Source organism: Pseudoalteromonas sp. '520P1 No. 423' (genome assembly GCF_001269985.1).
GTDB lineage: Bacteria > Pseudomonadota > Gammaproteobacteria > Enterobacterales > Alteromonadaceae > Pseudoalteromonas.
The window spans coordinates 288,357-403,699 of sequence record NZ_BBZB01000002.1 but is presented as its reverse complement, the minus strand read 5'-3'; the positions used below and the strand labels follow the sequence as shown (position 1 = coordinate 403,699).

Annotated in this window: 116 protein-coding genes and 5 pseudogenes (1 of these 121 only partly in view); 43 read left to right on the top strand and 78 right to left on the bottom strand. The window is 35.0% G+C overall.

Annotated features, from left to right (window positions below; genetic code table 11):
- Positions 1-30 precede the first annotated feature (30 nt).
- A complete protein-coding gene (locus tag PSA_RS20450) occupies positions 31-2,835 on the bottom strand; it encodes a TonB-dependent receptor domain-containing protein (RefSeq protein WP_042143814.1) in 2,805 nt (934 codons plus the stop codon).
- Between the two features lie 622 nt (positions 2,836-3,457).
- On the bottom strand, positions 3,458-4,465 hold the full coding sequence (locus PSA_RS20445; protein ID WP_042143815.1) for a LacI family DNA-binding transcriptional regulator: 1,008 nt from the start codon (positions 4,463-4,465) through the stop codon (positions 3,458-3,460).
- A gap of 494 nt (positions 4,466-4,959) precedes the next feature.
- Between PSA_RS20445 and PSA_RS20435 the strand changes: the two genes are divergently transcribed.
- From PSA_RS20435 to PSA_RS20425, 3 genes are read left to right on the top strand one after another with little or no spacing between them, the layout of a single operon-like run.
- Positions 4,960-7,497, top strand: a complete 2,538-nt coding sequence (locus PSA_RS20435; RefSeq protein ID WP_052379882.1) for a GH92 family glycosyl hydrolase — start codon at positions 4,960-4,962, stop codon at positions 7,495-7,497.
- On the top strand, positions 7,497-8,483 hold the full coding sequence (locus PSA_RS20430) for a carbohydrate kinase (protein ID WP_042143824.1): 987 nt from the start codon (positions 7,497-7,499) through the stop codon (positions 8,481-8,483). Before PSA_RS20435 ends, PSA_RS20430 begins: the two co-directional genes overlap by 1 nt.
- Positions 8,484-9,656 (top strand): AGE family epimerase/isomerase, encoded by a 1,173-nt coding sequence (locus tag PSA_RS20425; protein WP_042143826.1) that lies wholly within the window; start codon positions 8,484-8,486, stop codon positions 9,654-9,656.
- A gap of 162 nt (positions 9,657-9,818) precedes the next feature.
- On the opposite strand, the gene PSA_RS20420 is transcribed toward PSA_RS20425, so the two are convergent.
- The 6 genes from PSA_RS20420 to PSA_RS20395 all read right to left on the bottom strand — a co-directional run bounded on the left by PSA_RS20420 (position 9,819) and on the right by PSA_RS20395 (position 16,202).
- The gene (locus tag PSA_RS20420) at positions 9,819-11,180 is read right to left on the bottom strand and encodes a sigma-54 dependent transcriptional regulator (RefSeq protein WP_042143828.1); all 1,362 of its coding nucleotides are present in this window, start codon (positions 11,178-11,180) and stop codon (positions 9,819-9,821) included.
- Complete coding sequence (locus PSA_RS20415; protein WP_042143830.1) at positions 11,173-12,309, bottom strand: PAS domain-containing sensor histidine kinase; 1,137 nt, start codon at positions 12,307-12,309, stop codon at positions 11,173-11,175. The genes PSA_RS20420 and PSA_RS20415 overlap by 8 nt, the downstream gene beginning before the upstream one ends.
- Positions 12,299-13,075 (bottom strand): hypothetical protein, encoded by a 777-nt coding sequence (locus PSA_RS20410; protein WP_042143832.1) that lies wholly within the window; start codon positions 13,073-13,075, stop codon positions 12,299-12,301. Before PSA_RS20410 ends, PSA_RS20415 begins: the two co-directional genes overlap by 11 nt.
- Positions 13,076-13,077: 2 nt before the next feature.
- On the bottom strand, positions 13,078-14,433 hold the full coding sequence (locus tag PSA_RS20405; protein ID WP_042143834.1) for a hypothetical protein: 1,356 nt from the start codon (positions 14,431-14,433) through the stop codon (positions 13,078-13,080).
- A gap of 547 nt (positions 14,434-14,980) precedes the next feature.
- Positions 14,981-15,658, bottom strand: a complete 678-nt coding sequence (locus tag PSA_RS20400) for a hypothetical protein (RefSeq protein ID WP_052379883.1) — start codon at positions 15,656-15,658, stop codon at positions 14,981-14,983.
- 208 nt (positions 15,659-15,866) lie between these two features.
- Entirely contained in the window at positions 15,867-16,202 is a 336-nt protein-coding gene (locus PSA_RS20395) for a hypothetical protein (protein ID WP_127924075.1), read from the bottom strand.
- 91 nt (positions 16,203-16,293) lie between these two features.
- Here PSA_RS20395 and PSA_RS20390 point away from each other — a divergent pair, with 91 nt between their 5' ends.
- Complete coding sequence (locus tag PSA_RS20390) at positions 16,294-16,719, top strand: thiol-disulfide oxidoreductase DCC family protein (RefSeq protein ID WP_042143840.1); 426 nt, start codon at positions 16,294-16,296, stop codon at positions 16,717-16,719.
- Positions 16,694-17,407, top strand: a complete 714-nt coding sequence (locus PSA_RS20385) for an SDR family NAD(P)-dependent oxidoreductase (protein WP_042143843.1) — start codon at positions 16,694-16,696, stop codon at positions 17,405-17,407. The genes PSA_RS20390 and PSA_RS20385 overlap by 26 nt, the downstream gene beginning before the upstream one ends.
- Positions 17,408-17,422: 15 nt before the next feature.
- Here the strand turns inward: PSA_RS20385 and PSA_RS20380 are convergent, their stop codons facing one another.
- From PSA_RS20380 to PSA_RS24845, 10 genes and pseudogenes are all read right to left on the bottom strand, one after another.
- The gene (locus PSA_RS20380; protein WP_042143846.1) at positions 17,423-17,638 is read right to left on the bottom strand and encodes a TIGR02450 family Trp-rich protein; all 216 of its coding nucleotides are present in this window, start codon (positions 17,636-17,638) and stop codon (positions 17,423-17,425) included.
- Entirely contained in the window at positions 17,631-18,191 is a 561-nt protein-coding gene (locus PSA_RS20375; RefSeq protein WP_059365032.1) for a CIA30 family protein, read from the bottom strand. Before PSA_RS20375 ends, PSA_RS20380 begins: the two co-directional genes overlap by 8 nt.
- An 87-nt stretch (positions 18,192-18,278) precedes the next feature.
- On the bottom strand, positions 18,279-18,536 hold the full coding sequence (locus tag PSA_RS20370; protein WP_042143851.1) for a DUF6482 family protein: 258 nt from the start codon (positions 18,534-18,536) through the stop codon (positions 18,279-18,281).
- Between the two features lie 23 nt (positions 18,537-18,559).
- The gene (locus PSA_RS20365; protein ID WP_371257874.1) at positions 18,560-18,844 is read right to left on the bottom strand and encodes a PQQ-dependent sugar dehydrogenase; all 285 of its coding nucleotides are present in this window, start codon (positions 18,842-18,844) and stop codon (positions 18,560-18,562) included.
- Positions 18,845-19,095: 251 nt separating this feature from the next.
- Positions 19,096-20,457: a sigma-54 dependent transcriptional regulator gene (locus tag PSA_RS20355; RefSeq protein WP_042143855.1), complete on the bottom strand. Its 1,362-nt coding sequence runs from the start codon at positions 20,455-20,457 to the stop codon at positions 19,096-19,098.
- Between the two features lie 19 nt (positions 20,458-20,476).
- Positions 20,477-21,640 carry a PAS domain-containing sensor histidine kinase gene (locus PSA_RS20350; RefSeq protein ID WP_042143858.1) on the bottom strand — a complete coding sequence of 388 codons (1,164 nt, stop codon included), beginning with the start codon at positions 21,638-21,640 and terminating at the stop codon, positions 20,477-20,479.
- Positions 21,630-22,394: a hypothetical protein gene (locus PSA_RS20345; RefSeq protein ID WP_042143860.1), complete on the bottom strand. Its 765-nt coding sequence runs from the start codon at positions 22,392-22,394 to the stop codon at positions 21,630-21,632. The genes PSA_RS20350 and PSA_RS20345 overlap by 11 nt, the downstream gene beginning before the upstream one ends.
- Positions 22,381-23,739 (bottom strand): hypothetical protein, encoded by a 1,359-nt coding sequence (locus PSA_RS20340; protein WP_042143861.1) that lies wholly within the window; start codon positions 23,737-23,739, stop codon positions 22,381-22,383. The genes PSA_RS20345 and PSA_RS20340 overlap by 14 nt, the downstream gene beginning before the upstream one ends.
- A 119-nt stretch (positions 23,740-23,858) precedes the next feature.
- Positions 23,859-25,028, bottom strand: coding sequence for a hypothetical protein (locus PSA_RS20335; RefSeq protein WP_157575805.1), 1,170 nt, complete (start codon positions 25,026-25,028; stop codon positions 23,859-23,861).
- 41 nt (positions 25,029-25,069) lie between these two features.
- Positions 25,070-26,252, bottom strand: a pseudogene (locus PSA_RS24845) (IS3 family transposase).
- Between the two features lie 482 nt (positions 26,253-26,734).
- Here PSA_RS24845 and PSA_RS20320 point away from each other — a divergent pair.
- From PSA_RS20320 to PSA_RS20305, 4 genes are all read left to right on the top strand, one after another.
- A complete protein-coding gene (locus tag PSA_RS20320; RefSeq protein ID WP_042146390.1) occupies positions 26,735-27,838 on the top strand; it encodes a Fic family protein in 1,104 nt (367 codons plus the stop codon).
- A gap of 424 nt (positions 27,839-28,262) precedes the next feature.
- Positions 28,263-28,565: a hypothetical protein gene (locus PSA_RS20315; protein WP_059365030.1), complete on the top strand. Its 303-nt coding sequence runs from the start codon at positions 28,263-28,265 to the stop codon at positions 28,563-28,565.
- Positions 28,562-28,909, top strand: coding sequence for an IS66 family insertion sequence element accessory protein TnpB (gene tnpB, locus PSA_RS20310; RefSeq protein WP_042146380.1), 348 nt, complete (start codon positions 28,562-28,564; stop codon positions 28,907-28,909). The genes PSA_RS20315 and tnpB overlap by 4 nt, the downstream gene beginning before the upstream one ends.
- A gap of 96 nt (positions 28,910-29,005) precedes the next feature.
- Complete coding sequence (locus PSA_RS20305) at positions 29,006-30,535, top strand: IS66 family transposase (protein WP_059365028.1); 1,530 nt, start codon at positions 29,006-29,008, stop codon at positions 30,533-30,535.
- A 274-nt stretch (positions 30,536-30,809) separates the two neighbouring features.
- On the opposite strand, the gene PSA_RS20300 is transcribed toward PSA_RS20305, so the two are convergent.
- The 5 genes from PSA_RS20300 to PSA_RS20285 form a co-directional block, all read right to left on the bottom strand.
- Positions 30,810-31,280 (bottom strand): hypothetical protein, encoded by a 471-nt coding sequence (locus PSA_RS20300; RefSeq protein ID WP_042146372.1) that lies wholly within the window; start codon positions 31,278-31,280, stop codon positions 30,810-30,812.
- Complete coding sequence (locus PSA_RS26595; protein ID WP_042146370.1) at positions 31,277-32,485, bottom strand: RHS repeat-associated core domain-containing protein; 1,209 nt, start codon at positions 32,483-32,485, stop codon at positions 31,277-31,279. Before PSA_RS26595 ends, PSA_RS20300 begins: the two co-directional genes overlap by 4 nt.
- Positions 32,486-32,610: 125 nt before the next feature.
- Positions 32,611-32,919, bottom strand: a complete 309-nt coding sequence (locus PSA_RS20290; RefSeq protein ID WP_042146368.1) for a DNA-binding transcriptional regulator — start codon at positions 32,917-32,919, stop codon at positions 32,611-32,613.
- Positions 32,909-33,052, bottom strand: a complete 144-nt coding sequence (locus tag PSA_RS25455; protein ID WP_157575804.1) for a hypothetical protein — start codon at positions 33,050-33,052, stop codon at positions 32,909-32,911. The genes PSA_RS20290 and PSA_RS25455 overlap by 11 nt, the downstream gene beginning before the upstream one ends.
- A 110-nt stretch (positions 33,053-33,162) precedes the next feature.
- Positions 33,163-33,465 (bottom strand): tyrosine-type recombinase/integrase, encoded by a 303-nt coding sequence (locus PSA_RS20285; protein ID WP_042146367.1) that lies wholly within the window; start codon positions 33,463-33,465, stop codon positions 33,163-33,165.
- A gap of 130 nt (positions 33,466-33,595) precedes the next feature.
- On the opposite strand from PSA_RS20285, the gene PSA_RS20280 reads away from it, so the two are divergent.
- Positions 33,596-33,946, top strand: coding sequence for a VF530 family DNA-binding protein (locus PSA_RS20280; RefSeq protein ID WP_042146365.1), 351 nt, complete (start codon positions 33,596-33,598; stop codon positions 33,944-33,946).
- 702 nt (positions 33,947-34,648) lie between these two features.
- Here the strand turns inward: PSA_RS20280 and PSA_RS20275 are convergent.
- On the bottom strand, positions 34,649-35,461 hold the full coding sequence (locus PSA_RS20275) for a sulfite exporter TauE/SafE family protein (RefSeq protein ID WP_042146363.1): 813 nt from the start codon (positions 35,459-35,461) through the stop codon (positions 34,649-34,651).
- A 391-nt stretch (positions 35,462-35,852) separates the two neighbouring features.
- On the opposite strand from PSA_RS20275, the gene PSA_RS20270 reads away from it, so the two are divergent.
- The 3 genes from PSA_RS20270 (at position 35,853) to PSA_RS20260 (ending at position 39,190) form a co-directional block, all read left to right on the top strand.
- Complete coding sequence (locus PSA_RS20270) at positions 35,853-36,830, top strand: DUF1852 domain-containing protein (RefSeq protein ID WP_042146361.1); 978 nt, start codon at positions 35,853-35,855, stop codon at positions 36,828-36,830.
- A 25-nt stretch (positions 36,831-36,855) separates the two neighbouring features.
- A complete protein-coding gene (locus tag PSA_RS20265; protein ID WP_042146359.1) occupies positions 36,856-37,884 on the top strand; it encodes a methionine synthase in 1,029 nt (342 codons plus the stop codon).
- 256 nt (positions 37,885-38,140) lie between these two features.
- Entirely contained in the window at positions 38,141-39,190 is a 1,050-nt protein-coding gene (locus PSA_RS20260) for a hypothetical protein (RefSeq protein ID WP_042146357.1), read from the top strand.
- A gap of 73 nt (positions 39,191-39,263) precedes the next feature.
- Here the strand turns inward: PSA_RS20260 and PSA_RS25990 are convergent, their stop codons facing one another.
- The 3 genes from PSA_RS25990 to PSA_RS20250 form a co-directional block, all read right to left on the bottom strand.
- The gene (locus PSA_RS25990) at positions 39,264-39,506 is read right to left on the bottom strand and encodes a hypothetical protein (RefSeq protein WP_197276860.1); all 243 of its coding nucleotides are present in this window, start codon (positions 39,504-39,506) and stop codon (positions 39,264-39,266) included.
- Positions 39,507-39,532: 26 nt separating this feature from the next.
- A complete protein-coding gene (locus PSA_RS25985) occupies positions 39,533-39,871 on the bottom strand; it encodes a hypothetical protein (protein WP_197276859.1) in 339 nt (112 codons plus the stop codon).
- A 354-nt stretch (positions 39,872-40,225) separates the two neighbouring features.
- Entirely contained in the window at positions 40,226-40,525 is a 300-nt protein-coding gene (locus PSA_RS20250; protein WP_042146355.1) for a hypothetical protein, read from the bottom strand.
- A 174-nt stretch (positions 40,526-40,699) separates the two neighbouring features.
- Between PSA_RS20250 and PSA_RS20245 the strand changes: the two genes are divergently transcribed.
- From PSA_RS20245 to PSA_RS20230, 4 genes are all read left to right on the top strand, one after another.
- Positions 40,700-41,269: an SGNH/GDSL hydrolase family protein gene (locus PSA_RS20245; RefSeq protein WP_042146354.1), complete on the top strand. Its 570-nt coding sequence runs from the start codon at positions 40,700-40,702 to the stop codon at positions 41,267-41,269.
- 361 nt (positions 41,270-41,630) lie between these two features.
- On the top strand, positions 41,631-43,469 hold the full coding sequence (locus tag PSA_RS20240; protein WP_042146352.1) for a monovalent cation:proton antiporter-2 (CPA2) family protein: 1,839 nt from the start codon (positions 41,631-41,633) through the stop codon (positions 43,467-43,469).
- A 19-nt stretch (positions 43,470-43,488) separates the two neighbouring features.
- Positions 43,489-43,920 (top strand): GNAT family N-acetyltransferase, encoded by a 432-nt coding sequence (locus PSA_RS25450; protein ID WP_042146350.1) that lies wholly within the window; start codon positions 43,489-43,491, stop codon positions 43,918-43,920.
- 419 nt (positions 43,921-44,339) lie between these two features.
- Positions 44,340-45,200 (top strand): PhzF family phenazine biosynthesis protein, encoded by an 861-nt coding sequence (locus PSA_RS20230; protein ID WP_042146348.1) that lies wholly within the window; start codon positions 44,340-44,342, stop codon positions 45,198-45,200.
- 73 nt (positions 45,201-45,273) lie between these two features.
- Here PSA_RS20230 and PSA_RS20225 read toward each other — a convergent pair.
- Positions 45,274-46,001 (bottom strand): annotated as a pseudogene (locus PSA_RS20225) (transposase); the annotation flags it as partial.
- A gap of 12 nt (positions 46,002-46,013) precedes the next feature.
- Between PSA_RS20225 and PSA_RS20220 the strand changes: the two are divergent.
- Positions 46,014-46,427 (top strand): hypothetical protein, encoded by a 414-nt coding sequence (locus PSA_RS20220; RefSeq protein ID WP_042146325.1) that lies wholly within the window; start codon positions 46,014-46,016, stop codon positions 46,425-46,427.
- 409 nt (positions 46,428-46,836) lie between these two features.
- Here the strand turns inward: PSA_RS20220 and PSA_RS20215 are convergent, their stop codons facing one another.
- The 3 genes from PSA_RS20215 to PSA_RS20205 all read right to left on the bottom strand — a co-directional run bounded on the left by PSA_RS20215 (position 46,837) and on the right by PSA_RS20205 (position 50,012).
- The gene (locus PSA_RS20215) at positions 46,837-47,256 is read right to left on the bottom strand and encodes a nuclear transport factor 2 family protein (RefSeq protein ID WP_042146322.1); all 420 of its coding nucleotides are present in this window, start codon (positions 47,254-47,256) and stop codon (positions 46,837-46,839) included.
- A gap of 143 nt (positions 47,257-47,399) precedes the next feature.
- A complete protein-coding gene (locus PSA_RS20210; RefSeq protein ID WP_042146319.1) occupies positions 47,400-49,259 on the bottom strand; it encodes a methyl-accepting chemotaxis protein in 1,860 nt (619 codons plus the stop codon).
- Between the two features lie 306 nt (positions 49,260-49,565).
- On the bottom strand, positions 49,566-50,012 hold the full coding sequence (locus PSA_RS20205; RefSeq protein ID WP_042146318.1) for a hypothetical protein: 447 nt from the start codon (positions 50,010-50,012) through the stop codon (positions 49,566-49,568).
- A 221-nt stretch (positions 50,013-50,233) separates the two neighbouring features.
- Here PSA_RS20205 and PSA_RS20200 point away from each other — a divergent pair, with 221 nt between their 5' ends.
- Positions 50,234-51,760 carry a hypothetical protein gene (locus PSA_RS20200; RefSeq protein ID WP_042146316.1) on the top strand — a complete coding sequence of 509 codons (1,527 nt, stop codon included), beginning with the start codon at positions 50,234-50,236 and terminating at the stop codon, positions 51,758-51,760.
- Between the two features lie 66 nt (positions 51,761-51,826).
- Here PSA_RS20200 and PSA_RS20195 read toward each other — a convergent pair.
- Together PSA_RS20195 and PSA_RS20190 are read right to left on the bottom strand one after the other, a co-directional pair.
- A pseudogene (locus tag PSA_RS20195) lies at positions 51,827-52,069 on the bottom strand (short-chain dehydrogenase); the annotation flags it as partial.
- Positions 52,070-52,722: 653 nt separating this feature from the next.
- The gene (locus PSA_RS20190; RefSeq protein ID WP_042146314.1) at positions 52,723-52,953 is read right to left on the bottom strand and encodes a hypothetical protein; all 231 of its coding nucleotides are present in this window, start codon (positions 52,951-52,953) and stop codon (positions 52,723-52,725) included.
- Positions 52,954-53,245: 292 nt separating this feature from the next.
- Here PSA_RS20190 and PSA_RS20185 point away from each other — a divergent pair, with 292 nt between their 5' ends.
- The 3 genes from PSA_RS20185 to PSA_RS20175 all read left to right on the top strand — a co-directional run bounded on the left by PSA_RS20185 (position 53,246) and on the right by PSA_RS20175 (position 56,652).
- Positions 53,246-54,400: a hypothetical protein gene (locus PSA_RS20185; RefSeq protein ID WP_042146311.1), complete on the top strand. Its 1,155-nt coding sequence runs from the start codon at positions 53,246-53,248 to the stop codon at positions 54,398-54,400.
- A gap of 344 nt (positions 54,401-54,744) precedes the next feature.
- A complete protein-coding gene (locus PSA_RS25980) occupies positions 54,745-55,434 on the top strand; it encodes a hypothetical protein (RefSeq protein WP_197276858.1) in 690 nt (229 codons plus the stop codon).
- Positions 55,435-55,836: 402 nt separating this feature from the next.
- Entirely contained in the window at positions 55,837-56,652 is an 816-nt protein-coding gene (locus tag PSA_RS20175; RefSeq protein WP_042146309.1) for a hypothetical protein, read from the top strand.
- 258 nt (positions 56,653-56,910) lie between these two features.
- On the opposite strand, the gene PSA_RS20165 is transcribed toward PSA_RS20175, so the two are convergent.
- The 8 genes from PSA_RS20165 to PSA_RS20125 form a co-directional block, all read right to left on the bottom strand.
- Positions 56,911-57,948 (bottom strand): serine/threonine-protein kinase, encoded by a 1,038-nt coding sequence (locus tag PSA_RS20165; RefSeq protein WP_042146305.1) that lies wholly within the window; start codon positions 57,946-57,948, stop codon positions 56,911-56,913.
- On the bottom strand, positions 57,941-58,399 hold the full coding sequence (locus tag PSA_RS20160) for a hypothetical protein (protein WP_042146302.1): 459 nt from the start codon (positions 58,397-58,399) through the stop codon (positions 57,941-57,943). Before PSA_RS20160 ends, PSA_RS20165 begins: the two co-directional genes overlap by 8 nt.
- A 14-nt stretch (positions 58,400-58,413) precedes the next feature.
- Positions 58,414-59,118, bottom strand: coding sequence for a M48 family metallopeptidase (locus PSA_RS20155; RefSeq protein WP_042146300.1), 705 nt, complete (start codon positions 59,116-59,118; stop codon positions 58,414-58,416).
- Positions 59,119-59,432: 314 nt separating this feature from the next.
- Positions 59,433-62,819, bottom strand: coding sequence for a type I restriction endonuclease subunit R (locus PSA_RS20145; RefSeq protein ID WP_042146297.1), 3,387 nt, complete (start codon positions 62,817-62,819; stop codon positions 59,433-59,435).
- A 23-nt stretch (positions 62,820-62,842) separates the two neighbouring features.
- A complete protein-coding gene (locus tag PSA_RS20140) occupies positions 62,843-64,027 on the bottom strand; it encodes a restriction endonuclease subunit S (RefSeq protein ID WP_042146295.1) in 1,185 nt (394 codons plus the stop codon).
- On the bottom strand, positions 64,014-65,696 hold the full coding sequence (locus tag PSA_RS20135; RefSeq protein ID WP_042146293.1) for a class I SAM-dependent DNA methyltransferase: 1,683 nt from the start codon (positions 65,694-65,696) through the stop codon (positions 64,014-64,016). Before PSA_RS20135 ends, PSA_RS20140 begins: the two co-directional genes overlap by 14 nt.
- Positions 65,697-65,772: 76 nt before the next feature.
- A complete protein-coding gene (locus PSA_RS20130; protein ID WP_042146291.1) occupies positions 65,773-67,047 on the bottom strand; it encodes an N-6 DNA methylase in 1,275 nt (424 codons plus the stop codon).
- Positions 67,047-67,643 (bottom strand): restriction endonuclease subunit S, encoded by a 597-nt coding sequence (locus PSA_RS20125; protein WP_042146289.1) that lies wholly within the window; start codon positions 67,641-67,643, stop codon positions 67,047-67,049. The genes PSA_RS20130 and PSA_RS20125 overlap by 1 nt, the downstream gene beginning before the upstream one ends.
- Before the next feature lie 268 nt (positions 67,644-67,911).
- Here PSA_RS20125 and PSA_RS26935 point away from each other — a divergent pair, with 268 nt between their 5' ends.
- A complete protein-coding gene (locus tag PSA_RS26935) occupies positions 67,912-68,043 on the top strand; it encodes a hypothetical protein (protein WP_042146287.1) in 132 nt (43 codons plus the stop codon).
- A 52-nt stretch (positions 68,044-68,095) separates the two neighbouring features.
- A complete protein-coding gene (locus tag PSA_RS20115; RefSeq protein ID WP_042146286.1) occupies positions 68,096-68,752 on the top strand; it encodes a helix-turn-helix transcriptional regulator in 657 nt (218 codons plus the stop codon).
- Between the two features lie 381 nt (positions 68,753-69,133).
- Here PSA_RS20115 and PSA_RS20110 read toward each other — a convergent pair whose 3' ends face one another.
- The 8 genes from PSA_RS20110 to PSA_RS20080 form a co-directional block, all read right to left on the bottom strand.
- A complete protein-coding gene (locus PSA_RS20110) occupies positions 69,134-70,657 on the bottom strand; it encodes an ISNCY family transposase (protein WP_042146284.1) in 1,524 nt (507 codons plus the stop codon).
- A gap of 387 nt (positions 70,658-71,044) precedes the next feature.
- Positions 71,045-71,677, bottom strand: coding sequence for a hypothetical protein (locus PSA_RS20105; RefSeq protein WP_042146282.1), 633 nt, complete (start codon positions 71,675-71,677; stop codon positions 71,045-71,047).
- Positions 71,670-72,119, bottom strand: coding sequence for a hypothetical protein (locus tag PSA_RS20100; protein WP_042146280.1), 450 nt, complete (start codon positions 72,117-72,119; stop codon positions 71,670-71,672). The genes PSA_RS20105 and PSA_RS20100 overlap by 8 nt, the downstream gene beginning before the upstream one ends.
- A 12-nt stretch (positions 72,120-72,131) precedes the next feature.
- Positions 72,132-72,512: a DnaJ domain-containing protein gene (locus PSA_RS20095; protein WP_052380030.1), complete on the bottom strand. Its 381-nt coding sequence runs from the start codon at positions 72,510-72,512 to the stop codon at positions 72,132-72,134.
- A 486-nt stretch (positions 72,513-72,998) separates the two neighbouring features.
- Positions 72,999-73,244 (bottom strand): hypothetical protein, encoded by a 246-nt coding sequence (locus PSA_RS20090; protein WP_042146278.1) that lies wholly within the window; start codon positions 73,242-73,244, stop codon positions 72,999-73,001.
- Between the two features lie 130 nt (positions 73,245-73,374).
- Positions 73,375-73,689: a hypothetical protein gene (locus PSA_RS27335; protein WP_371257873.1), complete on the bottom strand. Its 315-nt coding sequence runs from the start codon at positions 73,687-73,689 to the stop codon at positions 73,375-73,377.
- A gap of 103 nt (positions 73,690-73,792) precedes the next feature.
- Complete coding sequence (locus PSA_RS20085; RefSeq protein WP_082305843.1) at positions 73,793-75,277, bottom strand: DEAD/DEAH box helicase; 1,485 nt, start codon at positions 75,275-75,277, stop codon at positions 73,793-73,795.
- A 2-nt stretch (positions 75,278-75,279) separates the two neighbouring features.
- Positions 75,280-75,786: a hypothetical protein gene (locus PSA_RS20080; protein WP_127924138.1), complete on the bottom strand. Its 507-nt coding sequence runs from the start codon at positions 75,784-75,786 to the stop codon at positions 75,280-75,282.
- A 142-nt stretch (positions 75,787-75,928) separates the two neighbouring features.
- On the opposite strand from PSA_RS20080, the gene PSA_RS20075 reads away from it, so the two are divergent.
- A complete protein-coding gene (locus PSA_RS20075; RefSeq protein WP_231665451.1) occupies positions 75,929-76,165 on the top strand; it encodes a helix-turn-helix domain-containing protein in 237 nt (78 codons plus the stop codon).
- 364 nt (positions 76,166-76,529) lie between these two features.
- Entirely contained in the window at positions 76,530-77,540 is a 1,011-nt protein-coding gene (locus tag PSA_RS20070) for a hypothetical protein (RefSeq protein ID WP_042146274.1), read from the top strand.
- Positions 77,541-77,922: 382 nt separating this feature from the next.
- On the opposite strand, the gene PSA_RS20065 is transcribed toward PSA_RS20070, so the two are convergent.
- From PSA_RS20065 to PSA_RS20020, 10 genes are all read right to left on the bottom strand, one after another.
- Positions 77,923-80,118, bottom strand: a complete 2,196-nt coding sequence (locus PSA_RS20065) for an AAA family ATPase (protein WP_042146272.1) — start codon at positions 80,116-80,118, stop codon at positions 77,923-77,925.
- Entirely contained in the window at positions 80,115-80,792 is a 678-nt protein-coding gene (locus PSA_RS20060; RefSeq protein ID WP_042146269.1) for a hypothetical protein, read from the bottom strand. The genes PSA_RS20065 and PSA_RS20060 overlap by 4 nt, the downstream gene beginning before the upstream one ends.
- Before the next feature lie 62 nt (positions 80,793-80,854).
- Positions 80,855-81,316: a hypothetical protein gene (locus PSA_RS20055; protein WP_042146268.1), complete on the bottom strand. Its 462-nt coding sequence runs from the start codon at positions 81,314-81,316 to the stop codon at positions 80,855-80,857.
- Between the two features lie 88 nt (positions 81,317-81,404).
- A complete protein-coding gene (locus tag PSA_RS20050; RefSeq protein WP_042146266.1) occupies positions 81,405-82,079 on the bottom strand; it encodes a hypothetical protein in 675 nt (224 codons plus the stop codon).
- 8 nt (positions 82,080-82,087) lie between these two features.
- Positions 82,088-82,432: a hypothetical protein gene (locus PSA_RS20045; RefSeq protein ID WP_042146264.1), complete on the bottom strand. Its 345-nt coding sequence runs from the start codon at positions 82,430-82,432 to the stop codon at positions 82,088-82,090.
- Between the two features lies 1 nt (position 82,433).
- The gene (locus tag PSA_RS20040; protein ID WP_042146262.1) at positions 82,434-84,407 is read right to left on the bottom strand and encodes a hypothetical protein; all 1,974 of its coding nucleotides are present in this window, start codon (positions 84,405-84,407) and stop codon (positions 82,434-82,436) included.
- Positions 84,408-84,415: 8 nt separating this feature from the next.
- Positions 84,416-86,845, bottom strand: coding sequence for a hypothetical protein (locus PSA_RS20035; protein WP_042146260.1), 2,430 nt, complete (start codon positions 86,843-86,845; stop codon positions 84,416-84,418).
- Entirely contained in the window at positions 86,838-87,641 is an 804-nt protein-coding gene (locus PSA_RS26590; RefSeq protein WP_231665535.1) for a site-specific integrase, read from the bottom strand. Before PSA_RS26590 ends, PSA_RS20035 begins: the two co-directional genes overlap by 8 nt.
- 205 nt (positions 87,642-87,846) lie before the next feature.
- Positions 87,847-88,500 (bottom strand): SDR family NAD(P)-dependent oxidoreductase, encoded by a 654-nt coding sequence (locus PSA_RS20025; protein WP_052380029.1) that lies wholly within the window; start codon positions 88,498-88,500, stop codon positions 87,847-87,849.
- 103 nt (positions 88,501-88,603) lie between these two features.
- Positions 88,604-89,422, bottom strand: a complete 819-nt coding sequence (locus PSA_RS20020) for a hypothetical protein (RefSeq protein ID WP_042146257.1) — start codon at positions 89,420-89,422, stop codon at positions 88,604-88,606.
- Positions 89,423-89,587: 165 nt separating this feature from the next.
- Here PSA_RS20020 and PSA_RS20015 point away from each other — a divergent pair, with 165 nt between their 5' ends.
- The 5 genes from PSA_RS20015 to PSA_RS19995 all read left to right on the top strand — a co-directional run bounded on the left by PSA_RS20015 (position 89,588) and on the right by PSA_RS19995 (position 92,465).
- On the top strand, positions 89,588-90,496 hold the full coding sequence (locus tag PSA_RS20015; protein WP_042146329.1) for a response regulator: 909 nt from the start codon (positions 89,588-89,590) through the stop codon (positions 90,494-90,496).
- A gap of 238 nt (positions 90,497-90,734) precedes the next feature.
- On the top strand, positions 90,735-91,370 hold the full coding sequence (locus tag PSA_RS20010; RefSeq protein WP_052380028.1) for an RNA polymerase sigma factor: 636 nt from the start codon (positions 90,735-90,737) through the stop codon (positions 91,368-91,370).
- Positions 91,354-91,749: a hypothetical protein gene (locus tag PSA_RS20005; protein ID WP_042146254.1), complete on the top strand. Its 396-nt coding sequence runs from the start codon at positions 91,354-91,356 to the stop codon at positions 91,747-91,749. Before PSA_RS20010 ends, PSA_RS20005 begins: the two co-directional genes overlap by 17 nt.
- Positions 91,727-92,017, top strand: coding sequence for a hypothetical protein (locus PSA_RS20000; RefSeq protein WP_042146253.1), 291 nt, complete (start codon positions 91,727-91,729; stop codon positions 92,015-92,017). The genes PSA_RS20005 and PSA_RS20000 overlap by 23 nt, the downstream gene beginning before the upstream one ends.
- The gene (locus PSA_RS19995) at positions 92,010-92,465 is read left to right on the top strand and encodes a DUF3106 domain-containing protein (RefSeq protein WP_042146250.1); all 456 of its coding nucleotides are present in this window, start codon (positions 92,010-92,012) and stop codon (positions 92,463-92,465) included. Before PSA_RS20000 ends, PSA_RS19995 begins: the two co-directional genes overlap by 8 nt.
- A 25-nt stretch (positions 92,466-92,490) precedes the next feature.
- Here the strand turns inward: PSA_RS19995 and PSA_RS19990 are convergent, their stop codons facing one another.
- The 3 genes from PSA_RS19990 to PSA_RS19980 form a co-directional block, all read right to left on the bottom strand.
- Positions 92,491-93,423: a hypothetical protein gene (locus tag PSA_RS19990; protein ID WP_042146248.1), complete on the bottom strand. Its 933-nt coding sequence runs from the start codon at positions 93,421-93,423 to the stop codon at positions 92,491-92,493.
- A gap of 166 nt (positions 93,424-93,589) precedes the next feature.
- Complete coding sequence (locus tag PSA_RS19985) at positions 93,590-94,228, bottom strand: EF-hand domain-containing protein (protein WP_042146246.1); 639 nt, start codon at positions 94,226-94,228, stop codon at positions 93,590-93,592.
- Between the two features lie 110 nt (positions 94,229-94,338).
- Positions 94,339-94,743 (bottom strand): hypothetical protein, encoded by a 405-nt coding sequence (locus PSA_RS19980; protein ID WP_042146244.1) that lies wholly within the window; start codon positions 94,741-94,743, stop codon positions 94,339-94,341.
- 172 nt (positions 94,744-94,915) lie between these two features.
- Between PSA_RS19980 and PSA_RS25445 the strand changes: the two genes are divergently transcribed.
- Both PSA_RS25445 and PSA_RS19975 read left to right on the top strand, forming a co-directional pair.
- The gene (locus PSA_RS25445) at positions 94,916-95,065 is read left to right on the top strand and encodes a hypothetical protein (protein WP_157575803.1); all 150 of its coding nucleotides are present in this window, start codon (positions 94,916-94,918) and stop codon (positions 95,063-95,065) included.
- Positions 95,066-95,211: 146 nt separating this feature from the next.
- Positions 95,212-95,685 carry a hypothetical protein gene (locus PSA_RS19975; protein WP_042146242.1) on the top strand — a complete coding sequence of 158 codons (474 nt, stop codon included), beginning with the start codon at positions 95,212-95,214 and terminating at the stop codon, positions 95,683-95,685.
- Positions 95,686-95,829: 144 nt separating this feature from the next.
- Here the strand turns inward: PSA_RS19975 and PSA_RS19970 are convergent, their stop codons facing one another.
- The 10 genes from PSA_RS19970 to PSA_RS19930 all read right to left on the bottom strand — a co-directional run bounded on the left by PSA_RS19970 (position 95,830) and on the right by PSA_RS19930 (position 102,098).
- Positions 95,830-96,141, bottom strand: coding sequence for a hypothetical protein (locus PSA_RS19970; RefSeq protein WP_042146240.1), 312 nt, complete (start codon positions 96,139-96,141; stop codon positions 95,830-95,832).
- A gap of 513 nt (positions 96,142-96,654) precedes the next feature.
- Positions 96,655-97,059, bottom strand: coding sequence for a VF530 family DNA-binding protein (locus tag PSA_RS19960; RefSeq protein ID WP_042146237.1), 405 nt, complete (start codon positions 97,057-97,059; stop codon positions 96,655-96,657).
- Positions 97,060-97,134: 75 nt separating this feature from the next.
- A complete protein-coding gene (locus PSA_RS19955) occupies positions 97,135-98,403 on the bottom strand; it encodes an ATP-binding protein (RefSeq protein ID WP_042146235.1) in 1,269 nt (422 codons plus the stop codon).
- A complete protein-coding gene (locus PSA_RS19950) occupies positions 98,404-99,105 on the bottom strand; it encodes a response regulator transcription factor (RefSeq protein ID WP_082305840.1) in 702 nt (233 codons plus the stop codon).
- A gap of 85 nt (positions 99,106-99,190) precedes the next feature.
- A complete protein-coding gene (locus PSA_RS19945) occupies positions 99,191-100,189 on the bottom strand; it encodes a hypothetical protein (RefSeq protein ID WP_042146231.1) in 999 nt (332 codons plus the stop codon).
- Positions 100,190-100,306: 117 nt separating this feature from the next.
- Positions 100,307-100,435 (bottom strand): winged helix-turn-helix domain-containing protein, encoded by a 129-nt coding sequence (locus PSA_RS24830; protein WP_269432855.1) that lies wholly within the window; start codon positions 100,433-100,435, stop codon positions 100,307-100,309.
- 165 nt (positions 100,436-100,600) lie between these two features.
- The gene (locus PSA_RS25440) at positions 100,601-100,768 is read right to left on the bottom strand and encodes a hypothetical protein (protein ID WP_157575802.1); all 168 of its coding nucleotides are present in this window, start codon (positions 100,766-100,768) and stop codon (positions 100,601-100,603) included.
- 56 nt (positions 100,769-100,824) lie between these two features.
- Positions 100,825-101,514, bottom strand: coding sequence for an ATP-binding protein (locus PSA_RS19940; protein WP_042146229.1), 690 nt, complete (start codon positions 101,512-101,514; stop codon positions 100,825-100,827).
- A 72-nt stretch (positions 101,515-101,586) separates the two neighbouring features.
- On the bottom strand, positions 101,587-101,865 hold the full coding sequence (locus PSA_RS19935) for a hypothetical protein (protein ID WP_042146227.1): 279 nt from the start codon (positions 101,863-101,865) through the stop codon (positions 101,587-101,589).
- Positions 101,866-101,867: 2 nt separating this feature from the next.
- The gene (locus PSA_RS19930; RefSeq protein ID WP_042146225.1) at positions 101,868-102,098 is read right to left on the bottom strand and encodes a hypothetical protein; all 231 of its coding nucleotides are present in this window, start codon (positions 102,096-102,098) and stop codon (positions 101,868-101,870) included.
- Positions 102,099-102,283: 185 nt separating this feature from the next.
- On the opposite strand from PSA_RS19930, the gene PSA_RS19925 reads away from it, so the two are divergent.
- From PSA_RS19925 to PSA_RS19905, 5 genes are all read left to right on the top strand, one after another.
- Positions 102,284-103,078 carry a hypothetical protein gene (locus tag PSA_RS19925; RefSeq protein ID WP_042146223.1) on the top strand — a complete coding sequence of 265 codons (795 nt, stop codon included), beginning with the start codon at positions 102,284-102,286 and terminating at the stop codon, positions 103,076-103,078.
- A 122-nt stretch (positions 103,079-103,200) separates the two neighbouring features.
- On the top strand, positions 103,201-103,482 hold the full coding sequence (locus tag PSA_RS19920; RefSeq protein ID WP_042146221.1) for a S41 family peptidase: 282 nt from the start codon (positions 103,201-103,203) through the stop codon (positions 103,480-103,482).
- A 232-nt stretch (positions 103,483-103,714) separates the two neighbouring features.
- Positions 103,715-103,960 (top strand): hypothetical protein, encoded by a 246-nt coding sequence (locus PSA_RS19915; RefSeq protein ID WP_042146220.1) that lies wholly within the window; start codon positions 103,715-103,717, stop codon positions 103,958-103,960.
- Positions 103,961-104,363: 403 nt separating this feature from the next.
- Positions 104,364-105,740 (top strand): DNA-3-methyladenine glycosylase 2 family protein, encoded by a 1,377-nt coding sequence (locus PSA_RS19910; RefSeq protein ID WP_042146218.1) that lies wholly within the window; start codon positions 104,364-104,366, stop codon positions 105,738-105,740.
- Entirely contained in the window at positions 105,740-106,276 is a 537-nt protein-coding gene (locus PSA_RS19905; protein WP_042146216.1) for a methylated-DNA--[protein]-cysteine S-methyltransferase, read from the top strand. Before PSA_RS19910 ends, PSA_RS19905 begins: the two co-directional genes overlap by 1 nt.
- A 185-nt stretch (positions 106,277-106,461) precedes the next feature.
- Here PSA_RS19905 and PSA_RS25435 read toward each other — a convergent pair whose 3' ends face one another.
- The 5 genes and pseudogenes from PSA_RS25435 to PSA_RS26570 all read right to left on the bottom strand — a co-directional run bounded on the left by PSA_RS25435 (position 106,462) and on the right by PSA_RS26570 (position 109,378).
- On the bottom strand, positions 106,462-106,629 hold the full coding sequence (locus PSA_RS25435) for a hypothetical protein (RefSeq protein WP_157575801.1): 168 nt from the start codon (positions 106,627-106,629) through the stop codon (positions 106,462-106,464).
- A gap of 87 nt (positions 106,630-106,716) precedes the next feature.
- A pseudogene (locus PSA_RS26585) lies at positions 106,717-107,784 on the bottom strand (IS1634 family transposase); the annotation flags it as partial.
- Positions 107,759-107,944 (bottom strand): hypothetical protein, encoded by a 186-nt coding sequence (locus tag PSA_RS26580; protein ID WP_231665449.1) that lies wholly within the window; start codon positions 107,942-107,944, stop codon positions 107,759-107,761. The pseudogene PSA_RS26585 and the gene PSA_RS26580, both read right to left, overlap by 26 nt.
- Before the next feature lie 52 nt (positions 107,945-107,996).
- Positions 107,997-108,227, bottom strand: coding sequence for a phospholipid carrier-dependent glycosyltransferase (locus tag PSA_RS26575; protein WP_052380026.1), 231 nt, complete (start codon positions 108,225-108,227; stop codon positions 107,997-107,999).
- Between the two features lie 617 nt (positions 108,228-108,844).
- A complete protein-coding gene (locus tag PSA_RS26570) occupies positions 108,845-109,378 on the bottom strand; it encodes a glycosyltransferase family 2 protein (protein WP_231665447.1) in 534 nt (177 codons plus the stop codon).
- A 558-nt stretch (positions 109,379-109,936) separates the two neighbouring features.
- On the opposite strand from PSA_RS26570, the gene PSA_RS19875 reads away from it, so the two are divergent.
- A complete protein-coding gene (locus tag PSA_RS19875) occupies positions 109,937-110,191 on the top strand; it encodes a DUF2960 domain-containing protein (protein WP_042146193.1) in 255 nt (84 codons plus the stop codon).
- A 286-nt stretch (positions 110,192-110,477) separates the two neighbouring features.
- The gene (locus PSA_RS25430; protein WP_157575799.1) at positions 110,478-110,651 is read left to right on the top strand and encodes a hypothetical protein; all 174 of its coding nucleotides are present in this window, start codon (positions 110,478-110,480) and stop codon (positions 110,649-110,651) included.
- A gap of 35 nt (positions 110,652-110,686) precedes the next feature.
- Here PSA_RS25430 and PSA_RS19870 read toward each other — a convergent pair.
- Positions 110,687-110,961 (bottom strand): annotated as a pseudogene (locus tag PSA_RS19870) (pyrimidine/purine nucleoside phosphorylase).
- Between the two features lie 261 nt (positions 110,962-111,222).
- Between PSA_RS19870 and PSA_RS19865 the strand changes: the two are divergent.
- The 3 genes from PSA_RS19865 to PSA_RS19855 form a co-directional block, all read left to right on the top strand.
- Positions 111,223-112,155 carry an acetoacetate decarboxylase family protein gene (locus tag PSA_RS19865; RefSeq protein ID WP_042146191.1) on the top strand — a complete coding sequence of 311 codons (933 nt, stop codon included), beginning with the start codon at positions 111,223-111,225 and terminating at the stop codon, positions 112,153-112,155.
- Between the two features lie 16 nt (positions 112,156-112,171).
- Entirely contained in the window at positions 112,172-114,349 is a 2,178-nt protein-coding gene (locus PSA_RS19860) for an FAD/NAD(P)-binding protein (RefSeq protein WP_042146189.1), read from the top strand.
- A gap of 161 nt (positions 114,350-114,510) precedes the next feature.
- Positions 114,511-115,343 carry the beginning of a TonB-dependent receptor gene (locus PSA_RS19855; protein WP_052380025.1) on the top strand. Its footprint extends 1,420 nt past the window's final position, so only the first 833 of its 2,253 coding nucleotides appear in the window; the start codon lies at positions 114,511-114,513; its stop codon lies off the right edge, out of view.

Here is a 115,343-nt window from a genome sequence, read left to right as displayed (position 1 = left end):
ATGAGTAGGTACCAGAGGAAAGACCAAGAATTAAAAGCTATATTTAGCCCTTAAGAAAAAACTGCTACCTAAAAATACTGCACTATAAGCACCAGAAGAATTAGTATTACCAGCTGTTAGCATGGTTCTTCTAGGCGCTTGATCAAATACATTATTGATACCCACTGAATAGGCAATATTATCTTTAGGACGATAATTCACATTAAGGTTTGAATAACTCCAACTATCAATTTTATATTGATAGTCCTCTGCTCTGCCTGGAGTAGTTGATTCACCAATAACATATGTGACCCAACCCGCCGATAAAGCTTCTTTTTGCCAATTAAGGCTGAAATTGAACTTATTCTTCGGTTGATGGCCACCTGAAGATGTATGTGTACCAATATAGTCTGTTACGCCACCATCAAAAATACTCACTTCATGTTTTAAACCATGATGCCAACTTAACTGAGTAGTAAAGCTACCGATATTATCAATCTCAAATTGATAATTTGCCTCTGTATCAATACCGCGATAGTGTGATGCATTTAAGTTTTCGTTGTAGTTATCAACACCTAATAGCACCCCTTGTAAAGGTCCTGATTTATAACGATTTATATCATCACAAAATGCCCCAGTTTCATTACATAACTCTATTTTTCTGACAGGTGAAAAAGTTGAAATGGTGTCTTCTAACTTAATGTCGTAATAATCAGCACTGATTGAGAAGTTTTCAAATGCAGTGGGTGTTAAAGCAAAACCAACTGTTTTAATGGTGGCAGTTTCTGGATCTAAATTAGGGTTACCACCTGCATTAATTCTTATTGAATCTAAGCCATCTCTAAATCCTGCAGCTGGTGCACCTGTCGCAATACAGCCTGAATCTTTAACAGGATCAAGCGCCCGTAACGGCTCATCGCCTTGGGTTTTACAAGGATCAATACCACTTGCAAATGAAGGTAGTTGCCCCGCAAACAGTTCTTGGATATTTGCAGCCCTAAATGCTTGGCTAGCCGTCGTTCTCAAAGTTAAATCATCATTAACAGCCCAAACTAATGACGCTTTTGAATTAGTTGTATTACCAGCACCAGTACTATAATTTGAATAACGACTTGCTACGTTTAATTCTAATGATTTCGCAAAATCATGCTCTGATAATACTGGTATATTAAGTTCAACATACACTTCTTCGACATGATACTTACCGCCTGTTGGACGACCATTGCCATCAGTTGTCATTGCATGAACCGCATTACTGTCAGTTTGCATACGCCCTTTTTGTTCCATATAAGACAAACCAGTCGCAATACTAAGGTCGCCTGCAGGCAACTCCATTAAAGTTCCAGTTACATCAAATGTCAGAGTTTGTACCGATGTAAAGCCAAACCTGAGATTGTCCCAATCACCCGATACATAAGCCATGGCTCTAGGATCTGCTTGTTCGTTTGGTCCAACAAATACATTTAAAGGGATACAAGTTGATTGAATAAACTTAATATCATCAGGCCCTGAACCACATCTCAATTCCCCTTCGGCATTAGTATGAGTGGGCCCCACAGCTTCTCTTACGCGGGCCCAATTAAATACACCACCTCGTTTTTCTTGGCTTTCAAAACGACCAAAATTAAATGCTGTTCCCCAGGACCAAGTTTCATTAAAATCGCCACTAAGCGCTAATACAAATCGATATTGGTTATTTGAGAAAGTACTTTCACGTGGGCCAAAATCATTCATACGCTTTGACCACTTAAAAATATCAAAAGCTTGACCATTGCTATCTTTAGGACCAAATTGTTGGTTGTAATAATTATCTTTAGAGATGGGAATATCATCATAACCACCAATCCAAGGAATAAGCGGCTGAGCGGCAGAGTTCGAGTTATTATTTCGATGCGAGTACATTACTTCAAAATCAAGCTTTACATCTTCAGAACCAAGTAATTCACCGAACTCATATACCCCTATAGTAGACATAGTGTATTTTTCTGTGGGCTGCTGTAGATAAGATTGTTCATGATAATTATACCTATCAGTATTAGAGAACTCATGAAATTCACCATATTCAGGGCCTTGGGTTAACCGCTTGCCTGTTTCAGGATCTGTTACTGCAGTCCAAGGTAGCCAATAGCTACCCCAAGGAGTTACTGAGCCATCATCTTCTAATCGGACAACCGATTTTGAAAAGTCAACTTGGCTTGAATAAATCGCTTCATCTTTAGTATAACTACCTGCAAACGTTACATTGCCTTTATCACCACTAATACCTGCAACAAACTCAATATTAGTTTTAGCGCCATCGCCATTTAAATTATCGCCATATGAAGCACTAACTTCAAAACCTTCATAGTCCTTTTTGGTAATAATGTTAACAACACCTGCAATCGCATCAGAGCCATAAATTGCTGAAGCCCCATCCATTAAGATCTCTACTTGATCGATAATCACAGTTGGAATAGCACTTAAATCAACGGCAGAATCAGCCCCCGAACCACCAGCAGGTAGCCTACGACCATTAATTAACACAAGTGTTCTTTGAGTACCTATGCCTCTTAAATCAAAACGTGTTACACCACTGCCATTTGCAGTCAGCGAGTTAGCAGAAGGTTGTGATACCACCATGGTTTGCAAAATATCACCAATATTTCGATACGGACTGGCTTCTATTGTTTTTTTATCAATTACTGTCACTGCAGAAGCTGATACTAAATTAGCGCGTGGTATACGAGAACCTGTCACAACTATCTTCTCATACGTTTCGGCTGTCTGGTCTATCTGGGTTGCATTAATATCGATAGCAGTAACAGCACTACACACCGCAATGGCCAAACTACACTTTTTAAAAATATAATTACTCATAGATTATCCCTTAATCAAAAATAGGAACGTTCCAATTTTAATTTAACCAAAATAGCTTGTTATTAACTATATGTTCTAAGTTGATCCTGTTCGTCGTTATATCTCACCTCGTTAGTTGATGAGATTAATGACAAACAAATCATTACAGTTAAACTAAATATCGATCGAACATCATTTATTATTGTCAATGGCAGCTCATCATTAAACTGCTCAATTATTAAACCATGAAATGGAACGTTCCAAAAGTAATTCATGTAAAAAATATTAGACTAAAATGTAACAACTTTTTTTCAAACACATTTAGAACCGTAATAGAAACAACTGGTAATACAAAATTTTTTATCTAAGCTTGGCTTAATAAGCTCTTCTAAATAAAATATTTTTTAGCTTAGTTGGGTAATAAAAATATTCACTCCCCCTAAACATTTATTAGGTTATTTAACTTGGTAAGTTTTTAACATGATCAATTAGCGGTAATAAGGAGAGGTTTTGAGTTAAACATGTAATTAAAATAAAACGCGGTTTAACTAGGCATGAATACACATACCTATATAAGTCTGATTTATTAATTGGTAAAAATTAAAATAGCCTAAAATACTTTTGACTAATTACTATAGAGTGTTTAGCTTGTTTCTCGTTCAATAAAATCAACATTAACTAAGACTTTATTTCGGTTACTGTCTTTGATATTACTTAAGATATGACACACTGCAATACCTATTTTGGTTGCGTCAACATGCACAGTAGACAATGCAGGAGACATTAATTTAGAATCTTCTAAATCATCAAACCCCACAATAGCGATATCTTTCTTTGGATTTTTACCAATTGAGCGCATATGCTCTATAGCACCATAAGCAATTACGTCATTAAAGCAGACAACAGCTTCAATATTTGGCTCTACTTCAAGTAATTCACCCATCGCTTTACGGCCACCATTACGATTAGTTTCAGATTGAATACATACTTTTTTAGAGAATTCGACATCAGCCAAAAGCATTGCTTCTGTAAATCCAGACAATCTCTGATGATAATCCGAAATTGACTCTAAACCGCCAATAAATGCGATTTTACGATAGCCTTTACCCAATAAGTGCTCTGTTGATAATTTAGTGCCTGAAAAGTTATCAGGTAAAACCGTAGCGACTTTAGCACCCGATATTTCACGCATGATATTAACAACTGGGAATCCTTGTTCCACTAATTTATTAGTCCAATCAGCAGTTGTTCCCGGAGCAGGACATATAATAAAAGCTGCCACATTATATTCTTTTAAGTTTCTGACAAGCTGTTGTTGCGTTTCTACATTTTCGCCACTATTTACTAGCATAGAAAACATACCCATTTTACGAATTTGTTCTTCTAAACCCACAGCAAGCTGTGCTGAATATGGATTTGTTAAATCATTAATGACAATAGCGACTAAATTAGAGCGACGACTCCGCAATGATGCAGCATCTCGGTTATACACATAACCTGTTTTTTCAATTGCTTTTTCTACTTTTAATTTAGCTTTATCGCTTACCTTTTCACTTTGAGTAAGCACTAAAGAAACTGTCGATTTAGATACGCCAGCCTCTCTGGCTACATCAAATACAGTGACACTTTTTGAGGTTGATTTTTCACTCATTAACACAGTTTCCTAGCTAAAAATGGTATGGCATAAACTAAAATTGATTGAATTATAACGAAGCACGCTGTATATTGATACAAATTGGAACGTTCCACAGTAAATAACTAATATTACAAAAGTGGAATTTGCATAATATGAAACAGCACTCTCTTTTAATGTATTGCAAGCCACATAAAAAAGTTCATGCTTTAAAAACGGTTATTATTTTAGGGTTATTACCTCCAACACTGACTAACCGAACCGTTGTTGAACACAATAGTCCGCTATGGATAGCGCTTTTCATTAATAAAAGTGGTGAAGCTTTTTACAATGCCCACAAAATCAATCCCAACATACTCCCCCATAAAGATACTCTAAATGGAGTCAAAGTTGTGTTTGTGATGTTAGATTCACTATATAAACAGAGGGTAAATTCCGTTTGAGGTTATCTACCTTCAATAAATAATTGATAAACTATTAACTCCCCAGTGTTAACTGGGCAAAGGAATTTCATGTCAAAAATAACACATGTAAAATTATTCGCTTTTGCCAGTACAATGACTTTGGCTGCTTGTTCTGACAGTCAAATGCGCAATACTGCACCTCAAGTTAAAAACGTTGATTCACAAAGTTCAAGTTGGGTAACTAACCCTGTCGATTTTGTCGACCCATTTATTGGCACGCAAGGTGTATATAATCATCGTCAAGCTTCAAATGTCGTACCTGGTGCTGTGCTGCCTCATGGCATGTTTAATTTTGGCCCTGAACATGCGTACACCCATGACTTGCTAGATGAAAGTGAAGGCATAAAAAAGCGGGTTATCACAGATCGGAGCCGTGTCCCTGTATCGCCTGGCGGCTACAATTATGACGCTAGTAGGATAAAAGGCTTTTCATTTACCCGTATATCAGGCACAGGTTGCTTAGGTGCCTCAGGTGATATCCCAGTTTTACCTTTTACAAAAGACATTACTCATTCTCCTGATAAAGATATGCTTGATGCATATTACAGTGCAGGCTTTACCCATGATGATGAAACCGCTATTCCTGGTTATTATCAAGTTAAAATGGATAATGGTGTCAATGTTGAATTAAGTACAACTCACAGAACGGGAATTGCCAAATTTAGTTTTGATAACCCTAAAAACGCTAAGCTTATTTTTAAAACTGCAGCTTCGCAATTAGGCAGTGGTGACGCCAAAACTCAAATAAACCCTAAAACAGGAGAGATCACAGGCTCAGTTACAAGTGGTAACTTTTGTGGTTATTTAGGCGAATATAATCGAAGAGATTACTATACCTTACATTTTGTAGCTCAGTTAGATGTCCCTATCTCAGACTCGGGTAGTTGGCAAAATGAAACAGTTAAGCACAACACAATTTCAAGCCAAGGGGGTACAGGTTATGGCGATAAAGGTATACCTAAACTAGGCAAAGGATCTGGAGTTTGGGTTGATTTAGATTTATCTAAACAACAAATTGCCACGATGAAAGTAGGTATTTCTTATACTAGCTTAGCCAATGCAAGAAAAAATTTAGCTCAAGAACAGCCCAAAGGAAGTACTTTTTCAACAATACGAAAAAATGGATACAACATATGGAATAATGCACTAGGTAAAGTCAAAATTGCATCAGATAACATCGAAAAATTAACAACATTTTATACTGCCCTATTTCATTCACAATTTCACCCTAATATTTTTAGTGACGTCAACGGCGAGTACTTAGGTTTCGATCAAAAAGTACATCAAATTGATAAAAATCAAGAAGCCCAATATGCTAACTTCTCAGGTTGGGATGTATACCGCTCACAGCTTCAGCTAGTAACTTTACTTAATCCCAAACGGGCTAGCGATATTGCCCAATCCCTGTATAACCAAGCACAGCAATATAATGGCGTATGGGATAGATGGACACATAACTCTGGTCCTACTGGGGTGATGAATGGAGATCCTTCAAGCATCGCTATTGCAAATTTTGTGGCTTTTGGTGCCACTGAATTTGATATAGAGGGGTCGTATGCATCTTTAATTACTGCAGCTAACACGCCAACTTCGTTAGATTTAAGTGATATAGGTTGTCCTGTTTTTTGCCGTGGTCAACACCCTTCTTTAGATCAGTGGTTAGATATTAAATATATTTCAGAACAATCAAATAGTTGGGAAGGCGCATCAGAAACTTTAGAACAAGCTTCTGCTGATTTTGCACTCTCACAATTAGCTCAGCGTTTGAATAAAACTGAAGATGCGATGAGTTTGCTTGAACGATCGGGATATTGGAAAAACCTATTTAATCCATCTGCCACGACAGAACAAGGCTATATTCAAGGCCGTAACAATGATGGTACCTTTAAAGAGAAGTTTGATGCAAATAATCCTCACTTATTTGTAGAAGGAAGTCCTGCACAATATTTATGGATGGTGCCATTTGATGGCGCAGGTTTAAATCATTTACTTGGTGGCGATGACATCATGACAGCACGCTTAGACAATCACTTTCATAAACCTGATGGTAGCTGGGTCTTGTTTAGAGATGAAGCCATTTATGCTGATGTATCAAACCAACCTTCGATAGCAACACCCTGGATGTATTTATTTACTGGCAATGCCCATAAAACACAAGACACTGTGCGTGCAACAATTGATTTACTTTGGAATAACACCAAAAAGGGGATCCCTGGACAGGATGATTTAGGCCAAATGTCCTCTTGGTATGTTTTCTCTGCACTAGGCTTATATCCTTTAACGCCAGGTAAGGCAGACTTAGTATTATCGAGTCCTATATTTGAACACGCTAAAATTGGTAATTTAACAATTAATGCACCTTCAACCTCACAAGCGAATCGATTTATTTCAAAATTGAAAATCAATGGTGTCCCGACTAATAAAAGTTGGATTAACGATGATTACATCAATCAAAAGGTCGAACTCGATTTTTCGCTATCAACAGAGCCTAACTTTAATTGGGGGCGCGCATTAATTAATCGACCACCATCTTATGCTACAACAAAAATGGCTATTAATAGAACGGCATCTGAAGGTATTAAGTAATGAAACCTATTGTTTGTTTTGGAGAGGCAATTATAGACTTCCTTAATACGAGTGAGCAAAATGAGGATTTACTTCAACTAAATAATTATCGCCAATATCCAGGTGGTGCGCCAGCAAATGCAGCGGTTGCTGTCGCAAAGCTTGGTGGTAATGCTTTTTTTGCAGGCCAAGTTGGTAATGATCCTTTTGGTACATTTTTAATTGATGCACTTAAACAGTATCAAGTACATACTGATTTTGTAATGCAACATGCAACTGCAAAAACAGCGTTAGCTTTTGTGATGCTCGATAATAGCGCTGAGCGCAGTTTTTCGTTTTATCGTCAACAAACGGCAGATATTTTAGTTACCCCAGAGCAAGTAAATGATGCCTGGTTTACCTCCCAAACAATTTTTCATATTTGTAGTAATACCCTGACTGATAATGATATTGCTCAAACCACTGAGTTTGCAGTAAATAAAGCCTTAACAGCACAGTGTGTTGTGAGCTTTGATGTCAATTTAAGACATAACTTATGGCAACATAAAAAAGCTGAACGACCGCGGATCAATCGATTAGTGATGCAGTCACATATCATAAAATTTTCTTTAGATGAATTGCACTATCTTGCAGATGATAAATGTGATCAATACATTACAGACTGCTTGTCTCAAAGATGTGAGTTATTACTGATAACCGACGGCAGTCAAGATATTAAATATTATACAAAAGGCTTGCGAGGTTGTATCTCGCCCCCTCAAGTCAATCCCATTGATACAACAGCAGGAGGGGATGGTTTTATTGGTGGTTTATTATTTGCCCTGGGTCAATCTGCACACTTGTCTGATTTACTTGAAAGCCAAACTTATCTTGAACATGTCATTGCATTTGCAAGTTTATGTGGCGCTTTTACAGTTACTAAACTCGGCGCATTTCCAGCCCTACCAAATAAAATAGATATTTTAAATCAATCAGAAAGCTTTATTGATATTTTTTCGGAGCAATAAATGAATTTTTACGATCGCAATTTTTTAATCGATCACTGCAAAGACATATTTACCTTTTATGATAATGGAGTCATTGATGATCAAGGAGGCTATTTTCAAAATTTTTATGATAATGGCGATGTTTTTGACACTAATTATAAGCAATTAGTCAGTAGCACTCGGATCGTGGTCAATTATGCGCTAGGTGCTGAAATACTCGATAAGCCTGAATATTTAAAGATTGCAAAACATGGTTTAGATTTTATCGAGCAATATCATTGGCAATCCGACACGCGAACTTATGCTTGGACACTTAACAATAATGAACCTGATGATATGACGCAACAAGCATATGGCTACGCATTTGTATTATTGGCGTACGCTGCAGCTAAAAAAGTAGGTTTAATTAGTGTTCAAGATAAGCTTGATGAATTATATCAACTTCTAGAACAACGCTTTTGGCAAGCTGAGTATGGTTTATACGCCGACACTTTATATCAAGATGACCACCTAAGTGAGTATCGAGGACAAAATGCCAACATGCACATATGTGAGGCGATGATATCAGCATATGAAGCAACACAAGATGATAAATTTTTAAAACGGGCACAGCTGATTGCTGCCAACATATGCCAGCGCCAAGCAGCTTTAACTAATGGACTTGTTTGGGAACACTTTACTGCCGATTTTCAAATTGATTGGCAATATAATAAACACGATCCAAAAAATTTATATCGACCATGGGGATTTCAACCTGGGCATCAAACTGAGTGGGCAAAATTATTACTTCAGTTAAACCGTTATGCTCCACAGCCATGGTTAATGTCGACTGCCCAAACATTGTTTAATATTGCTTACAATATTGCTTGGGATGATCAATATGGTGGCCTAATATATGGCTTTGATACCGATAATAATTATTGTGATGATGATAAATATTTTTGGGTTCAAGCAGAATCTATAGCAGCAGCAGCTCTCTTATATCAAGTTACTCAAGATCAAACTTATTTAGATAAATATCATCAACTTTGGCAGTATAGTTGGCAACATATGATTGATCATCAATTTGGGGCTTGGCTTAGAGTTTTAAAACGTAACAATGAAAAGTACTCAAATGAAAAGAGTACCGCAGGAGCGAAGTGTGATTACCACACTTTAGGTGCATGCTTTGAGGTGATTAAATATGGTATTTAGCAATAATTTATCAAACTGAATCTCATAGTACTCTTTCTCTGTAATGAATTAAGTTACAGATTAATTTTCAAATAGCTAAAGCCACAAACTTAACTTGTGGCTTCTTTAATGAAAAATGAAAAGGCTAGTATCACTACCTTTAATAATAACCGGCATAAATATTTAATCAAAGTTCTGATTTCTTTTAATATTATATTGAGTCAATTTTTTATATAAATAAGTACGATCTATCACTAATGACTTTGCAACATGAGTGATATTACCTTTATACTGTTTGAGTTTTTTGATTAATAACGCTCGCTCCGTATGATGCCGAAATTCTTTTAAACTCAGTTCATCATCTATTATATTTATAGTATTAGGTTTGCTGGATATCTCATCAGGAATATCTGAAATCAATAGTTTATCATCACCCATGATCAACATTCGCTCAATCGTATTAAGTAATTCTCTTACATTACCTGGCCAAGAATATTGACTTAAAATTGAATAACATTTTGGATCTATAGACTTATTGGCAAATCCATTTCGTTTACTTAAATAGCCAATAAAGTGATTAACGAGTAATGGAATATCTGATTGGCGCTCACGTAATGAAGGAGACTGTATTGGTATCACATTAATCCGATAAAACAAATCTTCTCTAAACTCGCCCTGTTGCACCTTGAGCTTTAAGTCTTTATGGCTCGCAGCTAATAATCTAACATCAACTTTTGTAATTTTATCTGAGCCTACTTTTTGAATTTCTTTGCTTTCTAACACTCTTAATAAACTTGCTTGAGAAGCTAACGGCATATCACCAATTTCATCTAAGAATAAGGTCCCCTTATGAGCCATTTCAAAGTAACCTTTTTTATGCTGTTCAGCACCTGTAAAAGCCCCTTTAACATGACCGAATAAAGCACTCTCGATTAAATTTTCAGGTATTGCTGAGCAATTTACTTTTACTAAATCTTTACTTGCTCTACGGCTTTGTTGATGAATACTTTGTGCAATCAATTCCTTCCCTGTACCACTTTCTCCAGAGATTAAAATTGCAGCATCTGTTTGGGCTACTTTATTAATACTTTTTCTCAATTGCTTCATAGATGAATGTTCGCCGAGCAACTGTTCATCTTGTTGAGCTTGCTCTAATGATTTAACTCTATTTTTTAAAAGAGAAAAATCAACGCAATTTTTTACTGTAATACTTAGCTTATCAGCATTAAAAGGCTTTTCTAAAAAATCAAAAGCCCCCAGCTTTAATGTTTGTGCTGCTTCATTTAAAGAGGCATTACCTGAGATAAATATGACTGGCATAACAAGGTTTTCACTGCGCATTTGTTTAAATAATTCAATGCCACATTGCTGACCTAAACGTATGTCTATAATTGCCATATCATAATCATGTGTTTGCATACTTTTTAGTGCCAATTGTGCATCACAAAAGTCTGAAACTATATAACCTTCAGGCAACAAACACGCTTTAATACTTCTACAAATATTAACTTCATCATCAATAACAATTATATGTTTATCAGTCATTTAATCTTTCACTTATCGGTAGATTTATTTTAAAAGCAGCACCTTTATCTAATGGTAAACATATAATGTCACCATTATGACTTAGTAGTATTTTTTTCACTATAGCTAAGCCTAACCCCATATTCTCAGCGCTTTTTTTGCTGCTATAATGCATTTTAAAGATATGTTTTTGAGTTTCATTATCAATTTTTACACCATCATTAAATAACACCATAGATATTTCAGCGCTATTTTCGCGCTTTAAGCTCATAGATATTTGAAGTGTGTCTTTGGTTGGATTAGCTTGAACTGCATTATTAATAATATTAATTAAACACTGATTAATTAATAAATGGTCCATTTTAACATTAATGTTTTTCACATCATTTTCGGTTAAAACCCTGAATTTAACCACAGGCCAACCATTTTGATGTTGCGTAATAAACCGCTCACAATATTCTGCGATATTAGCCTCTTTTAACACTGGCTCAGGTAGTTTAGCAAATTGACTAAAATGGCTTACCATCTCTTTTAATTTATAAACTTCTTCGCTCACAACTGAGGTCGTTTCGTTTAAATTCTCTTTAAAAGACTTAGGATCAGCATTCAAATAAACTCGACTCAAATTACTCACCATCATTTCTATTGGTGTCAGCGGGTTATTAATTTCATGAGCTAACTTACCTGCGATAGTTTGCCACTCATTAAAATGACTTAACGATTGTAGTTTTTCTGCCTTTTTTAAATCACTGCTTAACAGTGTTTTATATGAACGTGCAACGTTTTGGCTAAGCCAAACCGCTGCAACTAATGACACTATTAAAACCAATACAAACAGAACTAAATAATATGTGAGATAGGTATCTCTTAAAACTTGCTGTAATAAGCCCGGTTTCTCATAAACAATTAATTCATCAGATGTTTGTAAAAAGCGAGATTTATAAACCTCTGCGTTATCGGGATCCAATGTTTTAAGTAACTTCAAATCATCACGATAATTTTGCAATATCGTTTGGGTTTGCGGTTTCGTTATCATAGATGTGGCACTTTGCAGTACCTCATCTAGTAAAACATAAGAAGCCAATAACGGCAGTATAGACAAAGCCAAAATAGAGCCTATTAAATAGAGATTGATGCGCCTATTTTTCATTTATCAAACTCTGCTGTGTGATATCTAAGCTTACTTGTTCACTTCGCCAAAGGGCTGGAATTGCATCAGGATCCATATACTGATCTAAAATCTGATCAAATAACTTTTGAAACCTTGGCCTACCTATTGACGCATCAGCTAAACCAGCCTTTCTTTTAAGTACCCTTTTTCCTTTTTTAACCGTTACTTGGCCAATAGACATCAGCGGCGTATTATTAGAAGTGACAAGTATATTATTCTCATCACTGTCTGGTTCATAAGTATAGCCTTGGCTTGTTGCTATCCAGGCTCTTATCTTTTTTATACGCTCGGTTTTTACCGGGTTTACCAATACCATAGCTTTTAATTGATGCACCTCAGTAGAATCAATCTCTTTTAAGATATTGGCACTTGTAAAAGTTAAATTGTCTATAAAATCAACTAATAAAGTGCTATTTTCAAAAGATTTTTTTTGTACACCATCAGCATGACTTATATTCACATTATAAATTTCATCCCATAAATCATAAGTAATTTGGTAATTAACCGAAGTCAAAAAACGCTGCTGTCCATTTCGCGTTAACGATATGATTAAGCTTATATTATTTGGCAAACCACTATTAATATCACGTTCAATAATATTCTGTGGATATTGAATATTATTAACACTAAGATGCATTGCTTGATTTTTTATTCTTGGCTGAAGGTCAATAGCTAATACATTTGATGAAAACAATGTCAACCAACCCAATACTGGTAGCCAAATAGAAATAAATATATTCGACATACCTAGTTTTCCTCTTGGTGAACATAACCTAAAGATAAACGGTAAATCATAGTTTGAGTTTGATAAGTATAACCTGCATTAAAAGCGTAATTGGTAGTTCCAGTAAAACCATTATTCCATTTTCTTTCACCATAATGTACTGATGTATGCCAACCTGAATAAACACCACTGGTTTTATCTACTTGCGTAATATTGGTAAAACGCGCAAATAATTCGCCACTTTTTAAATAGTCTGAACTTGGTGCATATTCAAACTGTTCAATGCTAGTATCTATGCCTAAAGAAAGCACTAAATTGGTCGCTAAACTAAAGTTTTCTTTATAAGACATACCTAAGCTTTTTGAATGTGAGTTATAGTTAATCTTACTTAAAAAAGCGCTACCGCGAGTAGGAAATAACAAATCATCTTCACTATTCCAACCATAATCTAGGGTATATGAATTTTGAGGTCTGGCATTTGAGTTATATTCAATATTAAAGCTAACAAAAGAATGACTTGCAAAACGTCTACCCAGTGACATATCAATATTTTCGGAGAGATATTTTGAAGAGCCATTTCCCCTCTCCATACTGCCATCAAAATAATCTCTTTGTAATTTGAAATCTGTAAAATTATTTATTTTTCCGATACTTGTTCTAAAGTAATACCTAGCAGAACCAAATAAGTGAGGGTCGTAATACGCTAGTTTATAGTTATTATTTTCATCATCAAACTGCGTAATATCTCTAGAAGTGAAGTCAAGTTCTGGATATTGAGTTAAAGCCCAAAATTTTATTTGACTATCTGTAGTTATGCTATTTTTTCTATTCAAATAGCTTTTTTCAATTGAAAACGATAGCTCTTTACCTTGCCCTAAAAAGTTAAAATCAGTAATTTTTCCAGTCCAAATATGACCAGCGGTATCATTTATTGTGTTGCCACTAAAGCAATTGACTACTCTTTTAATAGAATAATAAGCACAGCTCCCATGTTTGTTCCTGTCCTTCTTTTTTTCATAACGATAACCCACATCATATTGAATATTGCTAGCTTCTGTTATATCAAAAACCACCACCACATAACCGCGCTGACTGCCTTTTTCTAAATGAATACGAGTACTTTTAAACTGAATCAAAGTGCCAAGTCGTAATTTAGCGTCTTCAATTTCATCTGGATTTAATACATCGCCTACATTTTGATAGTACTTTTTTGTAATAAAATCACAATCAGTTGTGTTATTTCCAGTACATTTAATATCATCAATAATTAACTTTGGCGACTCTGCTTCATTAGCTTGTGCCTGTTCGCTGTTAGAGGATATTGCAAGTAATAAAGATATTCCGACTAAGTATTTTAAAGCCAAAGTGCGCTTTTCCATTTTTTAAATTCCTATTTTTATTTAATTTCACTTTGGTTTTGCAAAGGTAATGCCAGTAGTGAAAAATATATTTAAATGGATTTAATTCATTGTTTTTTATTGATTTAATATATTTAATCCAAGGTGGGTAATGTGCCAGAAGTGTTGTCTAAAAACAACACTTTATTCTATTATTCTACAATTACAGTAATGTCACTTTGATAATATATGGTGTGCTTTAAATTAATCTAAATGCAAAGATAATAGCTGTTAGGTTTTAACTGAGGCTAAACGCGAAAATAGCATTTGTCGCTGTTTAGGTGAGAAAGTATAGTAATCAAAAACAATGCTTGCCCCTGATTTATTTTTAATTTTGATTTGTCTAAGTAAACGTCCAAAAATTGCACAATAAATAAATTCAAAACTAAATGACTCATGATTATAAAAAGAAACCGCATTAACGCCTATTAATGCGATTATAATCCCGATGAACTCAGGTATAAACTTTATTAAAAATGTACTGTGCTCTGCTTTGCTTAATCTTCAACATAATTTCTATCTGTAGTTTTTATAGTGAATCTTTATTTGATTTTATCCAATTTTTAACAGGCTTGATCCAGTCTGAAATTGGGCGATAAAATGCTCCATGTTCTAAACCTGTATTTATTTCAATTTCTCGAAATGATTTAACATTCACACTTTTTTCTTTTAATGCCAAACAGGTATTAGAACGATCGGTTTTTTCATAAATAGATAACACATTACCATATACTTTGATGTCGGTATGTTTATTAGATATTAAACGACCACACCCAGCTAAAATAATAGTATTAATTGCTAAATCTGATAGTTTGTCTGAAGTAAGCCCTGTTATAAAGGCACCTCTAGAAAAGCCCATTATTGTAATATTTTCAGCAGCAACACCTTGCTTTACCAGCTCTCTTACTTGAACACTCAACTTTTGAGCATATTTAAATGGATCAGTATTTTTTGGTCTATGAGCTGCAATAAGATGGTAATTGTCATCTAATAAAGCTTGTTTAATAGCAGGAAAGTCATATACCCCCCAGCCAAATTTAGTATTGATAGGTTTTGGGTTTGTACCTTCAACTATGTAACCATGAGAATAAAAAACATACTTTTCTGAAGCATTTATATTTTCGGGAAATGTTTCATAAATATTACCTGCAAGTATAGGGCTTGAAAACATGCCTGCAACTAACAACGGGACTATCGATTTAATCATTATTTTTATTACTCTTTTTTAACTGATAATAGCAAGTTCACTTTCAAACTATGTCATTTATATTGACCTGTTTAGCAATCTAAATATTACTTATAAGTGTTCATCAAATTAGATCTTACATCAACAACAACTCATGGAGAATTAAAAATCACTAACTAACTAATTTTGTTTGAAAAATACGTGATTATTTGGGCTACAACTTAATGATTTAAGTGCGAGATTTTAAAATTTCAGGTAATCTATTTATCGCTTTCATTAACAAAGCAGTCAAACTAGCTACAACACCAAACTGCCCTAACATCAATAAACCCAACTTAGGCCAAAAGTTTACTTCTTCAGTAAAAAGTGGATGCCAAATATAGATTAATGTTAAATTGCCAGGAAATAGATACACTTTATAGCCAGGTAAAGTTCCGCCCCATACATCCCATAAATTCCAACTAAGTGTAAATGCAATCAAACCTATAATAACAGCGATGATCCCAGCATACACCGACACCTTAAATGTAGCTGATTGCACTATGTGTTTTAATCTGTAATTCATATGACTTTACTACCCAGTATATTTTTATAAATTGATCTTTCTCATTTTTTCACTCGTATAGTTTGTTGTTCTGTTTTTAAAGTGAGTTGTTATGACATCAGATAAATTAACTATTTTTTACGACGGTGCTTGTCCTTTATGTTGTGCTGAAATGGACAAACTCAAGCGAGATGATATCAATCATCAAATACACCTTATCAATTTGCATAACAATGTTTTTGAAAAACAATACCAACATATAAACAAAATTTCTGCTATGAAGATCCTTCATGGAGAGTATCAAGGAAACATTTTAAAAGGGTTAGACGTTACTCATCGTGCTTGGACGATTGTAGGTAAAGGCTTTTACGTTGCGCCATTACAATGGCCTGTATTCAAGCAATTATTTCACTTATGTTATTTAGTTGTTGCGAAATACCGTCAACCTATTTCTAGCTTTATTCATAAATATTTTGGTGTTGGTTCAGCACATTGCGAAAAAGGAGTCTGTTATGACAACACTGATCATAGGCGCTAATAGTGAGATTGCCAAAGGTATCGCTATCAATGTCAATCAAACCAATGAGCGATTAATTATTATCTCTCGTAATATCGAATTTTATAATGACCCAGTATTTAAAGATATCACTATTATAGAAACCAGTAGTTACCACGAAAGTCATATAAAATCTGCAGTGAAAGAATTAAATGTTGATGTGCTTTCACGGGTATTTATCTGCCACGGATTACTCCATGATGACACCTCATACCCCGAAAAAAAGCTTTCTGAGTTTGACCCAACGAGTTTTTTGAATATTATAAATGCCAATACGCTTACTCCACTATTGTGGTTAAAACATTTAACAACGCAAATGAATCATAAAAATGAATGTAAATTTGTTTTTCTGAGTGCCCGTGTAGGCAGTATTACTGATAATAAATTAGGCGGATGGTATAGCTATCGCAGCTCTAAAGCGGCGCTTAATATGTTGCTTAAATCAGCTGCAATAGAACTTAAAAGGACGGTTAAAAATGTCAAGTTAATTGCTTTTCATCCAGGCACAACTGACTCGCCATTATCTAAACCTTTTCAAAAAAATGTGCCTAAAGGAAAGCTATTTACCCGAGACTTTGTCGCTAGTGCTTTAATTGATATTACCAACAAAGCACAACTAGACGGCGAGTTGAGTTTTGTTGATTGGCAAGGTGAAACAATTGATTGGTAGTAATAAAGGCTGATGTTACTGCCAGCCTATTTTCCATAAATTTTTATCTTTTAAATTTCGCCAGTCAATATCGTATTCATTTTGATTCATCACAGCCTGTATAACACATTCAATTATTTTTTGTTCTTCATCGAAAAGCACTTTAGTGATCACAAAGTGCTTTTCTTTGTTTTTAACTTGTGTGCTGGTCCATTTACTATGTAGTAAAGACTTAGGGCTTATTTTATTCATCGATGAAATCTCCAAATTCTACTTGATAAACATTTAAAGAAAAATCGGCATTGGTTTTATGAGTCACTAAAAAGCCAACTTGCGCTATTTCATTGGAGTAAATAGGTGGTGCCGAGGTGATAATACGACCTCTGAAACTGGCTTTAAAATCTGATAATTTCATTGTGTGAATTTGAACTTTATCTTTTTGAGTTGAAAAACTGGTTTTGTACGCAACGCGATAACCATTAATGTTTTTAATTAATCTGATTTGGTAGGTTTTTCCGTCACCTTTAGCTTTGATCCGCACAGCGTCATAGAATGATTGCATGCTATATGAGAAGTAAGCACTACTAAACCCACCATTATTCGCAGTCGAGATTTGACCAAAAAAGTGCAAGTTATCACTTTTAGCTGACACCTTACCACGAGATAAACCGCCCATAACACCGTCATTGATCACTTGCCAAGACTGATTATTTAAATAATCTAAATCAATTGTCTGATGTGTTTGTGCTTTAGCTTGACCGAGCATATTACACAGTAATCCTAATAAAATTATTTGGCTTCGCATATATTACCAGCCTTATGCATTATCACTTAATTCAAAACAACAAAGCGACACATATGTATCGCTTTTGTCATATATCAAGCTTGAGATTTATAATACGATAGAAACTACTTGGTTTGATGCCATTGCACCTGACATGCCACACATTTCATCATAAGCAGATTCTAATGTTAATTGTGCCGATGAAATATTGTGTTTACGTAAAACATCTTTCGCCGCTGATAAAGAAGCGCAAACTTGAATAGTACCCAATTGTGGCATTGCGCCAAAATTTCCGTCGTCATCTGTAATGCCAACCAAGTAATGGCTGCCATCAGAAATACCTAAAATTGTTGTTTGAGATGCCATATTTAATTCCTCGAATAGAAAAACTATATGGCAATACGAAGCAAAAACACATTTAGATTATTTTTTATCAAATTTTTACCTTTTGCGATTATATTAACTTCATCGAAGCCTTTAGGACCATGTTCATGTGTCCAAATATCGCCTGTTATAGGATGTTTAGCCATGCCTTGTGGGTTACGATGGCCATATGAGTAAATGGCAGACTTTGACATGCCATTTTTAGTAAAAGGATTATCCTCAGGAATACGACCGTCATCATGTAATCGATATACTTTACCTGCATCACGCTGCAAACTTTGAGGGTTGATGTCTCTTTGGCCTCACGGCAAGATCATGATAAATTGAACTTTTTACTTTAGTCACGAATAGGTAAAGCTCAAGGTCCTCTGGTCTTCAACGTTATGAGAAAGATAGGGATGGCATTGTTCAAGCAAGATGAGTCGAAACAAGCCAGTATGGCGGCCAAAAAGAAAATGGCAGGGCTAGACGATGAATATCACTCAACCCTGTTAGAGTCCGGGATTAAAATGCGCTTGCCGTGAGGTGAAGGAGTATTATATTACTTAAAGATTTGATCCCGTTTAATTTCATGCTGGATCAATTTTTTATGTAGATATGAACGATCTAATCCCAGTGATGCAGCCACTTTTGTGATGTTACCTTGATACTCTTTCAGCCGCTTTATGATCAATTCTCGTTCAACATAGCGCAAATGAGCTTTTAATGTGAGTTGATTACTTTCTGAGATTTGCTCTGTACTTGCATAGGCTATTTCATGAGGGAGGTCGGCACAAGTTAAGGTCTCACCGCCCATAATTAACATGCGCTCTATGGCATTATGTAATTCACGCACATTGCCAGGCCAATGATAGTCAGTCAACAGTGATAAACAGCTTGGCTCAATTGTTCTATTAGTCATACCATGGCGTTGGCTAATTTGGCGGACAAAATAATTAGCGAGTAGAGGAATGTCGCTTTGTCGCTCTCTTAAAGAAGGTGATTGTACAGGGATAACACTTAACCGGTAGTATAAGTCTTCTCTAAATTTTCCTGTATCGACTAGTGCTTTTAAGTTTTTATGGCTTGCAGCAAGTAAACGAATATCCACTTTAGTTACTTGATCAGAACCCACTTTTTGTACCTCTTTATATTCTAATGCGCGCAGTAAAGTTGCTTGCACTGATAAAGGAATGTCAGCAATTTCATCAAGAAATAACGTCCCTTGTTCAGCCATTTCAAAATACCCTTTTTTGTGTTTATCAGCGCCAGTAAAAGCTCCTTTGATATGACCAAATAAGGCACTTTCAAATAAGTTTTCTGGTATTGCTGAACAATTTACTTTTACGATACTCTGTGCCGCTCTTTGACTATTTTCATGGATCGCTTGTGCAATTAACTCTTTACCTGTACCACTTTCCCCTGTAATTAATACATTAACATTATTGTTAGCCACTTTTTTAATGGTGGTTTTAAGTGATTGAATCAGTTGATGTTCACCAATTAGCGCTTGTTCAGCCTGCGCTTGTTCAATCGCATTTAACTTTAAGTGCATTTGATGAAAGGCCATACAGTTATTCACGGTGACAATCAGTTTTTCCGCATAAAATGGTTTCTCTAAAAAGTCATAAGCGCCTAATTTTAATGTACGCGCAGCTTCGTCTAGTGAGGCATTCCCTGAAATAAAAATGGTAGGCAAATCAACTTTTTCTTGCTTCATTTGTTGATACAACTCGATACCATTTTTTTGTCCAAGACGAATATCGATAACGGCTAAATCAAAGTAATGGGTGTGCATTGCTTTTATCGCGGCACTAGCACAGGTATAAAAGGAGACATCGTAGCCTTCTGGAGTTAAACAGGCACTAAGACTTTTACAGATATTAATTTCGTCATCAATAACGATGATTCTTACTTGCCCCATGACTACCTTCTTTCATTAACTATGTTTTACTACTAAGTAATGGTAATAACAATTCAAATGCCGCGCCATCACTGCATGCAAGACATTGTATATCACCTTTGTGATCTAAAATTATTTTTCTGACAATTGCTAAGCCTAAGCCCATATTTTCACTTGAATCCGTTGACTTTTTAGAGCTGTAATAAAGCTTAAAAATGCTATCTCGCTCTTTTTCATTGATGAGTTTACCTCGATTAAATACCGTTAATTTTAACCAGTGATGTTGATTGACCATCTTTTTGATGGCTACAGAAAATGTCACATCTAATGGCTGACAATTTGGATTGGCTTGAATCGCATTATTAACAAGGTTTAGCAAACATTGGTTAAATAGGATAACATCGGCATCAATCAAAACGCCTCGTGATTGTTCAATATTATCAGCTACTTTCATATTGAAATTGACACTCTGCCAGGCTGGACTGTATTGTTGAATAAACTGATCAAGGTGACTCAATATATCTAGGCATTGAAAATCGGGTTCAGGTAACTTTGAAAATTTATTAAAGTGACTAACCATGTTTTTAAGTTTGTTAACTTCCTCTGAAACAACATTTTCAGTGTTATTTAAATTTTCGGCAAAACTATTCCTGTCTAATTTTTGATGTAGTCTTGATAAATTGCTCACCATCATTTGGATAGGTGTTAATGGGTTATTAATTTCATGAGCTAATTTCCCAGCGATTATTTGCCATTCATCAAAGTAGCTTAATGCTTGTATTTTCTTTTCTTTGGTAATGTTACTCGATACCATCAGGCGGTATGACTTAGCCACTTTTCGACTTAAAAAAATAGCAGCAATAGTTGAGAAAATTAGCACTGTAACAAACAAAATGAGGTAATAAGTTAAGTAGGTATCGCTTATTACCTTTTTCACTAAATCTGGCTGTTGAAAAATTAACAATTGTTCAGAGACAGTATTAAATTTTTCTTTGTAATTGTCGGTTTCTTTGGGGTTAAGTTTTCTTAAGGTTTTCAAATCTTGCTGATAGTTTTTTAACATTTGAATCGTACTGGGTTTTACCACCAAAGAAGTTGCGCTGTCTAATATTTCATTTAACAATAAATAAGACGCTAGAAAAGGCAAAAGAGCGAGGGTCAAAATAGCAGTGATTAAATAATAACTGACAAGATTACTTTTCATTATTTACCTGCTGAAGCTTGATTTTTTTTGTTATAACTTTGCTTTTCCATAAAGAGATTATGTCGCTAGGCCCTGTGTATTGAGATAAAATTTTATCGAATAGCTTTTCAAATCTTGGTCTTGTGGTTGTATTTTTTCCGTGCATGATAGATTTCACTGCCTTTCCGTCAATGCTAATAATCCGGTTATAATGGCTACCTTCATTTACATGACTCATAGCGCCTTCACTGCCATCTTTATGTTCTTGGCTAGTGTTTATCCACGATTTGATTTTTTCAATACGCTTTTGTTCAACCGGGTTAACAAATACTTGCGCTTTGATGCGAAGGTTATTTGTTGCTTGTATTGCACTTAGGGGACACTTTATTTCTAGATTTTTCAAGATACGATATACTTCTTGAATATTAGTAATCCTCAATATGGCGGCTAAGCCATGATTGTCAACTTTTTCAATACGATAATATTCATCCCATAAGTCATAAGTGACGTTTAATGAATGAGCGCATCGGGTCAAAACTTCATCCTCTTTTTCAAAGCTAATAATGGAATGAAATTGGCTTTTTAAGCCACTATTTAGCTCCTTATTTAACAGTTCATTAGGGTAGTTAATATCAGTGATCTTTAGAGATAATTGGTGTGTTTCTTTGAGAACAGATAGTTCGATTGCGTCAGCAGCTAGGCTGGTGCCAATCAAGTAAACTGTTATTAGGCAAAGTAACTTGTACTGAGCAATAGAATGCTTATTGACTTTCATTTAGACCAACTTTGAGAAAAAATCGGTATATCATGCCCTCGGTTTGGTAGGTATAACCTGCATCAAACTCGATAATATGAAAGTCTTCACGCGAATTATTGTCATACCAATCTTGTTTTTTCTTGAAGCTTGTTCCTAACGACCAACCTGAGTACGCACCGGATTTTGCGTTTATCATTTTATGACGCGTATATTTAGCTATGAATCCAGCTTCTTTAATTTTTGAATAAAAGTGACTATTAGATTGTTTATAATAATCCGCATTAAGACCAAAAGAGATAGCACTATCGTCATCGATATTTACATGCGATAAATAAGATAACTGGTAGCGATGGCCGTCTTTAAGTGTTCTATAGCGAGTCGATAATTTATCACCATATATCGGAAATAAAGTATCATTTTCACTGTTAAACCCATAACTGAAGAAATAATTTTCATCGATTTTTTCATCCAAGTCACCCTCAATGCCCATTGAAAAATAAGAGTAACGTGCAAACCTTCTACCAAAAGAAAACCAACTTTGCTTATTCGATGGATAACTTTCGCGAGAGGTTTGGCTGGTATTATCGTCTTTTTCGGTATATTTAGATCGGTTCTTGGTTAATTGAATATACGCAGTAAAATAATAGTACGGTGAATTAAGTAAATGCGGATCATAGTAATCCAGAGATAGTGTATTGTGCAAAGTAATATAACGGGTAGACCAACTATCAGTATCTGCAGGTTCGATTAATGACTGTTTGAAATGATCTGCATCTTTATCATATTTGTAACCAGAAACACCAAGAGAAAGCTCTTTTCCTGAACCAAGGAAGTTAAAATTTGTTGCCTTTGCCGATATATATTGTTGCGTTTCAGATATACGATACTTATCTCTATCACATAAATTAATGAGTGCTGCTTTATTGTCTGGCACGGCGTCGCCAAAACAAGCATAAAAATCTTCTTTTGATTTTATTCGTTTTACGTCATAAGAGAGGTCGTATTGAAGATTACTCGCTTCTTCAATATCAAAAACTACGACCACATGACCGCGTTGTTTCCCTTTTTTTAAATAGACATTAATATCTCTAAATTGAATTAACGTACTCAAGCGCAACTTTGCATCAATTATTTCGGCTCTGTCAAGCTGGTTGCCAACATTCTGATAGTATTTATTTTTAATAAAACGACAATCAGTATGCTCGTTACCAGTACAAATAATATCATCAATAACCAGCGTTGTTTGATCAAACGACTCTAAGTACTCTTTTTCTGTCACACTTGCTACGTTATTTTGTGCTAAGCAATCAAATGTCAAATATGCAGACCATAACACCAACCAAAAGTACGTGTTTTTTTTCAAAAATCTATCCTAAAAAATAAGCTTTGCTTGAATCGTTTTTTTTAATTTTATCAGGCTCAGATATTACGATAAGTATCAAAGCCTGACAAGTGATTAAAATTCAATGACCTGGTATTACGTTAGAATGATTTTTTCTTAGTGCCACTAACTTTTGTTGAACCGATTTTTTCTAACATCAGATTTCTGATCACCATGAGCATCGCTAAAAACCAAATCGACATAACGCCACCATTACTTTTTTGCGGCAATGGCTCAGTCAATATAGGTTTTTTGATTGGGCTAGTATCTACTTTATCTTCAACAGGCCAAGGCAAGTCTATTTGTTCTGGTAAATCACATGCAAGCTCTTGTTTAACTACTATAGGCACATACCCTACTTCAAGTCCTTCTGGTGGTGTTACAATCAAGTTATCGTCAAAACTAACCAGATTACCTTTAGAGGGAGGGGCTAGGTACTCATCTGTACTTTTCCAGTGAGTATGCATTTTTTCAACCATAGTTTGTAATTTATATTTTTCATCCGCAGTTAAATTATATTTTTTTATGCTAGGTTGGTCAGTAAATTTATACCAATAATAGGTCACCTTCGAGCAATCATTAAGTGTCGCCGTATAAGGGCCACTTGCATAGTCAGTAAATAGCTCTTGACCAGCACTATCAACTTCATAAGCCTCTGGGTTTCTACTTGGTGCCGGTAGTTCTTCATTAATTAAATTAGTCTCGCTCGGTACTTGGTTTTCTTTGATTGCCAGTAATGCATTGCCTTGTTGTTTGAAGTATTTTGGGTATAACCCCATGCCATTTTCTGGTGGTGCATGCCACTGTAAACCAAAAGAGTTATCATCAAATATTGTAGGGGTTGCGATATCGTAAAATGCACTCGTGTACATATCATCGATGTGCAGACTATTGAAGGTATGTGATAACATCGGTTTGCGCATGCCGTTAGCATCAAATTGTGTTGGAGAAACCTGATCACTTTGCTGCCAATGGCTAAATTTATGAAATAAGGCATCTTTGCTGTATATCGTCAAATCTTGCATGATAGTGGACTGCCCATCGCTATTCATCGGATATTGAATTTGTGGTACCTTATAATATGTATCTCCTTTATTGTCTTGTTGTTTTAATGCCCGAGTCCAGCCAAACTCCATAGTACCAGAATCACCTAACATTAACGGCTGATTGTCTAATCCGAGCCCTTCGATTGCGCTGTACTCTTTTGATAATTCAGCCCATAAATCAGGTATCGAAAAAGCCACAGGGCCCTTAAAGTTTTGCGTGTTCACAAATAATGTCCAACTTAAGTTACCGACAGGTACTGTAGTGGTCAACTAAATTTGGCCACAGTTTTAGAATTTAACCAGAACCTTCGCTCTGATTCATTTGGACTTAAGCCTGCATTATAGTGATGAGGCCTGATCTCGCTGTAATAACCTATTACGTAATCAGTAATTGCACCTTTGGCTTCTTTAAAATCGATGTAACCCTTTTTCGGCTCCATTCAGTTTTAAAGCTCCTAAAAAACCTTTCCATTGGCGCATTATCCCAACAATTTCCTCGTCGACTCATACTTTGCTTTATTTGATATTTCCATACCCTCTGACGATACTTTAAGCTTGTGTAATGACAGCCTTGATCTGAGTGAAACATGATACCTTTAGGTTTTCCTCTGCTTTCATAAGCCATATCTAAAGCGGCTATTGTTAATTCACTATCTGGAGACAAGGAGATAGCCCAACCAATTGGCTTCCTTGCAAATAAATCAATTACAACGGCTAAATATGCCCACCTGTGACCAATCCAAACATAGGTCACATCACCACACCAATACTGATTGGGTTCAATTACATCAAACTGTCTGTTTAATAAATTGGGTATTGAAATATGCTCTTTCTTTGCTTTTTTGTACTTATGATTTGGCGGTTGAGAGCTAACCAGTCCTAATTTTTTCATAAATTTAGCCGCTCGATACCGACTTAAATTAAAACCACGATAAGATGCAATATCAGAGATAGTTCTGGCACCCGCAGAGCCATTACTTTCTTTATGTATTGCTTTGATTTCAATAGATAACCTTAAATCATCAGTTGATACTGATTTATCTCTGTTAACCCAATATTTATAACTACTGCGATGTGCGCCAAATACATCACATAATGTTTTAACTGGGTGACTATTGCTCTTATTGAGTTTCTCGATTATCGAGAATTGTTCAGAGAGTCCGACATCAATAGAGCTGTAGCCTTTTTTAATATATCCTTTTCTAATTCAATTCGCTGTATACGCTTTTTCAGTTCTCGAATTTCAATTTGTTCAGGCGTCATAGGTGATGCTGAAGGTGATTTTCCGCTTCGCTCAACCTTTAACTGGGCAACCCATTTACTCACAGTTGATTTACCCACATTCATAGCTTTTGCTGCTTCTTCTTGAGTGTAGCCTTGGTCAATTACTAACTGAGCTGTTTCAAGTTTGATCGCTGCAGAATATGTTACACGGTTTTTCTTTGTCATATGTCACCTAAATTGGTTATGAAATAATCATAACATTTCTTATTAGGTGGCCAAAACTACTGTACCACTACATCAGCTAGGTAGTTGATCGTGCGGGTGTTTTCTTTAATGAATTCATTTGAATAAATGGTGATATTTTATTAGGTAAGGGACTAGGTTTTAATTTATTTTTGAGTTAAATTTAATCTTATTTTTTAACGTGAGGTCTTATTATGGTGCCTAAAGTAACCTATTGCTGATATCATGTTAAATTCCCCCTTATTTTTTAACATGTGGTCTTATTATGGTGTCTGAATTAACCTATTGCTGACGTCATGTTAAATTTAATCTTATTTTTTAACATGTGGTCTTGTTATGGTGTCTGAAGTAACCTATTGCTGACGTCATGTTAAATTCCCCCTTACTTTTTAACATGTGGTCTTGTTATGGTGCCTAAAACGACCTATTATCGTTATAAAATTAAATGACTAAATGAATGTAACATGACTTGGAAACCTGAAATACCGTTCGATCTGCCGCCTTTGCCAGTGAATGGTGTTGAAACGATAAATATTCTTAAAAAATTGACGCCAGCAGCTAGGGAGCTTTCAGCCTTAAATCAAGTCGCAAGACTTTTATCCAATCAAAATCTTCTAATAAATTTGATACCAATACTGGAATCAAAGTCTAGCTCTGAAATAGAAAATATTGTTACAACAACAGACGCTTTGTTTCAACATGATTCAGACTCTTCTAACGCAGATCCAGCAACAAAAGAAGCCTTAAGATATAAGCGAGCCTTATTTGTTGGTTTTAATTCAATTACAAGCGAACAAGCAAGACCGCTTAATACTAGCACTGCAAAAGAAGTATGTAGTGAGCTGACAGATAGGAAAGTAGATGTTAGGAAGATTACGGGAACAGACCTGAGAAACCAAAGGACTGGAGAAATTATCTACACCCCGCCTGTAGGGGAGACAAACTTAAGAGACAAGCTTTCTAATTGGGAGCAATACATTCATGACCATGATGTTGACCCTCTTATTGCCTTGGCTATATCTCACTATCAGTTTGAGGCCATTCATCCGTTTTTGGACGGAAACGGTAGAACGGGGAGAATAGTTAACATACTGTTTTTAATTGAGAATGACTTGCTCTCCCAACCTATACTGTACTTAAGTCGATATATAGTTAAAAACAAAGAAAAATATTACGAACTATTGCTTAAAGTAACAAGCGAAGGCGATTGGGAGTCCTGGATATGTTTTATGCTAGATGCTATAAGGATCACAGCGCAATGGACTATAGACAAAGTGAACGCAATCGTTAATCTTCAGAAGTCTGCCGCTGAGCACATCAAAGAGAGCGCAGAAAATACATATTCACATGAGTTAGTAGAGGTTCTATTTGAAAAACCATATTTACGTTCTAGAGATATTGTTGATAGAGATATTTATAAATCTCGCCAAGCGGCCATGACTAACTTACATCGCTTGGTTAAACTAGGAATACTTGAGATTAAAAAATCAGGAAAAGAGACTCTATTTATTAACCAAAAGTTATTAGATTTGATGGCATATGACAGCAACGACTTTGAGTCATATTAAGTAGGTTTGATGAATTAAGCAGCCTTCGGCTTGGTTGCTCAATTCTGACTCCACTGTTTGGCGACTTGTAGTGGCGAAGGAACGAAATGCATTAGATTGTACACATAAAGGTATCATTCAATCTTATCTTTATTTATTAAGTCATAGAGTTTTTGTGCTTACTCAGTATCGCGTGTAAAACCTATGACAAAGCCCGACTTATTTTAACCACCTATACACATAATAGATATTATTGCGCCGTTTTACATTTGAAACACATTTGCGTTGCCTAAAACGGCCCATATTTTATGGGAATAAGTGAAAATGCTAGAAAAGTACAGAAACGAAAGTAAAGATAAATAAGACGTAAACGTCCGGCGATCTGCATCTAACAAATATTTACCAGTCTCGTTAAGTTATAACCAAATAACCTTTGGAGTAACTTATGAGAATTATGCGCAACCAAGAACAATGGCAATCTATCATTGAAGCCCAACAATCTAGTGGTTTAACCATTATTGATTATTGTCGCCAACATAAACTCTCACTTACTAGCTTTTATGCTCACCGTAAAAAACTAAATTTAACGCAATCTGGATTTATTCGCGCTAAAGTGACGCAACAAGTTGAGTTTGAAACACGCCAACCTGACAATATTAATCTCAGTGTTGGAAATGCAACGCTTACCTTTCCAAGTTCAATCCCAGCTTCATACCTTGCTCAACTATTACGAGAGTGTGCCCAATGAAAATGTTTGTTGATGTGCCGAAGGTGTTTTTACATCGTGATTTTGTTGATTTTAGAAAATCCATCAATGGACTCACTGGTATTGTGGAATATGAACTTGCTCGTGATGCTTATACTGGTGCGTTATTTGTATTTTGTACTAAAGCCAAAGATAAACTCAAAATTTTGTATTGGGATAAAACAGGTTTTGCATTGTGGTACAAACGACTTGAGAACCAAAAGTTCAAATGGCCTAGCAAAATATCGACTCAAGAATTCACATTGAGTTCAGAGCAGCTTCAATGGTTATTATCAGGATATGACGTACTTGGTCATGAGCCTCTACACTATCAATCACAGATCTAGTTAGATCAAAATAGCAGTCAATGATCGTGTACACAGCCTTTATATTATTTGAGTTTGAAAACAGATTAGACTTAAAATTCTTGCTAAACTGCGAGCATGAAAATTGATGCTAATTCACTGCCAGACGACCCAGAACAACTCAAGCGTATGTTGCTTGAGTTGCAGCAGATCGTTACCAAAAAAGATGAAATCATTCATAGCTTGCTTGAACGCTTTGAAGTAGCCAAACGAAAACAATACGGTAAAAGCTCTGAGCAATTACCTGGCTCAGGTGAAACCTTCAATGAAGCTGAAGAGGTTATTGATGAAGCGGATAAAGCTTTATTAGCCGAGTCAGAAATAAATAAAAGTAACGTAGTTAAGAGCAAACCAAAACGTAATCCACTACCAAAAAACTTACCTCGTAAAGTCGTCACTCTGGATTTATCTAGTGAAGAAAAAACCTGTGATTGCTGCCACAGTAAGCTACATCAAATCGGTGAAACGCGTAGTGAAAAGTTAGAGTTCGTACCAGCACATATTAAAGTGATAGAAACTGTTCGCCCAAAATATGCGTGCAAGCAGTGTGAAAAAATAGGCACCAAAAATCACATTAAGTTAGCACCTATGCCAACAAGCCCCATTCCAAAGGGTATTGCAACAGCGAGTTTGCTGAGCCAAATTATTAGCGCTAAATATCAATATGGCTTGCCATTATATCGACAAGAAAAAATGTTCAATGATTACGGTATTGAGCTGAGTCGTAAAACCATGTCTGATTGGATCATGCGTTGCGGGGAATTATTTGCTCCGTTGTATGAAAAATTAAAAAAGACCTTACTTAGCCAAGCTGTCATCCATGCAGATGAAACCCCCTTAAAAGTCATAAAAGAAGATAAAAGCATCAGTTACATGTGGGTGTATTGTTGTGGTACGGATAGTCCAACGAGTAACATGATACCGAATATCGTTTTGTTTGATTATCATAATAGCCGTGCCGCATCTTGTGTGGTTAATTATCTTGATGGCTATCAAGGTTACCTACAAGTTGACGGTTATAGCGCTTACGGTAAAACAGAAGCAAAAATAGCAGGTTGTATGGCACATGCACGTCGAAAATTTGTTGATGCAAAAACGGCGCAAGGGAAAAATAAAACAGGAAAAGCAGATGTTGCTTTAAACCTTATCGGAAAACTCTACGGCATTGAAGCTTCGCTAAAAGACAAAAGTGCTGGTGAAAAGCATCAAGTACGACAAAAAAAATCAAAAACGATTATCGATAAACTTCATGTCTGGGTAATTAATAATAAAGACAAAATCCCACCGAAATCAAAACTAGGTGAAGCACTTACTTATTGGCTTAATCAAGAGCATAAACTTGTCACTTACTTAGAAGATGGGCGCATTAATATTGATAATAATCGGGCCGAACGTGCAGTTAAGCCGTTTGTGATAGGTAGAAAAAATTGGCTATTCTCCAACACTGCAAAGGGAGCAAACGCAAGCGCCATGCTTTATAGCATTGTTGAAACGGCCAAAGCCAATAACTTGTTAGTTGATAGCTATTTGAATACTTGTTTAGATGAACTTGCCAAAAAGCCTGAGAGTATTGAGCACCTGCTACCTTGGAACATTAAACTAGGCTAGATGTATTTCCCCAGACGCTTACCCTTTAAGGGCAGTTATAGTACCAAGCTGGAATTGTTAGATATATACTCCTATCCACCTGAACCACCATTCCGATAGGTTGAGCCACAAAGTGTGATTATTGTGGGAGCAGTAAATTTGATGGTTTGGAGCAAGAGGATAAGTTGTCATTCACTCATTAAGAAAAAAGGTCATCGAAAGATGACCTTTTTTATAGTTCTATGATAAATACCAATCAAAAGTTATAAACGCCTGCATTGTTAATTGGATATTGTTATTCTTTCTTTTGATATTGAGTTAGGAAAAACATCAGAAAAGAAAAAGCTATGACAAAATATACAATACTATAGTTACTGTAATTATTTTTTCTATTTTGTAAGTATTTATCATATTTTAAAATCCATTTATCGTTTACTTGTAGAGACATTAATTCATTAGATATTGAATCTATATGTGAACTTACGACACTACCTTTCCCAACCATTTTTTTAATAAGATCACAACTTACAGTAACACCAACTCTTCCTGTTAATTTAGCACCATTTTCTTTAACAGTAATAGTTAAAGTATCACTTGTTTTTACATTGCGCTCACAAGCTAGGGCATCTATTGTATATGAAGCAAAGACTGTTCGTTCTTTTATATCCCTTATATATTTGTTAGGGTCGGAGTTAATGTGCTGATTTATCCCTAAGCATAAAAAAGTAACAAGACCTACTAAAGCAAATATTATTTTAATTTTCAATTACCACCTCCCAAATTATTTAGTGTATCAGCAGTAACTAATGTATCAGCTATGTCAAGACCTGTGCCTGTTCCTCTCACCAAGTTAACAGTTGGAATTCCAGCACCGCCAACTGCAAATGAAGCCGAATTAACTAGTATTCTCGCTGCATTGCCAGGGTTCTCAACAAAGGGAAAAGCCGCTCTAGCGTCAGGAGTTGATAAAAAGTCACCTACAAAAGCTTCCGTTGTAGTTATATTGTTCCCATTAGCTAATGCATGAGTTTGATCCACTCCCCATGCAGTGAGAGCCACTCCTCCAGGACAAAAAGCCCCTGTCATACATAGTTTTGCTCCTCCAATAACGGCTAGTCCTGCGGCGGTAGCCTTAATCGGGTTTTTCGCAACAATACTAGCTGTACTTGATATTTTCTCAGTTACTGCAATTGCACCATTTTCAGCCGAATCTTCTACTGAGCCAAAAAAGTTAGCAATTTTTTTACCTGCACTTCTCCACATATTACCCCATCGCTTAAAGGATTTAGAACCACCTATTTCATTAACAGTGAACTGAATGGCCGCAGTAACCGCACCATTAGCAAATTTTCCACCTGTCAGTTTTGACACTGTTCCTCCAGCAATAGCCTGTACCATTACTCTACCAATTGATTCGCTAGTATTGATTTTTCCAATACCTTTCATTATACCTGCGGTAAAAAACCCATGTCCAAAGTTACCCCCCTGCAAATCAGACATTACTCCTCCTGCCAAGGCATGAGCACCTACTTGTGCCATATCTCCAACACCATAAGCTTTAAATGAACCGCCAAGCCCACCAAATACAGCTCCTGATATAGCACCTTTTAAAGCTCCCTTCAAAGACCCTGTAGCAACAACCCCTCCAGCTGCACCAGCTATTGCCCCCGCAATCGCACCTATTGCGATTTGACTTCCAGCCAAGGCCTTGCCAGCTAACCATCCTGCGGCCCATCCCGATGCAGCCCCAGCCGTAACATATGTAGCAATAGCTGCTACAGCCACTCGCCAATACTTTTTAACAGCCTTCTTCAAACCACTAAAAAAATACCCACTCGGATCGGTATAGCTCATCGGGTTATTCAACACATAACTATAACGGTTATAACTCTGGCTATTCTTAGGTGCTTGAATAAACGGATCAGCCTGTAGGAATCGACCTAAGGTTGGATCGTAGATCCGACCGTTCATATGAACAATTACAATATAGAAATCAATGCCAACCTGCTATACCGCTGATAAATATTATTTTTTATAGTTATAAAAAAACCTAGTATTGCACTAGGTTTTCAATTTAATCTTGGTACGCTAAGAATTTAAATAACAGCTTCAATTCCATTTCTTTTTATTAATGATAATAGTCTAAGTGCTGCACCGTGTGGTTTTGACTTTCCTTGTTCCCATTTCTTTACACTTTCACTGCTCATATTTAATACAGTTGCAAGTACTCCCTGACTAATTCCTTCTTGTGTTCGGATTTCACGGATCTGTTCAGCCGAAAAATCTGCAAGCTTGGCTTCAGTTGTCAATATATCAATTTTACGCATGGTAAGCTGATCAATTGTTCCTGTCTTATTTAAACGTTGTGCCATACGATGCATTTTATCTAATCGATTATCCTTCATCTATAACCTCTCTTAATAGGCCTTCACCTATATCTATATTTATCTGTATATCACTGGCTAAAACTAAACTTCGACCGATAAGACGGTATGTTTCCAATAATTTATCAGGTATTTCCTTTCCCTTTTTTGGCACATCCGCTTTTCTCCAACCATCAATAAAAAATATTTATTCTCATTTACACTCCTCATAAGTGTAGTAAAGAATACCACACTTCAACAATAAAACTCAATTTCATAAATTACTCAATCTGTGCCCTTACCTGCCGGATGAGTCCTACTGTATACTTCTTTTAACTTTTTCTGGGCAACATGCGTGTATATCTGAGTGGTGGAAATACTTGCATGACCCAATATTTCTTGTACATAACGAATGTCAGCACCGTTATCTAGCATTAACGTTGCAGTGGAATGACGATATAAATTACATGCACCTCCTTTTCTGAACCCCGCGAGTTTTACATACTTAGAAGCCAGTTCAGACATTCTAGGAGGTAAAAAGGCTTTGCCATTGTTAGCAAGAAAAAGCGTTCCATCCCCGCCCGACACGACTAATTTTGGTCTTATCTACTTTTTAGCTAATTATTTTTATTCAGGATGAAGTTGAGTATTACACACGTAAATCTGACAATATTTAGGAAACTTGTTACAATACTTTTTTTTTGATTCTAGGTAGACAATGAATAACAGTAATGACCCACTACACGGTGTGAAACTTGAAGAGATTTTAACCAAACTGGAGAAAGAAATCGGTTGGGCTAAAATGGGTGAGTTACTTAATATCCGTTGTTTCATCAACAACCCGCGTATGAAATCAAGTTTAAAGTTTTTGCGTACAACTCCTTGGGCGCGAAGTAGAGTTGAAATTTTATACCTCAAAACATTTTGTAGTAAGCATAAAGAAACAGGGAAATTAATCAGAGCAATACTTGCTCAGAATTCGCAAGTAGCAGTAAAAAAATCTAAAGTAGCAGAAAAGACTTCCAATAAGCCAGATTCCTTTGTTTGGCAAACACCTAAAAATAAATAGATTTATGCTCAAGACGTTAGTGATTTAATTTACTAACGTTAACTGTCGCTAGCGAAAAAGAATATGATCGTCATATCTTTTTTACGAGATGTCATTTTATTCTCTAGCTAACCGTATTATCTTTTAACTAGAGTTGCCTAATCTATTAAACCATATTAATCGGAACTGGCCTTACTACTGCGCCTTTTATTTACAAAATAAAAAAGTAAAGTTATCACTATTGAAGATACTAGATATGCGGGAAAAGTTGTTTTTAGCATTAATAATGCACTATCAACTCTATGCTCTTCATGAAGAAATGGCGTAGCCTGTCATTTAAACGAAAAATTATAGATAGCAAAATTTATGATGAAAGTAACAACAGCTAGACTGAGATAAGTAATCAGTGTTTCCATAAGCGTCTATTTTACCTCTCAAAAACATATTTCTCGAGACTCATTAAAATCACTCACTCTATTACAAAGCTCAAATATGTTTCTTGTGAACATTGATGAGCTAGTTATTTCATCTTTATTCCATAGGCCTATATGGTCCTCACTTTGATTAGAGAGCGGTTCATTTAAAAGCCTGTAAAACTAATCAGTTTGAATTTAAGTACTGTTACAGGGGAAAATTTACAGGGGTTCAATTATTTTAACAATTTTATCTAGCACTTAAAGTTTCCACAAAAAATTTATTTGTGGAAACACCGTCTACTCCCTGTTAACTCACAACCATGCTTATAGCTGTAACCAATAATAATACTGAGAAGATTTTTTTGATTAAAGGAACCGGTAAAGAATGTGTTGCTTTGGCTCCTAATGGTGCGGTGAACCACGACGTGCAAACAATGCCTAATAGTGCCGGTAAATATACAAATCCAGCAAATCCGTCTTCTAAAGAAAAATGACTCATGCCTGAGCTGATGTAACCAATTGAGCCAAATAATGCGATAACGATACCGCAAGCAGAGGCACATCCTATGGCTTTTTTCATATCAAGTGAGAAAAACGTTAATAAAGGCACTAATACTGCACCACCACCTATGCCTATCATGGCAGATAACCCACCTGTAATAGTAGTAAAAAATGTTAATGCACCTTTGTTTGGCATTTTACGTTCAACAGATGAGTCGCTTTTGGTGCTGCTGTAAAACATCTTTATTGCAATGAGTGTCACGCTAACAGCAAACACTAAGCGAACAATATTTTCAGGTAATAGTGAGGCCATAAAACCACTTATAAGTGCACCAAGGGCTACACCTGTCATTACCCAAGGGGCTAAACCCCATGGTACATTGCCATTTTTATGATGAGCGATGGCTGAAGATGTTGATGTAAATAATATTGATGCTAATGATGTTGCAATTGCTACTATCACGATTTGCTCGGCCGGTAAAACCGCTAAGTAAAGTAAAATGCTACTTAAGATTGGAACAATCACTAATCCACCACCAATACCAAGCAGCCCAGCTAAAAAGCCAACACCACAGCCTAGCAACGCACAGTATATAATTAACATCAGTAGGTCATTCATTCAGATCATCTCTCTAATAATTTTGCCCGATATCATAGCAACTTACATGATAACTACTTAGCTTTTTGATAAAGATTAGCCTTGAATAATACTCATGTTTTATATGAAGAAAACACATGCTAGTACATTTCAGCTACATCCATCTAGACATCTTTACGTTTTATAAGTTGAAGTTTGAATCCGTTTTGTAACTCAATACGCGCTTTTGAATTTTTCTCACGTTTCATGTGAAATTAAACCGTTTTTATTCATCCATTGTTACACGTATAAATATAAACAGTTCTTAGACTTAAGCTTAAGCCATTAGGCACAATCAAAAAATCAGATTGAAAGGTCGATGAAGATTAAAAATAAACTTACGTTTTATAAAAGCGAATTGGACACCAACATCATGAATAAAGATTTCACATTTACAATAAAAAGCCTCAGCCTCGATGAAAACTATCATCCATCGGATAGCACGCGTATTACAACTAACTTTGCTAACTTGGCTAGAGGTGCAAGCCGTCAACAGAACTTACGTAATGCTTTAAATATGGTAAATAATAGCTTTAATGCGTTAGCTAATTGGGATAACCCTAAAGGCGATCGTTATTCTGTAGAACTTGAAATAATTTCTGTTGATATGGATATTGACGGTAGTGGTGAAACTTTCCCATCCATCGAAGTTTTGAAGACGAACATTGTTGATAATAAAACGAATGAACGTATTGAAGGCATTGTAGGTAATAACTTTTCGTCATATGTGCGTGATTATGATTTTAGTGTATTACTACTTGAGCATAATAAAAATCAAGCGCAATTTAGCATTCCAGATGACTTTGGTGTTTTACATGGCAAGTTATTTAAGTATTTTGTTAATTCAGATGCTTATAAACAGTATTTTAATAAGCCGCCAGTGATATGTTTGAGTGTTTCAGATAATAAAACATATCAACGTACTGAAAATCAACACCCTGTATTAGGTGTTGAATACTTGCCTAATGAATCTTCTTTGACTGAGCAATATTTCAAAAAAATGGGTTTGCAAGTGCGTTATTTCATGACACCTAACAGCGTTGCACCTTTAGCTTTTTATTTTTTTGGTGATCTACTAAACGATTACTCAAATCTAGAGTTGATCAGTACGATAAGTACGATGGGCACATTTCAAAGGATTTACCGACCTGAGATTTATAATGCTAATGCTGTTGCCGGAAAGTGCTACAAGCCTAACTTGAAGAACTTAGACCATTCACTTACTCAAATTGTTTATAACAGAGAAGAGCGTAGTCAGTTAGCAATAGCCCAAGGTAAGTTTGCAAAAGAGCACTTTATCAAACCATATCAAACAGTGCTTGACCAATGGTCTGCTAATTACACGCTTTAATTAATAAGGTATAACGGTATATATTATGAAAACATTATTACCAACTTCAACAGCCGGTAGTTTACCTAAACCGGTTTGGCTTGCACAACCAGAGACACTTTGGTCACCTTGGAAATTGCAAGGTGAAGAATTAATTACGGGCAAACAAGATGCATTGCGTTTGTCATTACAAGATCAGCAACAGACTGGTATTGATATTGTTAGTGATGGCGAGCAAACGCGTCAGCATTTTGTGACGACATTTATTGAACACCTCAATGGTGTTGATTTTGAAAAGCGTAAGACAATTAAAATTCGCGATCGTTATGATGCAAGTGTTCCAACAGTTGTAGGTCCTGTATCACGTCAAAAGCCAGTGTTTGTTGAAGATGCTAAATTTTTACGAAAGCAAACCAAGCAACCAATTAAATGGGCATTGCCAGGCCCTATGACGATGATAGATACGCTTTATGATGACCATTATAAAAGTCGCGAAAAACTCGCTTGGGAATTTGCTAAAATACTCAATCAAGAAGCCAAAGAGTTAGAGGCTGCTGGTGTTGATATTATTCAATTTGATGAGCCAGCGTTTAATGTATTTTTTGATGAGGTTAATGAGTGGGGCATTGCATGTTTAGAAAGAGCGATAGAAGGTCTTAAATGTGAAACGGCGGTACATATTTGTTATGGCTATGGCATTAAAGCCAATACAGATTGGAAAAAAACGTTAGGTTCTGAATGGCGACAATATGAAGAAGCTTTTCCTAAATTGCAAAAATCTAATATCGATATTATCTCGTTAGAGTGTCACAATTCACATGTACCAATTGATTTACTTGAACTTATTCGTGGTAAAAAAGTAATGGTAGGTGCTATTGATGTCGCAAGCGATATCATAGAAACACCAGAAGAAGTCGCGAATACGCTACGAGCAGCACTTAAGTATGTAGATGCTGATAAACTTTACCCTTGTACCAATTGCGGTATGGCACCTTTATCTCACGAAGTAGCAAGAGGTAAGCTCAATGCTTTAAGTGCCGGTGCTGAGATTGTTAGAAAAGAGCTTTTAGCTTAGGTTTGCCAGATCTTTGTTTTGTATTTTAACACATTTCAAAGATCACACCGCTAATATTATGAGTGCATTGATTTACCATAAGATTATATTTTATCTTGGATAGAATAATGAACCATCAACATTTATAAGACTGAACGAGAACCGTTTTATGAAAATAAATGTTTGTTATCGTTTTTTGATATCGAATTTCATAGGCAATCAATATATTCTTTAACCAATGATTTCTGATAAATGATAGGTTAAGGAAAGCTGGATAATGAATTTTAAAAAGAAAATATGGCTTCCCTGCGCTGTTATTGCTGCTTTTTTGATTTGGCTTAGCTACACAAATGATAATAATATCAATCCTCCTACAAAAGATTTAATTATTCCAGAAGAAATTGACGAACAAGAAATTATTGATGAGTTTAATATTCATCAAGCTGAACAACCACTTATTGAACAAGTTGTATATGAAGAATACATGCTAGAGCAAGATTATATTGAGCAAGATAACTTTAACCCTAGCTTATGTGATTTGACTCAATGGAAAGAATATCAAAAAGAAGCGCTACCAGAAGTCATAAATAACCTAAGTGATGAATATCAACCTTATAAAGTAGTTGTCAGCGAAGACTTCATTATTACAATATACTCTGCCAATATGACATCATATTTTGAAAAACAATTTACTTTATTAATGAAAGGCGTACTGGCCTCATATACAAATTATTTAAATATAGATCTGACTAATAAAATTCATCTACATATGATTATTTCACAAAATAGGCAATCGTATTTAATACAAGCTGGCATTGATGGCTTTAACCCTAGTCGTTCGCAAGGTGTGTATTTTGGTCAACGAAACCTTGCTTTTGTGAGTTATCACAATGAAGAACAAGCAATAAAAACCGCGATACATGAAGCTGTACACGCTATAAATTTACATTTAGTAGGCATTACATCTCGCTCTTTTAATGAAGGAACAGCAGAATTTTTTGAAGACATTTCCATGACAGATGAAAACCAATTTCGTGTATTAATTTCAAATAAAAAACTAGCAACAGAACCTTACTTATTTAGTTTAATAATAAAAGACGATGAGTGGAAAAACTTAGATATCCCCAAGCTTTATTATAGTAGCTGGGCATGGTTAAGTTTTATGATGATGGAGTTTGATGCAAAATCGACACTTCAACAATATATAACAAAAGAGCAAGAGAACTTGTGTCGTGCATTATCTGAAGAAGAAGTACTTTCTCTTTGGCGGGAAAGTTACATTCAATTCGAGTCTGACTTTTGGACTTGGTTAGATCTAGATTATTGATAGTAACTATCGGCATAACCCATTAATGATGTTATGCCTATAGTTAGTTAGTTAGTTAGTTAGTAATTAAATATTACTTTTCAACTTTTACAAGTGTGCCTAAATCAGTATGACCAAAAGGCTTGGCGTAAATTTCTAGGTTTGTTACTTGTGAGTAGCTTAATTTGTTGTCAGAGATTTCGATATTCATTGTGAAACCCACCTTTTTTGCATTTTTAGTCATATAGCTTGACTCTGCTACACCGTTAGCTGGCGCTGTAAGTGTCATTTTACTACCTGCTTTACCTTCAGCGACTACACATGTTGCACGTGGCACACAAAAGAGTTATGAACAGTTTTGTTTTATGCATCATAAATAAAGTAACCACGTTGATCATGAAACTTATTACCTGTGCTTTTTTTAAATACTTCTTGCTTGCAGTAAACAGCTGTTAAGTATTGGTCGCTTGCATTTGTCGTATCAGCTGCAACTTCAAATGTTATGGTTTCAAAATAAGCTTCAACTGCCGGGCCGCCCTTACCTGCTTTAGAACCTTCTTGACCAGGAGTCATATCAAAACCGCCTGTTGGCGCTGACTTACATGAACCAATCAGTGGTTTTAATGGACCTAGCTCTAATTGAGTTTGAACATTAAGTGATAGACATAATGCTAATAGAGGAATTGATGCTAATTTATTCATGATATTGCTCATTTGGTAATTTAATCGGCGCGCAGTATAGTGCACTGGTATTTGAATATATAAATGGCTTTAATTGATGTGTACCATCGATTAAATTGGATTGATTATTACAGTCTTAATAATAATGTAAATTATTGATAATTATTGCTGTTTTCTATGATTTTTTTGAGGCGGATGTTACTTTTTGTGTGCTGGTTTGTTATGTGATGACTATTTGGTTACAGATTACTCTTTTATAAATTTCCAAGTATCTGCACCATCAAACAAACGAATGTTAATCGATTCTAAAACCTCAATGTAATGGCGGTAAATAAAGTAATCATATTTAGTGATAAATATTTATTGAAATGAGTATTAAATATCTAAGTCTATATCGATTGAGCCATCTTTCCCTTTAAATATACGACCTAATATTCTGAATAACCAAAATATAAGCTCAACGGGAAACTCTATTATTAACTCAAGTACATCTAAAAACTGGCTTTCTTGCTCTCTTTGCCCACGCTTTTTACTTGGCCAAATCAAAAAAGCGGTCGCAAAAGTTAAAATTGCACCTAGAACATATTCCCATTGGTTCGTATCAAAAATTAAATATATTAATGTAATACCAAATATAAAAAATACAAGCGCTATCGCCTCCCTCATCACTTCCATGCTTATCTTCCTTAGGCTTTTTAACTTATCACTAATAACTTATATCTATGAAATAGTTACTGAATGATTTAGAGTTTAAGAATATACCTTATTTTATACGAATGGGTATATGGTTTTGATTATCTAGGTGGCAGGCCTTTTGATTACATGGCATAAAATAAACAAAGAGAACAAATGAACATTTCATTAATTGGTGATTCTATAAGAATGCACTCACAAGATTATACTGTTGAAAATTTACCAATAGATTGGTTTGTGAATTTTCCATTAGAAAACTGTGAGTCATCAAATAAAATTGTTACTCATATTTCAAAGTGGCTCTGCGAACCTTGTGACATTATTCATATCAATTGTGGTCTGCATGATATCAGATTTAATCAAGGTGCAAGTCAAAAGGTGTCTTCAATAACGCAATATCAAGCTAACTTAAAAATCATATTCGATTATTTATCTCGCTTAAATTGCAAAGTTATTTGGGCAACAAGCACGCCATTTAATGAGAATGTTCATAATCAACATAAAGAATCTAAACGCTATTTAGCTGATGTTATTGAATATAATCAAGTGTCTTGTAAGCTGGCTCGTGAATATGATTTTACCATAAATGATTTATATGAGCAGTTAACTGATATAGGTTACGACAATTTATTACTTGATGATGGATTACATTTTAATAAATCCGGTAACGCCTTAATTGGCCAGCTTGTTTCAGAATCTATTTGGGCGTGTAGCCGTTATAAATAAAATATTCAGATATAAATTTCTGTGATAGTTAAGCTTTAAAGGAGCTTTATCGTGTCTGCAATACAAATTAGCCGATTTTTATTAAGCTTTAGCTGGATTTATCATGGCCTTTTCCCTAAGTTAATTCATATCGCACCGCTTGAAAACCCATGACAGCGAGCATGGGTTTTGCTGATGAAACTTCTTACCTCATTACTAAATTAGCAGGTGTTGGCGAAATTATTTTTGGCCTCGTTATTTTCTTTTTTTATCAGTCTCGATTTATTTTACTTAGCAATATAAAACAGATTAACAATAAGTAAATTAAACACTAAGCTGTAATAAGAGTTCGAAATATACACATTAAAGGTGATGTTTTATTATGTTAGAGATGGCGGTAATTTATTTAGTCGCAGCAATCATTGCGGTACCCGTTGCAAAGCGCTTAGGTTTAGGTTCAGTTTTAGGCTATCTATTAGCGGGTATTTTAATAAGCCCTAACCTTTTAGGATTAGTGGGTGATCAAACCAGCGTAATGCATTTTGCTGAATTTGGTGTTGTTATGATGCTGTTTTTAGTTGGTTTAGAGCTACAGCCTGCAAGGCTTTGGAAGTTACGGCATTCCATTTTAGGTTTAGGTGGGTTACAGGTAACGCTGACAACAGGTATTATTTTTGCTGTTTGTTTTTATACATTAGATTTAGTTTGGCAAACATCTCTGGCTATCGGCCTTATGCTTGCCTTATCTTCTACCGCAATTGTTTTACAGACCTTGACTGAAAAAGGTTGGATCAAACAAGATGCCGGACAAAATTCATTTTCAGTTTTACTTTTTCAAGATATTGCGGTGATCCCTATTCTTGCGGTTGTACCTTTACTTGCTTTTAAAGACATTACAAAGAGTAGTACAGATAGCCATAATTTGATTGCACACTTGCCTATATATGGCCAAGTCACAGTGTCGCTTGTGGTGATCGCTTCTATTATATTGGCAGGAAAATATATCTCCGCGCCATTATTTCGTTACATTGCAGAAACCCGCTTAAGAGAAATTTTTACCATTACAGCATTATTCTTGGTCGTTGCAATCGCTTTAATAATGGAACGTATTGGTTTATCGCCAGCGCTTGGCACCTTTTTAGCTGGGGTGGTATTAGCCGAAAGTGAATTTAGGCATGAGCTAGAAGTTGATATAGAACCCTTTAAAGGGTTATTACTCGGACTATTTTTTATTACTGTAGGCGCATCAATCGACTTCCCGTTATTATTTGATAAATTTGCGTTTGTTTCTTTAGCTGTATGTGGACTGATTTTAATAAAAGCATGTGTTTTATTCTTACTTGCTAATATTTTTAAAATGAAATCAGATCAAAAGTTATTGTTTACTTTGGCGTTAGCACAAGGTGGGGAGTTTGCGTTTGTGCTCTTATCTCTTACAAGTGGATTGTTAGTTACAAGTCCTGAACAAACTAAGTTATTAACCTTAATCGTTGCAATATCTATGCTGTGTGCACCTTTAATTTTAATGATGTATGAAAAATCTTTATCAAGAACAACTAATAAGGCACCTGAATTTGATGCTGTAGAAAATATGGAACCTACTAAAAATGTGATCATTGCAGGTTATGGCCGTTTTGGCCAGATAGTTGGCAGACTGTTAACAGCGCAAGGTTATCATTTATCTATTTTAGACCATAGTCCAAGCCAAGTTGAATTATTAAGGCGGTTTGATAATAAAGTATTTTATGGCGATGCTGCACGCCAAGATTTACTTGAAGCCTCTGGTGCTAAAGAAGCCAAAATTATTGTTATTGCCATAGATGAGCCAGATAAAACTCTAGAAATTGTCGAGTTAGTTCATAAACATTATCCAAAACTTAAAATATTCGCTCGTGCTACTGATAGGCGCCATGCTTATGAACTCATGCATTTAGGCGTAACTTGCTTTAAACGTGAGACTTTTGATTCTGCAGTGAATTTAGGTATAGAAGCCTTAATGGTTTTAGGTAATGATAAAGCCGATGCAACTAGAGCCGGCAAAATATTCACAGAACATGATAATGAATCTTTGCGGATCTTAGCCGATGTATGGGGTGACGATAAAAGTTATGGCATAGCCGTAAAACAAAGAATGGAAGACTTAAAACAAGTGCTTGATAACGATAGAGCACAGCAAACTAAGCTGAACTCTTGCCAGCAACAATCAAAACAAAAACAATGATAATGTATATAAGGGTTTTATGACAGACGATAACAATACCTATAATTATAAGGTTTATTTTGATGCGCCAAGTGTTGAAGAATTTAATAAATTAAGAAATATCATAGGTTGGGGAGATATTGACTTTGATATGGCTCAAATGAGTTTAGATAATAGTCTTTTTCATGTAACCATAAGAGCTAATAAGCAACTGATAGCCATGGGTCGTATTGTTGGTGATGGCGCTATGTATTTTTATGTTCAAGATATAGTTGTTCATCCTGAATATCAAAAACGTGGTTTAGGGCATAAAGTAATGCAGTATATTGAAAGTTACTTATCTAGTACCACTAAAAAAGGCGCTACGATAGGTTTACTTTCAGCTAAAGGAAAAGAAGGCTTTTATGAGCGCTTTGGTTATATACAAAGGCCAAATGACATATTAGGTAATGGCATGTGTAAGTTTATTTAAATCCTATTGATGAGTGTAAAGGGGCTTAACAAAATTTGATTATGGGTTTTAAAAGCAGTTAAGAGCCTATTGCGGTCATTAGATTTTTTACTTTCCACAATGATTAAAAATAGAAACCGAACAGTCACTAAACTAGCGTTTATTGTTAATTTTTGTATGCTTTTCCATAAATTATTTCATAACATCAGAATCATCGCACGGTTTGATATTTTGTAGCGCACGCTTTGTCTTGTTGGTAAAAAATAAAAGCTGTAAAATGAGTTGCATACGGATATATGCTCCTAGATAACAGGCACATATAAATTACAAAGCGTGAAAGCACACTTTATTTAGTTAAAAATTTTAATTTATATTAAGAGGTCTAACCTGATAAGTGTGTGTGCCGTTTATACAAATGTTATACGGGGAAAAAGGTGTTGGTGAATATCGAAGTTAATTTGGTCAGCTCATTTACAGTAAATGGCAAAGGCGGAAATCCTGCAGGTGTTGTTTTGAATTCAGACAAGCTATCGGATGCTCAAAAATTGAAAATTTCACAAGCTGTAGGGTATTCAGAAACGGCTTTTGTTTCCAGTGATGATGAAGCTGATTATGAAGTTTCTTTCTTTACAACAACAGGCGAAGTTGACTTTTGTGGACACGCTACGCTAGCAACTTTTTCTACTTTGTACCAAAAGGGCATTCTAACAGCAGGCTCTTATGTTCAACGTACGAAGGTTGGAATGTTAACAGTGACCATCGAACCAAGTGGTAAGGTAATAATGGAGCAGCAATTACCTCAAAAATTAGATTGTTTTTCATACCAAGAAATTTCAAATGTTATTGGCATTAAAAGTAGTATACTAGAAAGCACTAAATTACCTATTGAAGTTATTTCAACAGGTCTACCTGATGTGATTATTCCTGTTCCTTATGGATATTTAGATATAATAAAACCAGATGACGAACTTATCGCTAACTTTTGTGAAAAGCATAAAGTTGTTGGTTTTCATGTTTTTGAACTTTGTGGTTCTGAAAGTAAACTTACAGCAAGCTGTCGTAATTTTGCTCCCTTGTTTGGTATCTCAGAAGAATCAGCTACGGGTAGCTCTAGTGGTGCTTTAGCGTGTTATCTTACAGAGCATTTAGCCTTGGGAAGTGACTATGTTTTTGAGCAAGGTAGAGTTATGGATTGTACCTCAATAATTACAGCATCTGTTAAATCTGATAACTCTACTTTAATCAATGTAAAAGTTGGTGGCTTTGCAAGTAATATTGGTACGGTGGTAATCCCCGTATAATCGGGTAGCCGGAGGTCTCTCACCTCCAGCCCCCATACCAGCCATCATGCGGGACCGCAATGGGCTGTTCATCCTCTGTAATGAATCTTGCAGCAATTAAGAACCTGATTCGCGCATAGCTTGTATTGCTTTAACGATAGGGTAATAACGCCACTGCTTAACTTGATGTTCAAGTTCGTTAACTAAGCGAGCTAAGCGTTTCATTCGTTCATCAATCGTATGTAGCATCTCTTGTAAAACAATATGCTGTGCGGGGTGAGGTAAGATTAACTCATTTAACCAGCGTAGATGTTTAAGGGATCAATTGGCAGTACCGTCATAACAGATATTATTTCTTAATAAAAAGCCTTTTAATTGGCAGCGAGCATGGTTTAAATCATTAGTTGCAGTTTGTCGTGCCCGAGATAAATCACGAACAGCTTCATCTTCAGCCTCAGGTACGTAAATGATTGGAATATCATTCATTTTAAGTAAGTGTGCTAATTTCATAGCATCTTTACGGTCGGTTTTAACTTTTTCACCTGGTTTTTTAGGTAAAAGAAAAGGTGCGACGACATAGCAACAATGACCAAGACTAGTCAATAATCGATAAATCCAATATCCACAAGGACCGACCTCGTAAACAAAATGAAGGGTCGCTTGTGGATATTTGGATTGGAAATCACGGGCCATTTTTATGACAGAAGATTTAGCACTAGAAATGCGACCATCATGTATCACGTGATTATCACGACCATCTAACTCATATGCGACTTCAAAAAATTCTTTATGAGTATCTAATCCAATGAAAACTATGCTAATGTTGTTATAACAATGGGATTAATTGTTAATCTTGAACTGTTAACTGATGAATTAATAAAATATTTCTGGCCATTGCATATTATTGCAATGGTGCTTGGGTTTATTATGATATTTAGCTTAATAAAAGATCATACATCTTTGGTTAAGTTATTTGATCCACTTTTGCCTAAGCAATCCTTTATTAAGTTTCTTGTTAAAGGTCTTGTCGCTATAGTTGTTCAGTTAGTTTTGTTATTAACAATTATGTCTCCGATGATTTATAGTTTTAGTGCCATACCAATATTTGCTCCAGAGAATACACCTTTTAAAGAAGGGGCAATATTTCAAGGTTTTATATTAATTTGGCTACTGTTTTTCTCAATGGAATTTTTATACTTTTGGCTAGTGAAAAGCTTAACTGAACATTTGGTGCAAAAGTATAGCTAACAAGAGACTATGGTGTGAATATCGCCATATCTTAGTCTATTTTTAGAGTCAACTGAATGTCCGCAATGTCGGAAATGAGCCATTAAAAAGATTAAACGACTTAACTCCCCTCTAAAACCTGATAATGTCTTTCTACATTACTTGTAACTTCCCCCCTTTTAGATTGCTTAACCCTTTGCTGATGAATTTCAAATGCGGCTTGGTTTATAAATTCTTCGTAAACATGGAATTTATTACGGTTGCTGTGATCTTAAGTTACTTTAAATACAAGGTTACCTGACTCATTTTTAGTTAATTTTATATGTGTTAACAGGGCTGTTTTTTACAGCTTCCAAATCTTCGTTAGGTACTATGACATAGCCTTTGAGTATGATTTTAGGCATGTGCTTTTCTCCAAATTAAAGGCTAGTTACTTTTGTATTTTTGTATATACCTTATTTATTATTTTCCATTGGCCATCATTTTTGATTAAAGTGAGATAATCAATATACATCCAAGTGCCCATATCCCAATGTGCCTTTACTAAAGCTGCATCATTTTCTATATCAATAGATATGATTTTAGTTGTATGTTTTCCTGGCTTATCGGTACTAAAAAAGCCAAGGAAAGTTTCCATATCATATCTTTGTAACTTACCATTTGAGTTACCTTGTACTAATGCGTCTGAATGAAAGGCTTTCGAAATCCTTTGTGAATCACCTAATACACTACCTTCAAGGTAGTTGTTAACCGTTTTCGTAATTGCTATTTTAGGTGTTTCATCATGGTGGCTGCCATGGGAAAGGCAATTAAAGCTAACAATAGATAATAATAAAAAGAGTAATTTCATTAAATAAATCTTGTATGGATTTTAGGGATTAATACCATAGCATAAAGAGAGATATTTGAACTAACTAATAAGTTTTAATTGGAACTTGCGAATAAAAGAGATTTTTAATCACTTCCATGTGATTGTTGAAATGGAAATTTCTATCAAATAATAAAGCGATCTAACTCTTTACGTAAGATGTTAGATTGATTAGATAAATCTTTACTCATTACCTGTGTTTGTGCAACTGACTCTTCTGATTGTTCTGCAACATCTCTGATTGAAACTACATGTTTATTAACTTCAGATGCGACTTGGCTTTGTTCTTCAATCGCAACAGCAATGGCGGTATTCATATCATTAATGCTTGAAACATCTTGATTAATTTCAGCCAATAAGTGCCCTGCTGAACTTGCTTGTTTTGCGCTTTCTTGTCCTTGTACTAAACACTCAGCCATAAGTATAACAATGGTTTTTGTTTTCTCTTGCAGTGTATTAATTATTTTTTCAATTTCTTGAGTTGAATCTTGGGTGCGACTGGCGAGTGTTCTTACCTCATCTGCAACAACAGCAAAACCACGGCCCTGCTCCCCTGCTCTAGCGGCCTCTATAGCGGCATTTAGTGCAAGTAAGTTAGTTTGATCAGCAATGCTACGGATCACATCTAACACGCTTGCTATGGTTTCACTATCTTTAGCAAGTTCTTGCACAGAAGTTTCTGAACTGTTTAATTTTTCGGATAAAACTTCAATTTGATGGATGGTTTGATCAACTGCACTTTTGCCATTTTCAGAGTTTTTAAAAGTGACCTTAGCTTTATTTGCGGCTTCATGTGTATTGTGTGCGATTTCTTCGACAGTACATGCCATTTGAGTTGCAGCAGATGCAACCATATCTGTCTCTTGTGTTTGAGAAGCGATACCTTGATTTGTGATCTCTATGGTATCCGCCAAATGTGCAGTTGTGCTATTTACAGAGCCAACAGATTGATCAACTTCTTTAACTAAGTTTCTAAAGTTGCTTATCATGGTGTTAAATGCTTGCGCCATTTCTGACAGTTCATCTTTTGTATTGGTATTAACTGTGATAGTTAGGTCATTATTTTCGGCTGCTTTTTCTATAAAAGCCTTGAATTTCGTGATCGCAGTTAAAATACTTTTACTATTTAACCAAGCAAAAGTGATTGAAATAATTAAAACTAAAATAAATAGCAGGTAGCCTAAAAATTTATTGTGTTGTGCATTATAAGTTATCGCCTGATCGCTGATTTTTATTAAATCAGTAAGTACACCATCTACTTGATGTACTAAGCTTCTCATTTCTTTTTGTAATCCACTATTTTGATTTAATCCTAAAATGGCTTGCTCATTAACTAAGTTTATAAATGCATCTTGATAATTTTCAAGACGTTCAACTATCTGATTTTTATCATAAGTCGTTAAGTTGCTACTTTTTACTTCCAGACTCATTTGCGCTAAGTTATTTTTAAAGCGATTAACGTACTTTTGATCTAAGCGAAGCATAAAGTCTTTTTCATTTCTTCTTAGTTGAAGCATTTGGGCTAATAATTGATAATTTTTAGAGCCTAAAATAGATTCAACTTGATGGACTTGCTCTCTTAATTTTCCATACAACCCATCTTTAGGATGTAAACCAATACGTTTTTGGGAAGTTACAATTTGATTAAAGTAATCATCATATTCATTCAATATCTTTTGTAATGCATCGATTTCGTTAATCGTAATATCTTTATTATTAAATGACTCTTTTAATGTCTTAATTCTCTGCTCTAAACTTGTAATTTTAGAACCAAATTTCTCTGTATATTTTAGATCTTTACGTAAGAAAAAGTCTTTTTCATTGCGCCTTAACTGTAAAAATGAAGATTCGATATCTCCAATTTGTTTAGTTACTTGTAAATCATCATGAAACGATGAAGAAGCAATAGATGCAAGTATTAACATGGCAAACATACTTACAACTAATATCGCTGTATTTAAAATTAACTTATGCTTTATTAACATAAAATTCCTTGAACATATTACGTACCGATAACGGGTGACCAATAAAGGCGCGATTGTATACTAACTGTCATTAAAGTGTAATATTTCTTTAATATTAAATGTTTAGTGATTTTATGCGACAAGCGTTTTTGGGGACGATTAAACTTTGTGTATTAATAAAGCGGAGGATGATTTTTTTCATAGTTAGTGCTTGCTTACTCACAAGGAGTGCAAGAATTTTATTGAGTAAATCCGAGTTGATTGAGGTAATTCTGATATACCATTTGAGAGTAATTTAGCTTGCTCCAATGGTTGTGCTACTTCTTTCTAGTGTTTACTACGCAATACAGCTTGTTTGTATTCACTGCCTAATAACAATATTGCTCTTTGATAAGAGACTACTGACTTTTCGTTTAGATCTGATATTGAATTAATTGTGTAATATTTTGATTTAAGTGAGATAGCGACATCTGAATATGCAAATACGGGTTGTGTTATACATCCTTGAATTTCTTTTTGAGTAAATATATTTGCTGCACCGTCTATGGTGTGAACATTGAGTTCTCGTACTAAGCGGGCATTAGAAAACATATAGCGATAGCTAATTTTTCTGTGTGGCAGATAAGTATATACACTATCAATTAAATCTTTAAAGAGTGCTGGCTTTCCTTGCTCTGAAAACAAAGGTTCAAAATTTCCAAGTGCGATTGTTAAGTCTTTTGCGTGAGTAGTTGCCGAAAAAAAGCATGTTGTAAGCGTAAAATAAGAAGCCAATTTAGTATTTTTTTCATTTTTCCCTGATCTAATACTAAATGCGTATTATTATCTATTCTGTCGTAATATCCGTAAATTTGTAATCTTTTTTTGATTAAAAGCTAAATATTAAAGAATTAATTGCATTTCATATGCGATAAGTTAAGGTTAAGAAAGTGTTATTTAATAGCATGTGAAGTTCATATAATACGTACCGTTTAGGCTGTAAGCAAAATAACGAAATGAAAAATAATAAAAACAAATGGCAATTGTCAACATATCAAACTCAAAGGCTTTCTGCGATCCCTAGCATGGCCAGTGCTGTGTCTAAAAAAATATCTTCTTTTATGTCTGCTCATCGAAAAATGGTTGATGAAGCAAGTACTTTTTTTACAACATATAAAACTGATTTATTAAAGCTCAAAAAATTAAAGAAAAACTTAGCAAATTATAGTGAGCAGATAGATATCATTAATGACTATAAAAAGGAACACGGTAAGTTACCACAAATCGTTAATCAAAATTCTACGGATAAATATCTCTCTCAGCTATACAAGTTAGAACAGCAATTAAAAGCAGAATATAAATTATTGCACTCTAAAATATTGCAAGAAAAAATCAATCGTTTTGAAGCATTAGACCACTTAACGGATAATATGCTTGATTTACTTAATAATCAGCGCACTTTTAGTCAATTTTTAGGCACTATTGTTTTATCTACACCGCTTCCTGATGAAGAGGTTCGTTGTATTAGAAATGAAAAATTTAAACCTATTTACATTGCTGGGTTAGTAGTTGCGTTATTTGAAGAGGTGAGGGTCACTCGAGATTTTAACAATGCATATCTAAATGAAACGATGCAAGATATGTTTGATAATAATACCGATAGTTTTATGGCATTGGAGCAAAATGGGCTATCAAATGAAGTGATGGCACAGTATAGAGAAGATGTTTTAAAACCAATTGCGAAGGCTGCATTATTACATTCTATAGGAAGTTACGCGCCAGAAGCACAAGAGATTTTTGCAGGTGATCGTTATCGAATGCTGAGTGTGAAAGAAAGATCTACACTCATTGAGACTGTAAGATTAAAATCAATTGATTATTTTAAATTAGGTATAGGGATCCCGCAAAGAAAAGCCAATACTCAAGAAGAAAAGCTCGAATACACACAATTTGAACAAAAAAAATTGTCTTTTATATTATCTTTTTTTGAAAAAGAAAATAATGATAATAGTGAATTGCATAAGCTGCTTCGCATTCCACTTATTTACTCTTCTTTTATGGTTTCAACTAAACCTGAGTTTAATTATAAAAAAATATATACCGCATATGATACTTTGAAAGAAAGTGCGATGAATAAACAAATAGATCCAATTTTTACTAACTTGTTTTTATCTATGGTCGGGTATTTTCCACTTGGAAGCGGAATTTATTTTATAAGCCAAGAAACACATATGATAGAAAAAGGCATTGTTTCTTCGTTATATCCAAAAAACCCTCATGAGCCTATTTGTAAACAAATAACCCGCCAACAAATAAAATCTATGAGCCAAAAAGAGGTGATAGTTTCACCTAATACGAATGTCTTTTTTGCTAAGACACGATTGAAATCGGAGTTTGAACCTGAATTTTATACCCTCAAATATAAAAATACTTATACTTGGAATGCAAATGAAGTCTGGGAAGTACAAATCCCTGCTTTAGAGTTTTGGCGAAAAGATGGTACTAGTAAAAATAATAATCAGTTAATTAATCGAATAACTTAACCTAATACCGATTCCGATAATAAAATGACCAGTTAATTAACGGAAATGGTATCGTTAGTTAGCAAGTTACCAAGGTAATACTTCACCATTTGAATGTCTAAATACGCCTGAAGCTTTCAATGTCAGTTCATCAATTAATTGTGTAATGCGAATTGCAGCAACATCAGCACTGATATCGCCATTATTGTTCACCATATCTGTTTGTACATAACCTGGATGGTAAATGCCAACCGCCACTTTATCTTGCTCTAAATCTTTAGCTAACGACATTCCTGCAGCATTGAGTGCCGCTTTTGACATTCTGCAACCTTTACTCAAATTGCATTTTGTAGATTTTAGGTGGGTGGGTGGGTTTAACTTGTTAATATATAGGCCATTAATCACTGGTTATATGTATTTATACCAAGGAATAAATATCTACAGTAGATATTTATTTAATCTTAATTAATTATAAGAATATGAACTTTTGTTACAATAAAATTGTAGATAAAAATATACGCTCAAAACATAACGATGCTAAAGTTGAAAACAGTTTTTTACGCTAATAATGTTATATTGCAATATTAGGGGGATAAGATTTTTATGATATCAGTGTATTCTAGCCGAAGATGATAAAATGTAATGTCCCGTAAATAAGCCTTTTACTAATACTTGTTTTTTTGTAATTACTGTACTCCCTGTACCGCTATAATGTGATAATACAACCGAAAATTAATAGTGTTTATCATCACTATTAAGCTTGAAATACGCCACTATAGTGACAATAAACACTATTACGTAAACAACCTATTCTGGCTGAAATCAACAATATATAACGGAAGTCACTTAGCAAAGGTTCTCTACTTGAAAATTAGCCAACCACTGAATTTGCGTACTGTCCTGTGTATTTAATTCCAATGCCCACATATCATTATTTGGGTGTGCAGGTGTAGGTAGAGGCTACAATTTAGATGTAAGAATAATCATAGCCTTTCTAATGGGTGTAATAACAACTCTCGAAGGTATTGTAATGGTACAATTCCATGAGGGTCTGCATAATGTGTTTTAATTAAATAGCGGTACTCAAGTCGGAAATATAGAATGCGTTTATTTGTTTTTACTTTTTCATGATGCAATTTACGGTAGCATGCAAATGCAGCATATAACGATGTAATTAAAACCCCAATTACAGCAGCGAGCATCCTTCCATCCATAGTTTAATCCATTAATTTAACTATCTTTTATCCTGAAACATTATAAATTTTAAAGTCTTAAATACATAAAAACAAATATCTAGATTGCAATCTTAGAATAATAACTATATTCTTTCAATCAAGGCGCTAGCCACACTTGCACGCGAGTGAAAAATAGCAACCATCATCGAAAGATTTAAAATTAGTGATTCATGTATTTTGTAAACATTACGCAGCTTGAGAAGTCAGCCGTAATCGCGTGTGGTATTGATTGCCAGTAGATTTCTGCCTCAAGCATATGGATATGTTTATAATGAATATTAAAACTTTAGTACACACTCTACATTCAGCATTACTTCAAGAAAGTCTTAAAACTAAGAAAGCCCACCTTTATGAACTTGTATCAGCTTATTATGGGTATGGAAGTTATGCTGCATTTCAAGCATGTAATGACCCATTAAAAAAAATAACACCACGAGAAAAAGAGCAGTCGCAAAAGCAAAGTTTTGAACGGGCATTAAACTTAAATTATAAAACTGCTACTGCATTAAAAATTACTCAATCTATTAGTGATCTGAATCACTCTTTCGAAAAGCCTGCCTTGGAAAACATAGCTTATTATTTAAAAAGCTTAAATGAAGCTATTTACTTTGATGAATTAGAGCAATTTAATGACGTTAAGGAAATAACACGACTTCACTCTGACTTTATCAACCAATTAAAGGTATTAATTAAGCAAGATTCAACTGATGCTATTTTGTGCGCTTTAGTGCTTTGTACTAGTGTGTTAAGTTTCTACGAAAGTGATTCTGATAATCGAGCTGGAGAATATTGGCATAATAAAAAGCTTTCTGGAGAGCAACTTTCATCATTTCAAAATACAATAGCCGACAATTTTAAAGCAATGAAATTATATAAAGTGTTCTTAAGTGAAATAACTCATGAAACAGAAAACTTTAAAACCTGTAACTTGAACAAACCTCAATCAATCAAACCTTTTATAGATATTTTCGGCTCCAATCATAACTCTAAATGGACAAGTATATTTCAAGAATCTCCCCATTTAGTGATTAAATCATTAGATTATTTATTTGAAAATGAACTTTTAAAACATTCAGCTGAATTTTATGATTTGTATACAAGCTGGTATGTTCTTACCTTATTAAATCATCCTTCAAAGGAATCTATTGCTTTTTATATGGATAATAGTGAATCATATTTTGATGTAGATGAATCAACACTTAATACTTCTATGTCTGATAACGAAAAGTGGTTTTGGTACTATTACGGACTACAAAACGGCTTCGATATTACTCAAGATGAACATATTGCAATTAATAGTTATACAGGTGAAGAGTGGGATGGATACGGGCCTCTAGAGGTCGGTGGCTATGATGGATTAAACTTACCCGAAATATCTGAAAAAGCTAAATTAAAAATGCAAAAATATGCCGATTCAGTTTCCTAAAACTGATGAAAGGGCTTCCCTATTTTAGCTTTAAATTATATTGCTACGAATTATCAATGCCTAGCAATTATGGGAAGTCCATGTTACTTATTTTAATGGTAGGTATAATAATAAAAATCATAAAATCTACTTTATTAATCTACAGTTTTGTTAATGTATATTTGATAAGTGGAAAAACTTCGTCTTTCACGCATATATAAAACATAAAATATTTATCAAAGCCTTTGATATAATGAGTGAATAAGCGTATTTTGGATAAATTAAAATCATAATATACGGATAAAGTACGTATTTAAACAGGGAATAAATGAGCCTATTGGCTGTTTTGCAGAAGAATAAAAAATATGTCATACAAGGTTAAAAAGCTACATAATGATGAGAAAGGGACTCACTACGGCATTTTTATTAAAGAGTTGCTTATTCATTATGTGTTTAGCAGAGGTCGAGCGCTCAAAATCGTAGAAGAACTACAGCAGGGAACTATTCTATCTGACATAATAGCAGTCGATATAGTTCGTGAAGAACAGGGAAAATTTGAAAAGTTACTAGAAGATGAACGAACAAAAACCAGAGAGTTGACTCGTAAACTAGCTGAAGCAAGCAAAAAGGTATCCAAATTAACACCACCTGCGTCTATGAAAACAAAAAGTGTAGTTTCTGTTTCAGCGAAGCCAGTACCTTCAATTTTACCTGAAGTTATAAAAGGCAAAGAATCTCTATTTATGCTCACTCATAATATGAATAAAACAGAAGCATCGGAGTTATTGGCTTTAATCTCAGAAGTAAAAAGTAAGGGTTTTAAATACAGTAAAGAGCTTTCTAGCTACATTTTAAAAAATCAGCTCAAAAGGAAGTATCCCAACATCTCTGGTGTTGTTAAAATGGAGAAATCAGGTGAACAATGGAGTTTTCCTGGTGGTTTTCCTAAAAAAATTTACGCCATAGTATGTAGCGAATTAGGCTTATCCGATCAGGGAACAACTGCAAAGGCTGTTGGATTTAAATCTTTCAAGAATATGGTGAAACTATCTTAAACATAGTTAACAAGAGGCTATGGCTTAAATCCCCCCTTCCCTTTGCAATTCTTTAGACTCGTTGAATGACCCTTTCGTCTGAATAGCTGACCTTTTCATAGCTAAAAACTGACGTGACATTTGTCAGTTTATATAAAGTTCCATTTTTGGATTAAAATCTGTCAAGTGAAATCTGGGAAGTCCAGCGTGGTGAAATACTAAAGATATTTAGTGATAGAAAACAGGCTAAAGAGAGTATTAAACATATATATAAATGAATCTTCTCTAATATCCACTAGACCAACTATTAACGGGGCTTTTTGTTTCCCCGATCTAAAGAAGACCTAATTTTATTTCTTTAGATACGGACGTAATTTGATCACACGTTATGCTAGTGAAATAAATTTAAAGGAAAAAACGTTTATGAACTTACCGAAAAATACCCCTACACAGTTTTGCAAAGCTTTTATAAAAAGAGAGCTTAAATATAATAAAGAGAAAGGAATATGGATGTCATACTGGCCTGTAATGGAAAGTATGATCAATCGAGCTGATGAGTTATCACTACCATTTCAAGAATTAATCGATAATTTTGGATATTCTGATAAGTTTGAGGGTGTTCCACCAAGTAATACTTATATTTGGCTAACTTTAGAGCTTATTTGGCATAGTTTCAATTTTAAAAAAGAAGATGTGATTCAAGTTAGAAATAAATATAAAGAGCTGAAAGAGTTAAAGAAAGACATAGTTATGTTGGCATCACAATTAGCTTCGAAACTTCAAAGGCAAGATGACTTATATGAATCTTCAGGTTTCTCTAAACCAGAGTACCAATTCCTTGATGACTTACTTGACCAAGCAAGTGAAGGTAACTACTTGTATGAGTCTCATGTTTCTGAAAAAATTAAATCTCTTACGTATCAGTACGATCTGAAATACTGGCCTAGTAGGTCTGACTTATTATCTGCAATTGCTGAGTTTGAAGAGGTGCAACCAAACCCTACTCATAGTGAGTATCCTGAACATGTTATCACTGGAAGGCAGTCAGATTTTAAAGACTTTGTTATTGCTTTTGACAATAGGTTTGATGAGCCTAACGGTTTACCAAGTGATTTCCGTTTTAGCCATAACGCTATGGCTGACATTATTAATGTCATACTTGATTTACCTGCTGACAATCTTGCGACAGATGATGCCGTCCGTAACGTGCGACACCGATATCAAAACAATAAGCATTGATTCAGGATATCTTGCATCATTCATGGGATTTTAAATTCTAAAGAATATTATGAAGAAGAGTTAGTGTGAAGATTTAAATTAGCTCTTTAAAACAAATGACCCATACCAGTTAGAATCGATTTCCAGGTCATAGTCTGATGCGGGTCTAGAGGTTTTAGATAATTTTAACTTTTCTTCATACGACAACTGAGCAGACTTCTGTGTCAAAGAAGCTCTGCTTTTAAAACTTTTTTTATTTACAGTTGTTTTATTTTTCATTTAGATTTTGAAGAACCGCTTTAGGTCTCTAACTCCAATATTATTAATACAGTATTGGTTAATATTCGTTTCTCTGCCAGTCGATGGTACGCGTTTCGCAATAGAATTTCCATTTTCAATCGCAATATACTTAATTGCACCGTTGAATTCTTTTGACCATCTCCTTTGGTTTCCGTTCAATTCAAACTGCCAATCAAACAGTTTTTCATCGATAGAAGACAGAGCGTTAGTAATTTCTAATACAGACGAAAATCGATCATCGGGTAATGGCTTTAAACATGTACTAATAGTTTGTTTAATCTTATCAGGGATATGTTCAGGGTATGCAGATCTATTAGGAAATGCCTCATTCCTTAAAGCATCCTGAAATCGAGGACGGTCTAAGTTACCAGCAACAACATAATTCATAAACTGCTGATTAAATGCTTCACTTCCAACACACATTCTATAAAGAGTTAAACCTACCTGATATACATCAAATGCGGTTGTATATTCATTCGCCGCAAAACACTCTGGAGGTAATTGTTTCACATACATCTGATTGGGTCTGGCTAACCCTAATGAATTAGTATGTTTAGCAAGCCCAAAATCAGAAAGAAGCGCTTCACTACGATGGCTTAATAATATATTGTCTGGTTTTATATCAAAGTGAATAAGCCCCTTAGAGTGGATATTGTGAAGTCCACTAACAAACTGACAAGTGAATCTTATTATTTCTCTTACGGTTAAAAAGCGCTGTCTCATTAATTGAGCTAACGAACCTTCAGGAAAATAAGGCATGGCTAAATATATGAAATCATTATCTTGGCAAGCATAGTTTATTGGCACAACATATGGATGAGAGCTTTTATATAGAGTCCTTGCTTCATTAAATAAAGCATCCGCATCAGCTACATTATTCTTAGGTACACGTTTGACGACAAGCTCTGCGTCTAGAGCTTGATCATAACTCCTGAATACTTGCGAGTTTCGTCCTTCTTGGCCGATTTCCTCTCTAAGCTCAAATTCGATCTCTGCAACAGTATTAATATTAAGCATTCATTGCTCCTATTGCAGTTAAAACTGCTTCCCTTTCTTTTTCAGACAACTCTTGCCAATTTTCAACGGCATCGTAATTTTCATTACCCTTTACCAAGGGCTTTATTCTGTTTCTATCTATATTGTTTTTAGCTGCGATAGTGCTTATCGCACCATAGTAATATTCATCTAAAACGCTACTTGAGAAAGCTTCTTGGATTACACCTTCAATTTGAACGCGCTCAATACTGATTGATCTAGCTGATGGTTCTGAAAGCCTGATTCCAGCTTTCTTAACTTCATACTCGCGAAGAACATCCAAAATATTACAACGTATATATTTAAGCCTCTCAGGAACTGTTAATGCGTTAGGTATTGCTATCTCTTCAATGTTTATTATTGAGTTTTCAACAGTATCAAAAATACTAAATGTAATTTCAGTAGGGGAAACTCTTATTCCTATAGTATTCAATCTTATCTCCTTATTTATAATTCCATTTTCCCAGCTTGCTCCACTTCCTCATGGTGTTTCTTCCAATCAGGGCAGTGGCTTGCAACTAGGTTCCAAAATTCTTTATTGTGCTTTTTTTCAACAGTGTGGCAAAGCTCGTGGATGATGATGTAATCAATAACGCTTCCTGAGAATTCCATTATTTTAGGATTAAACTCAATAACGTTATTCTCAGTACAGTTTCCCCATCTACTTTTAAGTTTTTTAATTTTATAGGTAAGTGCTTCTAAGCCCGTTTCTCTTTGCCAGTAACGGATTCTTGATCCTAATTTTTCAGATGCTTTTTTTGAATAAAATCGCTCTAGTTCAAGCTTAAAGTCTGTTAAAGGAATAGGCCCTTTTTTTGGTGATAGGATCGAAAATTTACTGTGATTAAAATTAATATCAACCCGCTTAATCGAATCATCATGAATTATTTCGCAATAATAAGAACGCCCGCGATATACAGCGCGACTTCCAGTTACTATCTCTTCTTTAATAGCTTGATTGACTTCAACAAGCTTTTGTTTAATCCATCTAGCACGGTGCTTTATGAGTTCTTTCTGTTGCTGCTCATCAACACCAGGGCCTCTAAGCAGCACAGCCTTATCACGTTCTACAGTGATATAATGACTTTTAAGTTTATTATCTAGTTTAAAGTACCATTCAATTTGAGTCGTACCATAGTCAAAAACAGGCATTCAAATATACCCTTTATGCGTCAACGTGATATAAGTTAGTGCTGCAAGAGTTACAACTAAATACAGATGTATTTGCAACTACTTTTCTATGAATTCTATTTGAATTACACGTTGAGCACTTTATTCCAAAATTCGTCTTGCAATGAGGGTTCTGTGCTAGGTATTGCTCTAGCGATAATGGGAAAGCACTTTTAACTTCTCCTCCTAAACTATTCATCATTTTGAAAATGGTATAGATAGCTCCACCTATTAGAAGAAACAATATCACTACCCCTAAAACTAACTCTATTTTCATTAATATTTATCCTATATCTCTAGTTATTCAGCATGATCTTGAATATTTCATTGGTATGCTGACGTGCCACAGTCATATCCCAACCTGCTAAGCCACGAAGTACACTGCGGACAGACTTCTTCATAGCGGCATGAATGTCGTCTTGTTTTTTCCAAAGGTTAGAAGCTAACACTTCTGCTAACTCTGCATCTTTAAAAATGCCTTTTGTCCATGCTTCTGCTTCGGCATCTTCTACTTGAGTTTTAAGGTAGTTGAATACGGCTATCTCACTTGCCGTTGTAAAACCAACATCTCCAGCTTTGGCATCTTTATCTCTAACTCTCTGAGAGAAAATATCAAGCTGCTCTAAAAATTGTGCTTGTTCAATTCTTCCTTCTTTTTCATCTTGGAGTAGCTTTTCTAATTCTTGCTCTAGATCACCAAAGAAACCAGGATCTTTGTTTTTACCTGTTTTGATGGTGTGCTTAAGTTGGTTTTTCATTACTAAAGCAGCGCTGCCTACGCCTTTTTGCTTTTTCAGTAAGTCCATATCAGCAGCATCAAGAATAGAGATCTCCCTATCTAGCAAGCTTTTCACTGGGCTAGCTTCAATGTGCTCGTCAAGTAGCTCTTTTAAAATGGCGGTTTCAGCTTCTGTTACACGCGCTTTATCAGCAAATTCAGGTAATTTTTGGCGAAGTGCTAATTTGATTTCGTTAAATACAGCAAAGTAAGGTTTATATGGAGCGCCTCTTTGATCGGGCAACACAATATCAAGCTTACTGTTAAATTCAGCTAAAGCCGCTAAAAAGTCTTCAACGATATCTAAGCGAGTATCAGGGTCTAAATATAGATCAGCATCTTCTTTGTACGCTTCGGCTTGTTTAACCAAGTTGTGTTTCTTTGGTAGAATATCTAGCACTTTTTGCATCGCAGCTTTTAGTTTTGGCAGCTCTGCTTCTACGTCTGTCCACACCTGTTCGCGTTTAACATCACCAGCAAATATTTTTAAAGCCTCATCAAGCGCTTCTACTATGCCGTAGTAGTCCATGATATAACCCGCTTTCTTGCCTTTACGCGTTCTATTAACACGCGCAATTGCTTGCAGTAAGGTATGTTCTTTAAGTGATTTATCTAAAAATAGTGTATTAACAATAGGTGCATCCCAGCCTGTTAATAGCATGTCTGAAACTATAATTAAGCCAATATTGTTTACTTTAGCTTTATCATCTTCTTTATTTTCTTTTTCATCACCATAAGGCAATTTAAACAGCTCATTAACTAGCGTAGAAATATCATCCGTTGGTACACAAACTGGAGTTTTTCCTTCTTTCATTTCACGCTTAACACGCTCTTCAATAGTTTCTAGTTTTTGTTTAAGCCCTTTTTTATCCGCTTTTTGTTGTTCACTAGCGCCTGTGCGCTTTTCAGTCATGCTATTGAGTGAAATAACAACGCGGCTTTCAAAAGTCGGCAGCCCACCTTTAACTCTTTCTTCCATTAAGGCATCAAGAGTGTCTTTGTATTTGATAGCCTGTTCACGGCCATCACACACTAGCATTCCTTTAAAGCCACGCGCTTTTACTGATGTTAAGAAGTGCTCAATTAAATGTTTAGCATTTTCAGTAATACGCTCTTTTGCACCACGACGCTTTTTCAGTAGCTGCTGTTTAAGTGCTTTTTTACGTTCTGGCGGCTCTTGACCAAACTTATCATCAAACTCTTTTTGTAAGTTGCCATCACTGAACCAATTACTCATGCCTTCTAAATATTTAATTGGCAATGTTGCACCGTCAGCCACAGCTTCATCAAGTCGGTAGGTATCAATGTAATCATCGCCACCAAATTCTTTTAGCGTGTTTTTATCGTCTTTTCCTAGTGGGGTGCCAGTAAAAGCGAGGAACTTAGCATTTGGTAAGCTTGCTCGCATAAATGCCGCTAAAAAGCCATATTGTGAACGATGCGCCTCATCAATCATAACGAAGAAATTGTGTTTAGTTGAGAGCACCTTAAAGTCTACTTGCTCTTCACTTACAGCTTTCCATTTTGCTTTTAACGGCTCACCATCATCGTCAAACTTACCAAGATTTTCGTTATTCTCTTTAATTATCCAATAACTTTCTCGACCTTTATCGTCTTTTCTTAAAACACGACGAACTCGTGATTTTAAAAGCTCAATACTGTCAGCGTGTTCTGTTTCTTGAGCAGCCTTAATAGGCTTACCATCGCGCTCTTGAAACTTTTGAACAGTGGAAGTAAATACCATGCCATAGTCATTACCAAGCAAGGTTTCCAAACCTGATACTGAGTTTGCTTTACTCGCGGTTATACCTGCTACATGGTCAATAGTATTAAATATTTGATTATCTAAGTCGGTTCTATCAGTAAGAATGAGAATACTAGGATTATCAAATCCTGAAGCTTCAGCTCTTAGCAATCTTGATAGCATGACCATAGTGAGCGATTTACCGCTACCTTGGGTATGCCAGATAGTTCCGCCTAGTTGTTCGCCTGGGTGTTTAGGGTCTTTACCATGTAACCTGTTTAAGGTTTTTTCAACAGCTCGCCATTGTTGATAACGAGGCAATTTTTTGATGACAGTGCCATCTTCCAATTCGTAAATAGGATAAAAACACACTAAGCGTAAAAAGCGTGAAGGTTCAAACAGCGCCCAAATAAGCTTGTCTTGCTCAGTAGGTGGTTTGCCTAATTTTTTCTCTATTTCATCCAGAATCTGCTTTTCTTCAGGGCGCTTGGGGTCGAACTTATAGGTTAAGTAAAATTGTTCTGGTGAATAGATAGCTCCGTATTTTGCCGCAGTGCGATTAATGGCCGCACACACCATATTAAAAGCAAAATGCGGCTTAAAGGTATTAATATAACCATCAATCTGTGCAATACCTTTCTCTAACTTAATACTGCTTTTTTTACATTCAATAACACCTAGTGGTATGCCGTTAATGAATAGCAATAGATCTGGCTTAAACGGATCATCATTAGCATTTTTGCCGACATATTGATCAACAACATGAAAGTCGTTTTCTGATGCTGATGTTTGCTCAATGAAGCGAATGCTTTTGGGATTACCATCTTTATCTTTGAGCTGAAGGTCGCTATGGAACAAGACTTTTAACCAAAATGCCTGATTAGCCAGCATTAAGTCAGAACTTTCATCAAACCAAATGTCTCGCAGTAGTTTTACGGCACGTTTTGTGCCACTGGCAACATCAGCCAACCAAGGGTTAAGCTTAAGTAAGCGCTCAGACAGCACCTCTTCTAATATGGGCGCATCCGTTCTATGCTCTTGCTTGATGCTTTTACCTGGTAAGTGGGTATAACCTAGCTTTACCAACCAAGCAATAGCAGGCTTTTCAACACCGATTAACTCAGGTTGGCTGTTATTGGCTTGTGACTCTTCTTGTTCCATATTAATGACCTTATCCTTTTAAACTAAGCTTTGAGAGCAACTTGTTTTTCTGTAACCTTATCCAGATTGACACGCCACTTGCCAGTAAGTAGCTTTTGCATTAAACCTTTTTTTAGGTTTTGTATTTCTTTAAATTGCTCTTCAAGTAACCGTGAACTTTTATCAAGTTGCTCAAACAAATCTATTATAAAAGCTTCTTCGCTTTCGCTTGGTATAGGTATCAGAATGTTCTCTAAATTTTTCCTAGATAAGCTAGGCACACCAGTAGCTTCATTTAGCTTACGTAAATCTAACTTACTCAGGTAAAGGTAGACCCACTTAGCTGAGCAATGTTTATGGTTAGATGTATAAAAAGTAGTATCAATACACCAGAAAGGCTTATCACTATATTGAACCTTATCTATTGTTCCTTTCCTGCCTAGAATTACACTTGATGTTTTGCACACCGATTGATTCGAGAAGCCAACTATTCCACCTGTTCCAAAAATAGGATTTTCTCCCACACCAGAATCCAAACCTTTTGGAGACTTACCATAATTTATTTCGGTTAAGTCACCTAATCTGATACATCTCCACTTTTTAGGTAATTTCCCTATTTTTGTGTCTTTGAATTCTGTATGCGAATGCCAGTTACCATTAATATCTTTAATTCCAACACCAATAGAAAATAGCTTTTGAATCAACCCCTTTCTCAGCTTCTGTGTGTGTTCGATTTTGCTATGTATAAGATCTATTTTTTGATTAACCGAAGAAAGTATATCTGCAACCTTTTCCTGCTCAACAAGAGGTGGAATAAGCACAGACATTTTAGCAATCATATCGAGGCGAACAGAATCTACAGAACCTTTGGCGCTCATGCGCATAACACGGCTGTAAAAATTATGCCTAAAGTATTCGTAAAAGTAGCGACCTAAGACATTCTTTTTAAAGTTGTGAATGTTATATACCCGTTGGTGATAATGAATTTTACCATTTACGTAATGATAAATTTTACCCACACCAACACCATCACCAGATGTAAGCACACCTTCACCATCAAACGTATAATTATTAACTCTTTCAATGGTATTTGAGCGAACATAAAAAGGGTATTTCCCGCCTTCCTCTTTATCTTGAGTGTCGCCAGAGCCTGTTTTTATATCTGCGATGTCTTCAATATTCGCAACAGTCCAACCCTCAGGAATATTTTCAATATTATTTCCCAACATGGCTGCTCTCCTCATTAAAGTTGATTGTAGACAAGTGTTGCTTTAATACTTTGTCCAGTTCAACGATTTCATCATCAATTAAGTCAAGGCTCTTTAAAACAGATTTAACGTTAATAATCTCTTCAGGTTCAGAGGTATCAATGTAGCGGCTAATGTTTAAATTAAAATCGTTTTGTTCAATCTCTTCCATTTCAACGACACGAAGGTATTTTTCAACTTCAACTTGTCTTAATAGTGCTTTAGTTTGATCTTGGGTTTGCTCACCTGCCTCAACCAATTGCTCAACGGCCTTGTTGAAGCTAGCAGTAATCGTTTCGATATCAGTATCAAGCAATTTATTTTGATTTTTACCTTCTTCAAAACTTTCACTGGCATCAATAAATACAACTTTATCTTTGAGTGCAGCAGGTTTACTTTTGTTGATTAAGATAATGGCCGCAGCTATACCTGTGTTGTAAAACAAACTTGTAGGCAAGCCAATAATGCCTTCAATTAAATCACCTATAAAATCATTAACGCCTTTAAGCATTCCTTTACGGATTTTACCGTCATCGCCTTCTCGGAATAACACACCGTGTGGTACAACTACACCCATGCGACCATCTTCTTTAAGGCTAGCAACCATGTGTTGTACAAAAGCAAAATCTGCTTTTTTACGAGGTGCAATGCCATAGCTAAAGCGACCATAGGGGTCTTTAAGCTCTTTATTGTATTTAGGCGCTACTTCTTTTACGTTACCGTTTTTATCGGTCTTAGTTTGTTTATTAGCTTCTAGTGGCGTCCACCAATCTAGCGCTGAAAATGGTGGGTTAGCAATAACGCGGTCAAATGAAAGTATACTATTACCATCTTTATGTTTAGGATCTACTAAGGTATCACCACGTTCAAGTTTGGCTTTCATGTTATGGAGGAATAAATTCAGTTTACCTATAGCCCAAGTACCAAGATTGCGCTCTTGCCCGTAAAGCACACAGTTTGGCTTGCCGTATAGCGTACCATTTGGTTTGTCAGCAATATGACGAGCACTTTCAACTAACATACCGCCACAACCAAATGTTGGATCGTAAATCTCATGTCCAGGTTGTGGATCAATTAATTTAACAATTAGCTCTACCACACCGTGTGGGGTATAGAACTCACCACCTTTTTTACCAGCATCATCTGCAAACTGAGCGATAAGATATTCATAAGCATCGCCTAACATATCCGCTTTGTATAAGTTGTTGTTACCTAGTTTATGCTTGTTGAAGTGTCGTAATAAACGTTGCAATAAGTCATTACTTAAACGTTCTTTATCACCAAATTTAATTGCTGTTAAAACACGTTCTAGGTCAGGATTTTGAGCTTCGATTTCTGCGAAAGCTTCATCAATGCTTTCACCTATATTTTCGGTCTTTTTAACTATTTTGTCCCAACGGGCATCTTCAGGTACAAATTCGTTAGCGTAATCTTCTTCTATGATTGCAATAGCTTCCTCTTTACTGCAGCCTTCTTTTTCCATTTCTTGATCGATGCGCTCAAGGAATACGTCGTTTAAGCGTTTTAAAAATATCAAACCAAAAATGTAATTTTTAAAATCAGAGCTATCGATACTACCGCGCATGATATCTGCGCTATCCCATAACCAGGTTTCTAATTTTTCTAAGGTTAATTTTTCATGTTGCGTCATTGTATTGTGTCCTTTTTATTTGGTTCCGTTACTAATTAATGAGAAGCAACATACTGTTGTTGCTTATACTACTAACTTATTGAAATTTATTCAGTAACGATGTTAACTTTTGTTGAGACTGCTCAAAGTTTGCTTGGCAGCTATTTAATTTTTTCAGCTCTTCAGTAATATCGAACTCTTCAACTTCAATATTTTTGATAATGTATTTAGAGATATTTAACTCATTGTTTTGATCTCTAATTTCAGGAATGAAGACTGCTTTGTAGCGTTGATCATCAGCTAATTTTCCGGATACCAAATTTGCAATCAAATTTGCATCATCTTCTGAGATTTCTACTCCTACTCTACTGGCAGTTCCTATTTCACTCGCATCTACGAAAACTACAGGTGAACCAGCAGATTTATTTTTATTAAGGATAAGTAAAACAGGAGAGATCCCAGAAAAGTCTAATATTGAAGCTGGTAACCCGATTACAGCTTCTAGTAATTCATTGTTGAGTAAATAATCACGAACTTTAGCATCATACCCCCCCCTGAATAAAACACCTTGTGGTAACAATATGTAACCCAATCCTTCCTCATTTAGGTTACTTAAAGCTTGTTGTAACCATAAACTATCGCCAGAATTAGCAGAAGCAACCTTACCCGTAGGTACTTCAATGAAAGGCAATTCAGTTAACAAACGGCGTTCATCTGCTCCAAACCTTAAAGAAAAAGGAGGCTCCATTACGACAAGATCAAACTTCTTTTCGTGGTTATAACTGGAATTAAATAAGGAATCACCATATTTCAGCTCAAATTGCTTATCCTCTAGTGTTAACAAACGGTAAGCAGTCACCCAAGTGGTGTAGCATCTTTCTTCTAAGAAAAGCATTTCAGCATTTAGTTCAGAAGCAATCCTTGCCAATCCACACGCCCCATCATAAAGAGACTTACTACTACAATCGCCAATCAAAGACGTAAAAACCCTCTCCATATTAAGATTTGATGAAAGTTCCCCTCTTTTTTTTCCCGCTGCTTTTGTGAACTCTCTCAATAGCTTGGCTAATAATTTAAAATTAGTTACCTCAGCAATTAACTGAATAGCGACACTGACAACCTTTGTATCTATTTTATAATGTTCTGGCGCAGCACATATTCTATCAGGGTGCACATTTTCCAATGATTGACCCGCATTAGTTAGGGCATCTAATTGCTTTGCTTGACCTGAATTTACAATTATTTGAAATGAGTCAGGGGCTTCTTTTGCAATAAAAGCAACATGAGAAAATAATTCAATGAGGTGTGAAACTTCCATTGAACCACGACATTGCTCCATTGCATTCCATAACTGTTTTTGTAAGTTTTCCATTATGTAGCCCCTCTCATTAGTTGACTGATACAAGCTGTGGCAACTTTCTTTTGCTGTGCCGCCAAGTTTATAGTTGATTGATAAGCCTGATTACTTGCATGGAACAACTCAGCGATCTCATGCTGCTTAGTTAGTGGAGGTAAATTAATCTCTAACTTTTTAATACTTGCTAGGCTTATGTTTTTAATTGATGCTCCAGTGCTAATAGCATCAAGTTTGCTTTGCCCTTCTGGAGAGTTAAAGTAAGCCACTATTACTTCACTAATCAGCTCAGCTTGATTTGGGCGTAATAAAATAAAATTGGCAGAAGCAATTACGTTGAGATTTGCTACTTTATCGGTTACGTAACCTGCTCGTATTGAGTTACCTTTTGCAAGTAGCACAACATCGCCTTCTTTTAATTGGAAACGTTGAACGTCTTTACCTTCTTTAATAGTTACTTTATTAAGTTGTTGCTCAACAATTTCACCATTCAGATTTAAAGAGCTTCCTGTTAATAGGTAAGCTGTATTTTCATCCTGCTGATCACTCTTTTCAAAAAGAGCATTTGTTGCACCTGTTGTTAATTCCTTACATAGCACCTCGATAGTTTTCATTATTACCTCCATTCGTTTTTGTAGTACGATTAAGATTGTTAGGGGTATATTAGACTATTATTATAATTTTATGCAAGTAGTATTTTGAAATTTATTAGTTCGTATTGTCAGTACGAATTTCGATTTGAGTTTTCTTGATTGTTTATCTTGCTGTTTTTTAAGGAATTGTGTGTTTATCATGGAATATCATTTTTTATCATGAAAATATCAATTTTATTTTTATCATCCTCCCATAAGATTCTAATAGGCAATCAACTAGGAGAAAATAATGTCTAATCAAAATAATAACCACAAAGCTAATCAAGCAAATAATAATAAAGGCACTTCAGGAAATAACCCTGCTAATGCTAAAGTACATGGAAATAGAGGTAAGCAAATGAATCCAAACCAGAAGAAATAGATGGTAATGGAGAAGCAGGTGGATAATCACCTGCTTCATTTTAAGGATAATTATGGAAGCAGCAAATCCCAAAAAGAGTAAGCGGAAATTTAAACAGACTAAACAGTTAGTAAGACTGGCGCTAAATGATGGTTGGTCACAGGCTGAAATTGCTGATGCCTGTAGAACGCAGCAATCTGTTGTAAGTGCATGGAGTAAAGGAACAAAACTTGGGACTGAGGAAGCGCTTAAGCCATTACTTGAGGTTTACGGTCATAAATTACGACGAAACTCATTTCGAGTTTATTGGTGCATTGATCCAGAAACTAAAACAAAGACTTTTCATAAAGTGGAAGGAAAGGTTGTTTTAAACCAAATATTTTATGATCCTAGAAGATCAGGGTACAAACTAATTAAAAAGATCCCCAAGCAAAAACTTGTAGTTCATCATCAAGGTGCAAACAAGTTTAGAATTATTTATCAGAGCCGCCTAGCATTTAAAAACTCCAATGTAGAGCTGGAATCAATGGTTGAAGATGCTATATGGGGTTCAACTATTTCTGAACAGTATGGATTATCTGAATTGTTAAGCATTATTGATAGCTATGCAGAAAAATCCTTAGCTGAATATCCAAGTGACGCGAATATTTTACCATTCATTGCTAGACAGGCTTTGCTAAATCATGGCTTTGCAGTTGAAGGGGTTGTTGAATACCCTGCTGTTTGGTAAGTTTAACGAACCCAAATAGGAAGTTGGCACCTTAACGCCAAAACATGTGGGTAACCACAGCCGTTTGAAGTACCATTATTGGTAAGCCCTGTGACTAGCCAGTTCGCTACCGCAGCGCTATTCAAACAATTTTAGGAGCACATTGTTATTGCTTTGAATTAAGCTAGGCCAAAGGCACTGCTGATCAGCCGAAACATAATATGTGATACGGGATAGGGTGGGTAAAAAAGCCAGCCGTCACTTTTGTGGCCGCTGGCTTTTTGTTTAATTTGTCTGATTAATAAAGTGAATTAGTGTGATTACCAAGGGAAACTGTCGGTCTAATTACCGAGCGACTTTGTCGTAAGTAGCATATCAGCCAGTTACTAAACTGGCTATTGTTTATGCTGACTTTTGTAAGGATTGTGATTTTTCAACTCTCAACGCAGTGGTATTCATATTATTTCTTAGCCATACACTGCGCACTCCATTTGGGCTGATATCAATGCCAAGCGCTTCAGTCAGCTTCATGGCGACTTTCTGCTGACCAAGGTGAGGATGTTCGATTGAGAATTGAACAACCGCCTTTTCGATTGCCATATCCACACAGTTTTTATGCCGTATATTAGGCGTTTCTTGCCGCTTTAATGCATCTGTTCCTCCTTGTTTAACCAGCTTTAGGTGGCGATAAATAGTGTCTCGGGAGACGCCACTTTGGCGTGATGCCTCACTCACATTACCCAGCTTTTCAACCAAGGCTAATACCTCTAACTTCTTCTGTATTTCCAAGTCTTCTGCTGCGAGTTTACTCGGCTCGCTGACCTCTGATACCTTGAGTTTTCGCCCAGCAAAGTGAGCAGTAAAGCCATTCTTGCTGGTTTTTCTTATTTCGATTTTTTGATTGGAAATTGAGTGCTTAAGCGGTGAATCTATTAGATAAAACTTATTGCCATAACTAAATGTATGGTCGTTTCGTATTTTTCGGTGCTCTTTAATCACACAGATATCATCAAGGTTGGTGTGCTTGTTTAGTGCTGTGAACTCCGATGCTTGATGTTTGGATTTTACTTGAATCTGAGATTGCCAAAATTGCGGAATAAACACATGTTTAAGATAAGCATTAGCACTTGCTAAGTCTTTGATGTTATTAAGTCTAAACTCTGGCACCAAGCGGTCTTGGAAGGTATCGAAAGCACGTTCAATCCGCCCTTTACCTTGTGGAGAGTTAGCAAAAATAATTTCAATTCCCAACTCCTCACAAGCCCGTTGCATTTGTGAGAAGTTACAGCGTTTAGGGCCTCCGAAGATACCTGCTCTATCCACATAAAGCGTTTTGAATACTCCTTTTGTTTCAATGCAATCTCGCATAACTTTCAAGCAACCCGCTGTGGTTTCAGATGGGAAAAGCTCGGCATGAACTTCACTGGTAGCATCATCAATTATCGCAATTAAGCAATGCTTTTTATCACCAAACCATAGATGAGGACTGCCATCCATTTGCATCATTAAGCCAGGCGCTTCCATGCGCTCTCTGCGCTTACGTATTGTACCTCTCCTACGTTTGGCACGCTTTACATGATGAATATCATGGGCCCAACCACGTAGCGTCTCACGCTTTACACTAATGTTTTCATTTACTTCTAGCAGCTCAGTTAAGTGAAGTAAATTCAAATCAAAATATTTTTCTTTGATTAAAGCCTGTACTGCTTTTTTAATTGAAGTAGGCGTTTTATTCGGTGGCGACTTACCACTATTACCATGCACAGCGAACTGGATACCGCTTTCCTGATAACCTTTAACGTAACGTTCAATGGTGCGTCGAGATTTACTGAGTAGCTTAGCTGCATTGCCAATTGTTATTCGGCCTTCAACCACTTTAGCAATAATATCAACGGTGAGTTGAGTTTTTGAGTCCATCACAATCATCCTCAACATGCCTCTAGTATTCAAAAAAATAACTCTAACAGACATGATCAAAAAGAGACCGACAGTTTCCCTTGGTAATTAGCTAATGCGACAAAATCGCTTGGTAATTAAGATACGACAAAGTCGCTTGGTGTTAACATAATAAAGTGAATTAGTTGTCACCCAATCTTACAAACTTTAATCAGGAAATTTAACCAAATCTGATAGCTTAGTTGAATGCTACGTCTGGTTTTTCCCACTAAGTAGTCGCTAGAAAACTACTGTTTTTCATAATCACACAGTCAGCTCTATAATTGAAAGCTGACCAAAAAAATATTAACGATTTAATTATCAAATTTTAGAGATTATAAAACTATAGAGACAAAAAAAGCGAATTTCCCCCCTTAATTATGAGTTAAAAGGTTTATTATCGTTACGATGTTTATTTTTGTGTTGACTTCTAAGAAGTTCGCTAAGACTTGACTCTTCAGCAGCCAATTCAGGTGAATCTTGTTCTCTAGGATCATGATGAATTTCCGTTGGTTCATCTTTAGTGCCTTTCTTCCCCGTCTCTTCACATTTGGATTCTAACCCTATAAGTTTCCTAGTTTTTCGATAATCTCGTTTGGCCTTTTTTGATTTAGATTTGACAGTCTCAGAGGCCACTACTCTTTCATCTATAAGTTCTTTGTTGTTGTTTACTTCTTCAACCTTTTCTTCAAATGACCTTGCCTTTTGACGAACATTTGAGTCGGTATCCCTTAATTTAGGATCATTCCATTTCACCACTGATGAGAGTTTGATTAATCTTTGATGGTTATAATCAATTACAGTACCTTCAGGGCTATCCACTATCAACTCATTAACTTCTGAAGGGGTTATTGGGGTATGTTTACTAATTTCATTAGCTTCAACAAACATATTGCTATTTGTGATTTTTGTATCAGTATAAATCTGAAAAAAAACAGGCCCATCAGAAGAGGTCGATATAGCTTTTTGGGTTTCAGGAAGGAATTTACCTTTCAGCCTTTCATTACTCATTATTATCTTCGCTATTTGATTGATTCACAACTTGCTCGTATGTCAATCTACCTACTTCACTAAGCAGTTTCTGGGTTACTTGTGTTTTGATTAATGCAGAACGTGGCCTAGGTTGTTCGCCATACGTTTGTAAGAATTCTTTCGTTTTAGAGATGCTAATGGAATGCTTACCATTAAACTCTGCTACATCTTCTTTATCAGATTCAGCAAGTAATTTTCTAAAAGGCTTTCGATCAGTACCCAATGATGAAACTAATGATTCGACATCGATATACGGTGTATGTGTCTTCTTTGCATGATCTATTTCAGTAAATGAATTCTCTACTAACGCTTTATTGTTGTTAGTCAGGGCTTGGTCTAGATCTGGTGAAACTTTAAACTGTTCAACTTCAATGAAATGAGATAACGACTTCCTCTCTGTGGGTAAATTGGAGCTGGTCATAGCATACTCCAATTAAAACGTGATCTTGTTGTAGAGATCTTTGAGTCTATCAAATGCCTCAGCTGATTTGGGTTCATTGGGATTTTTATCAGGATGAACCTTGTTTGAAAGACTTTTATACCACTTTTTAGCTACCTCTGGGTTTTCATACATTTCTGAGGTGATACCAAGTTGTTGATTACGAAGCTTTCCATCGACTTCTAGCAGCAAAAATAAAATGCGATCACGGTCTGACTTGAAATAATCAATTTCATCGTTACTTTGCGTTTCTGTAATTTCTGGTTCAATGTCTAGCGCATCAAGCTCTGTGCATCGTTTTTGCATAGTTTTCAATGAGAGATAGAGTTTAATGATTATTATTACTAGAACAGCAATAATTAATATAACTTCCACGAGTTTAGCTCCTTGAATACGGCACTTTAAGAGTCTTGGATGTTTAGTATGAATATTCTTTATACCAGAAACGAAGTTCTTTGCATAGTGTGATGATTGTTAAATAAAACGGAAAATCTACCTTGCTTATCGCGTAATGTATTGATACAAAATGATTTTCTATAAAGTTAGCAGTCATAAACCAGGCTTTATGATTATTAAACCTCTTAACTTTCTAAGCTAAGGTCAGCAGTGTGGCAATATTTAATCTATCAGTTTGTACGATTAGGTCAAAGCTAATTCAGCTAAGAAACAATATGAATACCACGGCATTAAGAGTTGAAAAATCACAATCCTTACAAAAGTCATCATAAACAATAGCCAGTTTATCAACTGGCTGATATGCTGTTTACGACAAAGTCGCTCGGTAATTAGACCGACAGTTTCCCTTGGTAATCACATCACTATAAATAAAGATCTCTACAAATAAAGAGATAGAACTAAAAATTAGTAAACAACAGTACCTAATCCAAATTGATCACTTCTAAGATCTATGTCGTCCAATCTTATATATTGCTCTATCTCTTCCCTTTGCCTGATGATAGCCTTCCAGATACAATTTATTGAGATATTACCTGTTATCGCAATAGTGCGCCTGCCATACATATGCCTTCCAGAATATGCAATAAGTTCAACAGAAGGGTCTGTTTCAATTAAATCTTTCTTTACAACTGTTGCAATTGTTATATCCATTGTAATCCGTAATTGAGTTATTAAATTCAATTACATTTTGAACGGTATTTTTACTTGGGGCAATTTCCTTATACTTTTTTGGAAATCAGCTTCTACCATGAGTTTTAGATATTTTATGGTTAGGACGTACTTAAAACATCGCACCAGCCAAATTTGAATTAATTGTTTTACGAGTGCCTTCTTCTACAAGTAGATAAAATGTATTTGCGGTTTCAAAAATGCAGTTGTGGTGAAACTTTAAAAGCAATGACGTGCGAACCCAGTCACCCTCATTAAATCGGCCAATTTGATCATCAATGACATAATCGGCTTTGATAACACAAGAGGATTGCCCTGCACTGGTAAACAGCTCAGTAAGTTTTTCCCCAAGGTCTAAATCCCACCATTGCCAATGTTTTACGACACATACATATTTATCTGAGTTTAATGAGTTGCAAACAGTAATATAATGCTAAACTTGCTTAGCTTTACACCCTGCTTCTAACTTATCGCCCTTTGCAGTAAAGTCATGTATTAAATCTCCTAGGGTTCCTTTATAATCTGTCATTTTAAAATACGTGTGTACTGTGATTGGCTAAACTTGCCATTGATTGCTCTGATATTATTAAATGTTCAAACCCTTCTATTTCCAGCTCTCTATGATTAAACTCACCAAAAATATTCATAATATTGTTATTTGATTTTATGTAACTTTGGTTATCAGTAAGGTCAAGTTCATCTAGAGTGTCAGTCACTTTAATTTCAGTATCCGCAAGCTTAATTTTCGGCTTATCGGTAAGCTGTTCAATTGGGTTGGCTGGAGTATCGATTTCTTCAGGTTCAGTTATTTCTTCTACAGTTATAACTTCATCCATTTGTGCAAATTTGACAGGAGCTAACCCGTCGGGAATATCTTGCGCTATACGATAGGCATAATCGACTAATTTAGGCTCAGCTGGCATAAACAAGAAAGCCTCTTGATTCAATGAATCTGTTACTCTTAGGGTACGACCTAATACTTGACGGAAATACATTTCTGTTTTTATATTTGAGAGATAACAACATACTTGCAATCGAGGTATGTTAGTTCCTTCGGCAATCATTCCTACGCTAATTACCCATTTGTCCTGGCTATAACGAAATGAAGTAATCAGGTTATTTGGATTTTCTTCTTCGCTGGTTACAACTACAGCAGTTTCTCCAAGGATTTGCTTTAATATGAGTTGGACTTGCCATGCATGAACAATAGATGACGCAACAATTAATCCACCTGCACTGTGGTTGATTTGGCGCAACTCAGTAAGTTTTGTATTGGCTTTTGTTATTAGTTGCTCAATAACTATTTCATTTGTGACGATCTCAGAATAGGGGATAATGGACTGTGATAAAAGATCTAAAAAGCTACTAAAGTGACTACTTTCATCCCCTTCAACAACTGTTATTTGATCATTATCTAGCGCAATAACCTGAGGAATACGACATACATTGTCATGAATTGCATCTTTCAATCCGTATGTATAATCACATTGAATTTGCTTTGATGAGTTACAGTAATCAGCAAGTACAATAGGTAGCGCATCTGATCGCCAAGGAGTGCCTGTTAATGCAATTGTATAAGTAGCAGAGTCTTTAATTTTACTAATTATTGCTTCACCCCAAGCGTTAGCATCTTGAGCATTTGAGCCTGCACAGTGATGGATTTCATCAAAAATAACAAATACACGATACCTATCAAAAAGTCTCCATACTGTTTTATCAAGTGTACTTAATCCTTGGTATGTATATGAATTTCCCATAGCACCTATGGCACCATCAAAATGATCATCAAATTGCTCACTGAGTGCAAAGCTAAAATCATGGGCAACAATTGATGAAGGTGAAAAACACAGTACAAGGTCAATTTTATTCTGGTCATATAATTTCTTAGCAAGCACTGACGCCATAATTGTTTTACCTGCGCCAGGTGTTGCTAATGCTAAAAAATGTTTTTTTAAATTATCGTACTTAGAAATTGCTGCATTGATACATGCAGACTGCCAATTTCGTAGTTTCATTTTTAAGTCTCTTTGTTTGATTTCATTAGTTCATTTAAAACAGCGATTTTTCCTTTTAAAATATGATTGTTTTCTTGAACAGTCATATAGCGTTGTTTTAAAGGTGCATGTAGTTCAGGGTAAATGTCTTTAAGCGCGACATATTCTTTAATAGCGCCTAAGCCTTCAAGAAGCTCAGTATTGTATTGATTCAAACGAGTTGTTAATGTTTGAGAGTAGCTAAGCCTATTAGTTACAGCCGAATTCCCCACCTCATCCGAACTCACTACATTATTAAAATAGTCATATTCGAACAAGTCGGTTTTAGAATAACGAGTCAGCCCTTTCTTTTTAGTTGTGCTTTTTGTCAGCCAGCCTTTTTTCACCAGTTTTAAAAGCTCTTCATAAACAAAGCGACGAACTGAAGCAGGATTTAATTGCTCATCCTTTTTCACTGCAATATATGCCGTTTTGATCTCAACCGCAGAAAACAGATCTATATTCTGCAATGCAATTATTGAGCTTATCACCTTATCTACCATAACCATCTATCCAATATCGTTTAAACGCAACAAAATGTTGCCTACAAGCAACATTTTGTTGATTATAAGCTATACATTAAAGAATTCCAACGTGGGAAGATATATCAATTTACCTTTAGAGAAATTGATATTGAAATCCAACGAGTTAGCCAAATTATTTGGTCGTAACATTAAAGCTGCGAGAGCTAAAAGAGATATTAACCAAGAGAGATTATGCGAATTAGCTGATATTGATCGTAGCTACTTAAGCAGGATTGAGAATGGGAATTGTAAGGTTGCACTTGAAAAAGTATATGAAATTGCCTTGGCGCTCGATTGCTCACTTACAGATATTTTGCCTTCATTAAATGAAGTAAAGAACAAATAAACTGTATTTATCCGCTTCCCCTTACATATGGATACTAACAAACCATCTAATTAAATCACCTAACCTAAAGAGTGTATTGAATATATGCTCCTTCATTAACTTTGTCACATAGCAGAACACAATTACAGTGAATGATTCTGGAATTTGTTAACACATGTAATGCCAAATTGGAAAGAAGTTAAAACTAAGGTTAATGACATGGCGGGGTTGTATTTGAATGAGTGATGTAGCTTTCTGATTTATATATCGTTATCATCTCCCCGCAAAAAATTAAAGTGGCTAGTTAGTGCTGTGTTTCTGTATCTTTAAATAGCCATTATTAACAATAATAATATTTAAAATAAAAATAATGAGGTTTCAAAGGATGTCTAAATGTTATGTTTCATTACTATTTATATTGACATTAGTTATTTCTGGGTGTGCGAGCAAAGCTGAATACGATATTCCTGTAGAGCGGTTATTTCACTTGACCACAAAAAATATGTATCCCAAAGGGGATATGTGCGTAGCGGCCTTTAATTATAAAGGAGTGTCATTATTATATACTGGGCGATACACTGCAATATATTCACACAAGAACAACTTGTTATTTACGGGAATCAGAATTCCTTACAGGAAATTATCTTCTGAAAAATGTGATTTTATGCCGCAAAGGGCTTCACGGAGTGATTCACAAGTATATGTATATAAAATATATAGTGAAGAGCACCAACGTTATTTCTCTAATTTGAAAGAGTTTTCAGCAGCTACATCTATCGATTCAATAGATTTTACCAAGCAATTCATAAACTCGACAAGTGCTTCATTGACTTATTGGGGAGCGGATCCTTATGCTGGAAGATATTTGAGTAAACGAACTGAATCTGAAGGATATATTGATAGATTTGATATTGATACCTCAGATTTAGACTGGTTAATTGATAATATTATTGATGGTAAAATTAATGGTAAACAGTGGCCTGAAATAATAGCTATGAGAGAAAAGAAGGTTGAGAAGTATTTTAATCGTGCCGAGAAAATAGCGATGGCAAAGGCAAGCTTTCAAGAAGAGCAAAAGCAGTTCCTCGAAATCATAAACTCACAAAATAAATATAATTGGGATACGCAAAAATCAAAAGACCCTTTAGTAAAAGGTGATAGCGTATGTAATATGGCAAATCACATGGGGTTTATTGAAGAAATCTCCGGCGATAGGTTAAAGGTCTTGTGGGTTGCTAAAGTGAAAAATGAGAATGAAGGGTTTTGGTTTGGAAAGATGCCTTTTTATAACATGAGCGAATCTGCTCTAGGGAAGTTTAGTTTCAATTATGAAAAGCTAAATGATTTTAGATGGGTTGCCAATCAAGCTGTTTCTCATTGCGAATTCAATATTTAAACGAGAACACTCTATGTGTACTAGCTCAAAATCTAGCTAGTACACTTAAATTACAAAATGTTCCAGATTAGTATCAATCTAAGGTAACTTGACTGTAAATAGAGGCATTGTTTATTAAGGTGGTTGTCGCCTCAAATAACCATATGGTAAAAACAAGTCGAGACTAATACATTTTAAGAACTTTAAATAGCTAGCTTAATATTTAGCGCACAGAATTTGAACCCCCTAGTTCAACACAACTATGTGTCAAATAGTTCGGCCACTTTGAACCCTATCACCTCAGAGCTTTCTTCAAACGCTTTTTGGACATTATGATATTGTGATCCTAGGACATCATAAATCGATAGTAAAACATAATAATACTGATATCATTTTGTGGCTCCTAATAAGGTTTAGCTTTAAAAATTGGTGAAAATCCAGAATGAATACTCTCGCATGAAGGTGGTCGCTTAATAGCATTGTTGTATTGCTCATTAGAGCCAATAATTATGCATAGCTTTTTAGTTCTTGTTAACGCAGTATAGATGGCGCTTCTTTCAAGGTATGGACTATCCATTAAGATAGCGCATTCATCATACTCACTCCCCTGAGATTTATGAATTGTAATAAGGTAGGCAAGTTGTAACCCTATTTCCCAGCAATCCTCTCTCGTTAATACTTTAGCTTCGTTAACATCATCAAATAAAACATGGCAACAGGTATTTCCGTTTATATATTCAATAGATAATACGGTGCCAGTCATACCATTGTAGATGCCTTTGTCATGAGCATTTTTAGTGGCAAGTACAGGGTCTTTAGTTTGAAGAGTTATTGTTCCATAGCGCATGCTCATTTCATCTGTACTGGGTGGATTAAGCACCGACTGTACCAAAGGATTTAAAGTTGAAGTTGAAGACATATATTTTTTCGAAGCGTAGCTTGTTAGTACCATGCAATTAAACGTATTTCTAAGCTGACAAATCGCACTGGTGTAATCAACGACATCAGGCATTAAATAAACACCCTCGGTCTCCCCTTGATAAGCGGGTAGTTCATGGGGAATGCCATTTCTTATTTTCATCGCGCACTCATGTAGTGCTGAGCCTTCAACTTGCCGATGTACCTCTGTAAGTTTTACATGAGGAGCTTTTGACTCCACGAGCTTATGCCAGAACAAGCCAAAACCAATCGGCGGTAACTGTGCGGTGTCGCCTACAAGAAGGATTCGAAGTGGCTCCTCTTTAAACTCTTTGAGTAATGAGCAGATTAATGAAATATCGACCATAGAAATCTCATCAATTATTAGTAAAGGATCTGATTTAATATCAACTCTGAAGCTGCTTTTTGTTTTCAACTTATTAAGCATATTATGAATTGTACTAGTTCTTCGCCCTATAGACTGGCTAGCCCTGTTAGCTGCTTTACCTGCCAACGCTGCAACATGCACTTCACTCCCCATTTCATGAGACATATCAACAATCGCCTTGAGAACAGCTGTTTTTCCAGTTCCACCATAGCCACTGAGCAAGGAAACTCGATTAGTGAGCGCCATTTCTATCGCCTGACATTGTTTTTCTACAAGACGCCAACCATTATTCATTTCATGCTCTGTATTGTATTGTTCTATACGAACAGGCAACTCACTTATGGGAGTTAAAAGGGAGTCGGGAATAGGAGTTTCATGTAACTGAGTTAATCTGCTTTCAACATAGTGCTCGATAAAAGCAAGTGATATGGTTTGAAGATAGGTTTGTGAATTCCGCTCTAATACACAGATGGCCTTCGACTTCAGTGCACTTGAAATAGCTTCTTCTGGTGATTTATTACTGCCAATTTCAGCTAAATATGTTGCCAGTTTTTTTACAGCTTGGCTAAGCAGTGTCATAGTGTGACCTTTTTGTAAGCCTTGATATAGCGTAAATTCAACGCAACCAATTAAGGCTCTGTCATCATCTGATGAGATCTTAAGCTTGTTAGCTACAGTGGCAATTAACTTAAGCGTTTTTAGCTTACTGTTACTCAATGCGACCAGTGAAAATGGATTACTCTTCAGACGCTCAACGGTATTATATTTACAAAGCCTTACGATTTTTTTCGCTAATTCACTTCTTAAGTTATGTTCAACTAAAAAAGTCGCCAGCTCTGTTTCATTCTTTAATTCAAGCCATTCACAGCAGAGTCGTTGAGATTGAACTTCATTAATTCTTGCGTCAGAAATTGTTTTCCAATCCCCTTTATTTAAAAGTTTAATCAGTTCAGGCGCTCCAATATCTTCAACTAACTTTTCGGCTCCCTTTTTTCCAAAATTAAAACCTCTAAATTTAGGGTGTACGGTTAGAAATTTAACAACATAACTATCATCAGGTAAGGCATTGATAGTTGCATCCTTGACTACGACGACATTGCCATACTTTTCGTAGTAATGTGAGTCACCTCTAACAAACCAAAATTCGCCAATATATGGGTTTCGAGCTATCACAGAATGCTTTACTCTAAAACGAATTGACTGTTTTTGCCCTTGATAAATACCCATGAAAACACATCCACCTATAGGGCCAGGGTATACATTTGTTACCTCAACAAGTTGTTCAAATTTCACAATGAAAACCTTCTACCCGATTCAAGCATATATGTCAGTGATTCTTCTTGTTCATCAGATTTATTCTTGAGCTGTCTATTTTCTTTTTGTAGTTTTAATATTTGCTCTTGCAAGCCATCAATTTTTTCTTGGGCAATAGCAAGATCTTTGCGATATCTATTTAACTCTGAAGATGTGACGGTAAGTTTTTTTTCCATCATATGCTCAATAGATTGCCCTTTAGAAACTTCGGTGCCGATCCTTAATACATCTTTTTTTAAACAAGGTGTTATTGATGCTGAGGTTAAAGCTCTTGTAGGTATACCGCATAGGACAGCTAATCTCTTGTAATCTAAATTTCCAAATTCATCTATAGGAAACTTCTTGCCTACCTTTGCCCAACTATTAATTTCTATTTGATACTTCTCTTTATTGGAAAGTGTTAATTGAAAAACATCGGGAAACACTGTCTTTGCTTCAATTGCAAACTCATCAAATACCGTGATCACAGCCGGATTGTCAGTTTTTAACGATTTCAGGCCAACATCAGCAGCTTTAGAAACTTTTCCTTTGCTTAACACACCTTGATATACACAATATCCACATTCCTTAAACTTTTCCCAATCATTTTCTTTTACAAGAGCAATCCATTCTTTAAGATTGTTAAGGTTCTTTTCTGCATCTTTTTGACTCATAGCACTTACTTTTTTAGCTAATTAATTACTTTACTCGTTTTAAGTTATCGCTTAATAAGTCGTTATTTATAACTACCAAAACCGTCCTCTATAACCCCTTCAGTTAATGTGGACACAATTCCCTCAATATACGAGTTTTCATCTTTTATTCGAACATGGGATTCAGGGAAATAACCGTATAACTTAAATAATTGACCTGATGCGTCATAAGCTTGGAGCTGAGCCATATGTCCATCGAGAAATGGAGTTATTCCGATGCAATTAGAATTAGTTTCAACTGTTAGTTTTTTCTCTAGCCACTCGTTTTCACAAGTGAATTTAACAATAAAACGTTTATCATGTGTCTCGCCGATGATTTCATAATTGCAGTTTTTGTTAGCACTTAACTTAGCCAATAACGACGCATTAAATTCACGAATTGCATAGTCTTGATCTGAAAAAACTTCTTGTGGTTCTCTAGTCAATATCTCTTCGACTGTAATACCATTGTCTGCGTAAATGATTGCTTTTTGTTTATTGTCCATGAACATTCCTTATCTCAATTTTGTAAACTTAAGCTCGACGTTAATGATAGAAACGGCAAAGTCAATAGTGTTAATACTATTAAACATTTTACTTAGAAACCTTCGATTTGTTTTCTGCAACTTTGATTAATGTTGGGGACTTTTCATTGTTGAAAAGACGTTGTTGGAGACTCATTATTTCAGCTTGCAACTTTTCATTAGAGTATTTGATCTCAGCTAACTCTTTCATTAAAGCCGATTTTTCTACTTTTAACTTTTCAATTTCTGCATGGGCATCCGCTTGAGAAATAAGTAATTCACTATTTATCAGTCTATCTAGCTCAACTTGAGTCTTTGCAAGATATTCATCTTTATACTCTTCAAGCTCACTCTTGATCATACTCTTGGTTTTTCTTACTGTTGATTTTCTTCTTTTACTTTTTTGTTCGCCAAAAAGATTTTCTAATTCTTCGTTTTTCAACTCCATTAATTCTACGATTTTTGTATGGTTTTTTAATCCAGAACGACCTGTTAGAAAAGGAGTTTCTCTACAAATCTGAGCTTGTGATAAACGGATATCACTCGCCTTAGTGAAAGTATTAGTCTGAATTTTTTCTGCGGCGTCATCGAACAATTTAATCACTACATCGTACATGACCCTTGTTTTATCAGGCTTATTGCTTTGCTCCACCCAGGCTGGATATTGCTTAGCTTCAGATATGTTTTCTTGTTTAATTTCCGGCTTTTTTTTATCGAATTGAGCAAAAAAATAATTGTCACTCATCATACACCTCAGTCTAAACTATTGCCTATTTGCATTTTAGTTAAATTCTTACCTTGCTGAGCTGCAAGTTGCTGTTCTAAAATAGTATTACTTTTACTTATGAATGCCTGAATATATTTATAGTTCTTTAATGATACACGCTGTATCCCCACAACCTGGCAAACTTTGGCCTGTGATAAAGTTATTTCACTTGTTTTAGCGAAAGTATTAGCCTCAATTTTTGCTGCTGCTTCATCAAATAATTTAATGACCACATCGTATATACTCCGTGTTAATTCAGGCTTATTACCTTGATTCACCCAGGCAGGATATTGCTTCATGGCCTCTTGAACGCCTATGTGTTTACTTTTCATGCTATTCCCCTAATTCAGCTTGTAGTTTTTCTATGTTTTTAACCATAGCTTTAGCCTCGGCTACGATAGGGAAGCTTGCAATAATTTCGCTACTTGCAGTATCTTGCCATCGTGCTTTATTTGTTTTCAAATTATTTTCATGTGACTTACTATTTACACCAAAATTACCACAACCGTGACAAAGCTTGGAGTTTGCAGAGCCAGTTCTAACTACGTTATCCCTCACTCCGCATTTGGCTGCCTTAATGTTATCATTTAATACAAAACATATACCGTATGAATGAAATGTCATCGAATGAACGCTTTTATATATATCCTGATGAAACTGAGCCAGTTCCTCTAAAGAAAGCATTTCTATATTCAGACCATTTAATAACTTCTCAGCTAATGTTCTCACTTTTTTTATCGCAGGCCCAACCCACTTATCATTTGGGTCATTAATTAAAATCCTTTTAACTACATTTTGAACGTATTCCTGTTTAACATGAATAATTTCTTCTTCATTAAGTCTATTACGTGAATAAGTTTGAGTATGATGATCGTGGTGTCGATATTCTTGCTTTATTGCGCTTTCAATATCACCATCAAATTTTCGTAATGCAAAAGCCATTTTAAGGTGCCTCAAGTTATGAGGTTTTATATGAGGAAAAGTTTCAGCTACAGAATGATGCGTTCTTACAACAAACTGTTGATAGTATTCTTGAAGTCTTCTTCTCAATGTTGATTTACTTACGCTAGATTTTGCATTTTTAGGGAGTGTTGCTTGCATCCAAGAGGTTGTATAAGTTGGTGCAAATAGCTGCACTCCAGCTTTCTCTTTGTCTACCCAAGAAAGCTTGGTAAGCAATTCAAAAACTTCAATTCCTATAGGGGATAAGCCTCTTTTAGCTATGATTCCGCCGCCTGTTTTAATTATTTTTGATTTAAATATCGCATCTTTTGTCCATATCCCATTAACATCTAAATACTCAATGGCTTCTATCCAGTTAGCACAAACGCTGTGACACTCACTAATCCGCATTCCCGTCACAGCAAGTAAAATCGTTAAGCATGCGCCTTCGATTTCACTCAGGTAATTATTAATTTCATTTTGAGATTTAAAAGGAAAATCTGTAATGTTCGGTTCAATATTATGAAGCCTATTAACAAAATCCTGCCGTTGTTTATCGTATTTACTGTGTGCGCTCACACCTGATAGCGGGTTTATTTTTGCAGTTATTAAGAATTCAGCAATGTTTGATCTGAAAATTGATTTCGGAGAACTTTCACTTCCGCACAACATTGTTCTTGAAAGCTTTTCATCTCTGAAAGCATCAAAGTAACATTGCAATAGTTGACACTTTTTACTGCGGATCAGTTTAATTGCATCAGCTAGAAGTAGCGTACCTACACTCATAGGCACCATATCATAGCTCCCACCACGCTCCCATTGTGAGTACGTAATATCAAACTTTTTGCAAATTGGTGTCATTGCTTGCTGCAATATATTCTCTGGAATAATAAATGATATTCCATCTTGCTCATATTGTTTGGCATAACTCGTTTTAATGGCCCCAACCAGTCTCCTCATTATTGAAACTGACAACAAGGAACCCTCATTCACAACAGAACTCTGTATGCAGTTAACTAAGTCTTTTGTAGTCCAGTTTTTTAACGATTTTTTTTCTAGAGGTTGTTCCTTTAAATATGTAAGTAACTTTTTGATCCCATCTAATCTAGATTTAACTGTAGCATGTGGGAAACGTAAAGTTCCTAGCTTATCCTCATAAGGAAACTCTTCTAGTATTAATTTTTGCGCCCAAAGCCTTTCAATTTCATTCATAGAGCGAAACCACAAAGATATCTCCTTGCTATCAGCCAAATTAATAATTACCCACTCCTCTTGGCCTAGCTGGTTTTTTACCGTAAACGGTGCTTTTATATCTTTAGGTAAATGTTCAATAATGTCATTAGTGGAACTTTTAAATTTTGCCATGAAAAATCCTAAAATAATGGCGGATAAGGAATGCTATATTGCTCAGAAAGCTCTTTAGCTTGTTGCTGAATTTCAGTAGAAAAACGTTCAAATAAAATAGACCATTGAGCATGTTCAAATATATGTTTTAAAACCTGTTCCTCTTCGTGGTTCTGTTCGATACTCTCAAGCTCAGACTCCATATGTAGGATATAACTCCACAGCATCCATGCAGACTTTTTGTCATTAATAATTTTTATACCTGTATTTTTCTCATTTTTATCTTTTATTCCACCAAAAATGGTTACATCATAACTTTCAGGGGAAGCAGCAACTTCATTAATAAATTTGATTACATCATCAACAGTGAACCCACTTGGATCATGTAACGTCCGTTGTACTTCTTCGACGCTCATAATATGACAAGAATGTAGAATGCTAATAGCCTCTTCAACCATTTTATTAGCGACTTGGACATTACTTTTAATGCCGTTTTGTATCCGCTCTTTGGCAATTCCGGCTTCCCTGTATTTAATTACTTCCTCTTCAGAATGGGCTGATTCTTTGGAATTTTCCTTGTCGGTCATGTCTTGACCTTCATTAAAAATGATTCGACTTTGACGAACTGCATCAGGACTTATGGTAATCTCACTAACATCATTATTTTTATCTTTACAAAAAACAAAATGCTTAATTTGTTGAGTCAATAGCCATTGAAACGCTCCCTGCCCATTGAGTTCACTGTGGTATTTTAATTCAACTTCATATTTTTGATATGTACTTCGTATTAGGCTTTCATTTGCACATAGAAAGCTTAAAGGAAAAAGTGCAGCTGTACTGAAACCATTAAGATATGTTTTATGAAACCACTTGCCGATATTGGCTTTGAGATACGGCTGAGCTTCAATCATATCTGCAAGCCAATTGCTATAAATTGAAAAAAGTGGGTCGCCACTTTTATATGTTATGGTTTCATGATTTTTCCCTGGCCTTTTTACATGAGCACCTTTGCCGCGTTCCTTATGATGTCTTATCTTAGCTTCATTTATTTCGTCATCTTCAACCATTTCAGAAGTTAATATTTGTAAAGTTGTATTTCGTTTTAATCGCTTAAAATCGTTTAATTTGAGTCGAATTTGATTTGACCTTTGAATGCAGTCAGAACCCAATAGCCAATTCATTACAAGCCGTTCAGATTTGGTTGGCACAATCATATCCGCAAGACTGATATTTGATGGGATCGTTATGTTTCTTAAGCCTGAAAATGACTCTAATGAAATGGGTATAATTACTTTTTTACTTTTCCCCCCTTTCTCAGCATAGGCTTTACCATATGTAATTTGCTTTGAAACACGCTTTACAATGCTATCAATACTACTGTGTGATGTTGTTACAACATCTAAAAAAATTTTAGCGTCATCTTGAGTAAACCCTAATGGTTCTAGCCACAATAATCGATTTTTTAAAATGTCTGATGCATTATCATTTTTAATGTATTCAAGCTCATCTTCAGTAGGCAACAATGCTTCATAAATTTTTGCATATATACAACTTGCATCTGTGAAATCGGCTTGGCTAGGTTGTTTGCCTTTATCTTTATATGCTCGACTAAACATAGCACTCACAGGTCTACTTTCTATCGACCAAGTACCATCATTTAGACGATCTAGTAGCACATCATATATAGTCTTTTCATCATCCAGTTTTATTTCACGAAGAAACTTTCTTCTTTGACGCATGTTATCCAGATACCAATGGGCAAACCAACGCAAGCTACTGATAAGTTGAGAATCAGTATAAGGACATTCAATTTTTTCTCCTGTTGTATAGTCAATAGGAAAAAGTTGAGATAAGGCTACTTTAGGAGTGTTATCGTCTGACTTGACGTCTGGGTTAACTGCTTTTTTTATATATGGAAGTAAGGTATCGCCACCATTAATGTTATATTCTCCTTTGTGAACATTTATAGTTGACGCCCATTTAATTGGAGCCATTAGGTCAAGTTGATAATTTCTAATAGTGGTAGCGCCCTTCCCCTCATGTGAATAGTGCTGCAAAAATTGGCTAATAACTGAGTGTGGTAAATCCCCATTTAATGTAGATATCATTTCACTCCACTTTACTTTTTTGCTTTCCTTATCCTCAATATTCTTTTTTTCACATTGAGAGTCACGCGTCAGAAGAAAAGAAAAAAAGCGGTTATACAAGTTTATATGTTTATCTTTAGTTGTATCACCAATTTCTTTAAATCTATCAGAATAGCAAAAAGCTATTATTGATTGGCAAAACAAAGACTTTTTGAAAGGAGTTGGAATCTCAAGTGTTTTTCTTAAGGTTTCATCATCAGAGGTGGATAATAGATTTAAATTGAATATGACTTTATCTTGATACTGAACTAATGAAATTGTTGGCTCTGCCATGTATTGTGATAATGAACCATAATTTATCTCTTCAGTCATTATCTTGGCCTTTTTGTAATTTTTTTCTCCTATCTAGCCTTACCATACGCATTTCTTCTGACTTTTTCACATCGCCGTTTATGAGGTAGGAAACTTCGATATAAATTTCAGTAGTAGAAAAGGACTCATGCCCTAACCTATCTTGTATTAATCGCTTATGAATTTTATTTTTTATGCACCAGAGGGCTAGATTAGTAGCGTAACTATGTCTTAGTTTTTGAAAACTTTTGCCATTAACTTCAGGGTGATTAAAATTATGCATAGCATCATAAAAAATATTAGTGCCGTGTTTAGCTGACAATTTCTTACCACCTTTTGAACAAAAAAGATGCTTACTGCGAGCGTAAACATCTTGATGATTGTCCATCAAGCTAAAAATACGCTCTGCCATGCATGGCTTAATTAATACATTTCGTTCCTTGCCACCACCGTTACCTTTCCCAATGACTTTCCATTTAATTTCTTCTCCGAATTTCCATGTCAACCGAGCTGACTTTAATTTTTTTATAGAAAAGTTATTGGCCCTAGTTAGCTCTTCAGTACGCAAGCCCATTTCATAACCTATTCGCATAGCCAACTTATCACGTTCAACTTCAAAGTTGGATTCGACTTCAAGGTGCTCTAATAGTTGTTCAAATAATTCTTTAGGAATGTAACAGTTGTGTATACGGTCTGCCTCATCAACGGTTTCTTGTGCTACTTTTTTGTAGTTAAAAGACAGGTTGTTTGCTTCACTAAATCCAAGTTTTATAGATGTTTTAACTAATCTAAGCAAAACATTACGAACGGCTTCCATTCTTGACTCAGAGGTCTGTTTACCATCACTTTTTTGAAATGGTAGGCTTTTCATATAATAGGCTTGCATGAAGCCTTGAGTTTCATTGGTTGTTAAGTTTTGTATGCTTGCACCATGCTGTCTGATCGTGCGAAAAAACGTTTCAATAATTTGTGCATATGACTTTCGTGTAGACCTCTCCCATGTTTTTTTCCGTTCAGGATCATCACATACTTGGGCATATAAAATTGTTGGGGTTATATCTATTTCCCCATTGCTTTGGAAAAAAGCCCAATAATAAGATTGGATGCCATTTCTTGTAATCAGGAACTCTCTTTTTGAACTCAAACCAACTTTTCTCCAGCGAAGCTTTGTAGATAATATAGCGCATAAAAAAACATCTACAAGTTTTATTTGTTAGTGTAGGTAGAGGAAAATAGCCATATCTTCCGCCTGAACCATTATCAGCAATAGAACCCATTCGTGATGTAATTAATGCAATTTTACTGCCCGAAGTTAAATTATTTAATAATGACTGACATACTTTAAGTGGCGCAACAGCATTTACTTGAAATTGCTCATAAATAGTATCTAAATTTAAGTTATCTAAGCTTTCATCTCTTAAAATACCGGCGTTATTAATAAGTACATCTATCATTTGTGCGCCAATAGCATCACACATAGATTGTATTCCTGATTCTGTTGCTACATCGACGTTTTCAACGATTTCAACATTTTCATTTGCTAGCGCATTGAGCTTAGCTGAAGACTGTCGACATAAGGCAATAACTTTGCTGCCTTGGTTAGCGTAAATACTTACCATAGCCAGGCCTATTCCACGATTTGCGCCTGTGATCACAACCGTTTTTACTGCTTTCATATTACCTTTCCCTATCAGTTTTTATTCTTAAGTTTATAAATATATTGGTATTAAATATAAAAATACAATTCATCGATGTCATTTTTGTTGCTTTATGGTTAATTTATTTTTTTTGTATTTCTTCTAGTTGTTTTATTGAGTCTAAAAATTTACTTTCTATAAAGTCTTTTTCTTTTATTATATGGGCAGAGCGCGCATTAGCATCATTTAATTCTTGCTCTAATTTTACTACTTTCTTCTTTAATACATCTGATTGTGGCGCCTTGTTATTTCCCGCAAGCATTTTATTTTTTTGTTTTAAAGTTTCAAGCTCTTTTCCTTGCATTATAAGCTTACTTTTATAGTCACTCGCAGCTTCAATTAATTGTTGCTGCTGTGCTTTATATTTTTCTGCTTGAGCAATGAGCGCTTCATTATGTTCTGCATCTAATTTTTGTTGCTGTGCATCAATTAAAAACTGCTCTTTCTCTTTTTGTAATGATTCAACGTGATCATATTGTGAATACAGTTTACTTTTTGTGTGTTCTATTCGCTTTTTACTTGTTACTAGTTCTCCTTTTAGCTTTTTTATTAAAGCTCTAGATTTATGTAACTGCGATTCTAATTGTCTAATTTTCCCGTCGCTGTCTGGACTTGAACTATTTGCATGTAATAACTTTAATTGATTTTCAAGAATTTCGTGAACATTCATAAGTTCATTTAAAGTCGTGGTATGCTTATTTACTGAGGCGAGCTCATCATTAAGTGATTGCTGATAAATAGGCAAATATTCATCTTTACCTAAATGCGTTGATAGACGATTTACTGATTGAGAGACGCATCTGAATTCTCGAAACATGAAAAATAAAATCAAAAACCAACTTGTGATCACGACTAATCCAACATCAATCGCTAAGATTTCCATTACTCTTTCTGGCAACATATGATTCTCCAGTTAAAGATAATATTTTAAGCTGTTAATTTATATAGGTTATATTCTAGAAATAAGTCAGGTAACTTGCTGTTGAGTATAGCTGCAATTGAAATTACTGCCTATACTCAAATATTAATTCTATTAAATATACCTTTTTTATTAAAGCAGGATTTTATGAAAATATTAATTGTTGATGATAGTTTAGCAATGCAAGCAATTGTTAAACGTGGTTTAGAAAAGTTTGGTTATAAAACTTTAGATATAAAACAATCATCAGGTGCACTGGAAGCATTGGATATTATTGATGAATGGAAACCTGAAATAGTACTGTCTGATTGGCATATGCCAGAAGTGTCTGGTTTAGAATTATTAAAGGAAATAATAAAAAGAGAGTTACCAATTCAAACTGGATTTGTAACAACTGTAAATGATGAAGACTTGATATCTCAAGCGATTGAATGTGGAGCATGTTTTGTTTTAAGCAAACCATTTGAAGACGAAGAATTGCATAAATTGATTTTACCTTTAGTTCAAGGCGCCAATGAAAGTCAGAGGCTACTTAATGACGAAACAGATGAATTGGCAGCAAGTAGTGATCTTGTTTTGCCAAAATTAAGTCAATTAGAAAAGGTAATACATCGTTTTTTGAGTGAAAAAGTTTATTTAAAAGAAGCTGCCATACAAAAGTTTTCAATAGAGAAAAAAATACCAACTGTTTTGGCGTTATTTGAAGATGTTGAGAGTCAAAAGATCCGTGCTTTGGCTATTTTAGATCTTTATGCCGCCTGTACTTTAGGTGGCATCAAATGCGATATGCCCAAAGCGCAGATTATGAAAATGATCACTGATAAAATGTTGACTAAAAAGATGTTAGATAGCTGTGAAAGTGTTATGTCTGATTGTGCTTTTGCATTCTTAGATCGCAAAACACGTAAAAATTTAAGACTAAAAAGTGTCAGTTTTACTTCTCAAAGTTTCCCTAAATTAGAGGTGTTATTTCAAAAACCGGCTTCTCAAAGAGTTGATATTCAATGTGACTCAGACGGTTTCGACACAAGTTATATAACAGTATTAAGTTCGTAAATTATATTTATTTAAATATTTCCTTTGGCATTTTATGTCATTTTTATTTAATTAAATAACGATATAAAACAGTTTTCTAGAATTTTTTGCCAATGAATTTATGGATAGTTCTACCAAGTTATTTTAAAGTTCCTCTGAATATTTTTAAATGCTCTGTCAACCATCCTGTTATTTAAGCGTTTTAAACAGTAGTAGTTGAAATCAATTCGATAAGACACTTATTGTAATTACGGCATTTATGGATCAAAATTGTAATCGAAACATTAATTTATATGGACATCACGCTATTCCTTTAATGGCAGATAATTCTGAACCAATACAAAAAGTTGCCGAGCTTACTATGGAGGCTTTTTTAATGGATATTGAAAAAAGAGCATATCATATGGCTTTCTTTGCGTGTGGTACCCATGCTGATGCACTAGATTTATTGCAAGATAGCATGATTAAATTGGTGACTAATTATAAAGAGAGGCCATCAAATGAATGGAAGCCACTGTTTTATAAAATATTACAAAACAGAATTAGAGATTGGCACCGACATCAAAAGGTGAGAAATTTAGTCTTTTTCTGGAAATCGAATATCTTAGATGATGAAACTGAAGTTTTTTCATCACAAGTTGATTATTCAAATCAATTAGCAACCCCTGATAAAGAATTTGAAAAATCAGCGCAACAAACAGCAGCGCTAACACATTTAAAACAATTATCTGCTAAGCAGCAGCAATGTTTTATATTACGTAGCTGGGAGGGCCTTTCAGTGGCTCATACAGCAGAAGCAATGGGGTGCTCTCAAGGGAGTGTTAAAACACATTACTCTCGTGCTGTAACAAAATTAAAATCGTTAATGGAAGAAGATCATGACATCACCTTCTAAAGAAAATCAAAATGATAAAGCGGCTAAAGCACTGAATCAGGCGTTAGATGCTTCGGTTAAGAACTTATCTGCAAGTGTTGTAGCTGATTTAGAAAAAGCACGTAATACTGCTTTAATGAAAAGCGCTGTAGGTAGCGAGAAAACATCAATTTTTACGTTATTGAACCTGATTTTTAATAATATGATGTTTAAAGTGGCGGCGCCAATAGCTGCTGTTATTTTAATATCTTTAACAACTATTAATCAGCCTAAGTCAATTGTGCCTGAAATACCTCTAGCTATGATGAGTGTTCAGGTTCCAACTGAAGATTTAATGTTATTAGAAGAATTAGAGTTTATAACTTGGCTGGCTGAAAATGAACAAAACGCACTGTTATAGCATATTATTTGTTATGAGCTTTACAGCACATACAGAGCCTAAAAAGCCAGAGAAAGTGCCTGATATGGCTTTTTTTGAATTCTTAGCTGATATGGTTGAAGTAGATGGCGAATTGGTTGGGCCACTAGATTTAAAATTGAATTCAGCCAATGTTTTATCAAATACATCGAGTAATAAAGTTAAATTAAAGTTAGATAAAAATGAAACCAATAAAACAGATGTTAAAAATTCTAAAAAAAATACTTTGGAGGATAAAAGTGATGGCTAAACTAATCTTTGTTACTTTTTACTTATTTATTTTTATGCCCCAAGTTAATGCACTTGAGTGGAATAAGTTAGACGCTGAGCAGCAAAATGTTTTAAAACAATTTTCATCTAATTGGGGCCAATTACCAGCGGATAAACAAGAAAAACTACAACTGGGTGCAACTCGTTGGATTGAAATGGATGCACAAAAAAGAACAGAAGTATTAAATAAGTTTGATAACTGGCAAAAGCTTGATCCGCAAAAGCAAACAAAGTTAAAACAGCAATTTGATAAATTCAGACAAATACCAGCTCAAAAACAGCAAAAATTAAGAAATGTTCACAAAAAATTTCAACAATTACCACAAGAAAAGCAACGTAAATTAATGGAAAAATTTAATAAGCGTAATATGAAAAAAATGAACAAAAAAACACAAGGTAAAATGAGACAAAAAAATAGAGGGCACTAATGCCCTATATTGCTTTATTAAATTGTTAAAATATATAACCTAAACTGATTGACCAGGTATAAGCATCGTAATCACTTGCAATATTTATCGAGGTATCAATATCCACCGACCATGCATCATCAATATCGTAAGAAGCATAAAGTGCAAATTGACCATAACTATCATCGCCAGAAATTGAATTTAGTGCTGCGGAGTTAGTTGTAACATTTCTTGGAGATCCATTTTTCCTTGTATTTACATTCCTGCCATTACGAGATATTAAGGCCGAGTCACCTGATACGAGATAATTCCATGTTAAAAGCCCGCCTAGCATAAGACCAGTCTCATTTTCTAAGGGGATATAATAAGCAGCAGACAAGCTTGAACTGATACTCGATGAATTTCCTGAACTTTTCTCTGTTGTGACTTTTGGAGGAACACCTTCATCTTGCTTCGTTTTCACTTGGTATTTATCGAAATCCCAATCACTATATAAACCGCTAATTAAAAGACCGTAAAACCAATCATTTTTAGCAAACCCATAACCAATTGAGCCGCCAAAAGACGAAGAATCAATGTTTTCATTTTTTATGTTTTGCTTTCGTTTAAGACCTGATATTTTCGTATCTACTTCAGATTGGCTGTAATTTGTAGAAAATGACCAGTTATCTAAATAATAGCTTAAGCTTGCACCAGCTGTTGAAAGCGTTACATCTGTATTAACCCTGTTGTCAAAGTTCTTATCATCTTGCCAATTTTGATAATTCAATCCCATACTGAAATCATCAGTTAAGTTGGTAGAAAAAGAAATTGCATTGCCTACTGGAGTGAGAGTGACAGTTTCATCTTGCAATTGGACTTGGTATCCTTGCTGACCATAGCTGATATCAATACTTGCGGCATTTGCATGATTAGGTATGGCTAGTAAAAAGAATGACAGAATCGTGAAGGTATATTTAGTTGTTATTAGACACTGCAAAACAAGCCTTATATATTAAAATAGAAGTATATGTTCTCAGTGTAACTAAAATTAAGGAAATAATGTGGCCAAATGAGAAATAATAATTAAAGTGTAGCTATTAATGTAAAAAAGCAGCTCTGAGCTGCTTTGGTGAATTACAAATATTGATAAGGGGTATTAGCTTCTAATCTTCGTCAGTTAATTCTTGAACGCATTGACGAATCGCTTTTTTAGTGGCTTTATTAGATTCAGATGCTGCTGTGAATTCATCTAAATTTACTGAGCTGCTATCGTCAGTATCCATGATCTCAAAAACAGATGTCGCTTTAGTTTCCATCGCTGTTTGTAGCTCAGATAAATCAATTGTTCCATTTGCATCAGCATCGATAGTATTAAACTTCTCTTCCTTAGATACAAAGTTATCAGCTGATGGTACGATTATATTATCATCACCTGTCTCTGCTTTTAAATCACTGACACATAAAACGATTTCATCGGCTATTACTGACAAATCAATCGCGTTACCATGCCTGCCTTGGCTAAATTCTTCTAGAGATAAAACGCTATCTTGATCTGTATCTTTTCTGGTTAATTTTTTTTCTGCTTTAACAGTGGCAGGATCTGTCATTTCAGCTAACGTGATTTCACCACTTTGATCAACATCTATACGATTGAATTTTTGTTCTGCACTATATCCAAGTTTGCCTTGCTTACCACCTTTTCGTTGTTTCTCGGCTAATACTTGTGGCGCAGATAAAGCCGCTGTTACTGAAATTAAACCTGTTAGTACTGCGATATTGAGCTTTTTAGTTATTTTAGTCATTTGGAACTCCGTAGGGGGTTATAAGTGATTTCAAATATTAAAACGCATCTAATGCAGTTTGGTTGACAACAGATAGTTAATTATTTCCATTTTATTTTTAAGTAACTAAATTAACTCGAAAATATGGTTGTTTGATTTTGTATTACACTGTCTATTGCTTTATTAACGACTTGATCAGCAGAGTTTGCCATAAACAAACCACTTTTAGTGAAATCGGCGATCCAACCATAATGTGTACCTTCAACGGTAAAGTCATGCGCTTTGGTTCTTAATTGTTCTAGGTTTTGTGCGAAGTGGTTTTCTAAAGGTTGTGTATGAAGAGGATCTTCTGTGGGCCAGTGATTAATCCCTGCGCCAAAATTGTATACCTGAGATACACAGCTTTTAAAGGAGGTTGAATGTAATTCAATGCTTCCTGCACTGATACACCAATGAGACTCGGCATATTTAATTTCAACGCCACTATGATGTATACGAATTCTTTCTAACATTTCTAATATTGTAATTTCAGACATATATTTCCTTATATAGCCTTATTGCATTAATACTATTCTGGTCCAATAATCGGTAATTTATAACTTATTTTGTAATCCTTTGCAATTCTTTGTAGTGGCAGCCCAATTTTGACATTTTTTAGACTTTCAATTGAATAAACTACCAGCAACTTAATAAAAGAGCAATTTATTTATGAAATTTCAAAAAACATTTTTAGCAGGCTGTAGCAGCGATGATGACGATTCAAGTAAAAACCCTATTGTGCCTGAGCCTGCATCACTAAAATTAGTTGTACCAGCTGAAGGTAAGTCAATGGTGGAAGATTTTCCACTTGCTATGTAACAGGTGACAACATATTAAATCGTTATAACAGAGCGCAAGATGAATTAGTGACTTGGCAAGTATCTGAAGATAGCGCATTTACCGAACTCGCAATTGTTCAATAAAGTGAAGAGCAAGTATGGCTAAACGATCAAAGTGCACATCAATTGGTGATTTATAATGCTGTTGATGAATCTTCTCAAGTAATTGCTTTAGAAGGTGAAAGTTATAGCTACTCAGATTTAGGTTATGATGTCTCAGCGCAAGAGTATTATTTAGTACCAGATCAAAATGATGAAGATGCGATAGATGAACTTATTATTTTAAACTCTGATTTCTCCCTTAAAGAAAGATATGACATCACGTATTCGGGTGAAACAGAGGGAAGCATTTTTGAATATGATGCCCAAGATGTTCAATACCATCAAGGTAATGTATATGTATTATCAGAAAAATTTACTAAATTAATTAAGCTTAATTTAGTTGGCGAGATTGTAGCCGTATATGACTTAGATCATGAAGATGTGTCAGATCCCAGCGATATCGCGTTAAAAGACGGTCAAGTTTATGTACTAGGAGATCATGAGAATGATGAACCAGTACCACCACTTTCAGTATTTGATATTGTTGAGTATGATTAGCTCAGAACATTAAATTCCGATGGAATATAGAGTATGGATGCTCTATTTATTCAGTTAAATTAGGCATATCTAAAGTGATTTTAGTTCGAGTATCAAGCTGCAATTCTTGCTTCAAATTACCCCAATATTTTTCTATTAATTTATCTAAAAACCTGATTTTTCGGCTTTGCTTAATGCTTTCTCTAACACTTCAGCCAGTTGATGATTATCTTTTTTTACATAAATATAACTATCATTTTGATAGCATAGTAATAAATTTTGTTCGATTTTAAGGTTTGGATGCTGTTTAGCTTCAGCTAAAATTTCATTAATGCCACGTGAGAAATAGTCTATGTGTCTTTTGCCACTGGATAACATAGTATAAATTTTTTGCCTATCACCTAGGAACTCAAAATATGGTAAATTATTATGATGCCAAATATCAATATCAAACCAGCTATCACCAAATGCACCCACTAAATTTCTTTTGCGAAAGTCCTCTATATTAGTGATGTTTTCAAATGCATGTTGATTTTTATTTTTAATAAATAATATTCTTTGTGCTATGAGCCCATTACTTAAACCAATATTTACACGCGTAAAACTCTTGTCTCTTAATGGTGTTTTTAAACGCCAGATTAAGGAGAGTTTATTTTCATTTAAATCTTTTTTCTGTCTTCACGTATTAGAGATACCAAGATCGTTAAAAGTGACCAAGTAACCTTCACCTTCTAGGGATCGTTTTATGAGTTCAATATAATAATTGCGGTTTTCATGATTACGACTTGAAATATTGACTGTAATCTCTTTTTGTAAGTTTACTTGTTCTGAAAAAGCTGCAGTATGGCTGAAGAATAGCCATAAGAAGGTAACACTAAAGCAACTATAACGTGCAATTCTTAAATTCATAAAAGGCAAACCTATAATGGAATTTATCTCATATAATTTCCATTATAGTAAGGAATTGCCTTTTATCGTTTTAATATTGATTTACTGACCCCAAGGGTTATCTGGTGTTGAGTTTCTTCGACGCGCCACTTTCGATTTTTTCTCTTGTAATCTTTGTGCATCATCAAGACTTAAGTTTGCAGGACCTCTGGCTTTATGATGTGATGGCACAATACGATCTCTTGGAGGGAGCTGGAATTGTTCATCATCTGCTTTTGGATAGCCTAAAAGCTTATACATGTAAAAAGATTCTATTTTCTCTTTAGCCCACTCGGTTTTACGTAAAAACTTTAAGCTAGATGCAATGCTAGGATTCTTTTTAAAACAATTAATTTGCAAATAAGCATGCATAATTTCCCAACCAAAATGATCAACAAGCTCATTTAATATTGTTTCTAATTTAACACCCTGTAGCGGATTGTTTTGATAAATTTCTTTTGAGTCCATACGGTTCTCTAGTTAAGCTTTTAATGTGTCTAAGTATGGATTATAAATTTACTCTAAGCCTATGGGTAGCATTAATTATAAGTTTAATGGTAATTTTATTATGAATCGGGCACCGCCTAGCCAACTTGGTTCGTAACGTAATTCACCACAATGTAATTTTGTAATTTGCTTGGCTAAAGATAAACCTAAACCATAGCCTTGATGGTTACTATCAACTTGGTAAAAAGGGTCAAATATTTTATTTAATTGAGAGTCGTTTATTCCAGGACCATTATCATCAATATATACAAATACGTTTTCTTCATAAGTTGATACTGAAACTTCAATAAGTGAGTCACCATACTTAATTGCATTATGTATTAAATTTTTAATGACGCGGCGTATTAAATTTTTATCCGCTGTTATTAAAGTATTAACTGAAGCGTCATGCTTAAAGCTAATACTTTGATTTGTATTAGGTAATAAATCACCTATGACATCTGTGATGACATTGTTAAGTTCAAAGTTTTGAAACTTAATAGTTAATTCAGCACGTTCAGCTTGCGCATATTGCAATAATTCATCTACAAGGTCTTGTAGATTAAATAAGTCCTCTTCAATACCTGAAATATACTTTTGTTGCTTAGGCGTAGCATTAGCATCAAGCAGCTCTAATTGCATTTGCATTTTAAAAATTGGGGTTCTTAATTCATGGGCTATATTATGGCTAAGCTGTTTATGGCTTGAGAGTAAACTTTCGATTTTTGAAGCCATTGTGTTAAACCTTAAGTTGAGATTACCAAAGGCTAAATTAGCTGAAATAGGCGCTCTTACGCTAAAGTTTCCTTCGCCGAACTTTTCGGTTGCTTGTTCTAAATATTTTAGTTTGTTACCTAAAAACTTCATCCAAATAAATGACATGGCAGCCAATAATGCCAGCATTAAACATATAGTGGCATATTCAATCATGATATCCACTTTAACGAGATCATGCTGCTCATTTTCTGATATTGAAAAATACTGTTTTGGCTTAAAAGCCCAAAAGTAAGCAAGATCATTATCATCAACCCAAACCTTTTGTTTCTTTAGATTACTTTGTACAAAGTTAGGTATTTTATTGTATTCAATTTCAGTAATGATGATTTGATTAAGTTCTGCAATTCTTAATAGCTTTTTATTAATGTGTTGCTTGGAAATATAAGGAGTTAGTTGCTCGAGTAATTCTATCTCAGCTTCGAAATTTTTAGCTTCAATTATATTATCTACATCTATTAATAAATATGTATTAACCCAATGAGCTGCAAATACAAAGAAAATAATTGTGGCTATCAGTGCGCTGTATAATGAAAAAAAGAGTCTTTTCATTTAATTAGACCAATAATCAGGAACAAACATATAACCTTTATTTCTAACAGTAATAATTCCTTTTGGTCGATTAGAGTCGTCTTTTAGTTTTTTGCGTATTTGGGCTATCTTATTATCGATAATGCGGTTTGTGCCATCATACTCTAAGCCTGTGAATGATTTTTGTAATTGCTCTCGGCTTAAGGCTGTATCTGGCTGTGATACTAGCTGCCATAACAATGCGAATTCTGAAGGTGTTAAAAGTACAAGTTGATCATCTAAGGTACATGACTTAAGTGCATTATTTACCGTTAAACTTCCTAAGGTAATTTCTTTGCTATTATCACTGTTTATTCTTTTGACTGTTCTTCTTAATAGCATTCTGATCCTAGCTAATAGCACTCTAGGTTGAATCGGCTTTTGTACAAAGTCGTCTACTCCTAGCTCTAATGCTGCGACTTGATCTATATCATCGCCACTTGCCGTTAGCATCAAAATAACACCTTGGTATTTATTTCTGATCTCTCTACAGATAGTTAAGCCATCAATTTTTGGTAACCTTAAGTCTAAAATGACTAAATCAGGTTGTCTTACTATAATACTATCGGCCGCATCATCACCACTTGTAATCACAGTAGTTTCAAAATCAAACTCAGTAAAATAGTCATTTAATAAGCTAGCGAGTTTTAAATCATCTTCAACGATAAAAATGCTTTGATTCATTATAAATATAACTCTGTAGGAATATATTGATAAGTTTAACTTAAGTGTTCTAAAAGGTACTATTTCAAATAGTACCTTTCTTTAATTAATCAGTTATTAATTGATATTTATTTAACTCTGCTTCAGACATAATATGCACATTATCAAAAGAAGCCGCATTAATAGTGTAAAAATAAAATTCAGGACCAAGTTCGTTACCTAGTAATTCTCTGAAAAATGTAAGTTGTGCGCCGTGACCTGGGTGGTCTTTACCTAATTTGTTGGCAGGTTTTCCCGCTGTACAACACCAAGAATGTACGCCTAATTTACCACCCGTTTCATATTTTCTTTTAAAACCAGACACAAATAAATCAACGCCGCCTGAATATGCTTCACCGTCACTGGGCATATAAGTAGTCAACTGAGCATTTCGGATTGAACGTCCTGTATGCATGTTAATAGCATCATTTACAGAGCCATCAATGCTGATGAATTTGATTGTTTTAATACTTGGGTTTTGGTTAATTAATTCATTGATTTGGACATAAGTTTTAGAGCCCAGAGTACCGCTTAAGTAAGCCATATCATCTTGTATCATTAACTCGCTATTACCACCAGAAATAAGAGATTCATTAAATGTTAAGCTTACATTAAATAAACCGCTTGATTGTGCGTCAATTAAGTCCCCAGTATAAACAAAATTTTCATCTTGCTCAGTGATAGAGAGATTTGATGCAGAATAACTCGCTGTAACAGAATTCTCTAAATCATTAATATTTGTTGCTTCTAATACAGTTAATGAATTGATAGGCGCTTCTTTGTCAAAATCAAAACCTATATAAACAATACCTAATTCAAACTTAGCTAAAATGATATTCTCATCCATATCAAAATCAATCAAAGATATGCTGTAATCAGTGCCTTTAAATTCAAGGTTAAGTGCTTGTTGCTGCGATTTATAGTTTTCAATATAGGCTGGCACATCACTTGGCTTAATATGATGTACTTCTGCGATTTCAACTTCTTTCTTTTTATCAGAGCCTCCACTATTACAGCCAACAGTGGCTATTAAACTAACAAATATCAAAGGGAATAATTTTTTCATGACAATACCTAAGTTTACAAACTGTATTAAAGAAGTGTCATTATGATTTGGTAAAAGTGTAGTCGGTAGGCTCAGTAAGTATGGGAATGTAACGAAAATCGTTACAATTGTAATGTGTTAATGCCAATTATCAGGCACAAAAAGATACCCCTGGCTGCGAACTGTGATAATTTTACTAGATAAAGAGCCGCTATCACCGAGTTTTTTTCTTAAATTCGCTATTTTAGTATCTACTGTACGATCCATACCACATACTCAATACCTCGAGTTGCTTTAAAAATAAAGTCTCGGGAAAGAACTTCTTCAGCATGAACGACCTAACATGGGAATTGGTGGTATAACCCCAATTCAAAAACGTAAACTAACACAGAGAAAAGCGTCTACTTTTGAACTCTATTAAAAATGGGGGGATTACCCTAGTAATAGTAATAAATCATATTCACTTGTCGTTAGCTGCATTTTTTCATCATTTAATGTGACCAGCCGTTTTTTAGTGAAAATAGATAACTTACCAAAATGTAAATCAGATACCGAATGCACTTCATCTGATGATGATTGTTCATTTGTGTTGGATATCATAGTTAATTTTCTTAATTGTATTCATAATCTAAAACTTAAATTGGTTTATTAAAAATTCATTTACTTGGCCAACTCAATATAAACCTAGCACCGCCGATAGGTGATTCATCTATTGATACGCTACCACCATGTCTAATAGCGATTTGTTTTACGATTGCCAAGCCTAATCCATAACTACCAGTTTCGCGGGTTCTACTATCATCTAGGCGCTTGAATGGTTGAAATATATCAACTCTGCTCTCATGAGGTATACTAGGTCCATTATCATCGATAAATATACTTGTCAGTTTTCTATGATGTTTAATATGTATATTGACAGTATCTTGTGTATATTTTTGAGCATTTGTTAATAAATTACCGATAGCCCGTTCTAAATTTTTAGGTTCAAAGGGTACTAAATCATATTTTGTTGATTGTTGCTGATAATTAATCTTCACTTGACTATTAAAGTGTCGAGATCGGATCACATTATTAATGCAGGTGTTTAATGAGTTTTGTTGTAATTGAGTTGCGATAGGATCTCTATCAAATTTAGCAAAAGTGAGTAACTCATCAACTAGATCAGATAATTCATTGAGATCATCTAAAATACCAAACATATATTCTTGGCGTTGTTTGTTTTCTTGTTCGTTATACAGCATATCGAGTTGGAAGCGGATCCGCGCCATAGGTGTTCTTAGTTCATGTGCAACTGCATTAGTTAAGTTTTTGTGGCCTTGAACTAGTAATTCAATTTGAGTCGCCATTAAATTAAACGAATGATTTAGCTTCCCTACCCTATGCCTTCCTTTTTGTGATACTCGAACAGAAAGGTTTCCTTAACCTAATTCTATCGCTGCTTTATCTAAGCGTTTTAATTTTGTGTGGAATAATAATACCCATAAAAAGATCCCTAAAGCTAAAAATGGATAATAACCACTTTCATACCAATACTGATATTCAGTGAGCGGTTCGTAGGTATCCACAGGGCCAATTCGTACAACTAAATCAGAGTCTTGAAATCGATAATATAGCAAGTCGTTATATTCATCTGCGAAATAAATTGAATCATGGTCAAAAAACTTAGGATCAAAATAAATATTATTTATGTTAAACATTTTTAGTGCGTATTAGATTGGCGAGGAAAATTTTCGATTGCTTTATCAAACGCCTGTTCATCAAGAGACTTATGTAAATTCTCCATAAGGTAAAATGCGCCAATATAATCATTCGTTTTATCAATGACTATCATGTCACTTAACCAAGTTTCAACACTCATATCTGCGACAAAGCTATAAGCACTGATCAAACAAAATAGAACGACATAAAAACTAATAAATAATCGCGTCATAGAAGGTTATTTAAAATTCAAAAAATAAATACCCGCAGAATAACCTGTATTTTTTTATCTTTAGCAGAGTTTTGTCTTGATTTGAAAAAGGGACTAACAATTTAAGACAATTTCTCAACGGAATTTAAAACTGTCTTAAGTCATTATTATCTCACTAAAAAACAGTTATTAATAAACTGACAAGGATGATAAATATAAAAGGTAAAAATTTCGCTTTTGATGCAATAAAATGGTCACTTTTAGCGGGTTCTATTGCTTTAATGAGTGCTTGTAATGACTCTGATAGTAAAAATAAAAAACCGCTTATACCAGAGATTGAAAAAACAGAAATAGGAATTTGGAGTGCGCCTGCTTATGGTTGGGTATTTGATATACAAGATAATGGTTATAAATTTTATCAAATAACCTCACAATATTGCCATGAGTTCAAGCTTGATGAATCGATTTTATCTTATAAATTATCTTATGATAGTTTAATAAAGAGCATTGCGCTGTCTGATGATAAAGATAGTTTTATATCAATAATCGGTGGCATAAAAATACCAGGAGTTCAAATGGCTCGTGAATTATCATTACCAAATAACTGTATTGATAATGTATTAAAGCAGCAAGGTGATGAAGGTTATGTTTTTAATCCAGAACAAGACTTTGAAATATTTTGGCAAAACTATAAAGAGTATTATGCTTTTTTTCATATCAAAAATGTAAATTGGGATGAAACTTATCAAACTTATGTTACCCAAGTCACAGCTACAACATCACTGGAGGAATTATTTGAGATTTTTTCTCAAATGATTGCACCATTAAAAGACTTTCACGTGGGGATCGAAAATGAAGAAATTGATGAAGAGTTTAGTGTATCTCGAAAATTGGAGATACATGATATTACATTAGCTGAATATCTAGAAATGAATGATTTAGATGACATTGATACTCAAGCACAGTTATTTGATTTTTTTATTATTAAGAACAGCAAATAGAAATTGAGATGGACATTATTGGCAGTTATTTAGTGCAAGATGCTGATGTGAAATTTAATGAAACAGAGACTTTAATTTGATCAAAAACAGATGAGAACTTTGGTTACTTATATATTGAATCTATGGAATTATCTGAAATTATTGAACTAGGTGAAACCCAAACTGACAAATTGGCTGTATTAGATCTGCAATTGGCTGAAATTTTTTCTATTGCTATGAGGGCTAGAGATAACTCTGCTTTAATTGGCCAATCAACGGGGGGTGGCCTGTCTGATATCTTACCTAAATCTTTGCCTCACGGTTTGCAATATAGTATTTCTAATGAATTTTATATTAGTCATGATGGTCTAGAGTTTGAAGGCACGGGAGTCCCTGTTTCGATTGAAAAAGCATTTTTACTTTAGAGCAACGTACACAAGAAAAAGATTTGATAATTGAAGCCGCGATTGAATGGCTTCAGAGTCAAAGTTAATAATTTTAGGGCGCTAACTTTATTAGCGCCTTTTATTTTATAACTGTAAAGGGGCTTTACTGCTATCAGATATTTATTTTGTTTCAAAAAGGTACTATTTAATCTGACTTTGTATCGGCATCATTAAACCGATAGCAATTGTCATTTTTTAAAAGGAAATTAACATGGCAAGTATCTCCAAAATAATAACCTCACAACCCTCTTTAAATAACCTTTCAAAAGATAAACTGGTTCAGTCAATTAAAATATCAAGAGACGTTCCTGTAAACTTAGTAGCGATAGCCTCAGCTATAGATAAATTAATTACTAGCGGCATAGTGAAAGAGCTATTCTTGGAGTCTAATTATGGTGAACAGGAGTATAAAGGTTGGATCAAACTCAGAGATGACTGGCTTAATCAAAATAATTAAAAGTAGGGACCTACTGGTAGTTAGCCAATCTAATTTTCTTAGTATTTAAATAGCTTTTGATTTGAGGTATAAAACAATGTATAAAATGTAATCAAACAATAATTATAATATAGAGACTGTTATGTATCGAACTTTAATAGTATTAAGTGCATTATTTTTATGTTCATGCCCCTCTGTGACTGTTGGTAACGGCCAGAGTAAGGTGATAATTAAATCAGAAAAACCTTTATGTAATTTGAAAAAAATAGATGATAACTGCCGATTAAATACTGACTATGCAAGGCAAAGTTATTATTTATAAATTTTAAAGTAGTAACTATTTTTATAACCACTTCCGTTTCTGGCTAGAATTAAATATTCACTGGGTTATAGTTGCCTTAAGAGTAATTTAATTGAAGCTTAAATGTTAAACCCGCCTTTAAATAGTAAGATTTGCCAAAAAGCGAGAATGTCACGAGATCCGCGTTTTGATGGTAAATTTTTTACTGCAGTAAAAACCACAAAAATATATTGCCGCACAATTTGTCCTGCTTCTCCACCGAAAGAAGAAAATGTGATTTACTTTGCTACGGCGATAGAAGCTGCTTCGGCGGGTTTTCGTCCGTGTTTACGTTGCCGACCAGATAGCGCGCCGGGCTCTCCGGCTTGGAAAGGTGTTAGCACAACGTTAAGTCGCGCTATTAAGCTAATTGATGAGGGTGCATTACAAAACGGGACGCTGCAGGCATTAGCTGAACGTTTAGGTATAAGTGATCGATATTTAAGAGATCTTTTTAATAAACATCTAGGCACATCTCCTAAATCATATACTTTATATCAGCAGTGTTTATTTGCAAAACAATTATTACATCAAACAAAGTTGCCGATCACAGAAGTTGCACTTGCCAGTGGGTTTTCGAGTATTAGGCGTTTTAACGATTGTTTTATATCACAGTTAAATTTGACGCCTTCACAAATGCGAAAGTCTAGTACCGAAAAATCAAGTGAGCTTGCTCTTAAGTTGTATTATCGCCCACCATACGATAGTAATTTTATGCTTTCCTTTTTTAAAAAACGCAGTATTGAAGCGCTTGAATGGGGAGATGACAACTCTTATGGGCGCACCTTTGAGTTCAATGGTACTCAGGGGCGTTTTACTGCAAAACATATCAAAGATAAAAATAGATTTGATGTGATAATTGATTTGAATGATATAAAACACCTTAAAGCGATAGTGAATAATATTAGACGCATTTTAGACTTAGACGTTGATTTGGATTCAGTTGAACAAAACCTTAAAGAGAGTTTTGATGGTCAGTTACCTATCAATACAGGTGTGCGATTACCGGGTGTTTGGAGTATGTTTGAAGCTGGTATTAGAGCTGTTTTAGGACAACAAATTTCTGTCGTTGCAGCTAAAAATCTTGTTACGATTTTAGTTGCTAATTTAGGTGTTGCTATAGGCGATAAGTTTTTATTTCCAACACCGCAAGCTATTGCCAATAGTGATTTGAATTTTTTAAAAATACCTGGCTCACGAAAACAAACACTCAACAATTTAGCTAATCACTTTTTAGTGAACAGCGAACCCGAAGCGCCTCATAATTGGTTAAAATTAAAAGGGATCGGGCCTTGGACTACAGATTATGCTTGTATGCGAGGTTTAAGTGATCCTGATATATTTTTAGGTGGTGACTTAGGTGTAAAAAAAGCCATCGGCAATGCAAACTATAAATTTGAGCCAGAGCAAGCCTCACCTTGGGGTAGTTATTTAACTTTTCAATTGTGGAGTCAGTTATAATGTTTACTGATTATATGAATAGCCCTTTAGGCTTAATAGAAATAAAAGCGTCTGATATTGGCATCACTCAGGTTATTTTTTGCGGTGATGATTTAAAAACATCAACGAACAGCAATGAAACAACAGATGCTTGTAAGCTGCAATTAATAGAGTATTTTAATGGCGAAAGAAAAATATTTAATTTACCACTAGATCAGCAAGGCACACAATTTCAAGAATCTATCTGGCACTGTTTAGTGGATATCCCATTTGGCCAAACTATGTCTTATGGTGACATTGCACATAAAATCAATAATCCAAAATCTGTGAGGGCTGTTGGTGGTGCAAATGGTCGTAACCCTATTAGTATTATCGTGCCCTGCCACCGCGTAATAGGTGCTTCAGGTACTTTAACGGGATATGCTGGCGGTATAGAGCGAAAATTATGGTTACTAAAACACGAAGGCATCGCAGTTAAAAACTCTAAAGAAAATGCCAAGCTGGATATCAATAACGTGCTTAGTTTAAGGCAAGATAAAACGCAGTTTTTGAAATAAAGTGTTGTATCTTAAGGCTTCTGCTTTAATTATTTTAACTTTCTAAAACAGAATATTTAATTTGATTACTTATTTTTTTAATAAGACCATGCAGGTTTAACTTTCATTAGCACTGCATTAGCGGGTAAAACTAGCTGTTTAGTTAATCCTGTTTTTAAAGATATATCTCCAACTTTAGCGGTATATCAATAATTAGGTCCCCAACTAGTTTTTAATTTATGCTCAAAAATAATTGGGGGATCTAACTTATCAATACTTTTAATAAACTGTGTGGCATCAACTGTTTTAGATTCATTTAGCTCTTTAATCGCGTAGTAAATGAATACCAAAGCGATAAATATCAAAAATTCCATTTCTTATTTCTTTTAGCGCCTAATCTATAAGGCTATTGATTTTAAAATAATATTTAGTGTTCATAAATCCGACATTCCGTAGCATTTTTAGGAATAAATTTCTTGATAGATGCTGTCATGCAATTAATGATAATACTGTTCCTCTCCTCCACATTGAGGACTAATTGTTGCTCACCACTGATTGTTAATACATCAATTCCTTGAAAGCAAAAGAACACCCCGTGAGCAGTTGGATTTTGGCACGGTTTGTATTTTAAGTTGGTAAAATATACTGACTGAGCCTTTAACTCTCTTCTGATCTTATGCTCCAATGCGGCATAAACCATTAAGCAATACGTCATTACCATCAGTAGTGCTTCAATCCTTTCTGGCTTTTTCAAATAAAGAGACGCGGTTAAAAAGTCAGGACTCTTTAGGGCTCTAAAGCCCTTTTCTACACTTTGTTGTGATTTATAAAGGCTAAGCATTTTCTCTATCGTTAGTGTTTCACTCAAGTCATTGGTTGCTAACATAAACATGCCTTTTTACTGCAATCGCTGCTCCCGATTTTTTAACGACCAATATAACAGCCCTGTTATTTGATATTCATAACTATCGGGTTGTTGATTTAGTTTGGGACGGGCACTTTGTTTAAATACAGCGTGTTTGAGTATTTCACTGTCACTTTTTCCAACCTCACGATAGGATTTTAACCATGTTTTTAATGCCTTATCCGCATCTAATGCACAAGAAAAACGTTGACGACTAAGTATTTTGAATGATTTGAGGGCCGCGTTTAATTCTTTTTCCATACGTTTATCTAGCGTATGTTGCTCTCGTTTTTTCGCTTGTTCACTTTTAATTAATAACCAGCGTTGCTTAACTTCGCCATAATTTGACTCAAGCCATGCTGCGCTATAACCGTTATCAAGCGGCTTAAAGTCGAGGGTATGCTGCTGAGCTATTGCGTGTTTACTTGTTTTAACTTTTGTGGGGCACGAGAAATAAATAACTGCTTCTGTTCGTCAAGTGATTGAATTGTTTCAGCTCTGGGCGATGGTCTCGACTGTAACCTCGAACTAGTTTTACTGCTTTACTGTCGTTGTCATGCTCATAATTACCATCAACATGAATACTTGTCGAGTCTAAATTAATGCCCTCGCAAGGAAGCTCTATGAGACAAAATAAATGACCAAGGAAAAGCCATGGCTAGCCATATAGTGCCTTTAGCTTCTTTGTGTGCACTACCGTATAAATCGCCTTGCCATCCTGATACTAAAAATCGTTGTATATGCTCTCCCCATAAAAAATACTCTAAAAATCCAGGTGTTTTCATTTCGGCTAAAATATACCAAGGTAAAGAAAAAGCTAAAAATAAAGTGATCCCACTAAGCCAAGGCAGTGTTTTTTAAGGCTTGTATAAAACACTTCTGACAGATACTCCAAATTACTAAAGGTATACCAACAATAACCACTACCACAGGGCCTTTTGCTAACATACCTATGGCTAAAGCAATGAAAAATAAGTTACCGTAAAATGCTTTTTCACCATATTTAAATGCTTGCCAATAGCTACTCATAGCTAAGGTGATTAAAAGCGTTAATACTGCATCTGTCATAACCATGCATAAACTGGAGGTTTGCCCCAAAAAGGGATGTTGTAATCAATTTGTGGGGTGATCCAATCTCGCGTTTCAAGCATGATACGGGCAATTTCACCATATCTGGCTTCTGTTGTATCGTATAAGGGGTATGCTCCTAGGGATGCGAGTCTAAAGGCGATAAAGGCTATAATTAAACCGATGGCAGATTTAGCTAAAATGCTGAGTGACTAATCCATATTCAGCCTCCTGATGTTTTGCTTTAGTGCTATGGCTATCCATAACTAAATATAATGGTCGTCCTTTTGACTCACAAAAATGCACCCGATATATTCGCCTAATACGCCAATCGCAATAAGTTGTACTCCGCCTAGCCATAATTACATTACCATCATTGATGAGTAGCCAGCAACGGGGTCGCCCAAAGTTAAAGTTTTAAACATAACAAATACACTATATAAAAACGCACCCATTGAGATGCTAGCACCTCACCAAGTGGCTATTTTGAGTGGTTTAACACTAAATGAGGTAATGCCAGATAAACCCAGCTTAACTAATTGAAGAAATGACCATTTGGTTTCACCAGCAACACGTTCTGGGCGTTCAAATTCAAGGTTAGTTTGCTTAAAACCAGGTCAAGCCATAATGTCTTTCATATAGCGATTACGTTCAGGCAATTTTTTTATATGATCGATAACGCAGCGGCTTAGCAATCTAAAATCACCCACATCTTTTTTAATGGGCACATCTGAAAGGGCTACAAGTAAACGATAATAAATATGTGCTGATGCTGTTTTAAAACGAGACTCGCCTAAACGCTCTGTACGTTTCATATTAACGATATCAAAACCTTCGCGCCATTTAGCTAACATTTGAGGGATAAGAGATGGTGGATCTTGCAAATCGGCATCAAGTAAAATAACTGATTCACCCTCTACCAAATCAAGCCCTGCTGTCATAGCGGCTTCTTTGCCAAAATTTAGGCTCAAATTTATGCGTTTTATATTAACTATATCAGATTTCAAATACTCTAGAAGTGACCAACTATCATCAGTGCTGTCATCATTTACATACAGTAGCTCAATATTCTCATCTGGCAGACTTGCGGCGACTTGACATACTTCATGATGAAAAGTTGTCAGCATTTCAGATTCATTATAAACAGGCACTAAAATACTTAAAGTGATGTTTTTATATGCCTTCTTTTTTGAAATAACTGTTTAGGTGCACTAATTAATGGCATTGTCATTCTCATGTATTAATTCAATATGGCTAAGATACACAAGGTAAGGTCTATAAAATGTCATCAATAGAAATGACATTTTATAGACACCAGTTAGAGCATACTTATTTCTAACAAGATAGAGGTTGAGTATGTTTGAGTTTTTGCGTTTTTCAGCTGTAGGAATAATGGGTTTTATTGCTGATACAAGTAGTTTTTATATATTATTGAATGTGTTTGATTTTGTTTGATTTTATGGGGAATACAAATAGAGATCTCGTTTGTATTAGGAGTATTAACTGTCATGAGAATTAATTATTTAGGTATAAAGTTTGGCGTATTTAAATCGACGCAATAGCACTTGATAATATTAGTGTAGAAATTAGAGACCTTTCACGTTTTAAATAAAACAATCGTAAATAAAAGCTGAATATAGACAGATAAAGGCTTAAAATAGTCATATTAGGACTGATGTTGTTCAGTTTGTTGTTATAGGAACCCATAAATGGCCAGTAAGATCACCTACAAATATAAGAATGTTACAAAAGAAATCAGTTTTGCATATGACAAATTTCATAATATGCATGAAGCTGTTGCTGCTGAAGAAGGCATAGATTTAACACATTATTTGAAAATGGTGCAAGCAATTGAAATGACCTCAAAAGGCTCTTCAGCAGTGAGAAATTACCGCGATGCAGAATTCATTAAAATGGGCTTTAGTGATCTGTATTTCATTAAAGGCGACCCAAAAGCAGAATAAACACTAAAAAGGGGTCGGAGTTAATTAAAAATTCGGGCCTCAAGCTACGCTAAATTTCACGTTAAATCCCCCTATATATTTGTAAGATATATCTCAAATTCACCTTAGCTAGATGCCTTTTAATTATATAAATATTCTCATCTAAAATTGTTATATACTTAAATTAATTGAATTTTTTATTAAAAAATTCATTATTACATTCTTATTGCGATAAAATAGGTACTTTTAAAATCTATGGTCTATTCTAAAATCTAGTTAATTAATTTGGTTTTCAAGGAAGAGAGCTATGGAATTTAATCAGCAAGATGTATTTTTAGGGCAGTCAAAGTCTTCGTCAGAAAAAATTACACAGTACAAAGCATGTTTGGATGAGTTTTCTACTTTAGGTTATGATGATCCTTACCTACAAGAAATTAGGTTAGAAATGTCTATTATGCTAAAAAGACAGGCTGTTGAATAGTTCCAACAGCAAATTTTTAATGTCCTAAGTTATTACTATGTGCATAAATACGCTGTATTGTTTTTCACTGTTACCTTGAATTCTTGATTTGCTAAAATAATAAATGACTCGCCGGTTTTAAAAATACTCAGCTCTACTTCACTTGGTAAGGTTACAATTAATTGGCCGCTGACTATTGCCATTACTTCTTTTTGAGAAGTACCAAAAACATAATCCCCAGCTGCAATTACGCCTACTGTCGAATTTAGCTTATCGCCCTTAAAGCAATAGATTTAACTTTGCCTTCAAAATACTCATTTACATCAAACATACTCATTCCCAAGTTTATTTTTCATTAAAATATGACTGGAAGGTTAAGTGAAATGCATTAAAGGATAAAGTGAATAATTTTAAATTAGTCACTGAAATAAAGAGGCACTTGTTAAATTAAAATTTAATTCACTCCGACCCCTTTTTCAGCTTTACGAAATAGTGACATTCTGCGAGTATGAATTGTGACTACCAAAAACATGAATATACAAATGAACTTAAGAGTTAGCCTCATTAATTTTTAGTACAAAGGATAAGTATCATGTCAACAGAACAACCGCCATATGCCCAATTTCCGGGTTCAGTAATAGCTCAACCTCCTTGTAGAATGATAAATGCCAATATGTATGGCTTTTTTATTAAGGGCGATTTAAATAAAATTCAAACCTACTTAGATGAAACTGTAGGTTTAGTACCCGGTTATACTTTTAAAGCAATCAGTCAATATTGCATGTTAACTTTCACTGATATTGAAAATATTAAACCCACCACTGAACCTTGGGCGAGCCAAGGTTATTTTCAAGAAACAGATGTCATAATCTGGTTGCCTGTTGCAAAAATGCAGGGCGATAAAGTAAATCATATTTATTGGTATCCTGCTTTTATTTGTGTCAATAATGTTTATGCACTCATAAATGGGCGTGAAACATGGGGATTTAATAAATACTTATGTGATTATAAAATGCCAGATATTGGTGGTAGTCCAGACTTTTTTTCAATGACGGTGGATGCATTTAAAACATTTTCACCAGATACCAAAATGTCTCCATGCGAGTTATTTAATGTAAAAATGGTGGCACAAGATACAGAAAGCCCCATAGAAAATTTTGTTGATTTAATTGAAGAAGGTATGTCTTTATTAGAAAATGAAATTGATTTTTTTGATTTGGATTTTTCAGTCTATAAACAACTATTAAGTGGATTTATTAATCCGCAAATTGATCAGCTATTATTTAAACAACTGCCTGATGGCTCTGCAACCAATGCAGTGTATCAAGATGTATTGCACTCCCCTTCAGTCATTAAAAAGTTTCATACTGGAAAACTTTATTTCCATGAATTTGAATTTACGTTAAATCAGGTAGATATGTTTCCACTATCGGACATGTTTGGTATAGAGGTGGGAAGCCAAAGGCCTTTATTACCTTTTAATATTCTATTCGATTTTAACCAAGAAGCGGCGATGAGCCTTTAAAGTAAAGGATTATAAAATGACACAAGAAAAAATAGCGATTTTAGGCGGTGGTGTATCGGCCATGACAGCTGCATTTTATTTAACTGAGCAAGAAAATTGGCAAGATAAATACGATATTACTGTTTATCAAATGGGATGGCGTATTGGTGGTAAGGGCGCAAGTGGTCGAAATGTTGATTATGCGCAAAGAATTGAAGAGCATGGCTTACATATATGGTTTGGTTTTTACGATAATGCATTTAGCACGATTCAAAAGGCCTATGGCGCATTAAATCGCCCAGATGGTGCCCCACTGCAAACTTGGCAAGATGCGTTTAAACAGCATAGCTCAATTGTGTTGCAAGAATACATCGAAGATAAATGGCAAACTTGGCCAATAGAGTTCCCCACGAATGATTTAGTGCCTGGTCAAATTGATGATGAACTGGATATCTGGGATTTATTTCGCACTGCTTATATGTGGATCAAACATTTTGTATCTGAGTTACGCAATGAAGCAGCAGAGCATAAATTATCAGAAAGAGATGACGATGATGATGAGTCTTGGCTTGAAAGAATGGCTAATTTTATATCGGTAGAAAGCCAAGAGCTTGTGGATGATGTAAAATATTCACTTGAACATTTAGAAACTTTTTTAAAACAGTTACCAACAAAATTACAAGATAGAAATTCAGACGATCATAACGCAATTAAATTTTTACTAAAAAGATTAAGACGTTGGATCATATCAGAGTTTTATGAACTTTTAGATGAAAACGATAAAATCAGACGTTTATTTATATCTGCTGATTTAGGGTTAACAATATTGATTGGCATGATTGAAGACGATGTTTTTAAACATGGTTTTAATGTCATCAATAATTCGGATTACAAACAATGGTTACGTGAACACGGCGCTAATGAAAAATATACCGTAAATTCAGCACCTGTAAGAGGTTTTTACGATTTAGTTTTTGCATATGAAGATGGCAATTATGATAAACCTAACATTGAAGCGGGCACTATAATACGCTGCATGATGCGCATTGCACTCAATTATAAAGGTGCCATTATGTGGAAAATGCAAGCAGGTATGGGTGACACCATTTTCACACCATTTTATCAGGCGCTGCAAGATAGAGGCGTTAAATTTGAATACTTTAATAAAGTAGAAAGCATCACAGCTCAAGGTAATACTGTTGATACCATACAGATCACCCAACAAGTTGCTTTAAAAGAGGGCGTTACTGATTATAACCCTTTAGTTAACGTGCCAGTTAAAGGTTATGAATTAGAATTAGCATGTTGGCCAGATAGACCTAACTACAATCAAATTAATGATGAACAAGCTGATTTACTACAACAAAACAATATTAATTTAGAATCTTTTTGGACTAATTGGCCCCAAGTTTATAAAACATATTTTGGCCAAGACTTACCACAAAAAACACTTAAAAATGGCATTGATTTTGATAAGGTTATTTTTGGTATCTCGGTAGGTTCTTTACCATTTATTTGCGCTGACTTATTAGATAAAAGCCCCGATTTAAAAACCATGAGTGATAAAGTGAAAACTGTGGTTACTCAGGCCTATCAGGTATGGAATGATAAAACATTAGATGAATTAGGTTGGCAATATACCCCTAATAATGGTGAAGAGCCAGTTTTGAGTGGTTTTGTTGAACCATTTGATACTTGGGCTTCAATGGATCAGTTACTTGATAAAGAAACTTGGCCGACTTCACTTGAACCTAAAAATGTTGCTTATTTTTGCAGTGTGTTGCCTGTAAGTAATTTCCCTCCAAAAACGGAACATGAGTTTGCTGTGCAATGTAAGTTGGAAGTTAAAAATAATGCCATTGGTAATTTAAAAAACTCAATATATAACCTTTGGACAGACGTGGCTCAACCTGGTGAGTTTGATTGGTCAATTTTGATCGACCCTGAAAATCAAGTGGGTGAAAATAGATTTAATAGCCAATTCTGGCGCGCGAATATAGATCCATCTGAGCGTTATGTGATGTCAGTTGTTAATAGTAGTCAATATCGATTAGCAACAGATAAAACAGGCTTTAATAACTTTTATATAACAGGTGATTGGATCCAAACAGGATTAAATGCCGGATGTGTGGAGGCTGCTACGATGGCAGGTATGCAAACATCAAGATCTATTTGTGGTTATCCTGAACATATTTCTGGCGAAAAAGACTTTTAAGTCTATATTTATTGTGTAAGAATTTTAAAGCCTTACACAATAAATATATAGGCATCTTAGAGATTTAAGATGAAATAAGCATATGATTGTAATATCCTCAAACTTGTATATTAATAGGAAAAGGTTATAGTTCAGTCATTTTTATTTAAGCGAGGGATCCCGTGAAAAAAACTTCTCTTATTATTTTTTCTTCTTCCTTTTTATTTCCACAAGCTTTTGCTGATGATCGCGATAAAGATACGGAAATTATCGAGGTAAAGGCACAAAAACGCCCGCAAAATATTAATGATGTTGCTATTTCAATTACAATCCTCGACGGTAAATCTCTTTCAGATCAAAATATAAAAGATACTACTGCTTTATCTGGCCAAGTTGCTAATTTTAAAATCACTCAAAATGCAGCTGAAGGGACACCACCTGCAATTAATATCCGTGGGGTAGGTAGCATGGATTACAATACGTCAACCACATCACCTGTGGGGGTTTATGTCGATAACGTTGCAGGCGGTTCAGCAAATTCTCAATTAGTGAATTTATATGATATTGAGTCTATTGAAATTCTAAAAGGCCCTCAAGGGACTTTATTTGGCCGTAATACTACCGGTGGCGCTGTATTAATTAATACAAAACGACCTGAAAGTGACTTTTCAGGTTACATGTCGTTAGGCTTAGCCCAAAAAGATCATATTAAATTTGAAGGCGCGGTTAATTTACCCATTAGTGAAAATGTATATACGCGTTTAGCGGTTAATCATCAAGAGTATGACTACTCAATCACTAATTTATATGAGGGCGCGCCAGAGGCTAAAATGCAGCAAACTCATGGCAGATTGTCTGTTTTAGCCAATTTTGACAAACTAGAAGTCTTTGGCAAAATACATGTTGAAAAATGGGATGGTACAGTTCAGCCTGTCGGAACTATTGGTGTTTATACTGAAGCCGGAATAGAAGATCCAATATCATGTACAGCTAATAAAGCTAACTCAGCTAAATG

Excerpts from the sequence above, each read along its gene's own strand:
- PSA_RS20450 (WP_042143814.1), bottom strand. The coding sequence starts at position 2,835 with ATGAGTAATTATATTTTTAAAAAGTGTAGTTTGGCCATTGCGGTGTGT.
- PSA_RS20445 (WP_042143815.1), bottom strand. The coding sequence starts at position 4,465 with ATGAGTGAAAAATCAACCTCAAAAAGTGTCACTGTATTTGATGTAGCC.
- PSA_RS20435 (WP_052379882.1), top strand. The coding sequence starts at position 4,960 with ATGTCAAAAATAACACATGTAAAATTATTCGCTTTTGCCAGTACAATG.
- PSA_RS20430 (WP_042143824.1), top strand. The coding sequence starts at position 7,497 with ATGAAACCTATTGTTTGTTTTGGAGAGGCAATTATAGACTTCCTTAAT.
- PSA_RS20425 (WP_042143826.1), top strand. The coding sequence starts at position 8,484 with ATGAATTTTTACGATCGCAATTTTTTAATCGATCACTGCAAAGACATA.
- PSA_RS20420 (WP_042143828.1), bottom strand. The coding sequence starts at position 11,180 with ATGACTGATAAACATATAATTGTTATTGATGATGAAGTTAATATTTGT.
- PSA_RS20415 (WP_042143830.1), bottom strand. The coding sequence starts at position 12,309 with ATGAAAAATAGGCGCATCAATCTCTATTTAATAGGCTCTATTTTGGCT.
- PSA_RS20410 (WP_042143832.1), bottom strand. The coding sequence starts at position 13,075 with ATGTCGAATATATTTATTTCTATTTGGCTACCAGTATTGGGTTGGTTG.
- PSA_RS20405 (WP_042143834.1), bottom strand. The coding sequence starts at position 14,433 with ATGGAAAAGCGCACTTTGGCTTTAAAATACTTAGTCGGAATATCTTTA.
- PSA_RS20400 (WP_052379883.1), bottom strand. The coding sequence starts at position 15,658 with ATGATTAAATCGATAGTCCCGTTGTTAGTTGCAGGCATGTTTTCAAGC.
- PSA_RS20395 (WP_127924075.1), bottom strand. The coding sequence starts at position 16,202 with ATGAATTACAGATTAAAACACATAGTGCAATCAGCTACATTTAAGGTG.
- PSA_RS20390 (WP_042143840.1), top strand. The coding sequence starts at position 16,294 with ATGACATCAGATAAATTAACTATTTTTTACGACGGTGCTTGTCCTTTA.
- PSA_RS20385 (WP_042143843.1), top strand. The coding sequence starts at position 16,694 with ATGACAACACTGATCATAGGCGCTAATAGTGAGATTGCCAAAGGTATC.
- PSA_RS20380 (WP_042143846.1), bottom strand. The coding sequence starts at position 17,638 with ATGAATAAAATAAGCCCTAAGTCTTTACTACATAGTAAATGGACCAGC.
- PSA_RS20375 (WP_059365032.1), bottom strand. The coding sequence starts at position 18,191 with ATGCGAAGCCAAATAATTTTATTAGGATTACTGTGTAATATGCTCGGT.
- PSA_RS20370 (WP_042143851.1), bottom strand. The coding sequence starts at position 18,536 with ATGGCATCTCAAACAACAATTTTAGGTATTTCTGATGGCAGCCATTAC.
- PSA_RS20355 (WP_042143855.1), bottom strand. The coding sequence starts at position 20,457 with ATGGGGCAAGTAAGAATCATCGTTATTGATGACGAAATTAATATCTGT.
- PSA_RS20350 (WP_042143858.1), bottom strand. The coding sequence starts at position 21,640 with ATGAAAAGTAATCTTGTCAGTTATTATTTAATCACTGCTATTTTGACC.
- PSA_RS20345 (WP_042143860.1), bottom strand. The coding sequence starts at position 22,394 with ATGAAAGTCAATAAGCATTCTATTGCTCAGTACAAGTTACTTTGCCTA.
- PSA_RS20320 (WP_042146390.1), top strand. The coding sequence starts at position 26,735 with ATGACTTGGAAACCTGAAATACCGTTCGATCTGCCGCCTTTGCCAGTG.
- PSA_RS20315 (WP_059365030.1), top strand. The coding sequence starts at position 28,263 with ATGAGAATTATGCGCAACCAAGAACAATGGCAATCTATCATTGAAGCC.
- tnpB (WP_042146380.1), top strand. The coding sequence starts at position 28,562 with ATGAAAATGTTTGTTGATGTGCCGAAGGTGTTTTTACATCGTGATTTT.
- PSA_RS20305 (WP_059365028.1), top strand. The coding sequence starts at position 29,006 with ATGAAAATTGATGCTAATTCACTGCCAGACGACCCAGAACAACTCAAG.
- PSA_RS26595 (WP_042146370.1), bottom strand. The coding sequence starts at position 32,485 with ATGAACGGTCGGATCTACGATCCAACCTTAGGTCGATTCCTACAGGCT.
- PSA_RS20290 (WP_042146368.1), bottom strand. The coding sequence starts at position 32,919 with ATGAAGGATAATCGATTAGATAAAATGCATCGTATGGCACAACGTTTA.
- PSA_RS20280 (WP_042146365.1), top strand. The coding sequence starts at position 33,596 with ATGAATAACAGTAATGACCCACTACACGGTGTGAAACTTGAAGAGATT.
- PSA_RS20275 (WP_042146363.1), bottom strand. The coding sequence starts at position 35,461 with ATGAATGACCTACTGATGTTAATTATATACTGTGCGTTGCTAGGCTGT.
- PSA_RS20270 (WP_042146361.1), top strand. The coding sequence starts at position 35,853 with ATGAATAAAGATTTCACATTTACAATAAAAAGCCTCAGCCTCGATGAA.
- PSA_RS20265 (WP_042146359.1), top strand. The coding sequence starts at position 36,856 with ATGAAAACATTATTACCAACTTCAACAGCCGGTAGTTTACCTAAACCG.
- PSA_RS20260 (WP_042146357.1), top strand. The coding sequence starts at position 38,141 with ATGAATTTTAAAAAGAAAATATGGCTTCCCTGCGCTGTTATTGCTGCT.
- PSA_RS25985 (WP_197276859.1), bottom strand. The coding sequence starts at position 39,871 with ATGAATAAATTAGCATCAATTCCTCTATTAGCATTATGTCTATCACTT.
- PSA_RS20250 (WP_042146355.1), bottom strand. The coding sequence starts at position 40,525 with ATGGAAGTGATGAGGGAGGCGATAGCGCTTGTATTTTTTATATTTGGT.
- PSA_RS20245 (WP_042146354.1), top strand. The coding sequence starts at position 40,700 with ATGAACATTTCATTAATTGGTGATTCTATAAGAATGCACTCACAAGAT.
- PSA_RS20240 (WP_042146352.1), top strand. The coding sequence starts at position 41,631 with ATGTTAGAGATGGCGGTAATTTATTTAGTCGCAGCAATCATTGCGGTA.
- PSA_RS25450 (WP_042146350.1), top strand. The coding sequence starts at position 43,489 with ATGACAGACGATAACAATACCTATAATTATAAGGTTTATTTTGATGCG.
- PSA_RS20220 (WP_042146325.1), top strand. The coding sequence starts at position 46,014 with ATGGGATTAATTGTTAATCTTGAACTGTTAACTGATGAATTAATAAAA.
- PSA_RS20215 (WP_042146322.1), bottom strand. The coding sequence starts at position 47,256 with ATGAAATTACTCTTTTTATTATTATCTATTGTTAGCTTTAATTGCCTT.
- PSA_RS20210 (WP_042146319.1), bottom strand. The coding sequence starts at position 49,259 with ATGTTAATAAAGCATAAGTTAATTTTAAATACAGCGATATTAGTTGTA.
- PSA_RS20200 (WP_042146316.1), top strand. The coding sequence starts at position 50,234 with ATGAAAAATAATAAAAACAAATGGCAATTGTCAACATATCAAACTCAA.
- PSA_RS20190 (WP_042146314.1), bottom strand. The coding sequence starts at position 52,953 with ATGGATGGAAGGATGCTCGCTGCTGTAATTGGGGTTTTAATTACATCG.
- PSA_RS20185 (WP_042146311.1), top strand. The coding sequence starts at position 53,246 with ATGAATATTAAAACTTTAGTACACACTCTACATTCAGCATTACTTCAA.
- PSA_RS25980 (WP_197276858.1), top strand. The coding sequence starts at position 54,745 with ATGTCATACAAGGTTAAAAAGCTACATAATGATGAGAAAGGGACTCAC.
- PSA_RS20175 (WP_042146309.1), top strand. The coding sequence starts at position 55,837 with ATGAACTTACCGAAAAATACCCCTACACAGTTTTGCAAAGCTTTTATA.
- PSA_RS20165 (WP_042146305.1), bottom strand. The coding sequence starts at position 57,948 with ATGCTTAATATTAATACTGTTGCAGAGATCGAATTTGAGCTTAGAGAG.
- PSA_RS20155 (WP_042146300.1), bottom strand. The coding sequence starts at position 59,118 with ATGCCTGTTTTTGACTATGGTACGACTCAAATTGAATGGTACTTTAAA.
- PSA_RS20145 (WP_042146297.1), bottom strand. The coding sequence starts at position 62,819 with ATGGAACAAGAAGAGTCACAAGCCAATAACAGCCAACCTGAGTTAATC.
- PSA_RS20140 (WP_042146295.1), bottom strand. The coding sequence starts at position 64,027 with ATGTTGGGAAATAATATTGAAAATATTCCTGAGGGTTGGACTGTTGCG.
- PSA_RS20135 (WP_042146293.1), bottom strand. The coding sequence starts at position 65,696 with ATGACGCAACATGAAAAATTAACCTTAGAAAAATTAGAAACCTGGTTA.
- PSA_RS20130 (WP_042146291.1), bottom strand. The coding sequence starts at position 67,047 with ATGGAAAACTTACAAAAACAGTTATGGAATGCAATGGAGCAATGTCGT.
- PSA_RS20125 (WP_042146289.1), bottom strand. The coding sequence starts at position 67,643 with ATGAAAACTATCGAGGTGCTATGTAAGGAATTAACAACAGGTGCAACA.
- PSA_RS26935 (WP_042146287.1), top strand. The coding sequence starts at position 67,912 with ATGTCTAATCAAAATAATAACCACAAAGCTAATCAAGCAAATAATAAT.
- PSA_RS20115 (WP_042146286.1), top strand. The coding sequence starts at position 68,096 with ATGGAAGCAGCAAATCCCAAAAAGAGTAAGCGGAAATTTAAACAGACT.
- PSA_RS20110 (WP_042146284.1), bottom strand. The coding sequence starts at position 70,657 with ATGATTGTGATGGACTCAAAAACTCAACTCACCGTTGATATTATTGCT.
- PSA_RS20105 (WP_042146282.1), bottom strand. The coding sequence starts at position 71,677 with ATGAGTAATGAAAGGCTGAAAGGTAAATTCCTTCCTGAAACCCAAAAA.
- PSA_RS20100 (WP_042146280.1), bottom strand. The coding sequence starts at position 72,119 with ATGACCAGCTCCAATTTACCCACAGAGAGGAAGTCGTTATCTCATTTC.
- PSA_RS20090 (WP_042146278.1), bottom strand. The coding sequence starts at position 73,244 with ATGGATATAACAATTGCAACAGTTGTAAAGAAAGATTTAATTGAAACA.
- PSA_RS20085 (WP_082305843.1), bottom strand. The coding sequence starts at position 75,277 with ATGAAACTACGAAATTGGCAGTCTGCATGTATCAATGCAGCAATTTCT.
- PSA_RS20070 (WP_042146274.1), top strand. The coding sequence starts at position 76,530 with ATGTCTAAATGTTATGTTTCATTACTATTTATATTGACATTAGTTATT.
- PSA_RS20060 (WP_042146269.1), bottom strand. The coding sequence starts at position 80,792 with ATGAGTCAAAAAGATGCAGAAAAGAACCTTAACAATCTTAAAGAATGG.
- PSA_RS20055 (WP_042146268.1), bottom strand. The coding sequence starts at position 81,316 with ATGGACAATAAACAAAAAGCAATCATTTACGCAGACAATGGTATTACA.
- PSA_RS20050 (WP_042146266.1), bottom strand. The coding sequence starts at position 82,079 with ATGAGTGACAATTATTTTTTTGCTCAATTCGATAAAAAAAAGCCGGAA.
- PSA_RS20045 (WP_042146264.1), bottom strand. The coding sequence starts at position 82,432 with ATGAAAAGTAAACACATAGGCGTTCAAGAGGCCATGAAGCAATATCCT.
- PSA_RS20040 (WP_042146262.1), bottom strand. The coding sequence starts at position 84,407 with ATGGCAAAATTTAAAAGTTCCACTAATGACATTATTGAACATTTACCT.
- PSA_RS20035 (WP_042146260.1), bottom strand. The coding sequence starts at position 86,845 with ATGACTGAAGAGATAAATTATGGTTCATTATCACAATACATGGCAGAG.
- PSA_RS26590 (WP_231665535.1), bottom strand. The coding sequence starts at position 87,641 with ATGGAAGCCGTTCGTAATGTTTTGCTTAGATTAGTTAAAACATCTATA.
- PSA_RS20025 (WP_052380029.1), bottom strand. The coding sequence starts at position 88,500 with ATGAAAGCAGTAAAAACGGTTGTGATCACAGGCGCAAATCGTGGAATA.
- PSA_RS20020 (WP_042146257.1), bottom strand. The coding sequence starts at position 89,422 with ATGTTGCCAGAAAGAGTAATGGAAATCTTAGCGATTGATGTTGGATTA.
- PSA_RS20015 (WP_042146329.1), top strand. The coding sequence starts at position 89,588 with ATGAAAATATTAATTGTTGATGATAGTTTAGCAATGCAAGCAATTGTT.
- PSA_RS20010 (WP_052380028.1), top strand. The coding sequence starts at position 90,735 with ATGGATCAAAATTGTAATCGAAACATTAATTTATATGGACATCACGCT.
- PSA_RS20005 (WP_042146254.1), top strand. The coding sequence starts at position 91,354 with ATGACATCACCTTCTAAAGAAAATCAAAATGATAAAGCGGCTAAAGCA.
- PSA_RS20000 (WP_042146253.1), top strand. The coding sequence starts at position 91,727 with ATGAACAAAACGCACTGTTATAGCATATTATTTGTTATGAGCTTTACA.
- PSA_RS19995 (WP_042146250.1), top strand. The coding sequence starts at position 92,010 with ATGGCTAAACTAATCTTTGTTACTTTTTACTTATTTATTTTTATGCCC.
- PSA_RS19985 (WP_042146246.1), bottom strand. The coding sequence starts at position 94,228 with ATGACTAAAATAACTAAAAAGCTCAATATCGCAGTACTAACAGGTTTA.
- PSA_RS19980 (WP_042146244.1), bottom strand. The coding sequence starts at position 94,743 with ATGTCTGAAATTACAATATTAGAAATGTTAGAAAGAATTCGTATACAT.
- PSA_RS25445 (WP_157575803.1), top strand. The coding sequence starts at position 94,916 with ATGAAATTTCAAAAAACATTTTTAGCAGGCTGTAGCAGCGATGATGAC.
- PSA_RS19960 (WP_042146237.1), bottom strand. The coding sequence starts at position 97,059 with ATGGACTCAAAAGAAATTTATCAAAACAATCCGCTACAGGGTGTTAAA.
- PSA_RS19955 (WP_042146235.1), bottom strand. The coding sequence starts at position 98,403 with ATGAAAAGACTCTTTTTTTCATTATACAGCGCACTGATAGCCACAATT.
- PSA_RS19950 (WP_082305840.1), bottom strand. The coding sequence starts at position 99,105 with ATGAATCAAAGCATTTTTATCGTTGAAGATGATTTAAAACTCGCTAGC.
- PSA_RS19945 (WP_042146231.1), bottom strand. The coding sequence starts at position 100,189 with ATGAAAAAATTATTCCCTTTGATATTTGTTAGTTTAATAGCCACTGTT.
- PSA_RS24830 (WP_269432855.1), bottom strand. The coding sequence starts at position 100,435 with ATGGATCGTACAGTAGATACTAAAATAGCGAATTTAAGAAAAAAACTC.
- PSA_RS25440 (WP_157575802.1), bottom strand. The coding sequence starts at position 100,768 with ATGATATCCAACACAAATGAACAATCATCATCAGATGAAGTGCATTCG.
- PSA_RS19940 (WP_042146229.1), bottom strand. The coding sequence starts at position 101,514 with ATGGCGACTCAAATTGAATTACTAGTTCAAGGCCACAAAAACTTAACT.
- PSA_RS19935 (WP_042146227.1), bottom strand. The coding sequence starts at position 101,865 with ATGTTTAACATAAATAATATTTATTTTGATCCTAAGTTTTTTGACCAT.
- PSA_RS19930 (WP_042146225.1), bottom strand. The coding sequence starts at position 102,098 with ATGACGCGATTATTTATTAGTTTTTATGTCGTTCTATTTTGTTTGATC.
- PSA_RS19925 (WP_042146223.1), top strand. The coding sequence starts at position 102,284 with ATGATAAATATAAAAGGTAAAAATTTCGCTTTTGATGCAATAAAATGG.
- PSA_RS19920 (WP_042146221.1), top strand. The coding sequence starts at position 103,201 with ATGGAATTATCTGAAATTATTGAACTAGGTGAAACCCAAACTGACAAA.
- PSA_RS19915 (WP_042146220.1), top strand. The coding sequence starts at position 103,715 with ATGGCAAGTATCTCCAAAATAATAACCTCACAACCCTCTTTAAATAAC.
- PSA_RS19910 (WP_042146218.1), top strand. The coding sequence starts at position 104,364 with ATGTTAAACCCGCCTTTAAATAGTAAGATTTGCCAAAAAGCGAGAATG.
- PSA_RS19905 (WP_042146216.1), top strand. The coding sequence starts at position 105,740 with ATGTTTACTGATTATATGAATAGCCCTTTAGGCTTAATAGAAATAAAA.
- PSA_RS25435 (WP_157575801.1), bottom strand. The coding sequence starts at position 106,629 with ATGGAATTTTTGATATTTATCGCTTTGGTATTCATTTACTACGCGATT.
- PSA_RS26580 (WP_231665449.1), bottom strand. The coding sequence starts at position 107,944 with ATGAAAACACCTGGATTTTTAGAGTATTTTTTATGGGGAGAGCATATA.
- PSA_RS26575 (WP_052380026.1), bottom strand. The coding sequence starts at position 108,227 with ATGACAGATGCAGTATTAACGCTTTTAATCACCTTAGCTATGAGTAGC.
- PSA_RS19875 (WP_042146193.1), top strand. The coding sequence starts at position 109,937 with ATGGCCAGTAAGATCACCTACAAATATAAGAATGTTACAAAAGAAATC.
- PSA_RS25430 (WP_157575799.1), top strand. The coding sequence starts at position 110,478 with ATGGAATTTAATCAGCAAGATGTATTTTTAGGGCAGTCAAAGTCTTCG.
- PSA_RS19865 (WP_042146191.1), top strand. The coding sequence starts at position 111,223 with ATGTCAACAGAACAACCGCCATATGCCCAATTTCCGGGTTCAGTAATA.
- PSA_RS19860 (WP_042146189.1), top strand. The coding sequence starts at position 112,172 with ATGACACAAGAAAAAATAGCGATTTTAGGCGGTGGTGTATCGGCCATG.